Source organism: Nostoc parmelioides FACHB-3921, from assembly GCF_014696625.1.
In the GTDB taxonomy this organism is placed as follows: Bacteria; Cyanobacteriota; Cyanobacteriia; order Cyanobacteriales; family Nostocaceae; genus Trichormus; species Trichormus parmelioides.
Genome location: NZ_JACJQL010000013.1, coordinates 57,672 through 139,561, shown reverse-complemented (window position 1 = coordinate 139,561; position 81,890 = coordinate 57,672). Strand labels below are relative to the sequence as shown.

General features: G+C 41.7%; 69 protein-coding genes and 2 tRNA genes (1 of these 71 only partly in view). 33 read left to right on the top strand and 38 right to left on the bottom strand.

Annotated elements, in window-relative coordinates:
* Positions 1–507 precede the first annotated feature (507 nt).
* The 5 genes from H6G14_RS11825 to H6G14_RS11805 all read left to right on the top strand — a co-directional run bounded on the left by H6G14_RS11825 (position 508) and on the right by H6G14_RS11805 (position 3,317).
* Complete coding sequence (locus H6G14_RS11825) at positions 508–780, top strand: UPF0367 protein family (protein WP_010998680.1); 273 nt, start codon at positions 508–510, stop codon at positions 778–780.
* 14 nt (positions 781–794) lie between these two features.
* Positions 795–1,472, top strand: coding sequence for an ABC transporter ATP-binding protein (locus H6G14_RS11820; RefSeq protein ID WP_011319285.1), 678 nt, complete (start codon positions 795–797; stop codon positions 1,470–1,472).
* Positions 1,473–1,751: 279 nt separating this feature from the next.
* Entirely contained in the window at positions 1,752–2,300 is a 549-nt protein-coding gene (locus H6G14_RS11815) for an NYN domain-containing protein (protein ID WP_190567596.1), read from the top strand.
* Between the two features lie 152 nt (positions 2,301–2,452).
* Positions 2,453–2,524, top strand: a tRNA-Asn gene (locus H6G14_RS11810).
* A 469-nt stretch (positions 2,525–2,993) separates the two neighbouring features.
* Positions 2,994–3,317 (top strand): hypothetical protein, encoded by a 324-nt coding sequence (locus H6G14_RS11805; RefSeq protein ID WP_190567595.1) that lies wholly within the window; start codon positions 2,994–2,996, stop codon positions 3,315–3,317.
* Between the two features lie 64 nt (positions 3,318–3,381).
* Here the strand turns inward: H6G14_RS11805 and gyrB are convergent, their stop codons facing one another.
* Positions 3,382–5,319, bottom strand: coding sequence for a DNA topoisomerase (ATP-hydrolyzing) subunit B (gyrB, locus tag H6G14_RS11800; protein WP_190567594.1), 1,938 nt, complete (start codon positions 5,317–5,319; stop codon positions 3,382–3,384).
* Between the two features lie 376 nt (positions 5,320–5,695).
* On the opposite strand from gyrB, the gene miaA reads away from it, so the two are divergent.
* Entirely contained in the window at positions 5,696–6,589 is an 894-nt protein-coding gene (gene miaA, locus H6G14_RS11795) for a tRNA (adenosine(37)-N6)-dimethylallyltransferase MiaA (protein WP_190567593.1), read from the top strand.
* A gap of 58 nt (positions 6,590–6,647) precedes the next feature.
* Here the strand turns inward: miaA and H6G14_RS11790 are convergent, their stop codons facing one another.
* On the bottom strand, positions 6,648–7,376 hold the full coding sequence (locus H6G14_RS11790) for a Uma2 family endonuclease (protein WP_190567592.1): 729 nt from the start codon (positions 7,374–7,376) through the stop codon (positions 6,648–6,650).
* Positions 7,377–7,552: 176 nt separating this feature from the next.
* Between H6G14_RS11790 and glcD the strand changes: the two genes are divergently transcribed.
* The 5 genes from glcD (at position 7,553) to H6G14_RS11765 (ending at position 13,928) form a co-directional block, all read left to right on the top strand.
* Positions 7,553–9,031 (top strand): glycolate oxidase subunit GlcD, encoded by a 1,479-nt coding sequence (gene glcD / locus H6G14_RS11785; protein ID WP_190567591.1) that lies wholly within the window; start codon positions 7,553–7,555, stop codon positions 9,029–9,031.
* 254 nt (positions 9,032–9,285) lie between these two features.
* Positions 9,286–10,548 carry a glycoside hydrolase family 10-like protein gene (locus H6G14_RS11780; protein ID WP_190567590.1) on the top strand — a complete coding sequence of 421 codons (1,263 nt, stop codon included), beginning with the start codon at positions 9,286–9,288 and terminating at the stop codon, positions 10,546–10,548.
* Between the two features lie 38 nt (positions 10,549–10,586).
* Complete coding sequence (locus tag H6G14_RS11775; RefSeq protein ID WP_190567589.1) at positions 10,587–11,153, top strand: hypothetical protein; 567 nt, start codon at positions 10,587–10,589, stop codon at positions 11,151–11,153.
* A 403-nt stretch (positions 11,154–11,556) separates the two neighbouring features.
* Positions 11,557–13,812, top strand: a complete 2,256-nt coding sequence (locus H6G14_RS11770) for a GAF domain-containing sensor histidine kinase (protein WP_190567588.1) — start codon at positions 11,557–11,559, stop codon at positions 13,810–13,812.
* 44 nt (positions 13,813–13,856) lie between these two features.
* A tRNA-Lys gene (locus H6G14_RS11765) sits at positions 13,857–13,928 on the top strand.
* Positions 13,929–14,420: 492 nt separating this feature from the next.
* On the opposite strand, the gene serS is transcribed toward H6G14_RS11765, so the two are convergent.
* The 3 genes from serS to H6G14_RS11750 all read right to left on the bottom strand — a co-directional run bounded on the left by serS (position 14,421) and on the right by H6G14_RS11750 (position 16,510).
* Complete coding sequence (serS, locus tag H6G14_RS11760) at positions 14,421–15,701, bottom strand: serine--tRNA ligase (RefSeq protein ID WP_190567587.1); 1,281 nt, start codon at positions 15,699–15,701, stop codon at positions 14,421–14,423.
* 100 nt (positions 15,702–15,801) lie between these two features.
* Positions 15,802–16,380: a DUF3611 family protein gene (locus H6G14_RS11755; RefSeq protein WP_011318527.1), complete on the bottom strand. Its 579-nt coding sequence runs from the start codon at positions 16,378–16,380 to the stop codon at positions 15,802–15,804.
* On the bottom strand, positions 16,343–16,510 hold the full coding sequence (locus tag H6G14_RS11750; protein ID WP_190567586.1) for a hypothetical protein: 168 nt from the start codon (positions 16,508–16,510) through the stop codon (positions 16,343–16,345). Before H6G14_RS11750 ends, H6G14_RS11755 begins: the two co-directional genes overlap by 38 nt.
* 670 nt (positions 16,511–17,180) lie before the next feature.
* Here H6G14_RS11750 and H6G14_RS11745 point away from each other — a divergent pair.
* Together H6G14_RS11745 and H6G14_RS11740 are read left to right on the top strand one after the other, a co-directional pair.
* The gene (locus H6G14_RS11745) at positions 17,181–17,528 is read left to right on the top strand and encodes a PadR family transcriptional regulator (RefSeq protein ID WP_010998120.1); all 348 of its coding nucleotides are present in this window, start codon (positions 17,181–17,183) and stop codon (positions 17,526–17,528) included.
* Between the two features lie 52 nt (positions 17,529–17,580).
* Entirely contained in the window at positions 17,581–18,111 is a 531-nt protein-coding gene (locus H6G14_RS11740) for a cofactor assembly of complex C subunit B (protein WP_190567585.1), read from the top strand.
* Between the two features lie 525 nt (positions 18,112–18,636).
* Here H6G14_RS11740 and H6G14_RS11735 read toward each other — a convergent pair.
* Positions 18,637–18,954 carry a DUF3155 domain-containing protein gene (locus H6G14_RS11735; protein WP_179046469.1) on the bottom strand — a complete coding sequence of 106 codons (318 nt, stop codon included), beginning with the start codon at positions 18,952–18,954 and terminating at the stop codon, positions 18,637–18,639.
* Positions 18,955–19,234: 280 nt separating this feature from the next.
* On the opposite strand from H6G14_RS11735, the gene H6G14_RS11730 reads away from it, so the two are divergent.
* Positions 19,235–20,599, top strand: coding sequence for a GAF domain-containing sensor histidine kinase (locus tag H6G14_RS11730; protein WP_190567584.1), 1,365 nt, complete (start codon positions 19,235–19,237; stop codon positions 20,597–20,599).
* A 48-nt stretch (positions 20,600–20,647) separates the two neighbouring features.
* Here the strand turns inward: H6G14_RS11730 and H6G14_RS11725 are convergent, their stop codons facing one another.
* The 3 genes from H6G14_RS11725 to H6G14_RS11715 all read right to left on the bottom strand — a co-directional run bounded on the left by H6G14_RS11725 (position 20,648) and on the right by H6G14_RS11715 (position 25,479).
* The gene (locus tag H6G14_RS11725; RefSeq protein WP_190567583.1) at positions 20,648–21,892 is read right to left on the bottom strand and encodes an S-layer homology domain-containing protein; all 1,245 of its coding nucleotides are present in this window, start codon (positions 21,890–21,892) and stop codon (positions 20,648–20,650) included.
* A 438-nt stretch (positions 21,893–22,330) separates the two neighbouring features.
* Complete coding sequence (locus tag H6G14_RS11720; RefSeq protein WP_190567582.1) at positions 22,331–23,026, bottom strand: conjugal transfer protein TrbI; 696 nt, start codon at positions 23,024–23,026, stop codon at positions 22,331–22,333.
* Between the two features lie 158 nt (positions 23,027–23,184).
* The gene (locus H6G14_RS11715; protein WP_242053409.1) at positions 23,185–25,479 is read right to left on the bottom strand and encodes a PAS domain-containing hybrid sensor histidine kinase/response regulator; all 2,295 of its coding nucleotides are present in this window, start codon (positions 25,477–25,479) and stop codon (positions 23,185–23,187) included.
* A gap of 637 nt (positions 25,480–26,116) precedes the next feature.
* Between H6G14_RS11715 and sbcC the strand changes: the two genes are divergently transcribed.
* The 4 genes from sbcC to rpsN all read left to right on the top strand — a co-directional run bounded on the left by sbcC (position 26,117) and on the right by rpsN (position 31,480).
* Positions 26,117–29,143 carry an exonuclease subunit SbcC gene (gene sbcC, locus H6G14_RS11710; protein ID WP_190567581.1) on the top strand — a complete coding sequence of 1,009 codons (3,027 nt, stop codon included), beginning with the start codon at positions 26,117–26,119 and terminating at the stop codon, positions 29,141–29,143.
* Positions 29,144–29,253: 110 nt separating this feature from the next.
* The gene (rseP, locus tag H6G14_RS11705; RefSeq protein ID WP_190567580.1) at positions 29,254–30,348 is read left to right on the top strand and encodes an RIP metalloprotease RseP; all 1,095 of its coding nucleotides are present in this window, start codon (positions 29,254–29,256) and stop codon (positions 30,346–30,348) included.
* A complete protein-coding gene (gene nth, locus H6G14_RS11700; protein ID WP_338421190.1) occupies positions 30,345–31,016 on the top strand; it encodes an endonuclease III in 672 nt (223 codons plus the stop codon). Before rseP ends, nth begins: the two co-directional genes overlap by 4 nt.
* Positions 31,017–31,177: 161 nt before the next feature.
* Entirely contained in the window at positions 31,178–31,480 is a 303-nt protein-coding gene (rpsN, locus tag H6G14_RS11695; RefSeq protein WP_190567578.1) for a 30S ribosomal protein S14, read from the top strand.
* A 133-nt stretch (positions 31,481–31,613) separates the two neighbouring features.
* On the opposite strand, the gene H6G14_RS11690 is transcribed toward rpsN, so the two are convergent.
* Positions 31,614–31,943 carry a hypothetical protein gene (locus H6G14_RS11690; RefSeq protein ID WP_011318537.1) on the bottom strand — a complete coding sequence of 110 codons (330 nt, stop codon included), beginning with the start codon at positions 31,941–31,943 and terminating at the stop codon, positions 31,614–31,616.
* A gap of 107 nt (positions 31,944–32,050) precedes the next feature.
* Here H6G14_RS11690 and aat point away from each other — a divergent pair, with 107 nt between their 5' ends.
* Positions 32,051–32,626, top strand: coding sequence for a leucyl/phenylalanyl-tRNA--protein transferase (aat, locus tag H6G14_RS11685; protein ID WP_190567577.1), 576 nt, complete (start codon positions 32,051–32,053; stop codon positions 32,624–32,626).
* A 163-nt stretch (positions 32,627–32,789) separates the two neighbouring features.
* A complete protein-coding gene (locus tag H6G14_RS11680) occupies positions 32,790–33,029 on the top strand; it encodes a hypothetical protein (protein WP_044522014.1) in 240 nt (79 codons plus the stop codon).
* A gap of 155 nt (positions 33,030–33,184) precedes the next feature.
* Here H6G14_RS11680 and H6G14_RS11675 read toward each other — a convergent pair whose 3' ends face one another.
* Positions 33,185–34,042: a PD-(D/E)XK nuclease family protein gene (locus tag H6G14_RS11675; protein WP_190567576.1), complete on the bottom strand. Its 858-nt coding sequence runs from the start codon at positions 34,040–34,042 to the stop codon at positions 33,185–33,187.
* Positions 34,043–34,147: 105 nt separating this feature from the next.
* On the opposite strand from H6G14_RS11675, the gene H6G14_RS11670 reads away from it, so the two are divergent.
* The 3 genes from H6G14_RS11670 to H6G14_RS11660 all read left to right on the top strand — a co-directional run bounded on the left by H6G14_RS11670 (position 34,148) and on the right by H6G14_RS11660 (position 36,908).
* Entirely contained in the window at positions 34,148–35,575 is a 1,428-nt protein-coding gene (locus H6G14_RS11670) for a phosphoglucomutase/phosphomannomutase family protein (protein ID WP_190567575.1), read from the top strand.
* A 60-nt stretch (positions 35,576–35,635) separates the two neighbouring features.
* Complete coding sequence (locus H6G14_RS11665; RefSeq protein ID WP_044523218.1) at positions 35,636–35,908, top strand: LapA family protein; 273 nt, start codon at positions 35,636–35,638, stop codon at positions 35,906–35,908.
* Positions 35,909–36,083: 175 nt separating this feature from the next.
* Positions 36,084–36,908: a hypothetical protein gene (locus H6G14_RS11660; protein WP_190567574.1), complete on the top strand. Its 825-nt coding sequence runs from the start codon at positions 36,084–36,086 to the stop codon at positions 36,906–36,908.
* Positions 36,909–36,997: 89 nt separating this feature from the next.
* On the opposite strand, the gene H6G14_RS11655 is transcribed toward H6G14_RS11660, so the two are convergent.
* The 8 genes from H6G14_RS11655 to H6G14_RS11620 all read right to left on the bottom strand — a co-directional run bounded on the left by H6G14_RS11655 (position 36,998) and on the right by H6G14_RS11620 (position 45,108).
* Positions 36,998–37,369, bottom strand: coding sequence for a hypothetical protein (locus H6G14_RS11655; protein WP_190567573.1), 372 nt, complete (start codon positions 37,367–37,369; stop codon positions 36,998–37,000).
* A gap of 51 nt (positions 37,370–37,420) precedes the next feature.
* Positions 37,421–37,567, bottom strand: a complete 147-nt coding sequence (locus tag H6G14_RS11650) for a hypothetical protein (protein WP_190567572.1) — start codon at positions 37,565–37,567, stop codon at positions 37,421–37,423.
* Positions 37,568–37,627: 60 nt separating this feature from the next.
* A complete protein-coding gene (locus H6G14_RS11645) occupies positions 37,628–37,861 on the bottom strand; it encodes a DUF433 domain-containing protein (protein WP_190567571.1) in 234 nt (77 codons plus the stop codon).
* 670 nt (positions 37,862–38,531) lie between these two features.
* Complete coding sequence (locus tag H6G14_RS11640; RefSeq protein WP_190567599.1) at positions 38,532–39,260, bottom strand: Uma2 family endonuclease; 729 nt, start codon at positions 39,258–39,260, stop codon at positions 38,532–38,534.
* Positions 39,261–39,500: 240 nt separating this feature from the next.
* Complete coding sequence (gene ndhD1, locus H6G14_RS11635; protein WP_190567570.1) at positions 39,501–41,078, bottom strand: photosynthetic/respiratory NAD(P)H-quinone oxidoreductase subunit D1; 1,578 nt, start codon at positions 41,076–41,078, stop codon at positions 39,501–39,503.
* A 262-nt stretch (positions 41,079–41,340) separates the two neighbouring features.
* A complete protein-coding gene (locus H6G14_RS11630) occupies positions 41,341–43,431 on the bottom strand; it encodes an NAD(P)H-quinone oxidoreductase subunit 5 (protein ID WP_190567569.1) in 2,091 nt (696 codons plus the stop codon).
* Between the two features lie 196 nt (positions 43,432–43,627).
* Entirely contained in the window at positions 43,628–44,014 is a 387-nt protein-coding gene (locus tag H6G14_RS11625) for a thioredoxin family protein (RefSeq protein WP_190567568.1), read from the bottom strand.
* A gap of 377 nt (positions 44,015–44,391) precedes the next feature.
* Complete coding sequence (locus H6G14_RS11620; RefSeq protein ID WP_190567567.1) at positions 44,392–45,108, bottom strand: NnrU family protein; 717 nt, start codon at positions 45,106–45,108, stop codon at positions 44,392–44,394.
* A 373-nt stretch (positions 45,109–45,481) separates the two neighbouring features.
* On the opposite strand from H6G14_RS11620, the gene H6G14_RS11615 reads away from it, so the two are divergent.
* A complete protein-coding gene (locus H6G14_RS11615; RefSeq protein ID WP_190567566.1) occupies positions 45,482–46,495 on the top strand; it encodes a LysR family transcriptional regulator in 1,014 nt (337 codons plus the stop codon).
* Between the two features lie 708 nt (positions 46,496–47,203).
* Here the strand turns inward: H6G14_RS11615 and H6G14_RS11610 are convergent.
* Positions 47,204–47,923: a Crp/Fnr family transcriptional regulator gene (locus tag H6G14_RS11610; protein WP_011318554.1), complete on the bottom strand. Its 720-nt coding sequence runs from the start codon at positions 47,921–47,923 to the stop codon at positions 47,204–47,206.
* A 311-nt stretch (positions 47,924–48,234) separates the two neighbouring features.
* Between H6G14_RS11610 and H6G14_RS11605 the strand changes: the two genes are divergently transcribed.
* A complete protein-coding gene (locus H6G14_RS11605) occupies positions 48,235–49,110 on the top strand; it encodes a DALR anticodon-binding domain-containing protein (protein WP_190567565.1) in 876 nt (291 codons plus the stop codon).
* Positions 49,111–49,295: 185 nt separating this feature from the next.
* On the opposite strand, the gene H6G14_RS11600 is transcribed toward H6G14_RS11605, so the two are convergent.
* The 8 genes from H6G14_RS11600 to H6G14_RS11565 all read right to left on the bottom strand — a co-directional run bounded on the left by H6G14_RS11600 (position 49,296) and on the right by H6G14_RS11565 (position 55,674).
* Positions 49,296–50,111 carry a Cof-type HAD-IIB family hydrolase gene (locus H6G14_RS11600; protein ID WP_190567564.1) on the bottom strand — a complete coding sequence of 272 codons (816 nt, stop codon included), beginning with the start codon at positions 50,109–50,111 and terminating at the stop codon, positions 49,296–49,298.
* Positions 50,112–50,177: 66 nt separating this feature from the next.
* Entirely contained in the window at positions 50,178–50,942 is a 765-nt protein-coding gene (locus H6G14_RS11595) for an energy-coupling factor ABC transporter ATP-binding protein (protein WP_190567563.1), read from the bottom strand.
* 124 nt (positions 50,943–51,066) lie between these two features.
* Entirely contained in the window at positions 51,067–51,726 is a 660-nt protein-coding gene (locus H6G14_RS11590; RefSeq protein ID WP_190567562.1) for an energy-coupling factor transporter transmembrane component T family protein, read from the bottom strand.
* Positions 51,719–52,639 (bottom strand): energy-coupling factor ABC transporter permease, encoded by a 921-nt coding sequence (locus H6G14_RS11585; protein ID WP_190567561.1) that lies wholly within the window; start codon positions 52,637–52,639, stop codon positions 51,719–51,721. The genes H6G14_RS11590 and H6G14_RS11585 overlap by 8 nt, the downstream gene beginning before the upstream one ends.
* Before the next feature lie 278 nt (positions 52,640–52,917).
* Positions 52,918–53,742, bottom strand: a complete 825-nt coding sequence (locus tag H6G14_RS11580; protein ID WP_190567560.1) for an energy-coupling factor ABC transporter ATP-binding protein — start codon at positions 53,740–53,742, stop codon at positions 52,918–52,920.
* Between the two features lie 99 nt (positions 53,743–53,841).
* Positions 53,842–54,648 carry a cobalt ECF transporter T component CbiQ gene (gene cbiQ / locus H6G14_RS11575; protein ID WP_190567559.1) on the bottom strand — a complete coding sequence of 269 codons (807 nt, stop codon included), beginning with the start codon at positions 54,646–54,648 and terminating at the stop codon, positions 53,842–53,844.
* The gene (locus H6G14_RS11570; protein WP_190567558.1) at positions 54,645–54,947 is read right to left on the bottom strand and encodes an energy-coupling factor ABC transporter substrate-binding protein; all 303 of its coding nucleotides are present in this window, start codon (positions 54,945–54,947) and stop codon (positions 54,645–54,647) included. The genes cbiQ and H6G14_RS11570 overlap by 4 nt, the downstream gene beginning before the upstream one ends.
* Positions 54,934–55,674 (bottom strand): energy-coupling factor ABC transporter permease, encoded by a 741-nt coding sequence (locus tag H6G14_RS11565; RefSeq protein WP_190567598.1) that lies wholly within the window; start codon positions 55,672–55,674, stop codon positions 54,934–54,936. The genes H6G14_RS11570 and H6G14_RS11565 overlap by 14 nt, the downstream gene beginning before the upstream one ends.
* A gap of 692 nt (positions 55,675–56,366) precedes the next feature.
* On the opposite strand from H6G14_RS11565, the gene H6G14_RS11560 reads away from it, so the two are divergent.
* From H6G14_RS11560 to H6G14_RS11545, 4 genes are all read left to right on the top strand, one after another.
* Positions 56,367–57,383 carry a multicopper oxidase domain-containing protein gene (locus H6G14_RS11560; protein ID WP_190567557.1) on the top strand — a complete coding sequence of 339 codons (1,017 nt, stop codon included), beginning with the start codon at positions 56,367–56,369 and terminating at the stop codon, positions 57,381–57,383.
* Between the two features lie 195 nt (positions 57,384–57,578).
* Complete coding sequence (locus tag H6G14_RS11555) at positions 57,579–58,616, top strand: ComEA family DNA-binding protein (protein WP_190567556.1); 1,038 nt, start codon at positions 57,579–57,581, stop codon at positions 58,614–58,616.
* A gap of 152 nt (positions 58,617–58,768) precedes the next feature.
* Entirely contained in the window at positions 58,769–59,203 is a 435-nt protein-coding gene (locus H6G14_RS11550) for a ferritin-like domain-containing protein (protein ID WP_190567555.1), read from the top strand.
* 101 nt (positions 59,204–59,304) lie between these two features.
* Positions 59,305–60,252 (top strand): FTR1 family iron permease, encoded by a 948-nt coding sequence (locus H6G14_RS11545; RefSeq protein WP_190567554.1) that lies wholly within the window; start codon positions 59,305–59,307, stop codon positions 60,250–60,252.
* A gap of 142 nt (positions 60,253–60,394) precedes the next feature.
* Here H6G14_RS11545 and H6G14_RS11540 read toward each other — a convergent pair whose 3' ends face one another.
* The 5 genes from H6G14_RS11540 to H6G14_RS11520 all read right to left on the bottom strand — a co-directional run bounded on the left by H6G14_RS11540 (position 60,395) and on the right by H6G14_RS11520 (position 66,810).
* Entirely contained in the window at positions 60,395–61,318 is a 924-nt protein-coding gene (locus tag H6G14_RS11540) for an ABC transporter substrate-binding protein (protein WP_190567553.1), read from the bottom strand.
* Positions 61,319–61,840: 522 nt separating this feature from the next.
* On the bottom strand, positions 61,841–63,310 hold the full coding sequence (locus tag H6G14_RS11535) for a dihydrolipoyl dehydrogenase family protein (RefSeq protein ID WP_190567552.1): 1,470 nt from the start codon (positions 63,308–63,310) through the stop codon (positions 61,841–61,843).
* Between the two features lie 17 nt (positions 63,311–63,327).
* Complete coding sequence (gene cobD / locus H6G14_RS11530; RefSeq protein ID WP_190567551.1) at positions 63,328–64,431, bottom strand: threonine-phosphate decarboxylase CobD; 1,104 nt, start codon at positions 64,429–64,431, stop codon at positions 63,328–63,330.
* Positions 64,432–64,457: 26 nt separating this feature from the next.
* Positions 64,458–64,742 (bottom strand): HU family DNA-binding protein, encoded by a 285-nt coding sequence (locus tag H6G14_RS11525; RefSeq protein WP_010998076.1) that lies wholly within the window; start codon positions 64,740–64,742, stop codon positions 64,458–64,460.
* Between the two features lie 547 nt (positions 64,743–65,289).
* Positions 65,290–66,810 carry a cobyrinic acid a,c-diamide synthase CobB gene (locus H6G14_RS11520; protein ID WP_190567550.1) on the bottom strand — a complete coding sequence of 507 codons (1,521 nt, stop codon included), beginning with the start codon at positions 66,808–66,810 and terminating at the stop codon, positions 65,290–65,292.
* Positions 66,811–67,170: 360 nt separating this feature from the next.
* Here H6G14_RS11520 and H6G14_RS11515 point away from each other — a divergent pair, with 360 nt between their 5' ends.
* Entirely contained in the window at positions 67,171–69,396 is a 2,226-nt protein-coding gene (locus H6G14_RS11515; RefSeq protein WP_190567549.1) for a glycoside hydrolase family 10-like protein, read from the top strand.
* Between the two features lie 101 nt (positions 69,397–69,497).
* On the opposite strand, the gene H6G14_RS11510 is transcribed toward H6G14_RS11515, so the two are convergent.
* From H6G14_RS11510 to H6G14_RS11500, 3 genes are all read right to left on the bottom strand, one after another.
* Complete coding sequence (locus tag H6G14_RS11510) at positions 69,498–70,193, bottom strand: hypothetical protein (RefSeq protein ID WP_190567548.1); 696 nt, start codon at positions 70,191–70,193, stop codon at positions 69,498–69,500.
* A gap of 470 nt (positions 70,194–70,663) precedes the next feature.
* The gene (locus H6G14_RS11505) at positions 70,664–71,335 is read right to left on the bottom strand and encodes a rhomboid family intramembrane serine protease (RefSeq protein WP_190567547.1); all 672 of its coding nucleotides are present in this window, start codon (positions 71,333–71,335) and stop codon (positions 70,664–70,666) included.
* Between the two features lie 186 nt (positions 71,336–71,521).
* Entirely contained in the window at positions 71,522–74,641 is a 3,120-nt protein-coding gene (locus tag H6G14_RS11500; protein WP_190567546.1) for a plasmid replication protein, CyRepA1 family, read from the bottom strand.
* 500 nt (positions 74,642–75,141) lie between these two features.
* Here H6G14_RS11500 and H6G14_RS11495 point away from each other — a divergent pair, with 500 nt between their 5' ends.
* The 3 genes from H6G14_RS11495 (at position 75,142) to H6G14_RS11485 (ending at position 79,132) form a co-directional block, all read left to right on the top strand.
* Positions 75,142–77,667 carry a penicillin acylase family protein gene (locus H6G14_RS11495; protein WP_190567545.1) on the top strand — a complete coding sequence of 842 codons (2,526 nt, stop codon included), beginning with the start codon at positions 75,142–75,144 and terminating at the stop codon, positions 77,665–77,667.
* A gap of 261 nt (positions 77,668–77,928) precedes the next feature.
* Positions 77,929–78,090, top strand: a complete 162-nt coding sequence (locus tag H6G14_RS11490; protein ID WP_010998064.1) for a DUF2256 domain-containing protein — start codon at positions 77,929–77,931, stop codon at positions 78,088–78,090.
* Positions 78,091–78,175: 85 nt separating this feature from the next.
* Positions 78,176–79,132 (top strand): isoaspartyl peptidase/L-asparaginase, encoded by a 957-nt coding sequence (locus tag H6G14_RS11485; protein ID WP_190567544.1) that lies wholly within the window; start codon positions 78,176–78,178, stop codon positions 79,130–79,132.
* Between the two features lie 147 nt (positions 79,133–79,279).
* Here H6G14_RS11485 and glmU read toward each other — a convergent pair whose 3' ends face one another.
* Entirely contained in the window at positions 79,280–80,635 is a 1,356-nt protein-coding gene (gene glmU / locus H6G14_RS11480; RefSeq protein WP_190567543.1) for a bifunctional UDP-N-acetylglucosamine diphosphorylase/glucosamine-1-phosphate N-acetyltransferase GlmU, read from the bottom strand.
* A 121-nt stretch (positions 80,636–80,756) separates the two neighbouring features.
* Positions 80,757–81,890, bottom strand: the 3' portion of a protein-coding gene (locus tag H6G14_RS11475; RefSeq protein ID WP_190567542.1) for an HD domain-containing phosphohydrolase. Its footprint extends 111 nt past the window's final position; only the last 1,134 of its 1,245 coding nucleotides appear in the window; its start codon lies off the right edge, out of view; the stop codon is at positions 80,757–80,759.

The following is an 81,890-nucleotide window of genomic DNA, read 5'->3' as shown; positions in this document are numbered from 1 at the left end:
ATAATATCCCTGACCAGCCTACGAATACGAAGCGATCGCGCTTTAACCAGTCGTCTAGTACGTCAAACCACCCTCTACTGGGGGCCCGTCCTACTGCGATGGTCATTACAAGAAATCTCCAATGTTTTTATAAGTTCGGGTTTGTCTGTAGATGAAAATTGTATTACATCTCACAAACAGAAAGTTAACCAGATTGTCAATCTAGTTTACAAATTTTTACCGTCTCTAATAATTCTATGTGCAAATCGCTAATTTTTCCAGTAAATTTTGGGAATAATTTAATCTTTGGATACAGAAAGGGTTGGGGATAAGTGATTAGGGAATGGGAGGAAGCATACAAGCATAGGAGAATGTTGAGCATCGGCTATACGCCCCCTTAACTTGTTTCAGAAAACCTTATGGTTTCTCCGCAGGAGTACAGCACTCATGACTCAGCAGTCATCATTCCCCAATCTCCAATCTCATAACGCTAAAATGAGTCCTACAGTTATATGTAATTCCTGCTAAATGTTTACCATTGATTTAAGCATCAAGAACACTGCCTTCCCGATCACAGTGCAACGTAAGACAGCAGAGGACGCTGAGGCTGTTTATCAGCTGATTTTGGCAGCGATCCGCTCTGGTAATCCTGATATTGTGGAACTGAAGTGTGAGGGCAAGACAGAGAAAAAAATTGCTGTCCGCGCTAGTGAAATTTCCGGAGTCCAGATTACTCAGAAAGATGGTGTCACTACAAGTAGTGGTAGAGCGCCTGGATTTTTTGCCCTAGCGGGTGAGTAACTCAAGGTTTAAACATGGCGGACATGGGCATTGTCGTTAAAGATTTAAATTTCAGTTGGCCGAATGGTGAGACAGCAATTCAATCTTGCTCTTTGGAAGTACCTCAAGGAGAATTTTGGATGCTTTTGGGTACTAATGGCAGTGGCAAATCTACTTTACTCCGTTTGCTAGCAGGGCTTTTGGCTCCTAAATCTGGTGAAATTGGGGTTTTACATCCCGTGGGTTTTGTCTTCCAAAATCCTGATCATCAATTGGTAATGCCAACTGTTGGTGCTGATGTGGCTTTTGGTTTGGTGGAAGAAAAACTGCCAACATCTGCGGTCAGAGCTAGAGTAGAGGAGGCACTGGGGGCAGTGAATTTGAGTGCTTTACAGCTACGCCCAATTTACGCCCTGAGTGGGGGACAAAAGCAGCGTGTGGCTATTGCTGGAGCGATCGCTCGTCGCTGTGAAGTTTTATTATTAGATGAACCTACAGCCTTACTTGACCCAGATAGTCAACTGGACTTAGTGGCCAGTGTCCGCCGCCTAGTAAAAAGTAGGGGCATCACAGCTTTATGGGTAACACACCGCTTGGATGAGTTGAATTACTGTGATGGTGCTTTCTTACTGGAGAAAGGTTGTTTAGTAGATCAAGGTGAACCCCAACGCCTCAAACAACGTCTCATGGAAGTACACCAGGAAGCTTCTTGAATTGGAAAATGGGGAATGGGGGAAAGTATTAATGCCCCACACATACCTCATAACCAATCACAACTGACAACTGACCAACCTAAATTAATCAGTAATTTTTGACAACTGCAACGCGCCATTAATGGCGCGTTTGTTATTATTTGGGGCTTTTTCAAACTCAACTTTGCAAACAAATCATAATTTCCAACTATTTGTAACATAGTGTTACAGGCGATGCTTCAATTACTATAAAAGTTATGAATGGATCTTGTTAACTCTAGAAAATTGTGATCGAAAACCATGCCCCGTTCCCCAATCCCAGCCGTTTTATTAGTAGACGGCTACAATATAATTGGCGCTTGGCCTTGTTTGAAAAAAACCCGTGATAAAAATGGTCTAGAGGCTGCTCGCGGGCAACTTGTAGAAGCAATGACAAGTTACAGCTCGTATCAGGGTTATGACACCCAAATAGTTTTTGATGCTCACTATCAAAATACTTGTAGTAACAAAGAAATTATTACAGAGCTAGTTTCAGTTTATTACACAGATTTTGGGCAAACAGCAGATACCTATATTGAAAAAATTTGTGCTTCTTTGCGCCCTGAGGTTTCACAGTCTCGGATTTCTCGTGTAATTGTCGCTACATCAGACCGCGCACAACAGTTGACAGTACAGGGATACGGGGCTGAATGGTTATCAGCATATCAACTGTGTGGGGAGGTAGAAACTACAGTGTGTAGGATGCGGCAAAAGTATCAATCTCGTAAACAATCTAAAAGCAGGTTTCTCGCTAGCGCTATTGATCCTACAGCGCGTCAAAAGTTAGCTGAACTACGAATGGGAATTTAAGTATATATTACCATCTAAAAGCCTCTAGTGTAAGTCTAGAGAAGGTTTTGGCTGGAATAATCTGGACAATAAAGCCACTGAAAATTTTTTTTGCAAAAGTACTTGCTATATCCTATCGACTACGCTACTATTATAAATCGTGAGAGCAACGTTCCTCAGTAGCTCAGCGGTAGAGCGATCGACTGTTAATCGATTGGTCACTGGTTCGAATCCAGTCTGGGGAGTTTAACAATAGAGAAAGACAAAAGGTAAAAAACAGGACAGGGAGTGAGAAATCAAACTTCACAAACCTACCCGATGTACTTTTAAAATTTTGATCACTGCACCAATTTGTGGTCTTCCTGAATTATGGCAAATACTTTGGGAGACTAAAACGGGTATATCAACCTTGAGAATGCCCCAATCAAGTAAGGTTGGCTTGACTTTAATTGAACGTGTGTGGACATCGGAGAATTGTCAAATAGCTAAAATAAGTCGGTAGGGCGATCGCTGGTCATTAACCTAACTTGGTATAATGGTTTTGTGCAACAATCAGCCCAGAAAGCGACAAATCTGAGCAGTCAAACAGACCTTTTGAATGGAAACTACCCTTCAATGTCCACAATTGAAAGACACGAAAGCTTTTTGTTGTCAGGGTTTGATCTTTACTTGATGTCCTGATTGATCTGGCTAAGGCTATAACAGGGGAATAATATGAAAACTATTGTGCAGAAAATATTTTCCGGTTTAGCTACACCCATAAAAGTTTCTTTAACAGTTTTGCTATTAAGCACACCAGCAGTAGCTAACGAAAATTCTCAGATTACTGGTGGTTTAATTCCTAGAGAACCAAACTTCTTTAAACAGGGAAGGGAACTGTTTGATAGAGAAATCTACTTTTTAATCACAACAAATAGGCAGACTCAAGAAGCTGTTCTCAAGGTTCCCAGTCAGTTATCAATTCAAGAACAATTATTACCCTTTGAAAAGTCTCAACCATTACCAAACAATTCTCATAATCCTAAAACCAATCAATGACTTTGGTTTATAAAGAAAATGGGTAATTGATGTGGAATAATCACCCATTTAAACTTTTAACCGATTAGATATCTAAATCTGTGAGGTTAAGTTTAGAACCGTAGGTTTCAATAAATTCGCGTCTGGGGGCAACCCGATCGCCCATTAAAATTGTAAAGATGCGATCTGCTTCTGCTGCATCTTCGATTTCAACTCGCTTGAGGGTGCGGGTTTCTGGGTTCATGGTGGTTGTCCAGAGTTGTTCTGGCATCATTTCACCCAAACCTTTGAAGCGTTGGATGGTGTAGTTCGCATTCGCGGGGAATTTGGCGATCGCTTGTTGTAAATCACGCTCGCTATAGCAATACTCATAATTGCGTCCCCGTTCTACTTTATATAACGGGGGACAAGCAATGTAGATGAAACCTTGTTCGATGAGCGCTCGTTGGTATCTATAAAAGAAGGTCAATATTAATGTGCGGATGTGCGCTCCATCTACGTCAGCATCGGTCATGATGATGATGCGGTGATAGCGTAGTTGGGTGGAGTCGAATTCTTCACCTTTGACACCTAAACCCAGGGCAGTGATTAACGCCTGAATTTCATTATTTTTATAGATTTTGGAATCGTCTGTTTTTTCGATGTTAAGGATTTTACCACGTAGGGGGAGGATAGCTTGGGTGCGGCGATCGCGTCCTTGTTTGGCGCTACCACCGGCTGAGTCACCTTCCACAATGTAAATCTCAGATTCGCTGGGGTCGCGGGAACTACAATCTGCTAATTTACCGGGTAATGGAGAAGATTCTAGTACTGATTTACGTCGGACTAACTCCCGTGCGTGACGTGCTGCTTCTGCGGCTTTGAAAGCTTGGATGGCTTTATCTAAAATTGAGTCAGCGATACCAGGGTGAAATTCTAAGTACTCGGTGAGGACTTCGCCTACCAAAGAATCAACAATACCCCGGACTTCGGTGTTACCTAGTTTGGTTTTGGTTTGTCCTTCAAATTCTGGGTCTGGGACTTTGACGGAAATTACTGCTGTTAAACCTTCGCGGACGTGTTCACCACTGAGGTTTGGTTCATTTTCTTTAATTTTATTGCGCTTGCGGGCGATCGTGTTGAGTGTACGAGTCAGAACCGCCTTCAAACCTTCTAAGTGTGTACCGCCATCTATGGTGCGGATATTATTGGCGAAACCCAGTACATTGTCTGTGTAAGCATCAGTACACCACTGTAAGGAAACTTCTATTTGTACGTTGTTACGCTCTCCCTGCACATAGATGATTTCTTCATGTAGTGGTTGCTTATCACGGTTCATGTAAGCAATGTACTCTTTGATACCACCTTTATACTCGTAGCTTTCTACTTTAGGTGTATCACTTTTTAGTAGTTCCAAACGATTGTCGGTGAAAGTGATTTTCACTCCTGCATTCAGATACGCTAACTCGCGCAGGCGACTTGAGAGGGTGATGTAATCAAATTCAATACTATTAGTAAAGATTTGACTATCTGGTTTGAAACTGACAGATGTTCCTGTTCTTGCTTCCTTATAGGGCTTTGCTATGAGTTCAGTAACAGGGATACCACGTTCATAACGTTGAATATGAACTTTCTTGTCTCGCCAGACTGTAACTTCAACAACTTCTGACAAGGCATTAACTACGGAAATACCAACCCCGTGCAAGCCTCCAGAAACTTTGTAACCACCACCGCCAAACTTACCCCCAGCGTGCAGTACCGTCATCACTGTTTCCAAAGCTGATTTTCCCGTCCGCGAGTGAGTATCCGTAGGAATACCGCGACCATCATCTGTAACAGTCACGGAACCATCAGCATTGATATCCACCTCTATATGAGTGCAGTAACCTGCCAATGCTTCGTCAATAGAGTTGTCTACCACCTCATAAACTAGATGGTGGAGTCCTCGCGGCCCGGTAGAACCGATGTACATCCCCGGTCGTTTACGGACGGCTTCCAGACCTTCCAGAACTTGAATCTGATCGGCACTGTAACTGCTCGTCATGAATATTCTCCTGATGCGTGGGGTTGAAATCGCCCAAAGGCTAAAAAGTCAAATCACTCCAAAATTCTAACACAAAAGCCTTAAAGGCGACTGTAGGGCATTTTTGTGAGAAGTTTATATAGGGGATGTAACCCCATAAGTTTTTTGAATTAATCGCCTTACTATTGCAAATTTCACCGATTTATAACATACTCAACAAGTTTTGAGTAGAAGAGATTAAGACTTTGTAGTGTTTAGTCTCCGAACAAAATTTCACCTATCGTCTGTTAAATCGCTCAAAATCTAAAAAGAGCAAAATGCTTAAGAATTTTAGCACAAAAGCGTTGATGGGAAGCAGGGGAGTAGGGGACAACTATTGACAACTGATAACTGACCAATGACTAAATTAATCGTAATTTGTGGAGCTACGGCGACGGGTAAATCTGGTTTGGCTTTGAACTTAGCTATGCGGTTGGGTTCTGTGATTTTGAGTGCTGATTCTCGTCAAGTGTATCGTGAATTTGATATTGGTACAGCGAAGCCAACGCTGGCAGAACAAAAAGCCGTTCCTCATTATCTAATAGATATCTGCACTCCCAGAGAAACGATGACAGTTGCAGATTATCAAGAACAGGCACAAGCACTAATTAATTCTCCACCAGTTTCGCCGTTATTGTTAGTGGGAGGTACTGGTTTATATATACGTTCTATTGTACAGGGGATGAAGATCCCCAGGGTTGCACCGAATTATGAATTGCGATCGCAACTCGAATCTTTAGGTCAAACTACACTCTACGGCATATTACAACAAGTTGATCCCGTTGCGGCTCAGAAGATTCATCCCCATGATCCTGTGCGAACTTTACGAGCAGTAGAAGTATTTTACGTTACTGGCATTCCCATATCGGCACAGCAAGGAGAAAATCCCCCAGATTACCCCATTTTACAGATTGGGTTAGATTGTGAAATGGAAAGATTGGGTGAGCGCATTCACAAACGCACTGAACAAATGATAGCAGATGGCTTAGTTGGAGAAGTTGAATATCTGTGCCAAAAATATGGTGCTGATTTACCCTTGTTAAATACTTTAGGATATCAAGAAATTAAGCAATATTTAGCTGGAGAAATTTCCTTAGAAGCAGCCAAAGAATTAATCGTACTGCATACAAGACAATTTGCCAAACGCCAACGCACCTGGTTTAGAGCCTATCCCCAAATTGAGTGGTTTAATGCAGATGAGCCTGATTTGTTAGATATTGTTTGGCTGCATATTTGTAGAGACGTTTCATGAAATTCAGAAAACAGCACATTTATGAAACGTCTACAGTCATAAATCCATCGAAATACGTCTATATAGTATCAGGATCAATGCCCATAGCCCTTAACCTTTCAGCCAATAATTGAGCGCGTGTTTCTGCTTGTTCAGCACGTTGTCTTTCTTGTTCAGCGCGTTGTCTTTCCTGTTCAGCACGTTCATCTCCTGTCAACAAAAGATTACCATCTTGATAGCACCAACGTAACCAAGTATCCTGTCTACCTTCAAACTCGCCTTCCCAGAAAGTGACACCTAAACCAACTTGTTCTAACCAATTTTCTGAAGTTTCAAAATAACGTCTTCCCCTAAGTTCATAAACTCGTAATTTTTTCTCTCCTAATTGCTGAGTAGAATCATAAACAATGTAATAACTCACGCGCATTTGTTCATAAATTTGCAGCTTTTTACTAAGTTCCTCACCTTCTGTATTGGAGACAATTTCTATTACAACTTCTGGGGGTTTACCAAATCGCCAAAGCATATAACAACGATTTTGTTTCTCCCACCAATTTTCCGGGACTTGAACATCCAAACTTAGGAAAACATCGGGTACAATTGGCGGCTGTTTGTCTGTGTGATATATACCGACATTGGCTTCAGCCAAAAAAGTTTGGTTTTGTAAAGAACTATAAAGAGAGCCGACTAATAGGCGTTGTTGTTTGGCAGATGCGAAATTGTCCACAGGTGTATCATCTTCTGTAACTAGCAGGTTGGCATCTGGCACATAGAAATCATCATTATTTATGAGAAGTTGCTCAACCATAAATGTATCCACTATCTAAGAGCGTTATTTCTAGGTTAATTGATTGGTGGGTAGTTGAATATGTTGCGGCGATGATTTGAGAGTGACTGTAAGCGATCGCCTCTTCGCCCCCTGAAACTGTTATTCTTGCAACAATAGTAATTAAACTCCTCCACCAGTCTGTTAAATAAAAATCTATGCTTACCCAAGACCAAGATCAGAAACAACGTAACTGGAAACCCATTATCAAAGCATTTGAGGCTGTCCTGGGTACAAATGGCGTAGTCCAACGCCGTGAGGAACTTATCACCTATGAATGTGATGGTTTAACTAGCTACCGTCAACGTCCGGCTGTGGCGGTTTTACCTAGAACGACAGAACAAGTGGCGGCGGTAGTGAAGATATGTAACCAGTATGCTGTACCTTTCATTGCGCGGGGTTCTGGTACTGGCTTATCTGGTGGTGCTTTACCATCGGAAGATTCAGTTTTAATTGTTACTTCTTTAATGCGGCAAATTTTGAGTGTTGATTTAGATAATCAGCGCATTATTGTTCAACCAGGGGTGATTAACAGTTGGGTGACACAAACTGTCAGTGGTGCGGGATTTTATTATGCGCCAGACCCTTCTAGTCAAATTATCTGTTCAATTGGGGGTAATGTTGCGGAAAACTCTGGCGGGGTGCATTGTCTAAAATATGGTGTCACAACAAACCACGTTTTGGGGTTGAAAATCGTCACACCTGAAGGGGAAATAGTTGATTTAGGTGGGCAAATTCCTGAAGCCCCTGGTTATGACTTAACTGGTATATTTGTCGGTTCGGAAGGTACTTTAGGGATTGCTACAGAAATTACTTTGCGGATTCTCAAAAGTGCAGAATCAATCTGTGTTTTATTAGCAGACTTTACTAGTGTGGAAGCGGCGGGGGCAACTGTTTCCGATATCATCAGCGCGGGGATAATTCCGGGTGGGATGGAAATGATGGATAACGTTAGCATCAATGCGGTGGAAGACGTTGTCGCCACTAATTGTTATCCTCGTGATGCCACAGCAATTTTATTAGTGGAAATTGATGGTTTAGAAGTGGAAGTTGCAGTAAATAAACAACGCGTTATAGATATTTGTAAACAGAATGGGGCGCGTAGTGTAACTTCTGCTAGTGACGCAGAAACGAGATTGAAATTATGGAAAGGTCGTAAAGCGGCTTTTGCGGCGGCTGGTCATTTAAGTCCAGATTATTATGTACAAGATGGGGTAATTCCTCGGACTCAATTACCTTATGTATTGCAAGAAATTGAGGTATTAAGTCAAAAATTTGGGTATCCAATTGCCAATGTTTTTCATGCTGGTGATGGTAATCTGCATCCATTGATTCTATTTGATAATTCCATTTCTGGTGCATTAGAGAAAGTCGAAGAATTGGGAGGAGAAATTCTCAAACTTTGTGTTAGAGTCGGCGGTAGTATTTCTGGAGAACATGGGATTGGGGCAGATAAAAAATGTTATATGCCTGATATGTTTAGCAATGTTGATTTAGAAACTATGCAGTGGGTAAGACAAGTATTTAATCCCCAAGGTTTGGCTAATCCTGGAAAGATATTCCCCACACCGCGCACCTGTGGCGAAGCTGCAAATGCTATTAAAAATCAACATTTTGAAGGAGTAGAAAGATTTTAATACTCGTCAATTAACAGCAAAAATATTTGTTTTTAGTAAGGGCTAAAGCCCTTATTTTTTTAAAGAATTTGAAAAAATGGTAGTTAACACGAAATTTTTGCTTAAACTGTGCAATTTATTTCAATAAAGCAAGCCGATAATTAATATAGTTTGAATTATTGATACATAGATGACGTTATTTATCAAGAGTTTGAGGGTATACTAACTTATTCCGTAATTCTTATTCCCTCTTCCCGGCGAAGTTAGACTTTCTCATGACTCGGTTGGCAAAACTGTTTTTTTCGTACTTACTGTTTATACAATTAATCTTGTATTTAACAGGATTATCTATCCCTTCATTTTCTAATTATCAACAAAAAGGCAGTATACCAACTACAACAGAAATTCGTGGAGTTTGGCTGACTAATGTTGCTAGCGGTGTACTTTTTGTACCCTGGGGTATTAATCGTGCTATTGACCAACTATCTGCACTAAACTTTAATACAATTTATCCTGTAGTTTGGAACAGGGGCTATACCTTTTATAAAAGTGGTACAGCTAAATCTGTTACGGGTGCTGATACTCAACCCCTGCTGAATTTTGTCCACGGGGGACAGGATGTTTTAGCAAAAATAATTGCACTTGCTAAACCTAAAAATTTAAGCGTTATTCCCTGGTTTGAATATGGTTTTATGGCACCACCCGATTCAGTGATAGCCAAGCGTCATCCTGAGTGGTTAACAAATGGTCAAGGTGGAGTCATATCTATTAGTGAAATGTTACCAGAAGAAAGCGACAATGACCCTACAAATAAGTTAGTTTGGCTCAATCCTCTACACCCAGAGGTACAGCAGTTTATCCTCTCCCTAATTACAGAAGTTGTTACTAATTATCATATCGATGGCATTCAAATTGATGATCATTTTGGAATGCCAGTACAGTTTGGTTATGACCCATATACTACTGAACTTTATCAAAAAGAACATCAAGGTAAAAGCCCACCTCGTAACCATTTTGATGGGGAGTGGATGAAGTGGCGTGCTAACAAGATCACTCGTTTCATGACACAAGTTTCTCAAGTAGTGAAAGAGATTAAACCCAATGTTAAGGTATCTCTTTCTCCTAATTCGCAAGCTTTCGCATACAGGTATTATTTGCAAGATTGGGCAAATTGGGTAAAGACAGGTTTAGTGGATGAATTGATTTTGCAGGTGTATCGCAATGATAAAAGTAGCTTTGTGTACGAATTAGAACAGCCTGCTGTCAAGCTTGCGCGTACTCAAATTCCCGTAGCGATTGGCATATCCACAGGAACTTTGCGAAGTCCTGTTAAGATTGAGCAAATTAGAGAACAAGTACAAGCTGTACGCGATCGCTCTTTTTTTGGTATCTCTTTCTTTTACTGGGAAAGTCTGTGGGGTTACATTACCCCAGAATCACCCCCATACCGCCGTCAAGTATTTCAACAAATGTTTACTGCTAAAGCCGCTAGGCCATTAGCACCAGTGAGGGAAGGCAAAAGGCAGGGTGAAGGGTAAAACGGCTCTTTCCTTGTCCCTAATCCCCAATTATCCCCATGAAAACACCGTTAAAATTTATCTTGCTGTGGACTATGGCTACTTTTGGTGGGTTTTTGGGTAGTTTGTTTTGGGTGGAAGTGGGGGAACAGTCAGAGATTGGCCTTGTACAAGCTGCTATTGGTGGATTAGCGATCGCTTTACCTCAAAGTTTAATTCTGCGAGACCATATCTCTATATTCAAGTGGGTTTGTTTCACCTTGGTTGCTTGGGTAATAATTACAGCTATCGGTATCGGCGCAATTGGTTGGGTTGTACCCTCTGGGGAATTTCTCCCTCTACGCCTCCTGTATGGGGCAAAAATCGGTGTTGTTGGCGGTCTGGCTTTGGGAATAGCCCAATGCTTGGCAATTCGTCAGCCAATCTTATGGACTTGGCAATGGATATTAGTTAATTCTTTTAGTTGGGCGATCGCTATCCCCATAGGTACTACCATAGGGTTTATCCTCCGCCGCCTAACGCACTTGTTTTTAGGTGAAGTCGCCGGATTAGCTATCACTTGGCTCATAGTCGCCATCCTCACAGGTATTAACGCCTACAAGTTAGATAAGGGTGTTGGGGTATAGGGGTTTAAAACTCCTACACCCTTACACCCACTCTCAACAAAAAATCTGGGTGCATAATTCCTATTTAAGTTAAGCAATCATGACTTTATTAAAAAATATAACGTTAATTAATTTACTATTTGAATTGCATTAAGCTTATGCAACAATCTTAATTAAATCTTAATAATAAGTTTCAGTAAAATTACACTAGCCTGCAAATGCGTTTGCACCTCCACCAAGCAGGATTTTTTTCATCTTATTGCTATCTACTTTTCTAGATTTCTGGTAAGAAATAAAGATAGGGCAAAATATCACAAGCAAAGTCGAACTAAATTTCACTTTAGGCGCTAAAAAGCATTTTCTACCATGAAATTCCGAGAGAACGCGCCTATACGAGCCAGTAAAACCAGACAGGGACTCTCGCATGAATATCAACCCAGTAGATTCAGCCATCAAGTTGAAGCAACAGTCGCATCCGCATATTCTTTTTGGGACAGAGGTAGATGAACAAAACAGTGGTGAACAGTTATTACTGAGTATGTATGATTCTGTGCAGACATCTATATTTGTAGTGGATGTTCTGCAAGACGGAGATTTTCAGTATGTCGCACTCAATCCCACCCATGAAAGATGGGTAGGAATTAGATCAGAAGATTTACGGGGCAAAAAACCAGAAGATATTTTAACAGCAGTTGATGCGGCTAAAGTGCGTCAGCATTATGCTGACTGTGTACGCTTTGGCAAAACGATTTCCTATGAACAATGCTTACAGTTTCAGGGAGTAAGCACTTGGTGGAGTACAACGCTTACGCCACTACGAGATACTAACTCTAAAATTTATCGATTGATTGGCACTAGTAGCAATATCACTGCGGCAAAACAAACAGCACAAGCCAGAGAAATTCAAGCGGAAGGCGCGCAAATGCTAGCCGCAATTGCTCAAAGGATTCAGGAATCTTTAGATTTAGAAACAATCCTTTATCAAACCGCCAAAGATGTACGACAGTGTTTAAAATGCGATCGCATTCTGATTTATCAAATCAAATCAGACAATAATGGGGCGATTGTTGCAGAATCAACTGTATTGTCTGATATTTCCCTGCTGGGGAAACAATTTTGTGATCCTTGCTTCAAAGCTAGAGATAAGGAGCCTCAGGGACGATGTTGTCTAGAAATTATTGAAGATATCTATGCAGCAGGAGTGAAATCTTGCCAGAGAGATTTCCTGGCCTCTATGCAGGTGAGGGCTAATATAGTCGTGCCAATAGCTTTAAAACCAGACTTATGGGGGCTGTTAATTGCCCAATACTGCTATGAACCACATCAATGGCAGCAAACAGAAATTGACTTACTCAAGCAACTAGCCAGCCAATTGAGTATAGCCATTCAAAATACGAAACTACAACAGCAACTAAAACAACTACAAGCCAAGCTAGCAACACACAAACGTGAGCAGCAAGCCCAGGTAAAGCAGGCAGACAAATTTCAGGCACTAGTTTTACATATCACAGAGAAAACTCGTGATTACAGGGACGAAACGCAAGTTTTAGCAACAGTCACTCAAGAGTTAGCCAATTTATTCCAACTAGAATCTTGCTACATCGAACTTTATAACACTGACTGCACCGTAGCTAGTGTAGTTCATGAATATGCAGCTAACCAGCCCACATACCAGGGACTCACTAGACAAATTGCAGACTTTAGCGAAATCTATGAACCACTATTACAAAAACAGCATTTTCAAACCATAGAAATTGTCCCAGGTTGGCATCCTCAATTACTGGTAATTACCCAACTGGCTTGTCCCATTTTTGATGCTCAAGGGATGCTGGGTAATTTGTGGCTGATTCGACCCATACAACAAATGCTCAGTCAATCAGAAATTTGCCTAGTACAAACTTTAGCAAATTTATGTGCGATCGCCATTCGCCAAGCAAGGTTAGACGCAACGAACCAAGCACGACTGAAAAAATTAGAACAGCGAGAAAACCTGACCAACAAATTTCTCAGAAAACTTTCTCAAGAACTGCGGACACCAATAACTAGTATTAGCCTAGCAGCGCAAACCCTCGAAACTGTCCTCTCACCCTCAATTACCTTAGATGAAATCATCCCTCAACTTTTACAGATTCTACATAATGAGTGCGGTAGAGAAAGCAAATTAATTAACGATTTGCTGACACTTACCTATCTGCAAACCAAACCAGAACCGCCTACACTCATTTCCATCGACTTCCAAACCTGGCTTCCCCCCATCGTTGAATCCTTCCGTGACCTCACCAGTTGTCAGCAACAGCGATTAAACCTGACGATTGAGCCAGGCTTACCACGTTTAGAAACAGATATCACTGAACTAGAGCGGATTCTTACCGAACTACTCAGTCATACCTGCAAATATACTCCGGCTGGTGAATCAATTACAGTTTCCGCCCAACTCACAGATGATACTGTGCAACTAAGTATTAGCAATTCTGGCTTAGAAATTCCTACTCATGTGCGATCGCGCATCTTCGAGCCGTTTTATCATATTTCTAACAATGATCCTTGGAAATATAGTGGTACTGGCTTGGAAATGGCATTAGTACAAAAAATGGTCAGGCATTTAGGCGGCTCCATTTCTGTCGAGAGTGGTCATGGTCAAACCACTTTTATCATCAGATTTTCCTGCTCACTCAGCTAAATCTTGGCAGAACTACAGAATTTTGTTATTATGGTAGTTGGTGTGGGTGACTAGCTCAACGGTAGAGCAGTAGACTCTTAATCTATTGGTTGCGGGTTCAAATCCCTCGTCACCCACTTTTAGTTATCCATTTTCTCTCTCATACTATAGATTTAACTTACCCTATAAAAAATAATAGGAATGGATACCTAGAATAGAAATATTCTATACTTGATACTTGTTAATATAATTTAAATTTATAAATTTCCTATATAAGCTGTCTCTAAAAAATCCTAAGAATTTATTAGACAGGAGGTTTGAACCGTTTTGCCTATAAACCTTCTGTTTTCTATTTCAAGTGTGATTTATCATTAAATGACATCAAAGATTACTCTAGAGGATATTTTAGAATGATGTACTAACTTTGATAAGCGAAATCAGAATTTCGTAATATTAATGATAATCCGATGTTATTAAATCATAATTCAAGCGTACTGAACAAGAATTTCAGAATACCGTTGTAGTGCATCAATATCTCCATATAATCTCTCTTAGAAAAGTGATTATATGGAGGTTATTCGTAAGAAATTTTGCCCAATCTGAAAACCTGAGAATGCTTTGTATCCGTATTACAAAACTTCCCTACCCAAGAAAGGTTGCAACACTTCCGGTATCAAAACAGTGCCATCTGGTTGCTGATAATTCTCCAAAATAGCTGCCATTGTGCGCCCTACAGCCAAGCCAGAACCGTTGAGGGTATGGACAAACTGCGTACCTTTCTTACCTGCTTCCTTAAAGCGAATATCGGCTCGCCGCGCTTGGAAATCAAAACAATTAGAACAACTGGAAATTTCCCGATACTTACCAGAAGATGGTAGCCATACTTCTAAATCATAGGTTTTCGTTGACCCAAAACCTAAATCACCAGTACAGAGATTAATCACCCGGTAAGGTAATTTTAAAGCCTGTAAAATTGCTTCGGCATTCCCCACCAATTTTTCTAATTCATCAAAAGAAGTGCTGGGATGAACAAGTTTCACCAACTCTACTTTATTGAATTGATGCAAGCGAATTAAACCCCGCATATCTCGTCCATAACTTCCTGCTTCCCGACGAAAACAGGGAGTATAAGCACAGTGATAAATGGGTAAATTTTCCGCCGCCAAAATTTCTCCGCGATAAAGGTTAGTCACAGGAACTTCTGCTGTGGGAATTAACCACAATTCATCATCAGCACACTTAAAGCTTTCTTCCGCAAACTTCGGTAATTGACCAGTTCCTGTTAAAGAATCAGTATTGACTAACAAGGGTGGACTAACTTCTACATAGCCAGCTGCGGTTTGCGTTTTCAGCATAAAGTTAATTAATGCCCGTTCTAACGCTGCACCAGCGCCTATCAAGTTGACAAAGCGACTTTGGGCAACTTTGACAGCACGCTCAAAATTGAGAATACCCAGTTTTTCGCCGATTTCCCAATGGGGGATAATATTCGGATTCTGGGGTAGATATTCATCACCCCAACGCCTTACCTCTACATTTTCTTCCTCACCTTTACCTATCGGTGTAGAGTCACTGGGTAAATTAGGGAGTGCGAGTATAAGTTGCTCAATTTCCCCCTTGAGTTCTTTTTCTCTTGGTTCTAGTTCACTCAGTTGGGTTTTAATGGAGTTTCCCTCATCCCGCAAAGCTTGAATTTCTGGGTCTTGAGGATTAATACCCGATTTAATCTTCTGTCCAACAATTTTACCAATTTCATTACTCCGGGCTTGGATTTGACTGCGTGTCGCTTCCACCTCCCGTTGTTGCTTATCTAACTGTAATATGGGTTGAATGTCATAGGTACCACTGCGGCTATTCAACCGTTCCTGAATTAGTTGGGGATTTTCCCTTATTTGCTTAATATCCAGCACAAATTTTTCTCAATCTTTCGCCTAGTATCTTCTTGCCAACACATCAGCATATACCGATTTTGTCTTGCCATGACAGGAAAGGCAAGCACAAAAATCTTGTTTAAGATTTGTTGATGCGATTGAGTAGCCACAGTGAGCTAACCAGCCCAGCAAAGTGGGCTGAGACTGTATTGATGTTAGCCTGAACTACCAACATATCTAGACCACTGATGATGCGGGTAGGGTCAAATAATTGGGTAGTGACAGCTTGGGGAGATATTGACCTAGCCACTAATGTACCAACGATCGCCTGCGCTCCCAATAATGTCACCAGAGTCCCGCCTAAATTTATCCACAGTCCTAAGCGTAATACTTGCACTGTCTCCACTTTACGAGGTCGATTGCTGGGGTTGGAGGATAGCAATTGATTCCCAATTCTGGTGTAACGGAAGGCTAAATAAATCCCCCCGCCCAGCACTACCAATCCACAAATAGCTAAAAACACCCCAAAGCCAGTCCCCGGATTATTATTAGGGCTACCTGCTCTTTGGCTAAAAATGCCAAACAATAGGACAATGATGCCAGAAATAACACCGAGTACTAGCTGAATCCAGAAGCTAATCCAGCCTGTCATACGGAACGTCTGAGCAATTGTCCGGAGATTAGAAGAAGATGATGGAGCATCGGGGTTTCGTGACATACGGCTTGCTCACCAACTGGCTAGTACAAAATGCAAATAAAACATCGACAATCTTGGCTGTGTGCTGCTCTAAAATACTATCTTTATTTCTGCCATGCTGTGCCAAAGATTTGTTAGTTTTTAAAGTCACACTTATTTTTTCAGTAAAGTGTTAGTGTAAAAAAATGCTGTCTACGGAGAAAGAAAAAACTATTTAAAAGTTATTTTCCTCATACTTCTTCATCCTGTTATCTTTGATATTTGCTTGTGAGTTTTTACTGTGATTAGCAAACCCAAAAGAGGAAACAATGCTGTGAACTGAGGGGCTGTAAAGCTAGCGGCATAAGCATAAAATCCTCTATTTAGCCCCTAGTAGCTTTTTTATTCGTACTGGTGTGAGAGTTTGATAAACACAGATGTACCTTCAGCAATGTAATTATTACCAAATAAACTATTTATTAACTTTTACAGAGTTACAGACAAAACGGCATTTTACCTGTAAAATTTCTTCGATAGCATCTTACGTTTCAGCAGTTCTAAACCAGCTCGGCATTACTTGACACCTAGATAGTGACAAAGCCACTGTCTAGGCACCTCCTCACAACACTAATTAGAGCTAGATAGAGGCGCAATTCTTTGCGTTACTCAAACTTTTGCTTGTGACCTGTACTGTTCACAGGGTAGTTCATCATTACTTGTTTACACTGGGTAAATTTTCCCCAGGTAGCGCTATATACTTACTCATTTGCAAGTAGCGCCCTATACTGATGAAAAACCTTTAGCTTTCACCTTAAGGGATACTTTTAGCCATCCACGAACTTATGAAAATTGAGGATATATATCAATTCTTTGAAAATCCTCCGCCAACTTACCTCTGCCAGGAAGTAGCAATTTGTTACATTCTGTATGTTTTACTACAAGGTGAATCCTACGGAACTGAATTAATTCAGCAACTAGAAACTGAACACCCCACCTATCGGCTCTCAGATACTGTACTTTATAGTGCCATCAAATTTCTGGAAGACAATAGGGCGATTACTGGGTATTGGAAGAAGTTGGAAGGGAGAGGTCGCCCCAGGCGAATGTATCAAGTTTCTCCAGAATGGCAACATCAAGCGGAAGATTTAGCCCGGCTTTGGCAAAATTACATTTATGTGAGGACAAATTAACCAATAATTAATAATGAATAAATCTCCCCCTGTTAAACATTAATAATTAGTTATGGATACTGCTATTCTGCCATCAACGTTCTTACTCACCTTGTTACTGGCTGTTGGTTTGCTCTTCTTCATTCGGGCATCTACTAAAGACCGTACAGAAATGATGCAATTGGTTTCCGAGCAAGAAGAAACCGTTTTAATGCCGCAATTACAAGAGTATTTTCGCTCTCGGTCTTACCGAGTGGCAGAAGTAGACCATGAAAAAAACCAAGTGACTTTTGAAGGGTTCGTGAAACCCAGCATATTTTTGGCAGTGTTTCTCACGCTGCTAGCATCTGCTGGTTTAGTGTGTTTGTCTTTGGTTTTCGCTTTGTTGTTCCCTAGATTCGGTAATATTTTTCTGGGATTGGTATTATTTGCGCCTTTGAGTGGACTTTTTTATTGGAAAAAAGCAGGCAGGCTAGAAAAAGTTGTGCTGAAATTAGAATCTGTGGCTAATCAGCCCCAATTGTTTAGTAAAATTACTGTTGTTGCCCACCGTGATGAACTACTTGAGCTACAAAAAGCACTACCTTTAAAGCCTAATGAGTAATTAGTAATTGAGTGTGTAGATGCAAACTGTATGTCGATTTTTCCACAAACGGGTATTTAAGAGATGACAATCGGGAGAATCACTAGTACTAAATGGCGGAATTAAACACAAAGCACCACAATCCTCCAAAATTTTGAATTGATATCACTTTATGTTTCGCCCTTTGCTTTTTACCTATCGCCTTTTGTACTAGTGTTCTTTTTCCCTACGACCCCAAATCGCAGGGAAAACCGTGTATCTTGACAGAGTTTTCTGAACAATCCACAGGAGGAAAGTAAAGTTCAACTCTCGCTTCTGGGTGTTTTTTGCTCTATCCTGATACTCTTGTGCATCATGAAACAAGCAATCAACCCAGACAAACCAATTTGGTCTGTTGAGAGTCAATTTTTCAATTACTTGGACTAGCTCTACTGGCAAATTAGTGACAAACTTAAAAAAATTGGAAATTTTGCATAAACTGCACACTTTTGCCAGTTAAATGATTGTCAGAAGCTGTATTCAACACGTAAGATTATCATCGATGAATCAGCGACTGCCTACCGCCACTGGTTCAACCCCGGCGGGAGATTCAAGTACCCGCAGGCTGGGAAACAGGAAATGATTTTCCTCAACGTATTGAGCGCCAAACAGCCCTTTCTCTGCCCAAAAATAACGGTCTGTAGTGTGTTCGTTTCGCTTTACGAGTAGCAACGCCGGTGGCAAGATACCTTCAGCTTGAATAAATTTTCTGGCTGCTGTCACGGGTTTCTCTTCACCGCTTTCGATGCTGTATTGAGGTACGTGTTCTAAAATACGTCGTCCTTCCTGGCGACGACGACTTTTTCTTTTACGTCTCCTTGCCAACCTATTTTCCTCCTCTTTCAAGCTATAGATTGTAGTGATAGCTACAAAATCCGTCGTAATTATATAAGTTCTAGTTCAAAAGATCAATAGTTTTTAAACTTTAGATACAACAAAGATATTACTATTGACGGTAGATAAATCAAAAGCTAATTGGTACATCACTCCTTGAGAAAAACCATTACTCGAAAGATTTAGTTAAGCTTTATTAAATAACTGAGGAAAATAAAGTATCTTCTCTTATCTTCCCTCAAAAACCGTGATCCTGAGCAAGAGCTGAAAAATGTTAATGTCTGCCAGTTCAGATTTTGTGGCTCTATGTCGAGAGCAAATAGCACTACTTACCCAAGGGCTAGGAGCTTCTTTAAGTGTAGTTTATCTAACCCAAGAATTGATAGAGTCGCCGACAGGGGAGGCGAAACTGATTCCTGTGGTTGTTTATCCAGAAACAGCAGTTATACTACCAGGAGAAGAAATTGCTGAGGTGAATGCACGTAAACAATTACAAGTGGGTGATGTGCTGTTGCTACCTCAACAACAGGGAAAATTATTGACTGTAGCGCCAGCCGAAGAAACACCGGAGTCGGGGAGAGCGCCTACAGTAGGTGGAACGTCATCGCCTTTTGGTAATGATTACTTGTTAGATGAACGCCAAATAGTTTTACCTCTGGTGCATGAGGGTGTGATGATGGGATTATTGGTAACGAGTAGAGACGATCGCCCCTGGAACGAACAAGAGCAAAGCCAAGTGCAGAAAGTTGGACAAACACTGGCGATCGCTTGTATTTTGGATCAGCGTCGAGCATGGTTGCAACACCAACTGCATCAACAACAAATTCTGCAAGAACAACAGCAAGATTTACTCGATAATCTATTACATCAGTTTCGTAATCCCTTAACTGCCTTACGCACTTTTGGTAAACTTCTCTTGAAAAGATTGCGCCCTGGTGATCCAAATCGAGATGTGGGCGAGAATATTGTTAGGGAGAGCGATCGCCTCAAAGAATTGCTACAAAAATTTGAGCAAGTGATTGATTGGACAGAGGCGGATTTATCTAGGCTAGTGTTACCAGAAAAAGAGGGATTTGTCGAAGCCACCGTCCAAAAAGAAGCCAAACCAGCGTTATTATTACCGGGGACGGGAGAGCAATTAACTGATTGTGCTGTAGTTGATTTATTAACACCATTACTCATGTCAGCCAAAGCGATCGCCCAAGACAGACATATCAAGTTAAAAGCAGATATTTCTCAAGATTTGCCATTAGTGAGGGTGAATATTAAAGCTTTGCAAGAAGTGTTGAGTAATATCATTGATAATGCTTTAAAATACACACCGCAAGGTGGCAAGATTTATATTCAAGCCGGGCAAGAAAAACTGAACTTCCAAGGCATTGCGATTAGTGATAATGGCCCTGGTATTCCTCAAGAAGATTTAGTCCATTTAGGTGAAAGACATTACCGAGGCGTACAAGCCCAAACAGAAATTCCTGGTACAGGCTTAGGATTGGCGATCGCTAAACAATTAATTGAGCAAATGCAGGGCGAAATTGAAATTTTCAGCCCGGCAATTAACTCTAAATTAACCTCACCCAATACACCAGGAACGACGTTTATTATTTGGTTACCGATGAGTCAAAGTAATTCGTAATTAATAAATTAGTGTTGTTATTAATTAGGAATTACAAGCAGGGGTTGACTATCTCAATGAAACCAGTAGGTTTTGGTTAATGGTCATTTGTAAATCGGTGTCTGGGTCGATAGCGATTAAGTCAACACTATTTCTGCCGAAAAACAAGCTGATTAATCCGCCAATGGCAGCACCCCCTAAAACTTCTTCGGTAGCGATAGCGCGATCGCCTGTGACAGCAGAGACGGCGGCGGCGGCACCTGCACCCAGGACGGTATTCTTAATAATTGTGCCTGTGCTAGCACCCTTTCTGACAGTTTCGGTTTTGTTAATGACTTCTGAAGTTGCATTCAGTTGATACTCTTGACCTGTAGTTAAAACGAGTTTTTGAGCCACGAATTGGGAACCGCCTTGAGCCGGCTTCAGTTCCCCGACTACCTGGCTACCAGCCGGAATTACCACAGTACCCGCTTGAGTAACTACGTTTTCGTCTACGGTAAGGGTCAAAGGTGCAGTTTCATCCTTTGTTACGAGGATTTTCTCCGCCTTGTCGTACTTGACTGAAATCACAGTCCCTTGAGGAATGGTGACAGCAGTAGGCGTTCTGGGGGTATTAGCTTGAGTAGCCACAATATAGGGCGAGGTGATTGCTGAGGCTTGATTAGAACTAACTAATGCTTGGTAGATAAAAGCTGCTACCTGCGCCCTTGTAGCTGTTGCTGTGGGATTTAAAAAGTTGGCGTTGGGATAATTCACCACAATTTTCTGCTCAGTGGCGGCGGCTATGGGACTACGAGCATAGCCAGCAACTTTAACAGCGTCGTTAAAGTATTGCAGAGTACTTTCAACGTTACCACTGGGAATATATTCCAGACCGTTGGCGAGGGAAACCAAAACCTGCTGGCGGGGAATAGCTTGGTTAGGCTCAAAACGATTGCCGGGGTATCCTGAGAGGAAACCAATGGTATAGGCTTGCCGAATGGCGCTAGATGCCCAATAGTTGCTGGGGACATCAACAAAATTAATTGCTTGCCGTTCTGGTGCTTTTTGAAAAGCTTTATTGACCATCGCCGCAAATTGAGCGCGCGTTACTGGTTCTTCTGGACGGAATGAACCATCAGGGAAACCAGCAATAATGCCTCGCTGGGACAATTGTTGAATAAACTGTGCAGCCCAGTAGTTCGAGGAAACATCAGAAAAAGTAGTTTGAGCGAAAGATGGAGATGCTACTAAAAAAGGTGCGACAGTTCCTGCTGTGATGCTCAAAGCCATGAGCGCAGATGTGCCAGATTGCCAACGAGTTAAATTAAACATACAGTTTCTTAACCTACTCAATTATTTGTTTGTCTTGTTAATTATTTAGACCGTATTAATAACTAAAAAGTTCCTTTTTTTCTGTATAAAATGGATGAGGTTGTTAAAATCAAAAATAATCAAAATAGCTATATCACAAGTATTAGATATTTAGGAATAGTGCTATTACTGGTGATTTATGATTAGCCAGCCTATATCTTCATTTATTTGGCGGCTGATGTATAGCTGTTGACGGTTAACTGTTGACAGTTGACGGACTTGAAAGCTTTGTGTTGTCAGTGTTTGATATTAGCTTGATGTCCTGATCTATCTGGCTACGGCTATACCTAAAAGTTGAATTTTGGGAGGAAAAAATTAAGCGATCGCCTACATATAGTCCAAGAAGCGATCGCTAAAAGAGGAATGATGAAATTCACTATTAAATCTTCAGGAAACTAACTAGCGGAAAACATCCACTGTCAAGTTAGAACTCAGGGCTAGTCGCAAATCTTGTTCTGGTCGAACCACAAAGACTTCAGCTTCTTTTTTGCGTAATAATACACTAGCTAAAGCGCCTGCTGCTGCACCACCTACAGGTTCCAAAATTTCAATTCGGCGATTACCTGTAATCAAAGAAATTGCTGTGGCAGCACCTGCACCAATAGCAGCATCAGTTAATATTTTGCCAGAATCATTTCTGCTGATTTTTTCTAGTCTAGTAACAGTTTGAGAATTGGCACTGATTGACTGTCTATTGCCAGAAGGAAATATTAATTCTCTGGCAACAAACCTTACACCTCTGACATTACTTTGGTCGTTTCTGTCTTGGGAAAAATTGCCGTTGAAATATACGGGTTCTAGTTGTCCCACAACTTCAGTTCCCGCAGGAATCAAAACGTTCCTGTTATTGTCGATAATATTGTTAGCTATTTTTAGAGTTAAAGATATAGTTTCTCCACGACTCACAACTACTTGCTCTTTATCGTAGGTAACAGGAAAAGTCACTCCAGCAGGAATAGAAACTCTCCGATTTTGACCAATGAATTGGGCATTAGCAGCCGGTGCAAAGGCAATGATTGGGGCAACAGTTCCTGTTGTGACTGTTAATGCCATGAGTGCGGCGGCTCCAGATTTCCAGTGATTCAAGCGAGTCATAATAGTTTTGGGTTTCTGCAATTATGTATTTCTTGACGAGGTTTTACTGAGATTGTTTCTTACTCTGTTTAAACCGTTCTTTGGGCATATTCCCCAGGGGTGGGGGGTTATTATTTGTGAATTTTGTGGGCTGAATTCATTTCCTCTCCGGCTTCCTTTTAATTCGAGTTGTTGGCAGCCAGGGTGGCAACAATCTTTAATAACTGGATTGGCTCAATTGGTTTGGATATATGAATTTGAAATCCGGCGGTTAGAGCTTGGAGGCGATCGCTTTGTCTGGTGTAAGCAGTAAGGGCGGCGGCTGGTACATTTCCCCCTTGTTCTGATGATAGCGCTCGAATTTGCCGAATTAGAGCGTAGCCATCTTCATTTGGCATCCCAATATCACTTAATAGCACATCAGGCTTCACTAATTGCAACAGTTTTAAAGCTTCACGGGTGGAGGCTGCGGTTGTCACAATTGCTCCGTATTGCTCTAAGGCGGTTTTGAGAAATTCTCTAGTATCTGGTTCATCATCAACTGCTAAGATTTTTAGTCCTCTGATTTGGACTTTAGTATCCCAGGCTGTCTGTCTTTGAATCAAGGGTTCTTCTAGAGTGATTGCGGTGGAAGTGGGTAAGATTGGGAGTTGGACTGTAAATGTGGCTCCTTGTCCTTCTCCTGGGCTAGAAACTGAAACTTTACCATTGTGAAGCTCAACGAGATTACGCACGATCGCCAGACCTAAACCCAGTCCTCCTTGATTTCTGGTTGTGGTAGCATCTGCTTGGCGGAAACGGTCAAACACATAAGGCAAAAACTCAGGACTGATGCCTGTACCTGTGTCAATTACCTGAATCTGCACATTAGTCTCTACTTGTTCTAGGCAAATTTCTACCCGTCCACCTTCAGGAGTAAACTTGACTGCATTGGAAAGTAGGTTCCAAATCACTTGCTGTAAACGTTCTGGGTCGGCAGAAACTAAACCAATATCAAAATTCAGGCGAGATATAATTTGGATTGATTTGGTATTGGCAATTGGGCGGACGGTATCTAGTGCGGCTTGAATTACGGGAATCAGCTTTGTGGGGCGCACAAGTAAGCGAATGTTACCGCGAATAATCCGGGAAATATCGAGTAAGTCTTCAATTAATTGAGTTTGGGCTTGAGCATTGCGCTCAATGGATTCTAAAGCTTGTTCAATTTTTTCTGGTGACAGTTTGCGGGTGCGGAGCAGGCGCGACCAACCTAAAATACCATTGAGGGGCGATCGCAATTCATGGGAAACTATCGCTAAAAATTCATCTTTCATACGACTGGCTCTTTCCAGTTCTATACGAGCTGCCCGTTCTCGTTCTAAAGCTTGCGCCCGCTCTTCAGTTACCATTAATTCGCTTTGGCGTAGTGCTTTTTCTGCTTGTATGCGCTCTGTTACATCTAACACTAGTGATAGCACAGAGGTAACACTACCTTCTTCATTAGTAATGCTGGAGTTGTACCATTCGCAATAAATGACTCTGCCATCTTTGGTATAGTTGCGATTGTATTGGATAATTTGCGCTTCTTGGCCACTGAGGAGGCGATCGCTCACCTCTGCGACTGCTGTAATATCTTCCTCATAAACTATATGCAGATCTTGAATGTATTTTCCTATTACTTCCTCTGCCAGCCAGCCAAAGATTTTTTCAGCAGCCGATGACCAACGGGTAACGCAAAAGTTGCAATCCCACTGCACTACTGCCAAAGGAGTAGTATCTATGTGTAGATTTAACAGTTGTAGGGCATCTTGCAAAGCCAATTCAGATTGTTTACGCTCTGTGATTTCCTGGGTAATGGTCATTCCCGCAAAAATCTCACCATCATCATTCCTCACAGGTAAAACATGGACTTCATAAACGCGATGTCCATAGGGTGCTTCAAAACGGGAGCTGATGCCTGCAAATGCTTGGCGATAGGGTAACTCAACCTTAGAAGAAGTTTCTGGGGGGAGTGCTTCCCAAATTGTTTTACCTTCTATATCAGCTTTAGTAATTCCCACCACCCCTAACCCTAAGCCTGCTGCCAAGATAAAGCGTAAATTTTGGTCAAACAGGAAAACGCCACCATTGGGAATATTTTCTAGAACAGTGTGGATTAAATTTTGATTACTTTGTAGGGTTGCTTGCGTTTGTTTAAAGGCTGTAATATCGTCGGTAACTTCTGGTAGTGTAGATAATTTTTGCTGGTGGCTATGCAGTTTGTCTTCTGGGTGCGGATGTTCAGTGACATCTTGCTTGGTGGCTGTGAGGATAAAAGCAATACCTGTGATAATGATGGCAATTAGTTCTAGCCAAAAGGTGAGCGCGATCGCTAATCTAGATACGGGAAAGCAAGAAGAAATATAAGGCTCACCCTGGTATATAGCTATTGCCTGAGTAAAAATCAGCACTAGCCAAGCCAAAATTAACACAATTTGTCTTTTGTGGAGCAACATAGACTTGCCAGGGTAATAAAGAGAAATCTAACTTTGTTCTATGCTCAACTTCATAATGTATCAGTGTCTTCACAAGCTAGACTAGTCAATTTCAAAAAGCTTATTTTAGCCACTGATTAATGGCTAGTATTATCCCCTTTCACAGAAATTCTGATACATATTGGATGTGTTGCAGGGGTGTAGAGCTATACGCTACTACCGATGTATTTGTATCATCCAAAAAATGAAATGGTGTCAGAGTTGTGAGAATGTTGATGACAAACATTCTTTTATTATTGCCGTACTTTCATTAATTGTGAAAAGAGAAAATAGCCTTTTAGTGATAGGACTTATATCTGAAAACTAAAAATCAAGGGTGTAGGGGTGTAGGGGTTTTCAACATTTACACCCCTATATCTTTACCCCCTTACACCCAGTCTCAAAAGACAAACTGGGTGCGTAAGTCCTAACTGATTTCTCTTTTTCTCGGTGCATAAGGAAAATATTTTGCAAGATCAGAAAAACTTACTCATAATAATGTTAATTTTCGTAAAATTACGGACTTTAAAACTAGAAACCTGATATTTACCTAGTTAAACTAACAAGAGTGCATCTGTACTGCTAGTTAATAAAATGTAGATGTGGCGCTATAGCCTCAATGATTCCAGTACAACTTGTCCTGAAAAATTTTCTGAGTTACCGTGATGCAACTTTAGATTTTCGTGGTTTGCATACGGCTTGTATTTGTGGTGCCAATGGAGCAGGTAAATCATCTCTCCTCGAAGCCATCACGTGGGCGCTATGGGGTGAAAGTCGGGCGGCGGCTGAAGATGATGTGATCAATTCTGGTGAAAAAGAAGTCCGGGTTGATTTTACTTTTCAAAATAATCAGCAAAAATATCGCGTAATTCGCAGTAGAATTCGGGGTGCATCTGGGGTTTTGGAATTTCAAATCGAAACACCCTCTGGCTTCCGGGCTATTACTGGTAAAGGTGTCCGAGCCACCCAGGATTTGATTTTAGAACACATAAAGCTTGATTACGATACTTTTATTAACTCTGCTTATCTACGTCAAGGACGAGCAGATGAGTTTATGCTCAAACGTCCAAGCGAACGTAAGGAAATTTTGGCGGAGTTGTTGAAGCTCAATCAATATGATGAATTGGAAGAACGAGCCAAAGATTCATCGCGTCAATTTAAAGTGAGGGCGGAAGAATTAGAGCGTTCTTTGGAATCGATTAAAACTCAGTTACAACAACGGGAAAACACCAAAGCCCAAAGGGCAGAATTAGAAGCGGAAGTTAACCAACTGCAACAGATACAAGCTTTTGAGACGATTCAGTTGCAGAGTTTGCAGGTGATTCAACACCAGAGGCAAAATAGCGAACAGCAGTTAAATTTTATCAGGCAACAATACCAAAATTTGACACAAGATAGCGATCGCCTCCAACAAGAGCAATCAGCAGTCAAAACACAGTTAGCTGAGTTAGAAGCTATCTTGCATCGGGAAGAGGAGATTCACAATGGTTACAGCCACTACCAACGTCTGCAATCTCAAGAAGAAGCATTTGCCGTCAAATTTGACGAACACACCCGCGCCACAGCCCTACGTCAACAAAAGCAACAACAGTTAACTAAACAAATTCACGAACTGGAAAGACAACTCCAACAAGTCCAAGGACAATTGGAAGCTTTAAAACAACAAGAGCAAGAAATTCAGCACACCTTGAGTAAATCGGGGGAAATAGAAGCCGCCTTAGCCCAACTCGCCGCCGCCCGTCGCCATCTAGCGCACCTGGATGAACTGCAAATGCAGGTTTCCCCCTTGTTACAACAGCGCCAACGTCTACAAAGTCATTTAGACCGGGTTCATGCGGGGTTAGTCGCCAGGCTCGAACAACTACAAGCAACAGAGAATCAACTGCAACGAGCCTCCCAACGCCAACCCCAACTGCAACAAGCAGTGATGGAAGTGGCGATGCAAATTGATCAAATGGAGAAAGACCGGGTTTATTTGCAACGGGTGCAAGAAAAAGGCCATGAAAGACGGAATTTTATAGAACGACTGCAAGCCCAACAACGGGAATATGAGAGATTATTGGGAGAAATGGAGCAGAAATTGCAAATGCTCCGCACCCCCGACGCTATTTGTCCTTTGTGCGAACGTCCTTTAGATGAGCATCATTGGAATCGGGTAGTAGATAAAACCAAAGATGAGTATAAGGAGACTGAGGGGCAATTGTGGGTGTTTCGTGAGCAGATGGCGGTATCCGATAGAGAAATTCAGGTATTGCGGCAAGAATATCGGGAAATATCCCAAAAATTAAATGCTTACGATGCTTTACGAGAACAGAGAGGACAATTAGCCGCCCAACTGCAATCTACCAGCGATGCAGAACAACAGTTACAACAATTGGCTGCCGAAAAGCAACACTTAGAGCGATCGCTGCAAGTCGGTGATTTCGCCCTTGATCAACAAGCCGAATTGCGGCAACTAGAACAACATCTGCAACAATTAAATTACAATGAGCAAGACCATGCCCTGGCTCGTAGCGAAGTAGAACGGTGGCGATGGGCAGAAATTAAGCAAGGGCAAATCAAAGATGCTAGTAAACGCCTAGCGACACTCGCAGCCCGCAAACCAGAATTACAAGCCCAAATTACCCAACTACAAACCAGAATCCAGCAAGAGCAAACTGATTCTGAAGATGCTCAACAAATCGCAGCCCTTGAGGAGCAAATCACAGAACTTGGTTATAGTTCTGAGCAGCATAACAACCTGCGTCTCGCGGTGCGTCAGTCCCAAGCTTGGCAGTTGCGTTACCAGCAGCTTTTGTCAGCCCAGCAACAGTATCCCCAACTCCAGGGCAGATTGCAAGATTTGGAAGCCTCTAAGCTGGCGAGATTACACGAAAGACAACAACTCGCCACCCAAATCGATAGTCTTGTGGAGCAGTTAGCCCAAGCTGCTAACCCCAGGGAGCAAATTCAAGCTTTAGAACAACAGTTAGCAACGAGACGACGACAACTAGACGAAAGCATCACCCAATTAGGACGTTTAGAACAGTTAGCCCATCAGTTAGAAACACTGCAAACTCAATATGAGGAGCAGCAGCAACAATACCAAACTTGTAAGCAACAATATCGGGTATATCAGGAATTAGCTCAGGCGTTTGGTAAAAATGGTATCCAAGCTTTGATGATTGAGAACGTGTTACCCCAACTGGAAGCAGAGACAAATCAACTTTTATCCAGGCTGAGTGCGAATCAACTGCACGTACAATTTATTACCCAAAGAGCAGGCAAAGGCAGTAAATCTACCAAGAAAAATGCCAAACTCATAGATACCTTAGATATTCTCATTGCCGATGCCAGAGGTACAAGAGCTTATGAAACCTACTCCGGTGGGGAAGCCTTCAGAATTAACTTTGCCATTCGTTTAGCTTTGGCGAAACTATTAGCCCAAAGAGCCGGAGCCGCATTGCAACTATTGATTGTAGACGAAGGTTTTGGCACACAAGATGCTGAAGGATGCGATCGCCTCATTGCTGCCATTAATGCGATCGCCAACGATTTCGCCTGCATCCTCACCGTTACCCATATGCCCCACCTCAAGGAAGCGTTTCAAGCCAGAATTGAGGTAGATAAAACTCAACAGGGGTCGAGGATTCGGTTGTTAACTTAACTAACCCTCTTTCTAAGGTTTTCTACTGTAGGACGCTTTGAGTCTCAGCATCGGTTTTCTAAACCACTACAATAACAATATATATCGGAATATTTTGATTAATTTGCTCTATGTCAGTTTTAGCAGCGATCGCAGTCTTGGCGGTATTAATCTTGGTACACGAGTTGGGGCATTTTGTCGCCGCGCGTTCTCAAGGTATTCATGTGAACCGCTTTTCGTTAGGATTTGGGCCTGTTCTGTGGAAGTACCAAGGTGCAGAAACTGAGTATGCTATTCGGGCTTTTCCTTTGGGTGGATTTGTCGGCTTTCCCGATGATGACCCCGATAGCGATATTCCCCCCAATGACCCGAATTTGCTGCGTAACCGTCCCATTTTAGATCGGGCGATCGTTATCAGTGCAGGTGTCATCGCTAATTTAATTTTCGCTTATATGCTCCTAGTAGCCCAGGTGGGCTTTGTTGGTATTGGGCAAGCCAGTCAGCCAGGGGTTTCAATCCAACAGTTAGCGCCAGAAGTGAGTGCTGTTGCTACCAACGCTGGACTGAAACCAGGAGATGTGATTCTCTCGGCTAATAAGCAAGAATTTGGCACTTCCTTACAAGAAATTGAAGCTTTAAGAGACATCATTAAAAATAGCCCTGGTAAGTCTATTCAACTCACAGTTGCTCGTGGAGACGAAAGGCTATCAGTTAATGTTATTCCCGAAGCCAAACCAGCCGGGGGAAGTATTGGTATTGGGCTTGCACCTAACGGCAAAGTAGAACGCCGTCCAGTGAGTCTCATCAAAGCTTTCAGCGTTGGCGCTAGCGAATTTCAACGCATCGTTGTCATGACCTTTAAAGGCTTTGGGCAACTAGTTACTAATTTTGGTGAAACAGCCAGTCAAGTTGCAGGCCCCATCAAAATTGTGGAAATTGGCGCTAATATCGCTCAAAACGATACAGCTAGTTTGTTCTTCTTTGCCGCGTTAATTAGCATCAACTTAGCAGTCATCAATATTCTGCCGCTCCCGGCTTTGGACGGTGGACAATTAGCGTTTTTACTCATTGAAGGTTTACGCGGTAAACCCTTACCTAACCGGATTCAAGAAGGTGTAATGCAGACTGGTCTGGTATTACTCTTAGGGCTGGGAATTTTTCTGATTGTGAAAGAGACCACCCAGTTAACTACCCAATTGGAGTGGGTGCAGAAATTGTTCCAGTGAGTACTACTACCCGTAAATCACTTTCTAAAAAGCAACGGGCGTTAGAAATTCTCTCTCGCCTGAAGCGTCTTTATCCCGATGCCACCTGCTCTTTAAATTACACCACAACAGTACAACTGCTAGTGGCAACTATTCTCTCAGCCCAGTGTACAGATGAGCGAGTGAATTTAGTCACACCAGCTTTATTTAGCCGCTTTCCGGATGCGCCTAGTTTAGCGAATGCTGATTTAACAGAGTTAGAAAACTTGGTACGTTCGACAGGGTTTTATCGCAATAAAGCCAAAAATATTCAAGCCGCCTGTCGCATGATTGTTAGTGAGTATAACTCTGTAGTTCCCAATACAATGGAGCAGTTGTTAAAACTGCCTGGTGTGGCGCGGAAGACCGCAAATGTGGTTTTAGCTCATGCTTATGGCATCAATGCAGGGGTAACAGTAGACACCCATGTGAAGCGCCTCAGCCAACGCCTGGGTTTAACTAAATATCCAGATCCCGTTCACATTGAACAAGATTTAATGAAATTGCTGCCCCAACCCGATTGGGAAAATTGGTCAATTCGGCTCATTTATCACGGTCGCGCTGTCTGTAAAGCCCGTTCTCCTGTATGTGAGGCTTGCGAATTGGCGGATTTATGCCCATCTGCCACGAAAACAGTCAATAGTCATTAGTCAATAGTCAATAGTCATTAGTTACTTCCCCTATACCCTTACACCTCCATACCCCCATACCCTTGATTTTACTTTTCATCAGTAAGTCACACAAAAATAGAGGCGATTAGCCTTTAGTAAATGTAGAATGGAAAATGCTGTCAAAATTGTTGAATTAATTTATGGCAAAAAAGAGTATGATTGAGCGCGAGAAAAAACGCGCTAAGTTGGTAGAAAAGTATTCTGCAAAGCGGGAAGCTCTCCTAGACGAGTTCAGAACTACAGAATCTCCTCTAGAGAAGTTAGAAATTCACCGACAAATCCAACAGTTACCCCGTAACAGTGCGCCTAATCGTCGCCGTAACCGTTGCTGGGTAACTGGTCGTCCTAGAGGTGTTTATCGTGACTTTGGGCTATCTCGGAACGTCCTGCGGGAATGGGCGCACGAAGGTCTTTTACCCGGAGTTGTTAAGTCTAGCTGGTAGTCAACAGTCAACGGTCAACAGTGAGATAGTGCGTTCCTGTCGCCTTGCGTCGGAAAGCAACTATCGAACCCGTAAGGGTCAACGGTCAACAGTTTCATACTATTGACTATGGACTCTTGACTATAGACTGGATTTATTGCCCACAACAATGGTCTATACCTAGACTCTCTAAGAGTAGATCGCTGACGGCGTTAGCGATCGCAAACTCTCCATAAAAGCTTTTAGAAAAATCAAAGGCCTGCATCTCTGTGACAATAGCAATCACTAGAGAACCAAGGTCATTCTCGCCTTCCATTCTTTGGCGAACAAAGATTTGTGCTGCACGTTGAGCAATCTTTTGATTGACGGCTTCGGGAATAAATTCTCTATCGAGCCAGCTTAGTAAAGACTCTTGCAACCATTGACCTTCGAGGTTAGGATTTGCGGCCGGTGGTAGGGTGATAGGTGGTATCGGTTGTGTCATCTGTTTTTCACCGCAGAGGAATATTATGGAGAGTGCAGAGGAGCGCCAAGTATGAGTAACAACATCAGAGCGCGTTCCTCTGATATTTTTTATTTTTAGTTTTATCTATGCAATATGATATCGCCTCTATTATTCAAGGCTACGCTCAAGGCTATTTTCTCATGGCTGATGACAGTGATTGCCTGGGATGGTATGGAAGCCGCGATCGCACTTTGATTCCCTTAGATGAGCGATTTCGCTATCCTAAGTCTTTACAGCGTGTTTTAAACCAAGAAAGGTTTACAGTGGCAATTAACCGCGATTTTGCAGCTGTAGTGGCTGGTTGTGCTAACAGAGAAAGCACTTGGATTTCTCAGGAATTGCAAGAAATTTACTGGTTACTACACCAGACGGGTTACGCCTACAGTTTTGAAACATGGCAAGGGGACGAACTAGCAGGCGGGATTTTAGGTATTGTCATTGGCGGTGCTTTTATAGGTGAATCGATGTTTTACCGCATTCCTGAAGGCTCTAAAGTAGCGATGGTGAAATTAGTAGAAAGATTACGCCAAAGGGAATTTGTCATGTTTGACGCGCAAATGATGAATCCCCACCTAGAAAGATTCGGCGCTTACCGTATTAAAGATAAAGAATATAAAACCCTATTAGAAAAAGCACTACTAAGTCCTAGCACTCTAATTTAGCCGAACTGGAGACTGAGGAAAGCAGGGGGAGCAGGGGAGCAACTGACTAATGACTAATGACTAATGACTAATGACAACTGTACTTTTTTCTACGCTTTTGGGTGGATGAATGACTGTATACGGTTAAGTAGAAATTAATTATAAACTTACGGAGGGTGAATCAATGACTACAGGTAATGGACATTCTCAGGAACCTATTAGCAACTTAGAGTATGACTTTCTCACCGTGTTGCAAAATAAAGCCGAAGCAGTTAGAGCTTATGAAACTTACATAGAAGATGCACAAGCTGCTAACTCTCAACCTTGTGTAGATTTATTCCAAAAACTTCGTCAGTCTGAAATTGAGCAAGCACAAGAAATTCGTCATCATCTGCAAGAAGTAATGCAGCACGGTAAGATGTAAAATTCACTGGTAATAAGTAATAGGTAACAGGTGAATTATCGATTACTTATTACTATTCATAAAACCAATTCGCAATTCGCAATAAATGATGTAGAGACTTTGCATACAACGTCTCTACAGTACAGAATAAAGTGCATTTTAATCAAGAAACAGTATCAGCTATTATTTTTAATAATTGGTAATGATTGAAATTGAGACGCTTGAACTGAAAAATCACAAATTGATTGAAATGGACAAAAACGGCAGTGATAACCAGGATTGGGTGGAAATATTTCACTGAAATCTCTAGTTTCTTCCTGATACTGCTGTACGTCGTCTTGGTGTTTTTTGGCTATATTTATTAACTCAAACTTTAAATCTTCTAATTCATTTCTTTTAAGGCTAATTAACTCTGATTCTTGGCAGAGTTCTAAATTATAAAATGAGGCGACAGCTTCTTTACCTGGATAGAGGTAATGAGCAGCTAATAAATAAACTAAAGCTTGTCTTTTATCAAAAGCTGCTTTACCAGTTTTGAAATCTAAAATATGTAGGGTGTGATGATTATCAGACTCGATAAAGACGCAATCCATCGCTGCATATAAGCGAAAACGGTCATCTTTCTGTTCGATTAAAATTGGCTTGGGGAAACCTTCATCACCACGAGTCAATTGCAGAATTTTTTTACCTAATAATAACGGTGCATTATAGTATTTTTTCAAAATTTGCAGCACCCGTTGTTGAACTTGCATTGTGGAGTTACTTAGTTTCAACAACTGTGCGACTTGCTCGACTCCATCGGAACGGGTTAACAAATGTCGATTATGATGAAACTCATAAACACCTTTTTGGGCTAGTATCCCAATTCGCTGAGGTGGAGTAGCATTCCCTAGCAGTGCTTTGACTTGCGGTTCGTTTTGACGCGCCTTGATAAACCCCCGTCTCATCTGGCAATGCCAACGTTCTTGCCCCACAGCTGGGGCAACTAAAGACCAGAGGTGATAACTAACAAAAAGTCGATCGGGGGTTGACATTGGTCAAGAGCAGTGAGAAAAAATACGGTGAAGGATGCTTGCGACTACGCACGCTTTGCGGGAAGCTTCCTATAGTGGTCAAATAGATGGGGGACAGTAGCAAACATGAGCGCTAGTAGCAATTCCAGCAAGATAAAATTTGGTACTGATGGATGGAGAGGCATTATTGCCGATGATTTCACTTTTCCCAATGTGCGAAAAGTGACAAGAGCGATCGCCAGTTATCTGGAAACAGCCTACACAAAAGATAGACCAGTTCTAATTGCCTACGATACTCGTTTTTTAGCTGATCAGTTTGCCGAGACAGCAGCTCAAGTCTTGGCTGACTTGGGCTGGAATGTCAAAGTTACTGATCGGGATTGCCCCACACCAGTAATTGCTTACAATGCCCGTCACCTGAATTCGGCAGGGGCATTGATGTTTACGGCTAGTCATAATCCAGCACCCTATTGTGGAATTAAATATATCCCTGATTATGCTGGGCCTGCCACTCCAGAAATTACTGATACTATTGTGGCAAACATTGAAAGTGCATCGGATGAATTGCCAAGTGGCAAGCCATCGGGGTCAATTTCTACTTTCGATCCCAAACCAGACTATCTCCAGTTTATTTACACATTACTAGATGTAGAAAAAATTAAAAGCGCCCAACTGAAAGTCAAGTATGATGCGTTATATTCTACATCCCGTGGCTATTTAGATGAAGTATTGCTAGAAAGTGGGGTGCAATTAGAAAGTTTCCACACTTGGCGGGATGTCCTATTTGGTGGTGGAATGCCTGAACCAAAAGGAGAACAGCTAGTGGAATTAGTCGAAGCTGTCCGCCGCGACCATGCAGATTTAGGACTAGCGACAGATGGCGACAGCGATCGCTTTGGTATTGTGGATGAGCTAGGTAACGTCCTCACCCCCAACACTGTGCTGTTAGTCCTGGCGCGTCATTTAATCAAAAACAAAGGTAAAACAGGCGCTATTGTCCGTACTGTAGCCACAACTCACCTACTGGATAATTTCGCCGCTAAATACGGCTTGAAAATTTATGAGACAGCCGTAGGTTTTAAATACATTGGGGAAAAAATGCGGGAAACCGCCGTGCTGATTGGTGGTGAAGAATCAGGCGGTTTAAGCATTATTGGGCATATTCCCGAAAAAGACGGCGTTTTAGCTGATATGCTGATTGCCGAAGCGATCGCCTATGAAGGTAAGCCCCTCAGTCAATTGGTGAAGGAAGCGATCGCTGAAGCTGATGGCCCCTTGTACAACAACCGTCTTGATTTACACTTAACAGAAGCTCATAAAGTCGCCGTCATCGACTCCTTTACAAAAAATCCTCCTTCCGAGGTAGCTGGAATTAAAGTGAAGGAAGTCGGACGTAAGGACGGAATTAAGCTGTATTTAGAAGAAGGTAGCTGGGTGTTGCTGCGTCCCTCTGGTACTGAACCTTTGGTACGTGTTTACCTAGAAACCAACTCTCCTGAAAAACTCAGCAAACTAGAGCAAGAGTTGGAAAGTGCGATCGCTAAGTTAGGATAAGAATCTCAACCGCAGATGAACGCCTGTGTTCATCTGCGTGTATTTGTGGTTCGTGATTTTATGAAAACTTTGGCACCTTTTTTCACATCTTTAGTTGTAGCAGTTTGGGTAGTGGCGATCGCTATTCTTTCTGTCCAAAATTTCGAGCCAGTATCGTTAAAATTCTTAACATTTCAATCAATTAAAATTCCAGTTGGTATAGTGCTGGCGTTTAGTGCTGGTGTGGGATTTGTGGGTGTGGCTATCCTACAGCCCCTCTGGAGTCTTTCCGGTTCGGGTAACTCTCGTTTAGAAGAAGACGCGGAATTTTTCGTCGATGATGAAGATTTTTAACTATGGAAACTGAATATGATTTTAGCCAGGGTAAGCGCGGAGCGATTGATTAACAATGTCATGTGTCAGTCAATTCAGCAATATTATAAAACTTGAGAATAAAGATTGTGGTAAGTGTAGCGAAAGTAAATTGAGCTTAGTAAAAGCTATAAATTATTCAATAAAGTGAAAGCAAGTGAAGTACACATTATATTTAAAACAGAATCAAGTTGATGAACTAGAGTATGAAGTAGTTTCGACTGAACTTAGAGTTCATCTAATTCGGTTACTTTCACAAGGAATTAAAGGTGAGTGGACAATAGTAATACAAAACCATCTTATTAATAAGGCTCGTAGCTTTATTGGTCTTCCAATCTACGTACTTGAATCAGACATCATGGGTGAGTACGAACCGCAAGAGTATGCTTGGCATAACGGAGAGTTTGAATTACTATTAAGGCGATTTAATACAACAGAGATAGTTGAATTTCTGGGCTTTTTAATTGAAGAAGGGTTTTTTACTGTAGAGGAAATTAATGACCTGCTTGTAAAGGACGGATTATCTTTCTATTTTGAAAGGACAATTATTGATAAAATTAAAGTCTGCCTGACTCCATTAGACGATATTTCTGAGCAAGAGGAAAGGGAACATCCTAACATTCGCGTTCTTGTAAGACGTATGGAGGATGCCCTTAAAAGAGAAGATTGTGCAGGTGTTTTACATACAAGTGCATCAATTTTTGAAACACTCGCTAAAGATATTATTGGCATCCCATCAGTCCAGAATCAAACCCTAAAAAGCTTTTTTGAGCGTTATCGTAACGACTCAAAGCTACCAGATGAAATTCTGAACTACATCCTTGATCTCTACAATTCAAGAAATACTACTCCTCTAGCTGGACATGGAAGCACAAAAAATCCAGAAATATCTAAGGATCAAGCAACTATATTGAGTGAGATGACTAAGGCTTTTGTCAAAATTGAATATAAACTCAATATAGAAGTTCCTAGACTGATGTAATTAGATATGAAAATCTACAAACTTTTAAGGATAAGCTCTTCTACATTTAACTTTTATAACGTGGATTGGTAAGATTTCTTGCAAAAGAGCTAGATGTTTTTCAGATCAATACAACCATCTTCTATTTTGAAATATCTATTAACAATAGATTCGTTAAAACCAGTTATTAAGTCTGAAATATCAGTGAGACATTCAGCATTAACTACTTTTATTACGTAGTTGGAAATTCTTGTCTTGTCAGACTGTTGTATATCAGCTTGTTTACTAATGGTCTTTCGGTAAACCATTATTGCATATGCAACAGATGCTTTCACTACTTCTAGATTATCAGGGCTGAATTCAGCAGCATTAGCAACTCCAGCAGGATCATCATATCTAGAAAGTATTTTACGTTGTTCAATCCCAAATGCCAATCTCAAGAATTGCTCATATTCCAAATCATAATCCCAAGTATCGCTCATGGTTTCATACCTCTCATGTCATTATGCTATTCAGGTTTCAATATTCATAACCTAGCCCATTTTCATATCCAAACCAAAAGTCAGTGATAAGCCTCCCAATAGCAAGCATCTTAAAATAGACGGTGCGATCGCATATTCAACAAAGTACAGTGAATCAGCGATCGCAATCATCCAAACTGCATTCAAATTCTGAAACACTGCTAATTTCTACGATTGCTTCTCCTTGTCTAGGAGGTAATTGAGCATCAATCCAAATTTTCATGCTGTCAGTCGGGGAAAATCAGTGCGGCGTGCAGCAAACAACAAACAGGCTTGAATATCTTTTGCTTCGAGGTCGGGAAAATCTTCTAAAATTTCAGAAACGCTAACATTCTCCCCCATCATTTCTAAAATGTCACTTACGCGGATTCTCATACCGCGAATACAAGGACGACCTCCACATTGACCAGGAGTTTGGGTAATGCGAGTTAATAATTCAACTTTTGAGTTCATTTAGTAACCCAATATAAATTGCTTTGTCCTGATCATACAGAATAAGTCATATTGGTAGCGATCGCCTAAGTTCAGAGTAAAGCGATCGCACTCACATTAAAGCTAAAATAACGAAGCGTATTCTTGTAAAAATGATTGACAAAAACATATTGAGGCTTGGGGATAGAACCGAACCCTAATTTTATATCCATAACTAATTTCAATAATTGTGTTGTCAATTAGTGAGCTTGTTATTTATATGGTTCCCCAATTATCAAATCAATTAACGTGAATTCGACAAGTCTTTTTTGACCTCTCCCCCAACCCCTCTCTCTTGAAAAGTTCTGAGCGGAGGAAACCTCCGCTCAGACTTTTCGCTCCGACGCGGAGAGGGGGGTAAAGACCATGCAATATTGACAAACAATAAAGGTTTTGAAGCCTCTCTCCTTGCAGGGGAGAGGTTTGGAGAGGGGTTCTTCCGAATTTATCGAACTCACGTTCAATTAACATCAAATATATTGCATTAGCTAACTTCATCGAAGTAGATTATGGTCAAATTAAAACTCACGCATAGATAAAACCTGATGCGTGAGTATAGGCTTACTTGAAGTATTTGACCATGAAATTATTAAATGCGATGTTCTAATGACGACAAGAGGTCATAAGCGAAAACAATCCATTTACTGTTTTTTTAATTTCCAGCCATTGTTTCTGGCTCAAAACCTAAGGTTTTTAATCTTTCTGTCAAAATATGGACTTGTTCTTCTGCTTCTAAACGTCGTTGTGATTCAAAATTTGCCCGTTGTTCTGCATCCAAAATACGTTCCTCTGGGGTAAGCAACCTTTCCCCTTTTTCGTTATACCAATACAACCACTCCCGCGCTATACCTTGATAAATGCCACGTTCTCTTCCAATTCCTAAACCAATTTCTGGTAACCAAATTGGATCTCCTGACATGAGGGTGTATTCCCCATCTTCTAACCGATACACTTCCAGGGGGGATTTCTTGCGTCGAAAAGGATTGTACACAACGTAGTACAAAATTCCTAATTCTTTTGCATAGAGTTCTTTTTTGCTGCTATATTCTCCTAAATGTTTCGGGGAAGCAACCTCCACCACTAAAACAGGTGGCTTTTTCTCTTCCCACAATACATAACTCAGGCGTAAGTCCCCATCAATAAAACGCTTAACTTCTATGCTGAGAAAACCATCTGGTACAATGGCAGATTTTTTAGGGTCATAGTATATACCCATATTTACACCAAAGTACCAATCCCAACGATCTGACCACACTAAAGCTAGTGTTGACTTTAACAAGCTGGGAATTAAATCTTGTAGTTCATTATCCACAGGCGTATCATCAGAATCGGGTAGCTCTTCAGACGATGGTAAACAGTGTAACGGGTTGTAGTTTAACATAAGTCGCATTACCTATTCCTAATTTTCTATAGAATTGATTGTCAAAAACGAATTGATTTATTTTTCTATTTGTCTTTGTGATAGAGATTTTAGATTTAGCTTCAGCACTCAAGTATATTAATAAATTTGAATTATTTATCAACAGTAATATCTACGACGATACTTTCCTTACTTAGTAAAAAAAGAGCAGGTACACAACCCGCTCTTACAACAATATAGGTAGAAATGATTAAGCACCAGTTAATTACCAATTACTGGCGCACTTAAGGAAACTTTTGGTGCTTCTGGTTTTTCCTGTGCCAAAGTGGGTACAGAATCACGTAATCTTGCCGTCAGTTGTACAGTTGTAGCGTCGTACATCTGAGTTAGTAGCTTGGGATAGAAACCAATACCAATAATTGGCACTAGCAAACAAGCAATAACAAATACTTCGCGGGGTTCAGCATCTATTAGTTGCTGATGAGAAACTAATTCTTCGTTTTCTTGACCGTAGAAAATTTCCCGCAACATGGACAAAAGATAAATCGGAGTTAAAATCACCCCAACTGCCATGAGAAATACCACGATGACCTTAAATGTAGAGCTATAAGCATCGCTGGTAGCAAAGCCGACGAATACCATTAACTCTGCCACGAAACCACTCATTCCGGGCAATGCCAAAGATGCCATCGAACAAGCTGTGAACATAGCGAAAATCTTTTGCATCCGCTTACCGACACCGCCCATTTCATCTAACATCAGGGTGTGTGTCCGGTCATAGGTAGCACCGACAAGGAAGAATAAACTCGCCCCAATTAAGCCGTGGGATACCATTTGTAACATCGCCCCACTCAAACCCAAATCGGTGAAGGAGGCAAACCCGATAATCACAAAACCCATGTGGGAAATTGAGGAGTAGGCAATCTTGCGCTTGAGGTTACGCTGGGCAAAGGATGTTAAGGCAGCGTAGATGATGTTAACTACCCCCAAGACAACCAGCACAGGTGCGAAATAAGCATGGGCATCGGGTAAAATGCCAGCATTCATCCGAATCAGGGCATAACCACCCATTTTCAGAAGAATACCTGCCAGTAACATATGGGCAGGGGCTGTTGCTTCGCCGTGGGCATCTGGCAACCAAGTATGTAGGGGAATGATGGGTAATTTGATGGCGTAGGCAATAAGAAAGCCAGCGTATAGCAACAATTGGAAATTTAAGGCGTAATCTTTGAGAGCGAGCGATCGCATATCAAAGGTGACGTTATCGCCATAAAAGGCCATTGTCAAAGCTGCTAACAAAATAAACAGCGAACCACCAGCCGTGTACAAAATAAATTTGGTGGCTGCGTATTGCCGTTTTTTACCTCCCCAAATTGCCAGTAGTAAGTAAACGGGGATTAACTCCAACTCCCACACTAGGAAAAACAGCAGCATATCCTGAACGGCAAATACGGCGATTTGACCGCCATACATAGCCAGGAGCAAAAAGTAAAATAGCCTGGGCTTTAAGGTCACAGGCCAGGCTGCTAAGGTGGCTAGGGTGGTGATGAATCCAGTCAAAATAATCAGGGGCATAGACAAGCCGTCTGCGCCCACAGACCAGTTCAAATCCAGTTGCGGTACCCAAGGGTAACTCTCCACCAACTGTAAATCGGGATTGGCGAAGTCGTAACTGGTATAAAACGCGTAAACAATCAGGGCAAAATCAATCAACCCTACGATGAGGGCATACCAACGGATGGTTTTGCCGTCTTTATCGGGAATGATGGGAATCAGTAGTGACGCGGCTATCGGTAGTAAAATAATCGTCGTCAGCCACGGAAAATTAGCTGTATTCATCACAATTCTTCTGCTATTAAATTCATGTTTGCCAATAAGCCACTAGCTTATTAACTAGCAGCTTTTTGACGATTTGGCATTGATTGTTAGGTTGATTTAAACAACATAAAGAAAGATGAAGGCGGGTTAAGCTATACCCAGTCCTTCATCCCCATACAATATACTTCTTGCCCAATCATTAACCGTTTAGTTAGCAGAAGTTTAGTTTTTAGCACCAGGATGCTGAGTAAAAACATAGTTCAGCTTTAACTCAGCACAAAAGTTAGGTGACACCGAAAACGATAACTAAGCCCAAAACAGCCCCGAATACGATGAGGGCATAGAATTGAACCCGACCGTTTTCGAGATATTTTAGACCTTCGCCACTAACCAAGGTGAAAAATCCTGTCAAGTTGACAGCGCCATCAACAACCCGGAAGTCCACTTCCATAACTTGTCTAGCAAGGCGACGCAAACCAAGCACAAAGACACGATGGTAAATGTCATCGAAATACCATTTATTAAGTGATAGTTCGTAGAGTGGCTTAATTTTAGCAGCGATCGCCGCCGGGTCGATTTTACGCTGTAAATACATCAGCGAAGCCAAGGTAATCCCAATCAAGGAAACACCGACTGAACCACCAGCCATGATGTAAAACTCATTAGGATCAAATTCAGCCGCTTTTTCCAGTACTTCAGCTAGGCTTTCTGTGGGCGAAAAAATAAACCGTTCAAAGTAATTGTTGTAAGGAGTACCTACCAAACCAATCAACATTGAAGGTATAGCCAAAATCAGCAATGGCAGAGTCATTGTCCAAGGCGACTCATGGGGAGAACTGCTGTGATGACCGTGACCATCATGATGACCACCAGTAGCAGCCAATTCTCCTTTTTTCATTGCCCCAGGGCCAAAAACCGGTGCGGGTTCTGCTGACTCTAGTTCCAGAAGGATTGTTTTAGCTTTGAGGAGCCTGTCCTTGATTTTTTCGTCATTTCCCCGGAATTTGCCTTCAAATGTCGAGAAATACATTCTAAACATATAAAAAGCGGTAATCCCAGCAGTCATCCAGCCAATAAACCACAGCAGTGGGTTAGCAGCATAAGCAGCACCGAGAATTTCATCCTTTGACCAGAAACCAGCAAAGGGAGGAATCCCCGAAATTGCCAAGCAACCAATCAAAAATGTCAATCCGGTGGCAGGCATATACTTCCGCAGTCCACCCATTAAGCGCATATCCTGCGCTAAAGCTGGGTCATGACCAACAACGGCTTCCATGCCATGAATGACGGAACCAGAACCCAAGAACAGCATCGCTTTGAAATAAGCGTGGGTCATCAGGTGGAATAATCCCGCACTGTAAGCCCCTACGCCCATCGCCATCACCATGTAACCCAACTGGGAGATGGTGGAGTAAGCCAAGCCCTTTTTGATGTCGTTTTGGGTAATGGCAATGGTAGCGCCCAAAAATGCTGTAAATGCCCCAGTAAATGCAATCACGTTCATTGCAGCTGGAACGTGTTCAAAAACGGGGTACATCCGCGCCACGAGGAATACACCAGCCGCCACCATCGTTGCCGCGTGGATTAAGGCAGAAATGGGGGTGGGGCCTTCCATCGCGTCTGGTAGCCAGACATGGAGGGGGAATTGGGCAGATTTAGCAACTGGGCCGAGGAAGACTAAAATTGCAAACAGTACAGCCAGGAAATTGCTGATAGAACCTGTTTGGACGAGTTCGGCTAGGCGATCGCCCATAATCTGAAAATCAAAGCTGCCTGTTGCCCAAAATAGTCCCAAAATGCCTAGCAGTAGACCAAAGTCACCTACACGGTTGGTGACAAATGCTTTTTGGGCTGCATCTGCGGCTGATTTGCGATCGTACCAAAAACCAACCAGCAAATAAGAACACATCCCTACTAGTTCCCAGAAAATATAAATCTGGACTAGATTAGGGCTGACTACTAGACCCAACATTGAGGAGCCGAACAGGCTGAGATAGGCATAAAACCTAACGTAGCCTGGGTCATGAGCCATGTAACCATCAGTGTAAACCATGACCAGCACAGCTACCGATGTTACAATCACCAGCATCAGGGATGTGAGATTGTCGATCGTGTAGCCCATAGTCAGGTGAAAATTGCCTGCTGCCGCCCATTCTAGGGTGCGGAGATAAGTTGGGTGTCCTTGGAGTTGACTCCACAGCAAGGCCGACGACAGACCCAGGGCCGCGCCCATGAGGGAAATGATCAACACAGCGTTTAGCTGCCGCAGGCGGTTTGTCGTTTGATTGAACGAAATTAAGCCAAGACCGACCAACATTGCTCCCAACAGAGGCAATACTGGGATTAGCCAGGCATATTGATAGATTACTTCCATCACTGACGTGTACTTTTAGGATTCTTGACTAAATTGTCGGAACTGTTAATAATTGTGACACACACCCTTGAGGATAAAATACCCCACCCAATAACAATTGAGTGGGGTATTAAGCATGGTTTTAGATTTGGGGACTGGAGACTGGGAATTGGGAAAGATTTTACCCAACACCCAAAACTTAATACCCAATCTCCAATCATGCTGTCCGACATTCTAAGTCTGCCGTTTTAGAGCTAGTGTACACTTTAGGACGGTTGGTATAACTGAGTTTGATTTCTTCTAAAGCCAATCGTAAGTCATCTCTGCCGCGAAACCCTTCTAGACGATGGCGAATGATCCCATTTTCAATCAAAAGTAACGTGGGCAACGACTTTAAACGATAAGTGTTAGAAAGTTTGAAATTCTCGTCAGCGTTCACCCCAACTAGTTTAATTTGTTCGCCGCATTGAGATTGAAATTGTAATAACAAAGGGTGGATAATGCGACACAACCCACACCAGGGTGCTTCAAAATTTACTAAAACCGGAACCGGAGATTCTAAAACTTCTTGAGTAAATGTCCGCTCACTAACCGACAACACCATGACGCCTCTAGAGTTATAGGGTTTTACTATCAAACTAGCTATCAGCAGAAGAAGTTAGCAAGCTAGTTAATGTTTTATAGCAGCTATATTTCAGTACCGCTTTTGACTGCGGCAAAAAGCCACCAGATTCTAAAAACCGATTTTAAGCTTTGGTCATGCCGATCGCTTCTACTGGAAAGAGTATTTTGGCTACTTTGCCGGATACTCTCCAAGAGATTTGATTGCTCGGCAATGTGCCACTATAAAAATTGCAAAACGGATCAACAGACCCCCACTAACAGCTGTTTCAATTTATCCTACATTGATTTGGTAGCAATTGATAAGTAGAAATTTTCCCTGAGTTAGTATTTTCTTCTGATAGTGGGGATCATGTGAAACTACCAGTCTAACCTACTAGTTGCTACAAACAACAGGGGGTGCGCCCACCAAAGTAAAGCGACAAAAATAGCAACTCCTAAATATGCAGGGCGGATAAATTCTTCCCACTTGATGGATTGACGACCATCAATAATTGCGGCAAAGGGAATGATTGAGGTGCGCTGTTTCACAACTTCAAAAGCCTCACCGTAACGCTTGTTCAAACGGCGATCGCCATGCCAAACTCCAAATAAATGGTGCAAAATCAGCCCAAAAGAAGTCACAAGGGTAAAGCTTGTACCTAACCATAGAGTATGAGCAATACACCAAATTACCTGTCCTACCATTTGGGGATGACGGGTAATCCGAATAATTCCTGTTTCATACAAGTGTACTTGGGGCTTTTGAATAGCCGCAATTTCTAGTAGATTGAAGGTGGCAGGATACAAAAACAAAAATGAAATAGCTGATAATACCCAAACTACAGCCTGTACTCCTGGTACACTCTGTATCTGCCAAAGTTGCAACCCGTCGTAACGGTGATTAAAGAAGTAAATAATCAATATGACAGCCAACGGTAGACTGACTAATGCAAAAAAAATGCGATAAAGCCTTGGCCCAATGTACTTTTCTGCCCAAGGTCGTAACGCAGCGCCGCCACTGTGGGCGATCGCAAAAGCTAATTGTAACCCCAGCATGACAAAATGACTCGGAGTCAACCAAGGATTCAGCATCATAGATACAGGTGAAGTAATTTAAAGAAAAGTTAATTCCATACAACCAATACCACAAAGTATTCAACAGGAGACTTTCAACAAGATTGTTGTGGTACCGTCTTTTTCTATTCCCGCCTCCAAGTTATAAGATGCAATAAATCATGCTCAGTACCGCTACGCAGAATTTAAAATGCAAAATTCCTTTGGGAAGCTTGGGCGGTGTCGGTTTCCGTCTCGCCCAATTTTCACAAAATTCACAAAGCTTAAAATATAAGCTTTTTCCTGATTTAGAATTGGGTATTTTATTCACGTTGTCGTGTACTAATAGTTGCAAAGCTATAAAACATGATTTATTGCTAACGTTGCTCCTTTCAAAGTTTGTGGGTTGAGCCTTATGTCTGACCTTCCTTTCACTTTAGATCAGTTACGCATTCTCAAAGCGATCGCCGTAGAAGGGAGCTTCAAACGCGCCGCTGATAGTCTTTATGTCTCCCAACCTGCCGTGAGTTTGCAAGTGCAGAATTTAGAACGGCAGTTGGATGTCCCTTTATTTGACCGTGGCGGCCGTCGCGCACAATTAACCGAAGCAGGACATCTACTATTGAGTTACGGTGAAAAAATCCTCAGTTTGTGCCAAGAAACTTGCCGCGCTATTGAGGATTTACAAAATCTCCAAGGAGGTACTTTAATTGTCGGTGCTTCTCAAACTACTGGGACATACCTGCTGCCCAAAATGATTGGGATGTTCCGGCAGAAGTACCCTGATGTGGCAGTACAGCTGCACGTCCATTCGACTCGGCGCACTGCTTGGAGTGTGGCTAACGGACAAGTGGATTTGGCAATTATCGGAGGGGAAATTCCTGGGGAACTCACAGAATCTTTGGAAATTATTCCCTATGCCGAAGATGAACTAGCCCTTATTCTCCCAGTGTTTCACCCCTTCACCAAACAGGAAACAATTCAAAAAGAAGATTTATACAAATTACAATTCATTACTTTAGATTCTCAATCAACCATACGCAAAGTTATCGATCAAGTCCTATCTCGCAGCGAGATTGATACTAGGCGGTTTAAGATTGAAATGGAGTTAAATTCCATTGAGGCGATTAAAAATGCTGTGCAGTCGGGTTTAGGTGCAGCTTTTGTTTCCACTAGTGCGATCGCTAAAGAATTACAGATGGGTGTACTCCACTGCACCCCAATCGACGGCGTAGTCATCAAACGGACACTGTGGCTAATTTTCAATCCTAATCGTTACAGATCCAAAGCAGCAGAAGCTTTCAGTCAGGAGATATTACCACAGTTTGCCACTCCTGACTGGAATCAAGATGTGTTAAAACTGGCACAAAAAAAACTAGTTGTAAATGTACTAGATGCAGCCATCCCCAATACTTCCGATGATGGCTGACATTTGGTTTTTAGTGAGCCAAAGTAATATTCTCCAAAACAGAAATGCTAGCGCTACGGGATTTTTCCTTGTTGGCGCTAGCTGATTCTACTTCTACGAGAATATCTAATGGTGAGGACATTAATATGCTGTGTGGCGCTAATCACTCCCGTAGGAACCCAACATACACTTTTTGGAGTCCAACAAGCCCTCCCCCTAGCTCTGTGGTGCAATTCGGTTGACGGGTAGGCGATCGCAATGTCCTGGTTCAGCTTGTTAAAATAGTTACTTGTTGCTACTCTTATGCTGAATTTGACTTTGAGCCAGTCAGATAGTTAGTACTTAAGTGATGAAAAATCATACATCCCACAGATGGGTTCTTTGATGCTGACATTGCCCTTGGCTTTTGGTGGAAACCAATGGGAAATAAATCACTCAATACAGAGAACTCATCTTTTTCTCTAAATGTCTCTGTCGATGGCTAAAAAATAAACACTGAAGCTTTTAAACAAAAACTTGCCCGATTACACAATCTGTTTGTGGTGGTCAAACAGATTGATGAGACTGAGCAGTAAGCGAGTGTTGCTGGCGACGACTTACTGCTGACTGATCGGGGGGTAGGAACTGATAAGCGGAGCTTGACCGTTCAAATGTACCAAAATCTGCTGTTGCTGGTTGGCAGAGTGGTAGTTCCCAACCGTAGATGCCCTATAAACAGTCAATTAAGCTTTAGCTAGCTCTGTTGATTGACTCTGCTGGTAAACAAATCAAGTTATCCCCTTGAGTGAGGATTAAGCCACGCTGACGTAACTTACCCATTAAACGAGTAACGGTTACACGCGTTGAACCGATGGCACTACCAATTTGAGCATGGGTAAGGGGGAAAGGCAAACAATAACCACGAATGACATCGGGATCAGTTTCACTCATGGCTGGTTCTCCATATTCCTCGATCAATAGGGTGAGGAATCCTAAGAGTCTGTCAATTGTGCGCCGTTGTCCTAAGGCACTGAGCCACAGCAACTTACGCTGGTGTTGGTATCTGAAAGCATCCATCACTTCACGTCGGAAGTGAGGCCAGTTGTCTAGATCGTGCCAATACATCCACAGTACGGCAGTTTGATCAACGTGAGCGTAGGACTGGAGTGTGAATGGAGACTGAGCCACAATTTCAAACGGCTGTCCAGCGCCGACAAATCCCAAGAAAGCTTCTTCTGGGGTTCTGTTGATCCGTCGAGAAGTCAATTGACTGGCAGTGGCACTAACCTGGGCGGTTCCTACCATGCGGATCGCACCTCTCTGCACTAAATAAAGCAAACCAGGTCTTGCTGGAATGCGCTCATCTTTGCTAAAGGTGCGGCAGCGATAGTGTTCTTGAGCCCAGTCAAGAATGCGTTGCCAAGTCAAAAAAGGGCGTGATGCCTCAGAAAAGGAGGATGGAGATTGCATAGGTAACAAAGAGCGTTCGGCTGAAGACAAAGACGTAATAAAAAGGTGCAAGGAGTGTCTTTGTGTTTTTTGAGGTAGGCTTAACGCCTAACAGCGTCAGCCATCCAAAAAGCAGAGGGCTATTTGCGCTCTACTATTTTGTTATACTTCCTACTGTACAATGATGGTAGTAAAGTTTACATATTATTCATCGAATATTTATCAAATTTTATGCTATTCTCATTTTTCTTCGATAAAAATAATATTCTACCCTATGGCAGATGACAACTTAATCAAGTATTTTATGAAACTTAGCTCCTCATAAAAACCAAGTGTATCATCCTCTACTAGTAAGTAAAAATACAGCAATTAGACAGTTACTACATGGTTATTTACTGGTAGTTGTAGGTAGCTTTAACTATCATCAGGAACAGCAAAGCACAATAAAAGAAAAAATTCCTCTATATAAGGGTAGAAATAGTCAACAAACTTTATATATTTGCGGGGTAGCTCTGCGGTTGGCAAAATCTCATAATCGAGATCCAATGGAGATAGCTAGTGTTATTACTTCCCGGTTATCAGTTATATGTAAAGAAAACTTACTGGTACGGATTGTTTCTCCGGGTTGGATTCATCTAGAATTGGCTGACTGTTTTTTAGCCGCTTGGTTGCAAAATCTCGTGCTAGGGGGTTTGGGAGATGATCAGGACACAAAGAAACATGAGAGAGTTGCAACTATTAACCCTTCTCGTTTGTTTGCAATGCAGTATGCTCATGCACGTTGTTGTTCGTTAATATTGCTAGCTCAACGTGAAGGATTAATTCAATTTAGGGAACCACTACCAGATAATTGGCAAGATCGTTCGCTGGGTAGTTTGGTATCAACAATGCAAATACCTTGGTTGAATAGTGAGGCAAAAATTCGCCTCAATCACCCAGCAGAAAGCTGTTTAATTTCTGAGCTAATACAAGTAGTAGATAGTTTGATATTTCCTGATGATGATAAGAGCATGAATTGGGAAAAATTAGGGTCAGATTTAAGCCAAGCTTTTGCCACTTTTTGGAGCCAGTGCCGTATTTGGGGGGAAGTCAAAACTATGTTGCCAGAACTTGCTCAAGCCAGACTGGGGTTAATTTTGGCTACTCAAACGGTATTGCGATTTTTACTAGTAACCCAGTTGGGGTGTGTTGCACCTCTTGAACTCTAGATTTGCGAGAGTTTGGGCGCAATTTTTAGACAATAAAAACTTTTATAACTAGGTATTGACGCATTACCTAATGTCGGATATATTAGCTGGTGTGTGAGGAGCGAACCAGCAAGAACACCGAGACGAAACACGGCCAGTCGTCGGTGTTCTTTCTGATTTATAGGGTTTTTCGTTGAGTTTGGATGTCAAGAAAGTAGAAATTTTTCCATTGCAACAGCAGCCCCATCCTCTTCAACAGTCGGGGCCACCCATTGAGCGATCGCCTGGACTCCTGCGGGGGCGTTGCCCATAGCGATACCAATACCAGCGTATTCCAGCATTTCCAGATCATTGAAGTTATCACCGATGCACATAACTTCGTGGCTTTGTATTCCCAGCAATTCTTCGGCTAGGTAACGTACAGCATTACCTTTGTTGACAAAGGGATGAGTAGCTTCAAAGAAAGTAGCAACGGATGTGGTGAGATAAAGTTCAGCAGGCGTGTATTGTAGGCGCAAACTGCCCAAGAGGTTGCTGATTACCTCTGTGTCATCACACAAGGCTAAAATTTTTGTGGGTGCATTAGTTAAAGTTTGGCGCAAATCACCGACAGCAATGGGAGTAATACCAGAACGTTGTGCGTAAGTTGCAGTCTCCTGGGTGACTTCACGCACATAGAGCTGATCGTCAATGTAGAAGTGGATAGATAAAAGCGATCGCCACTGTGGCTGCTCAAAATAATCTAATAATTGTTCAGCTGTCTTTCTATCTAAAGGTAGATGTTGATGGATTTTTTGGTCAGATGGGTCTTGAATCCAGGCTCCTTGATAAGCGGCTAGGGGTAAAGTAGAGTTAATATCTTGATGAAAGCGGAGTGCCGAACGATACATCCTGCCAGTGGCGATCGCCACAGGGATACCTCTGGCTTGAACTGCGGCGATCGCTTGCTTGACAGAGGTGCTGATGGTGTTCGACTCTCCCGAAATCGTGCCATCTATATCTAATACGAGTAGTTTAATCATTTAGTCATTGGTCATTGGTCAATAGTCAATAGTCAATAGTCAACGGTCAACAGTGCATAATTGTTATCACCAGTCTATTGGCAAACCCAATTGCTCTAGAATTTCGCCATTTTGTAATAGTGGCTGAATGTCGTTGTCTATTTGAATGCGTCCATTGGATAGTACTAGAGCGCGTTGGGTGACTTTTCCTAGCCAATGTAGTTCATGGGAAGCTATTAACATGACTTGCACTGGCAAATTTAATAGAACTCTTGCTAAGTGTCTGCGCCATGCTGGATCAAGACCAGTAGTGGGTTCATCTAAAATTAAAATAGCAGGCTCTAGTGCCAAAATAGCAGCCAGGGCGGCAAGTCTTCTTTGTCCACCCGAAAGTTCATGGGCTGAACGGTTAGCATAAGCTTCTAGACCGAAATCGGCTAATAACTGTCGTGCTTGATCCCGTGCGATGGGAGCTGGTACGCCATAGTTAAGGGGGCCAAAGGTAATATCTTCTAAGATGGTGGGCATGAATAATTGGTCATTGGCATCTTGAAAGCCAAAGCCAATGTATCGCCTTACTTGAGGTAGAGTTTGGGTGTCTAAGGAGATATCATTAATCCAAATTTTGCCTGATTGGGGTTGTTTGATCCCTATTAGGTTTTCTAATAAGGTACTTTTCCCAGAACCGGTTGCACCCATTAACGCCACGCGATCGCCGGCATTTAATGTAAAAGAAATATTTTGCAGAACTGGTTCTTGGTGAGGATAAGCGTAAACCAGGTTCTGTACCTGGACAACAGCTTGATGGGAATTACGGCTGGAAGAGTGGGGCTGAGGAGTCAGAGATTTCAAAATTTATTACTCTCTATATGTTGAGGGTTGGGGACTATACCAATTCGCAATTCGCAATTCAGAAAATCAGATACCATCTGGGTTTCAAGCTTTGCATCTGTTGCCTAATTTTGGAGAATTGGGATTAGGGGGAATAAAGATAGGAGGTGAGGGTAAAAAAAGCAGCGATCGCCCAAGCGAATATCAGGGCGAACCGTTCTTTTGCCTTAAAAGTAAAATCTATGGGTAACTGGCCGTTATAACCGCGAATTACCATTGCAGCGTAAACTCTTTCTGCTCTTTCTAAGCTACGGATATACAAAGTGCCAATCATGGCGGAACTAGCGTAGCGTAACCAGCCACCTGCACCTTTTAGTCCTCGTAATTGGGCGCTACGCTGCATACGTGTTACTTCTGAAAGCAAAATTTCTAAATATTGCCCAGTCAAGAGTAAATTTTCTTTTAATGCGCTGGGTACGGGTAAACTTTTCAAGGCGATGCCAAAACTGTGGGGTGGTAGGGTTAACAGAAAGCTATTCATGGCGATTAAACATACTAGAGAGCGAATCAGCAAAAAACTCGCTCTTTCCCATCCCAAGGGCAATGCTACTACTGATAAGAAGATTAATTCTGTACCTACCAATCCTCCTAATTTGGGCAAGGATACGCGCAATACTGCTACCCAAATTAAGGCGATCGCAGCATACGCGCCCAACCAATACCAAGCGTGATGCTTGAGTAAGGCTGTCCCGACAACAATCACTAGGGACAAATGTAAGCGTAACGGCAAAGCCATTTTAAGCATTCTTTGGTCTCACTACTTTGGCAATTCCAAAAGCAACAGCAAAGCAAACAGCAGCTCCTAGAAGTCCAGCAAGACTTGTCCCAATTGCGCCTAAACCCTCAATACCATAGTCTGCTAACGGTGTTGGTACAGATATTCTGACTTCTTCACCTAGTTTGATAAATCCCAAGTCTTCTGCCACTTTTTCTAGGCCATCAGGCCAAGCTGAGGCGAGCAATGACAATGCACCAGCTACTAAGACTATGCTAACAACAGGTACTAACCAACCGCGAAATTCTTGTTGTTCTCCTGGTAACAAATCTGGTCTGGCTTTGGCTAGATAAGTTAATACACCGCCGGTAATCAGGCCTTCACCAATACCAATCAAAATATGAACACCAGTCATAGCAGGTAAAACAGCTATGGATGCAGTCCCAGAAAGGACTAACTCAATAGCACAGGCGATCGCTGCTACTACGACACTCACAGCCGCCGCTATACCAGCCGCTAATGGTAAACGTGCTTTAGAGCCGCCAAATAATCTTTGCAAAGTTTGGGTTAACATCCAGCCTACCCAAACGCCAATGAATGCCATGTTTAAGATATTTGCTCCCAAGGCAGTGATCCCACCATCGGCAAACAGCACGGCTTGGATAATTAAGACTGTGGCAATACACAACGAGCCAGCCCAGGGGCTACCTAAAACAATCGCAGCTAAAGTACCTCCGAGCAAGTGACCACTGGTTCCCCCCGCTACCGGGAAATTAATCATTTGGGCAGCAAAAATAAAAGCAGTGGTTAAACCAAGGATGGGGGCGCGACGAATACCAAAAGCTGTTTGCGCTCGCCCACTAGCAAACAATAGTCCTGCCAAACTTACCAAACCCGTTGCGCCTGCGACTGGCACAGACACAAATCCATCAGGAATATGCATGATTCGCCCCGTAACTAACGTGTTATTTCACACAATAAAAATAATCTCATTCAGGCATCAAACTAATAAAAAACACTATTTTTCTTTTGTTTTCAATGCCCTATTGGGGGATTTTATAATGATACTTGGGGCATATTGACAATAAAAAAATCATCAAATATTGTACTTATTTAGCAAGTTATTAAATTTTATTTAATTAGTGTTGATTAGATATTAATTAAAAAAAATATGTTAATAATCCTGTTTCCTAATTTTTCCACAAGCTGGGAATTGGACTGTTAACAAAAAAACTGCAATATCTTCTGCCGGAAATTTTCTGAATTATGCTCTTTAGTCGCTAGTTCTTTTGTGATGAAAATTTCATATACTGGTGGCAGACCTAACTCTATGCTGTCGAGAATTTCCCTTTGAGAAAAAATATCTTCTGGTTTTCCTTCTAAAATAAGTCTTCCTGCATCCATCACAAAAATCCAGTCTGACCAGCAATAAACTAAATCTAAGTCATGACTAGCCATGATTATTGTTGTTCCAGATTGATAAATTTTATTGAGCATTGCCATTAAATTACGGCTTTGCGGTCTATCGAGATAGGCGGTTGGCTCATCTAATAAGAGTAATTCTGGTCTTAGAACCATGACATCAGCTAGGGAGACGCGTTTTTTTTGCCCTAAACTCAGGTGATGTATGGGTCTTTCGGCTAATTCCGTTAACTGAAATTCCCTTAAAGCTTGGGTAACTCGCTGTTGAATCTCTGCTATTGGTAATCCTAGATTACATAAGCCATAAGAAATATCTTCCTCAACAGTAGAGGCTACTAATTGTTGCTCTGGATTTTGAAAAACAAGTCCAACTTTTTGGCGTAGTTGCATCAGGTTTTTACGATCATATTGTATGGCTTTATCATGCCAATACACACGACCTTGCTGTGGTTTATACAAACCATTAGCTAAAGAGAATAGGGTAGTTTTACCGCAACCATTTCTGCCAATTAAAGCACATTTTTTGCCTTGGGGAATTTGTAGGGTGATGCCATTTAGTACTGATTTTTGTGTACCTGGATATGTATAATATACTTGTTCAAACGCGAGTAATGACTGCTGCATTATCTACAACTTTAGGGAATTTAAATTTAGGATTACTAAAATTTTGTTTAAATGCTTATTTTTGGGTTATTTTATATTTTCAAGTAAATTATGGTAAATTTATTTAATAAAATTGAAATGAAGATTCCATTCTAAAATTATTAACATCAGGCATCCAAGAATTGCTTCTGTGGCATAACGTTTGGATAAATGATAACGACAAGGATGCCAGACTTGAAATTCTCCAATAAAGCCTCTTGATAATAAGCTCAATGATATTTGTTGATACTTTTCTAGGGTGCGTTGAAACAATTGACTAATCAATAATGATAAGCTTTTCATGCTCAGACTAAATGTAGAGTAACCACTACGAGCTTGTTGAGCAGTCCATAATTCTGAGGCTGTCTTTAATAGAACGAAAATAAACCTATACATTAATAATAATAAATCTGTGAGGAGTAGGGGAAAGCCGTAACGCCGTAAAGTTTGTAGTAAGTCTGTAAAGGGGATAGTTAACATAACAAAATATAAGCAAGCAATAGAGGCGATCGCTCTTGTGAAAATCTGCCATGCTTGTTCAAGTCCATGCTGACTAATATATAAATAATAAAAGTCAATATTTACCCCATATACAGCATCATTCTGCACTAAATTTAACTGAGAAATTCCTACTCCATTAATTGCCAACGCTGGTAAACTAGTCAACCAGAAAAAACTTGCAATATAAATTAACTTCAAATAAATTTTTGCGGGTATACCTGCATAAAATATTGTCCAAATACTCATCCAAACAGCGATTAATATTTGTACTAGGGGATGAGCAAAGGCTGTGATCATGAGTAAGGCGATCGCCAACAACAATTTCTGCTCTGGCACTAATCGCCGCAATTTATTAGTATAAGCGAGGGTATCTATTTGTAAGGTCATTCCTTATTCCTTTGCTGTTGGGAACGTCCCTTGTATAAACCAACTGCATAACCAATAATCCCCGCACCTAAAGCGGCTTGTGAACTGAATAATAAACTTTCCACTTCACCGCTTGGTGGTTCAAATAACGGTTTAAACCAAGGTTCATATCCAGGCTTCACCTCACTAATTGCTTTTTCGGCTTGGCCATCTGCACCTGTAAATTCTGCACCCCGCACAAATATTAAAGGTAAGACGGCTAAAGCTATGACTCCACCTATCAATAACCAATTACTGATGCCTTGTTTAGATTGATTCATGGCTTTGAGGTTCCCTTTGGATTAATTTTAATAATTGGAGTTCTTGCGGTGAGTAGGATTGTAGCCAATTCCATACCAAGACAGTCAATAATCCTTCACTAATGGCTAGAGGGATTTGGGTAATGGCGAAAATACCAGCAAATTTGGCGAATGAGGCGATAAATCCGCCGACTGGTGCGGGAAAAGCTAAGGCTAGTTGGACGGAAGTAATGATGTAAGTTAACAAATCTGCTAAAGTGGCTGCTAAAAAGATGGCGATTCTTTGCTTACCAGTTAACTTGATTGTCAGATGATATATCCAATAGGCGGCAAATGGGCCTGCGATCGCCATTGAAAAAGCGTTTGCACCCAGAGTTGTTAAACCACCATGCGCCAGCAACAATGCTTGAAACAGCAATACTAGACTACCTAAAACAGACATCGCCAAAGGCCCGAACAGCACAGCACCTAAGCCTGTACCTGTCGGGTGAGAACAACTACCCGTCACCGAGGGCAATTTCAAAGCGGATAATACGAAAGTAAAAGCCCCCGCCAATGCTAACAATAATTTTAATTCTGGATTGGCTTTGGTGATGCGGGTGAGCGATCGCACTCCTAAAACCATAAACGGTAAAGCTACTAACCACCAAAAAGCTGCCCACCCTGCTGGTAGGTAGCCTTCCATAATGTGCATCGCATAAGCTGGCGCAGATGAACTAACAATGATATAAAAGCTCAGAATCCCCATGAAGATTAGGGAGGCGCGTTTCGATGTGAGAATCATTCTCGGCACACTTTATACCTGGAAAATATGTTTCATCGCAATAGTCTAAACCAGCTTATACCCTAGCTAACAATTCACAAGTAAAAATTAAAAATTCAAGACAATTACTAACATCATGAATCTTTGTTTGCTTCTTTAATAAGTGCATTAAAGTTTACTATCTATTTTTTAGTGTGCTGATATATCTGTAGTGTCTACTTTAGCTTTATAGTCATATCAAAGCGCTAAAGGTATCAAATTAATACTCAAAATTATTGTGATATTTGTGTTTTTTTATACTTTTAAACTAGTGATCAGACTTAGTTAAGACACTTAATCAAAGTTTTTCTTTATTACTGTAGCCACAGATTTACTTCAACCTTCAAAAGTTTCTAGTAAGCACTTTAACACTTCCATATACGATGGAATTGAAGTGATGATACTATTCACCATTGAAAAAGCCTTATATAACAAGGGTTTTGGAGTGTATATCTGTCAAATTCTTTTTTCAGATTGCTATGGCTACAAAAATCTTTGGGGAATTGTAGTTGGAGTTTTGCTGAATAAATTCTCACAACTTCTTGAGAATTATTGACAGTAAATCTGATGTCCTATAGGATACACAAAGATAGTTGCTAATTATTTGCAACTTTGATTTAGTGCTGTGGTTGAGTTTCATGCCCAATAATTTTACGCTGGGTAAAAAAGAATTTTGGAGTCGTCGTCAATTGCTCAAACTGGGGTTGGGTGGTGTTGGCGTGGCTGGTGCAGCTGCGCTTTGGCAGAGATTGAACTCACAAAATAAGTCTATTGTCAGAGTGCCGCAAGTGGAAATGGATGCAGCTGACAATGTTGCTCAACCCATGCGGATGTTGAGAGAATTTGATTATGGGACGCTCAAGCAAGAAAATGGGCGGACTATTCGAGAATTTCAGTTAACTGCCGGTACTTCAGTTATTCAACTCAATAGTGCTGTATCTTACAACATCTGGGATCTTAATGGTCGCATACCGGGGCCGACACTCAGGGCAAAACAAGGCGATCGCATCCGGGTATTATTTCACAACCAAGCTGGACATTCTCACTCTCTACATTTTCATGGAGTTCATCCAGCCGAGATGGATGGTATTCGTCCGGTGAGTAATAATAGTGCCACCATCTACGAGTTTGATGCTGAACCTTATGGGGTTCATTTATACCACTGCCATATTGAACCTGTTACCCGTCACATCGCTAAAGGTTTGTATGGAATGTTTATCATCGACCCACCCACACCCCGTCCCCCGGCTGATGAGATAGTGCTGGTAATGGCTGGCTATGACGTGGATGATAATAGCCATAATGACTTCTACGCCTTCAACGGCTTACCGCATCACTATATGCAGCATCCGATTCAGATTTACCAAAATCAGTTGATTCGGCTGTATGTCCTCAACATCATTGAATATGATCCGGCTGTGACGTTTCACCTCCACGCCAACTTCTTTGATGTCTATCGTTATGGCATGAGTATGAAGGCTAGCGAGAAAACTGATGTGATCACAATGGGGGTGGCGGAACGGCATATTTTAGAGTTTGCGTTTCGCTATCCAGGTAAGTATATGTTCCATCCTCATCAAGATGCGATCGCTGAAAATGGTTGTATGGGTCAATTTGAAGTTGTTGCTAATAATAATCAAAATCATTCTACTTGATGCAGTTGTTAGCTACACCAGAGAATTGAGATAATTTTTAAAATTTAACTTAAATATTTTCCTAATTAGTTGATAATTAATTGCACTTGTGATAAATCATCATAATACCTATTGCAAAACTATATCAGATTTTATTTTAAGCAATAGCTGAAAAATCTAGTAATTTATGGGTTGTTATCACCTTTAGGAATCAAAATGGTTAAATCTCGCTATATCTGTTTGGCTGTTGCAGCTTGCGTCATTGTTTCCCTGAGTTCTTGTACTGGAGGTACACCAACAGCCGAAAATTCACAGCCAGCGAACAGTAATTCTGCTACCCAAACAACGGAAGCTGTTAACCATAGCAGTCATGGTAGTAAAGCCAAAATTAATATCAATACTGCTATCTTGTCAGAATTAGATAAGTTTGAGGCCAAGTTAGGTGTACCCGCATTATCAAACAAAATTCAAGGCAGTCGTCCCTACGGTAGTCCAGAGGATTTAGTTAGTAAGAAAGTGATTACTCAAGAACAGTTCGACCAAATTAAAGAGATGGTGACTGTGCAAGAAGTGGTGTTAGCGGGTGAAGCCAAAGACGTTGACTACATGACCAAATTGGGTTTGATGAAGGGACATCTTTTGGTAGCGCAAGAATTACTAGATCAAAATCAGCCAAAACAGGCAGAACCTCATATAGGACACCCTGTTGAAGAGATTTATGTTGATGTAGAAGAACAGCTAAATGAGCGCAAAGTTAAAGAATTTAAGACAACTTTGGTGAGTTTGCAAGATTTAGTCAAATCTAAACCAAAGGATGCCAAGGTAAAAACTGATTTTACCGCTTCTGTGCAGTCAGTTGACGGAGCGATCGCCGCTTTACCAGCAGCACAGCGCAGCAAACCCGGATTTGTCCTACAAGTGATTAACGGCTTATTGGATGCAGCTAACTCCGAATATGGGGCGGCGATCGCAGATGGTAAAATTGCGGCAGCGATAGAATATCAAGATTCTCGTGGTTTTATTGTCTACGCCAACGAATTGTATAAAGGGATTTCCTCTCAAGTAGCGCAAGCCAACCCGGAAGCAGACAAAGCCATTAACGCTAGTCTTGCAGAACTAACAAAAGCATGGCCAGCAGCTATTCCACCAGCTACACCAGTAAAAACACCCGAAGAAGTTACCAAATTGGTAAAAACCATTGAGCTAAACTCACAAAAAGTGATCGACCAATCAAGCACTCAGGCACAAAAATAGCCCAAGGACTCCCTTGGAGGCGGAAACTGAGAAGTTTAAAATGGATAAGAAGTGAGATAACTGTTAAAAGTTAAAAGTGAACATTATTAAGACTTTTAACACCTGTACCCTTTTACTCATGACGCTCCATTCGTAATTTTAATCAACCACTCATGCAAGAGCTTGACCAAAACAAGGCCATTGACCTACTTAACGCCATCATGGAATTTGAACTCGCTGGCGTAGTGCGCTATACGCATTATTCCTTGATGGTAACCGGCCCTAATCGCCTTCCCATAGTTGCTTTTTTCAAAGCACAAGCCAGTGAATCTCTACTTCATGCCCAACAAGTGGGAGAAATTCTCACAGGATTAGATGGACATCCCACCCTGAGAATTGCCCCAATGGAAGAAACCTACAAGCATTCAGTCAAGGATATCCTCCAAGAAAGCTTGAACCATGAGAGAAAGGCATTGGAAATGTATAAAGCGTTGTTAGATACTGTAAACAATGCCAGTATTTATCTAGAAGAATTCGCTCGCAGCATGATTGGACAAGAAGAGTTACACAATCTCGAATTGAAAAAAATGCTACGAGATTTTATCTAATAGTCAGTAGTCAATAGTCAATAGTCCATATTCAATGTTTTGACTTTAGACTGTTGACTGTTGACTGTTGACTGTTGACCAATGACCAATGACTAAAAACCATGAACTTTAGTACTGCTCTACCGACTTTTGTCATTACACTCCGAGAAGGAGTAGAAGCCGCCTTAGTTGTTGGTATTGTCTTAGCTTTGCTCAAAAAGGCTAAACAATCCCGTCTCAACCCTTGGGTGTATACTGGTGTCGCCGTTGGTATCGTTATCAGTGCGCTAATTGGTGTGCTATTCACTTGGGTAATTAAAGCAGTTGGAGCCGCTAATCCTCAATACACGGTGGTAGTGGAACCGATGCTAGAAGGCGTTTTTAGTGTGTTGGCGATCGCTATGCTCAGTTGGATGTTAATCTGGATGACAAAGCAAGCCAGATTCATGAAAGCGCAAGTCGAAGGAGCCGTTACAGACGCACTTACACAAAACTCAAATGCTGGCTGGGGTGTTTTTAGCTTAATTCTCGTTGCCGTTGTTCGTGAAGGTTTTGAAACAGTATTATTCATCGCCGCCAATTTTCAACAGGGACTTATACCGACAATAGGCGCTCTGGCAGGTTTGGCAACAGCAGCAGCCATTGGTGTACTTTTATTTAAATTAGGCGTTAAAATTGATATCCGCCAATTCTTCCAAGTAATGGGCGTTTTATTAGTATTAATTGTTGCCGGATTAGTTGTTTCCGCCTTAAAACATTTTGACGATGCTGTAGCCAACTTAGCTCTTAGTAGCCGCGCCTCAGAAAATCTTTGTTTTTATTACCAACATTTTACTAAAATCCATTCTTGTATTTTGGGGCCGCTAGTTTGGAATACTGAGCAAATATTACCTGATGAACAGTTCCCCGGTGTAATTCTCAAGTCCTTATTTGGCTACAGACAACATCTATATATTGTAGAAGCAGTGGGATATGTCTTATTTTTAGTAACTGTTGGTGGTTTATATTTCCGCAGTTTAACCGGCGGTGCGCCCAAATCTAGTAAGAAGATATCAATTGCCCAAAGATAGAACAAGAAACGCTCTTTTATTACTTTGACAAAAGAAAAAATGCAGGTTGGATAGAGGCTTTGCGTAACCCAACACTCTGATATGTTTTAGGTTGCCCTGCGCTTCACCCAACCTATGTATAAGGCATTATTACATTAGACTCTTACCCTAACAAATCTGTTTTAATCTGCTCACAAGCCTTTTTTATCGCATCTATACTACCTGGATTCACCAACCCATAATAGTCAAAAACATAGACTCGATTATTCTTAGTAGCGGGTAACTTTTGCCAAAAACTCTCTTTTTTGAAAGAATTTAAAACTTCCGTTTTTGAACCACCTTGAGGAGGGGTAATTAGAACAACCGCTTCGGGATTAGCTTCTAAAACTTTTTCAGCCGAAAGAGTTACATAACCAGCAATTGGGCTTTTTCCTTGCAATTGCGCTGCTAAATTTTTCACTTGGAATTTTTCTAGTAAATCCCCAGCCCAACTATTCTTATTCGGAGCTAAAATTGGTTGACTACTAACCAGAACTAAAGTAGAAGTATTTGTTCCTGAGCTATCCGCTAGAAAACTTTGATAACGTTCTAACAAAGGTTGGGGATTAACATCAATTAACTGAGCCAGTTTTGCTGTAATCTCTTCCAAAGACTTCCATGTATTGATTTGAGTAAGCAAGGTAGGAATACCTAATTGTTGGAGTCTTTGAATTGGTTGATTAGAAAAACCTTCTGCACCAATGACTAAATCAGGCTTGAGCGCCACAATTTTTTCCAAATTGGGGGGACTTTGACCTTCGCTGATACGAGGTATATCTTGGAAACGGGGGTCATTTTTGAATAATGAGCTACCAGCGATACCTACGAGTTTTGTTTTATCCAGTTGAAAAATAATATCTGTGGTTAGAGAAGAGAGTGTAACAACTCTTTTAGCCGATAATTTTGGTAATTCTTGAGATTGAGTATCAGGTCTTGTAATACTTTGCGTAGCTTGTGCTTGTGGCTGCTGAGTATTTGTAGTATTACACGCGGTTAAAATTATGCTCAATAAAATTGCAAAAGTAGATAATATCCAGCGACGGAGCATATCATATTTCCTTTCTGACTAAAGATATAACTATCAGCCAGTTATATAGCAATGCTAGATCAAAAGTCTATCTGGACATGACAAATCTCAGTATTACTCTGCCTACAAATCAAGTAAGACCGCTATATTACAAATATGAAAAAGCGAGTATAGACACTAGTCGATGTCTTCAAGAATAAATTCTGATGACTGTGCTACTCGCTGTGAGATATACAAGGTTTTTGAGAAAAGCTTTATTTAATATATAGTAAGAACCCGAAAATTAGATGTTAGATAGATAACAAATCATTATTTTCTTGAAATTTTGTTAAGTATAGTTTTTTACTTTTATGAATCGAGTATGACAGTTGAGTGTTTTTAGCCTCATGAGAAAGGAACACCAAAAAATAAATTAATCCAAATTTTACGGTTAGTAGGGTGCGTCAGTATGAATAATTGCTTATAAAGCTAGGTTTTCTCGCAAGTAGCCCACCCTAAATTTTGGATATTTTTTATCTGGAAGTCCATAAGAGGAGCGAACATTCACAAATTCCAGTTACGGCGCAAATAAAAGAAACCCTCCAACCATTCTTGCCAAGCTGTGTTGCTATTGAACCTCTGTTGGCTGAAGTTTAGTGCTGTTTGTTCTAAAATTTCTGAGAAACTAGGATAGAGAGCAGATAAATTAGCTAAGTGTTTTACGGGGATATTTTGGGACATTGCCAAAGCAATGAGATTAATTAACTCTCTGGCTTCTGTACCAAATATAGTGGCTCCTAAAATTTTTCCGTTGCGTAGTACAACTAATTTACAAATACCTGTAATTTCATTTCTCAGTTGGGCTGCCGCTATGGATTTATAGTAATGCCGTAAAACTAAAACTTCTTGCTCGCTAAATTGGCGTTTTGCTTGATTCTCTGTCAACCCAACCTGCGCTAAAGTTGGGTGGGATAATATCGCCCAAGGAATGTTTTGGTAATTAACTTGCAACCTGGGAAAAAACAGGGCATTTTGCAAAGCAATTCGAGCTTCGTGATTAGCTATGTTAGGGAAATCGTAACCACCGATAACATCACCACAAGCATAAATTCGGTGATTGGTGGTTTGTAGTTTGTCATTGACTAGTAAACGATGTTGATGCCATTTCACTCCTACTTCTGGCAAATTCAAAGATTCAATATTTGGTTTCTGTCCAATTGCTACTAGAATCTCATCAGCTTCTATTGCTTTTTCTCCTGCCTGAACCCATTTTTTATCATCGATGCGCTTGACTTGTGTCACTATTTTTTGAGTCAGGATGCGTACACCATCGACTTCTAACTGTGCTTGAAGCAACTGGGCAATTTCTGGGTCAAGCTGAGGCAGAAGATGAGGAGATTTAACTACTAAAGTAATACTACAACCCAGTCTTGCTAAAGTTTGCGATATTTCGATGCTTTGAGGACTGCCGCCAATAATTACCCAATTTTGGGGTAGTTGCGAAGACTGAGAATGTTGTTTGTATAAATATTGCCAAATATTGACTGGTGTCAGGTAGTCGGTAGCTTGTAATCCTTCAATTTTGGGAATTGCTGGTAGGGAACCACTGGCGAGTAGGTAAGTGCGTCCGCGTAGTAGGCGCTGAGTTACGGCAAACGCTAAATGGGGTGAGCTTTGGAATTGTCCACTGTCAACAATGACATCAACTCCTTGGGCTGACAAATGAGCAAGAGACATTTGTTCTTGGATGTTAGCGGCGATGCTTTGAGCCGAAGACAATGCTGTTGTCCATGCTAAGGAAATTTGGCACTTTTCGGAAGTATCAGGGTGTACAGCGTCGATGCCACAGCCAGCCAAATTGTGCAAATTTTGGGTTAGGTTGGCAATTTCCCCTATGGCTTGGTGAACAATCAAACTGTTATTTAGCTTAGACTCCACCAATGCCACTTTAGCCCCCATTTGGGTGGCGGTGAGGGCGGCATAGCGTCCAGCCAGACTGCCGCCAATAATCACGACATCGTAATCAATAGTCATTAGTCATTGGTCAGTAGTCAGTGGTCAACAGAATTTTGGACTATTGCGCTTAGTGCTTTTGTTAAGCGTTGATTGTCGGCATAAGAACGGACGGCGACGCGGAAAAAACGATCGCCTAGTTCTTTAAAGCTAAGACAATCACGAATTAAAATCTGGTGCTGCTGGAGTAATTTTTGCTGTAAGTCTAAACTCGATTGTTGTGTTTCCACCAGTAAGAAGTTAGCAGCGCTAGCTTGGGGTGTTAATCCTGGGATGGCGGTTAGGCCTTGGAATAGTTCCTCTCTTGCAGGTGGTAGCCATTGCCAAGTTTGTGCTTGGAATTCTCGGTCCTCAAGGGCAGCTATCGCCGCCGCCGCCGCCAAGGTATTGACCGGCCAGGGGTCACGCCATAATTGCCATTTTTGCAGACGGTCAGGGTGGGCGATCGCATATCCTAATCTCAGCCCTGGGAGACTGTAGAATTTTGTCAGCGATCGCAATATCACTAGGTTAGGATATTCTGCCACCAATGGAATTAGGCTTTGTTCCTCATCAGGAGGGACAAAATCCATAAATGCTTCATCCACCACCACCAAAGCAAATTGTTCCAGCAGAGGTAAAATCGCCTCTCTTGTGAATAGCTTTCCTGTTGGGTTGTGGGGATTGTTGAGTAACAAAGCATAGTTAGTGCTGAGTCCTAAGTGCTGGGTGTGAAGTTGCGTTAAGTGACAATCTGTACCCAATACTCGTGACTCAACACTAACAAGGGGAAACTCCAGTACTCTAGCGTGGTACGCCCTTAAGGTGCGGTAGTAATCGCCAAAGGCTGGAGTTATTAAAACTGTTGCGGCTAATTGAGCTAATTCCCTACCTGCGAGAGTAAGTAATTCTGCTGAACCATTGCCCGGCAGAATCCACTCTAAAGGTAATTGATGGAAATGACCTAGAGCCAGCCTCAGTTCACGGTAATCAGGGTTTGGATAGTGCCTGAGATTACTAATTTGTGACTGAATAGCAGCGATCGCACTTTGAGGCGGCCCCAACGGGCTGATGCTAGCAGAAAAATCTACAATCGCATCCGCAGGACAGCCAGCCAATGCTGCTGCCCAAGCTAAATTTCCCCCGTGATCTGGTTGCCGCATCAAATTCAGATTCCTAATACTAGAACCTATGCTTTTGGGGGTGCTACTTTTTCTCTGAACAACTTACCAGCAGAGAAAGCAGGAACCCTGGTCGCGGGAATTTCCATCTTTTCGTTAGTTTTGGGGTTACGACCTTCACGAGCTTTACGTTCCCGTGATTCAAAAGAGCCAAATCCTACCAGCGTGACTTTATCGCCAGAAGAGACAGCTTCAATAATCGTTTCCAAAGCAGCTGTTAAGACGGCATCAGCTTGTTTTTTAGTAACACTAGCTTTTTCAGCTACGGCATCAACCAATTCACCTTTGTTCATTTGGAACTCCTTAATGTTTACTTGATATTCAGTACAGTTGCACCTTGTCGCATCTCTACTGAAGGCTCTGTTTGGAGGGATACAAAAGTCATCCTTTGGGAGTATATATACTCAAAATGGCTGTACATCCCATCGGCTCTACTTTTCAATGAATCATTCTAAGGTGTTGTAGCCAGAAGTGGATAGATGAAACCATTAATTTATATGGATTTCGGCATTTTTTTTATTTTTTAGGTCATTGTTGCACTCAAAACCACCCCAAAAGTAGGAAAAAATACTTAGTAAATACCCTTGTGGCTAGGGGAACTGCGACTAAAAAACATCGCCAATCATCTGAATTTTAAATGCCAAATTTTAAATTTAAAATTTCAGAAACCTAGATTTAATCTGAGTTTGCGGGTTTCAAGTTATCATTCCCTTTGAGCAAATTGCGATGAGAAGGTAGGTTAATCAACTACTGAATGTTAAATTGTGTTAACAAAATTAATCTCTGCCGTCTTTAACCAGGGTTATTTAGCGATCGCCAAGCCCTATCATCACCTATTTTTTAGTACATAGGTACTATATTCGTGGTTTCGCCAAAATAGGCACACTGCTGAATAAACCGTCGGGGAATTTCTCCACTCTCTCCCCAATGAAGATGAATGTAAGAGGCGTGGATATTTTTCGGGAAACCCCATCCTTCACAACCCATATTTTCTGGACAATCATAGCGGTAAGTTTCAAATAAGGGCTGAGTGGGCGCTGTAATCAAGCATGAGCGATGAAACTCGTGTCCATAAATGTGGGTGCCTACATTCACTAACAAGCTATCCTGCAAGGCTACAGCACGGCGATATCCCAAAGTTAAACGTCCACCCATTGCCGCAGATGTAGGTAAAACACCCACCATCGGCCAAGATTGCCCCTCAAAATCGACAATTTGCTCACACAGATACATCAATCCCCCACACTCAGCAATCGTGGGCATTCCTGCGAGGATAGCTTGTTTCACCGCATCACGGGCGCTATTTGTGGCTAGCTGTGGGGCAAACACTTCAGGAAAACCGCCACCAAAATACATTCCCTGCACACCCGATGGTAATTCCCCATTTAAAGGACTCCAGAAAACCAGTTCCGCCCCCAACTGCTGCAACAAATCAAGATTGTCTTGGTAATAGAAGTTAAAAGCGCGATCGCGGGCAACAGCGATTTTAGGGGGACTGGGGACTGGAGATTGGAGATTGGAGATTGGAGATTGGAGATTGAACGAAAATCTTGCAGTCAGTTCTCCCCCTGCTTCCCCTGCCCCCCTTGCCTCCCCTGCCCTTCCCGCCCCACTTCCTTGCAATAGGGGTAATAAACTTTGCCAATCGAAACAAGCATCACCTAAATCAGCAAGACGATTGATAACAGCATCTAACTCTGGTAGTTCGGCAGTGGGGATTAAACCGAGATGGCGATCGGGAATGGCAATGTCATCTTGACGACGTAGTACACCGAGTATAGGTAATTGCAGAGGTTTCAGGGCATCTTGGAGGAGAGAGAGATGGCGATCGCTGCCCACACGATTTAACACCACCCCAGCCATTTTAATGCGCGGATCAAAAGAGCAATAACCGTGGGCGATCGCTGCCACAGAACCAGACAAGCGACTACAATCAATCACCAAAACCACGGGCAAATCTAAAAGCCGCGCCACATGAGCAGTACTGGCAAAGTCAGTAGTTATTGCTGAATGGGAAGTACTAAAGTTATTCTCCCTGCCCCCTGCCCCCTGCCCCCTGCCCCCTGCTTCCTGCCTCCCAATTCCATCAAACAACCCCATCACCCCCTCAACCAGAGCATATTCACTCTCTTGGTGATGACGAGCAAAACAATCCTGAACGTAAGCTTCTGAAGTTAAAACTGGGTCTAAATTGCGGCAAGCACGACCAGTAACATAGGTGTGAAACATCGGGTCAATATAGTCTGGCCCGACTTTGAAGGATTGCACTATGGCACTACGCCGACATAAAGATGCTAAGAGGGTGAGCGTGACTGTTGTCTTGCCCACCCCACTACGTTCCCCAGCAATAACTAAAGCCATAACAAAATAGAAGTCTTGAGTCGCTTAAATCTCAGAAGAGTATAGGACTTACGCAGTGTGACTAATTTTCTGGCTTTTTTGTCAATAGTCCATAGTCAAAATCTAAGTTTTTGGACTGTGGACTATTGACTATTTACCACCCTCAGAAGGGTTTTTTGGTTCAGTGCGTAAGTCCTAGAGTAGTATATCGTCCTCACCAAAATTCTGACTTGGCACTACTTAGTCATTATTTGCGTCAACTTCATCGTTAGGACTTGCCTAAATATTCAAGTCCTGACTAAAAACTATGTAGTGCTGCAATCAATAGATTGTTGCCTTGAATCAAAATATTCCCAATAAAGCGTCAATTTTGAGCCAGTAATGCCAATTGAATTCCAACCCCAAAGCATTCGAGTTAACACTTGGTTAACTAAGTTATTATCCATACCTAAAAAATTGCTTTTTGTTCTTCAAGGTTGGCGGTCAATTAAGCGACTTCTTCCAGTCTTGTTTGCACTGTCATTTACTACAGTATTACTACTACAAAACCTCACGCCAGCAACGGCTCAATTTTCCCAATCACCACGCCAAGAAATTCGGGGAGTTTGGCTAACAAATAATGACTTTGACATCCTCAGAAATCGCTCTAAGGTGCAGGACACACTTGCTCAATTGCGGCGGTTGAACTTTAATACAATTTATCCTGTTGTTTGGAACGATGGCTATACCAAGTATCCCAGTGCTGTCACCCAACGTATGGGCATCCCTTATTTCTTTCGAGGCACAGAAGGGCAAGACGTAATTGCAGACATCATTAATCAAGCGCGTAGTCAAGGTTTACTAGCTATACCTTGGTTCGAGTTTGGTTTTATGGCTCCCTTAACTTCTGAATTAGCATCCCAGCATCCAGATTGGCTGACACAAAAGCGGGATGGAACCCAAACCTCAATTTCTGCGGCGGGTGAAGTAGCTTGGATGAATCCCTTCCACCCAGAAGTACAGCAGTTTATTACTGATCTGGTAGTAGAAATCATTACCAAATACAACGCTGATGGGATTCAATTTGATGACCACATGAGTTTACCTGTTGATTTTGGGTACGACCAATACACAATTAATCTGTATAGACAGGAAACTGGGAATCCGCCGCCACAAAATCCTCAAGCCCAAGCATGGATAAAATGGCGAGCAGATAAAATCACAGCTTTCATGGTGCAACTAAATCAAGCGGTGAAAGCCAGAAAACCCAATGCAATTTTTGCTGTTTCGCCCAATTACTATGACTTTGCATACAAATTGCAACTACAAGATTGGCTCAACTGGGTCAGGTTGGGTGTTGTAGATGAGTTAGTCGTCCAGGTTTACCGAAATGATTTGCAAAGTTTTAATAGTAAACTCATCACTCCAGAAATTCTCGAAACACAACAATTAATACCTACTGGTATAGGTATTATGACTGGCTTGAGAAATCGCCAAGTTTCCATGTCACAAATTCAGTCGCAAGTCAGGGCGGCACAAGAACGTGGCTTGGGAGCGGTCTTTTTCTACTACGAAAGCCTTTGGGACTATGCACCAGAACCAGTGGCGCAACGACAGGCTTCTTTTCAACAACTGTTTCCCAATCCGGCTAGGCGTGATACTTCTCAAATCACAGCCCGAAAGCCCAGTTTTAATACTATCTCAGTTCCCTTATATACAAAAGGTTCTGTTGGTCAACGAGAACGGGGTTATTTTCTGGAAGTAGCAGTGGCTGGTGGTCAGCCAAGGCGTGTTCTGCTGGATACAGGCTCTGGGGGGCTGAGAGTGCCGAGAGAGTTTTTAGGCAATGCCCCCATCACTAGAACTGGTCAGATAGTCAGAGAAGTGCTAAACGATGGCACTATCCTCGAAGGAGAATTAGTTTACACAAGTATGAGTATTGGGTTAATTGCCACTGAAGAACCTGTGCCGGTGCAAATTGTCACCAATCGCCAATGTGTAGCCCAAAAACCTAATTGCTCTGCCAGGGGTAACACACCGTTCTCTGGTATTATCGGTGTCAACTATGCAGAACGCTCACTGCCTTACAATCCTTTGAGAAAACTACCAGGGAATTTAAGTAACGGATTTATTATTGCAGGCGATCGCACTAGTGGTAACAGTAGCCTCATCCTGGGTTTAACAGCACAGAATCGGGGAGGGTTCAATCTAACTTCCCTGACTCAACAACCCGCAATGAATAGTATTCCAGGAAATAGATGGGACTCTAGGCTCAATGGAGTTTGTTTAACTATTTCTGGCAGTGCCATGAAAAATACCTGTAATGCCAGAATGCTAGCAGATACTGGCGTAATCAGTAGTTTTATTGACTTTAAATCTGCTTCCCTTATGGGTAAACTCAAACCCGGCAGGTTAAGCCCAAACAACACCCTCAAGTTATCCATTCCCCGCATACTTGACTACAGCCTCGCCCCAGGCAATCGCAACGGGTTTAATGTATGGAATCTCAATGTTTCACCACAGCTAGATCAAGCTATGGTTGTGAATAGTGGGATAGCACTTTTCGACCGATACAATGTACTTTTTGACCCAGTGAATGGACGGGAAGGTTTTCGTCTTCGCAGTTAAGTAGAGATTTGGTGATAGGTAATAGGTAATTGTGTTTTACCATTACCTATTACTTATTACCAAAGCCCAAAAATACTATAAGTCTCCAAACACAGCCTATACTATTCGTATGCCTTAGCAGGTACCCTAAAGGCTGCATACTTCCATTCATCACCCTCTAAATATTCAATTTTAAATTCGCCTTTAGTTAATAAAGTTAGATCCGGTAATTTAACTATTCCATTTTCTCCTAATACAACACAGTCTGCATTATTAGGAGCAGCTTGACTAGAATTTGTACCTATTTGATTGATAATTTTGCGCTGCAATTCTTGATATTGTTGTTCTGTAATTAATTTGGAATCATACAATCTTTTGATTTCTCTGAGTTGGTTTTCCGTATCTGACCCACCTTGGGTTTGAGTATTATTTATCTCACAAGAATCAGGCTTAAATGCTATTTTCCTCACAGGATGATCCCACCATTTAGAAAACTGAGTAAACCAATTGGTGGTTCTTGTAGTGTGTATTACTCTTACTTGATTATCTCCAATTTCTAAACGAACCCAATCTGTAGATCTTTTTTGGATTAAACCACCAAATCCCCAAGTGATGACGCTACCGACTGAAACACCACTATCTGCTAAACGCAGTTTAATAACTCTAGGTGGTAGAGCCTGGGCAATTTCCGTATGCTTCTGATTTAATGAAGTAGGATTATTCACAATCCACACACTATTTTTAGCTGTAGCAGAGGACGGATTTACCACTATAGAATTACCCAACAATACTATTGCTATCAAAATTTTCACTTTCATGACTTATTAATATTTTCTAGTTCACATGATTTTATAATCATAGAAAAAGTACGGTATGCCAGCTAAAACAGCCAACATAGTAGTTTCTGCTCAAGATTATATGATTGAGACCTAAGGAAGCAACCACATAATAGAATAATCGAAAGTCCCGAATTTCAACATGGACAAAACTGATTAATTCATATTAGGACTAGTATTTGATTTCTGAAATATGCTGAGAATGAGCATTGCCCACCACAGCCATGATACGGTGGGCAATAAGGTGATATGCACCTAAATCAAATACTCTTGCGTCAGGGCTGTCCATAGTCAAGAGTCCAGAGTTAAAGGCTAGCTTGGACTGTGGACTTTGGACTTTTGACAACCTGAGTGCGAAATATACAATTTAAATGCGTAACAGCTTACTACAGATAATCAGATATTTTCAATAATCAAATCTGATTCCTATACCTAATCCCTCAGTACTGCTATTAGTCCCGTCTAAACAAACCAAATATAGGTGCAAGAATTACGCCAAATACAAAACCACCAATGTGCGCCCAATAAGCGACACCACCTGTTTGTACACTCATATTAGCTGCTGCTTGTAAGCTAACAAGACCGGATATAACATTTTGGACAAAGAAAATGCCGATAATCACTAGGGCTGGAACACTGATTGTCGTCACAAAGAAACCCAAAAACACTAAAGTTGTCACCCTAGCTTGGGGAAAACGAATCAGGTACGCACCAAGAACCCCGGAAATGGCACCACTAGCACCCAATGAAGGAATTGTGGAATACATTCCAATAAACCACTGGCACAAGGCGGCTAAAGCACCACAAACTAAATAGAAAATTAAATATTTGAAATGTCCCAGGCGTTCTTCAATATTGTTGCCAAAAACCCAAAGAAACACCATATTCGATATCAAGTGCCACCAACCACCGTGTAAAAATTGGGAGGTGAATAACGTCGGCCATTCAGCAGCCAGATTATAGGTTAACTCTTGAGGGACTACTGCATACTGACTGAAAAACTGATTTAACTGTGCATTAGACAAGCTCACTTCGTGAAGAAAAACTAAAACGTTCATCCCAATTAAACCGTAGGTAAAATAGGGAGTGATTCGCGTCGGATTTTCGTCGTAGAGGGGAAACACTGGTATTTTTCCTAATCATTGATAACTGCAATATAGCTTGAATGGTTAGCAGTTGTTTAGTCTAGGTAATTAGGCTTATGCACCCAGCAAGACTGCTGTAGCGAAAAAACCGTGATACTAGACATATTTAAATATTCATGCGTAAACGCAGACTACTTCAATAATCATCAAATCTAATTCCTATATCTAAAATAGGGAAACCATATTAGAGATTACTGAATTTTTATTTTTAGCTTGTGGATTTTGGTTTGAGAGTACATTATATTTTTCGCGTCTCATGTTATTGATTTGAGTTAGTATAACTTCATCTCTTTGTTGCCATACTGAAAATATTTTTTGTCTATCATCGTTAAATGTTTCTGAGTCAATTTGATAAATATCGTTAACTTTTTTCAATTTCAATCCCAACAAATTCAATAGACGGCTAAGAACCTTGATTGCTGTAATTCTTTCTTGGCATCTAATAAAGTCAAGACCCAAGACTCTTTTAATATGTCTACTATGTTGAAAGACCACATCTTTCAACCAAATTAAGTCAGAAGCATTTTCCGTAAATTCTCGTTCTATGTCAAGAAATTGGGGCATCCCTAAAGCTCTCATTGCCTCAACTTCTAAAGTATAGGTTTTTAAATCTGGCAAGAAAACTTTACCACTACCCCAGGATAATTGTTGATGCCATTCCTGTTGGTCTCTGATTTGAAAGTACTCACTTTCGTGGGTCAGGTAGTAATGAATTAACAGTTGAGTGTAATATCCTTGGTCGTCTCTTAACTTGAGCGAAGGAGTGACTAAGATACCATATCTTTGGTGGAGATTATATTTTTGAATTTGATGGCGTTCTTCATCAGTTAGAGAATGCTTGCCTGCAAGATATTCGTATTCTAAATAATCAATATCTTTAGCATTGGCTACATTAGTAGCTGTGGTGATTTGATTTTGCTGCTTAATCTTTTTAATTTGACGCTTAATCTCTTTACCTTTTTGCCTTTTTTCTGCCCAATCTTTCTGCACTTTGACAATTTCTAGAACTAATCTTTGGCGTTCTCTCAAATCACTTGCCTCTGTTGCGAGAAATGCCAAGCGTAAATCTCGAATAATGTTATTGTGAACGGCATTACTCCGCAAGCGAATTTGATGCCCGTCTGTAGTTAATCCTTCTTCCATTGCTTGCCGATAAAGGCGGATGGAAGAATTGACCCTCGCTGACAATTTAGCCCATGTTCGTAAATGAATAGGGTCATAAACTAAGGGTAAATCCACATCTATTTTATGTAATGGACTAAGCAAAGCTAAATTTTCTTTTTGATTCTCTTGGTACCAATCAGATAGTAAACGATAATTGGTACTACCACTACCAATTAAACCGATTCCCCGTTTAGCACACCAGACAATTCTTGGTACATTATCCCTAACTCTAGCTAGTGCTTGTCGTGCTTCTGAATCAGGAATTACTCCTTGGAAAATGCCATATACTCGGTCAAAATGCTGCACATCAATACTAATACCTGTTCCCAAACTAGGAGTCACAAACACATTACTATATTCGGTAATTTTTTCGTTAATAGCTGCAACGAAATCGACGGCTGCATGACCAGGAGTGTTTGTTGTATGACTATTCACTACTAAGGTTTTAGGAAACTCATATCGCAGTTTTTCTAAACGTTCCTTGAGATAACGTTCAATTGTTTCGCAGCTATAACGTCCAGCACGGCTATCGGTAGTGACGTAACATTTGCGTCCTGCAAGTAAATCTAATTCCAACTGCTGAATTAAGGGTATGGGGTTGGGGGAATCATAAAAGGTTACTTCCCATCCGCGTTGTGGCTTCCATTGGTTTACTAATATCCAAGGGGTGATTTTACAGCCGGATAAACCTTGTAAATATTCTAAAGAAACATCTGATAAATCAGCATCTTGGGCAATTACTAAACCACCTGTTGATAAAACTAGAGAAATTAATTGTTGAAATAATTTTAAAATCTTGACGCGTTTATGTTTACACGTATGACTGTTGAGTAAATGCCATAAAGACTGCTCAACTTCATCGAGAATTATGATTGCGCCTTGCCATGCTTCTGGGTGTAGTTTCCAGATAGAGTCAACGCATAAACCTAAAGATTGTGTCTCTGTATTTTTTAGCCAATCACTATTTTTTGTTAAACCTTCTGCATGATTAATTCCCCATTGAATACCAATTTTTTCACACAGAAAACGTCCTAACTGAATCCTGTGGGTAATTAATAATACGGGTCTGTTGATATTTTTGGCTTGCTGGACAACTGCTTGTAATGATGTTGTTTTGCCTGTACCTTTCGCTGATTTGACACCAACTAATCCAGAGTTAGGAAAGGGGATTTCTGCTAAATATGGGCGATTTACTGTAATGGCTGGTGGAATCGTTAATTCACTGTGGGGTTTGATTTGAGCGAGGTAAATTTCTAAATCTACGCTTTGGCGATAAACTTTTTCAAAAATACTTGCGCCTTTAGCAACAATTAACTCATCTACACCCTTTTCCAACCCTGGAAGTTCGATAACTTTTACAGGACATTTTTTCGCCTGGAATAAACAACCAAGTTGGCAAATAGCGTTACTGACAGCTGCTATTTTTCTCTGTTGCGTTTCATAATCAAAGCAGATATAAAAAGTCCGCTTTATCGTCGTAAATGCAGCCAAATCAGGAATTAGCTGGCGACTGGCAACTTTACCAAATTGATCTTTAACAACTCTATAACCACTGGTAATCCCTGGAATTGCGATCGCCGCATATCCCTGAGATAATAACGCTGCGGCTTTCTTGGCTCCCTCGCAAATGATGATTGGTATGTTGCACTCCATCACCCATTGCCAAAAGCCTTCCGCTTCACCTTGGGAATTGATGGTGATATCTCCAGGAATCGGGAAATTGTAACGCCCTGAGACTTGCTGCCATATCTCCAATGTTACCCGCAGACAAAATATCCGCGTTGCTGTGCTGGGGGGATGTTCATATTTAATAGACTTGCCATTTTGACTCGTGCGCGGTTGATTTGGCTTAAAACATCCCCATTCCATACCTTGCCAATTGTTGAGAGGATCTAACCCAGAACACCACCAACCACCAGCCGTAACGTGACTGTAAAGGTGTAACCAGCCACTTTTAACCATTCCCGTGTTGGTGCGGGGTAGGTGTTCGGAAATTAATAGATGCTCATAGGCGCTCACGCCTTGGAGGGATCTAAAGTTAAGCTGGGTCAAGTGTAATTCTATACCACTACCCTTGACTAATTCTTCCAGGTGTTGTGGGTGTAAATCTAGCAGACGCATGGGAAAACCGCGAACGGAATTAAGATGAATTTAAAACTTAGCACGCCTTGACTAGTTTGTTATGGAAGAAAATATGATAAATACTAGATATTTTTATCACACAGTCTTGTGAAATACATCGGCATAAGTGATAGTGGTTGATTTTGTCAGATCCCATTGCTCAAGTAATAAGCCTGTATTGTAATTTTCGATGCTTTTATATTTTAAAATTCAGTATTATTACTAGTCAAGATCGGATAGCATAGACTTATAAGCTTTGTCAATTAAAAGTTTTCTAAAAATTGTATATATAGATGGGTTACTCAAAGAATTTATTTTTTAATACAGAAAAATTAAGCTGCGTACTTATGTCTATAAGTAAAACTCTAGTTGATTTGCTAGATAAAATTATTTATGCCTAAGTATGTAGCAAAAATTTACGTAAGACATTTTACGAGATATAAGGCGGCAAGCGGTATAATGTCCCCGTGATTTGATTGACGATGCTACAGCACCCAAACATGAAAAGCTTCAGAAAACGTAGGTTGTATCAGGGACTAAAAATTACCGTAATTATGCTAGTGGTGCTGAGTATATTATTGTTGGGATTTTTATCTTATACTGTACGGCGGTCTTTTCCTGTAGAAAATGGAGCGATCGCTTTACCTTCAATCAAATCTGAAGTTACCATCAAACGCGACCAATGGGGAATCCCCCACATCTACGCCAGCAATGCCCATGATTTATTCATGGCTCAAGGTTATATTCATGCACAAGACCGCTTTTGGCAAATGGACTTTTGGCGGCACATCGGTTCTGGGCGACTAGCTGAAATGTTTGGTGCTTCCCAGGTAGAAACTGATAAATATTTACGGACGATGGGCTGGGGAAGAGTAGCACAGCAAGAAATCCAGCAAATGGATGCAGGAATGAAGGCTGATTTACAAGCCTACGCTGATGGTGTCAACGCTTATCTGCAAGAGCATCAAGGTAGCGCTCTGAGTTTAGAATATGCCGTATTGCAATTACTCAATCCTGGTTATAAACCCGAACCTTGGCAAATACTGCACTCCCTGACTTGGGGTAAGGTGATGGCTTACGACTTGGGGCGAAATTTTCAAAGCGAAATTGAACGGACAATTCTACTGAAAACTCTCACCCCTGCTCAGGTAGAAGAACTTTTTCCGCCTTATCCCCCAAATTTGCCTGTAATTTTGCCTGATTTACAAGCCCAGGCTTTGCCGGAAAAACAACTAATTACAACCGTCATCAAAGAAGTTGATGAAATTGCGCCTGTCTTACAATCCATTAACAAACCGATGATGGCGTTGGAAAAACTCATCGGTCATACGGGAGTAGGAATTGGCTCGAATAACTGGGTAATATCTGGTGAACGCACAGCTACAGGTAAGCCAATATTGGCAAATGACCCCCATCTAGCAGTACAAATGCCTTCTATTTGGTATGAGGTGGCATTGCATTGTATAAAAAAGAGCGCAGATTGTCCCTATGAAGTAAGCGGCTTTTCCTTTCCTGGTATGCTGGGAGTGATTGTGGGACATAGCGATCGCATTGCTTGGGGTGTGACAAATACTCAAGGCGATGTAATGGATTTATACATCGAAAAAATTAATCCCAACAACCCCAACCAATATGAAGTTAATGGCAAATGGGTAGATATGCAGGTTTTGCCAGAGACAATCAAAGTTGCAGGGAAGAAGTCTATTGTGCAGACAGTCCGCTACACCAGACACGGGCCGATTCTTTCGGATGTTTCACCGAATTTAAAACAGTTTAATCAAGAATCAACGAAAAATTTACCAAAAAACTATGCTGTGGCTTTGCGGTGGACAGCTTTAGAACCATCACAATTAGCATACTCAATCCCCCAAATAAATCGCGCCCAAAATTGGCAAGAGTTCCGCACTGCTGCGAGTAAATTTGATATCGCTGCTCAAAATTTGGTTTACGCTGATATCGAAGGTAATATTGGCTATCAAATGCCAGGAAAATTCCCCATTCGGAATCAGGGAAATGGACGTTATCCTGTTCCTGGTTGGACGGATGAATATGAATGGCAAAGCTATATTGACTTTGAAAAGTTACCCCAAAGCTTCAATCCAGCATCAGGTTATATTGTCACCGCCAATAATTTAATTGCCAACCAATATCCTTATGTCATAACTACAGACTGGGTTTATGGCTACCGGGCAAAGCGGATTGTAGATATGATTACCCAGCAAAAGCAACAGATATCACTAAAAGATGTGGAGAAAATACAAGGTGATAATTTAAATTTAAATGCACACAATCTTGTGCCTATATTACAAAATATACCATTTAATGATTCCCGCTTACAAGCAGCACAAAATTTATTACAAAATTGGAACCTACAGCTAGAAATTCAATCATCTGCATCTGCCTTATTTGAAGTATTCTGGAAACATTTGTTAATAGATACATTCCATGATCAACTACCAAAAGAATACTTTCCCGATGGAGGCGATCGCTGGTATGCTGTCATGGAAAATCTTATCCAACAACCTAATAGTAATTGGTGGGATAATCGCCAAACTAGTAAAGTAGAGAACCGTGACCAAATATTCCGTCAAGCATTCACAAAAGCCGTAGACGAACTAGAACGCCTCCAAAGCAAAAATCCTCAATCTTGGAACTGGGGAAAGCTGCACACCATCACCTTTCGTAACGCCACCTTGGGTAAATCTGGAGTTGCACCAATCGAGGCTTTATTTAACCGTGGTTCCTTTACTACGTCGGGTAACGGAGAAACCGTTAACGCCAACCGTTGGCGAGCAAATCAATCCTTTGAAGTCACAGATATTCCTTCACTACGGATGATTGTAGATTTAGCAAATCTCGATAACTCAATAGCTATTCACGCCCCTGGACAATCAGGTCATGCTTTCCATCAACACTATGACGACATGATTGAACCTTGGCGCAAACTTGAATATCACCCAATGCTGTGGCAACAGCAGACAGTAACAGCTAACACGGTGGCAAAATTACAGTTAATTCCCCAATAAGTTATTAGAAACCCGACTTCTTGAAGAAGTCGGGTTTCTGACCATAATCATCAAATCTATCTATAGAGGAATGCAAAAACCACATCGACTATTACATAAACAGCCTATGTTAATATTTTGTTGAACTAACGTCCCAAAACCAGTCTATAGGAGGACACGCAACACAATTGTTCACCAAGTGAATCCTCCCTTTGTAGCAATCTGTGTATAATTATCTTCCACCACTCTGGGAAATCTAACACTAGTCAGTACGGTATTTATATGGCACGTACTCGTTCTAAATCTGACCTACCCACAAAAATCTGTCCAGTATGTCAACGTCCCTTTACATGGCGGAAAAAATGGGAAGATTGCTGGGACGAGGTGAAATATTGCTCAGAACGCTGTCGCCGTCGTCGTTCTGAGGCTAAAACTGGGGACTAAATCAGTTAACAGTTAACAGTTAACAGTCAACAGTTGACTGACACACCCAATATTCAAATTAAAACGCAAATAGCGCAGGGTATAAATGAAGTCACAGGTGCAACCAAAATTAATTATTCATGGGGGAGCAGGTAGTTCTCTCCACGGCAAAGGTGGATTAGAAGCAGTGCGCCAAACACTCCATGCAATAGTAGAGGAAGTCTACGCTCTATTATTGTCAGGCGCGAATGCTTCTGTTGCAGTGGTGCGCGGTTGTCAACTGTTGGAAGATGAACCCCGCTTCAATGCTGGTACTGGTTCGGTGCTGCAATCTGACGGACAAATCCGTATGAGTGCTTCCATCATGGATGGTGCGTTAGGGCGTTTTAGCGGTGTAATAAATGTTTCACGGGTAAAAAATCCGATTGAGTTAGCACAATTTTTACAAAACTCCCCAGACCGAGTGCTGTCAGATTATGGCGCGGCTGAATTAGCCAGGGAAATGCAAATACCTAGTTACAATGCTTTAACTGATTTGCGTTTACAAGAATGGATACAAGAACGCCAAGATAATTTTAAAAGAACAATGGCTGGGGTAATAGCCGAACCAGAACTATTGGAAACTAGTAATGCTGGACGCGGCACAATTGGTGTAGTAGCTTTAGATACCTATGGTAAATTAGCAGTTGGTACTTCTACAGGTGGTAAAGGCTTTGAGCGCATTGGACGCGTCAGTGATTCTGCTATGCCAGCAGGTAATTATGCTACCAATTATGCTGCCGTTAGCTGTACAGGCATCGGCGAAGATATTATTGATGAGTGCCTAGCCCCCAAGATTGTTATCCGTGTCACAGATGGATTGTCTCTCCAAGAGTCCATGCAACGCTCCTTTGCGGAAGCACACGACAACAAAAGAGATTTTGGAGCGATCGCCTTAGATGCCACCGGAGCGATCGCCTGGGGTAAAACCTGCGATGTCATCCTCGCCGCCTTTCATGATGGCGACAAAATAGGCGATACATTAGAACTTGCCGGTGGTACGCAGGTAGGTAGTATCAGTTAGGGATTGGGGACGAAAAAGTAAAAAGTAAAAAGTAAAAAGTAAAAAGGTAAAAGGTTTTTTCTTTTGCCTTTTGCCTTTTTACCTTTGCCTTGAATTGGGTAATTCTCCCCCTGCCTCCCCTGCTTCCCCTGCTCCTCTGCCCCCTCCTCAAGATTCCGCGCTCTTCTTCCGCCATCCCAGTTTTACCACTTGACGAGTCCGGGCAATTACTAAGGAATCATTCGGTACATCTTCGGTGACTGTGGAACCGGCAGCTACATAAACATCATCACCTAAGGTAACTGGAGCAACTAGTACACTGTTAGAACCTGTTTTCGTGCGATCGCCTATTTTCGTGCGATGCTTTTTCACACCATCGTAATTGGCGGTAATTGTCCCTGCACCAATATTTACCTGAGTACCCGCAGTAGCATCACCTAAATAGGATAAATGAGCGACGTTGGTGCGATCGCCTAATTCTGTATTTTTCAACTCGACAAAATTACCGATGCGGCAATTAGCACCCACTTGGGCATGACCGCGCAAATGGGCATAAGGGCCAATTTTAGCCCTATCTTGGATAGTACTATCTGTTATGACTGAATACTGAACAGTAACATTTGCCCCCAACTGACTATTTTCAATTAAACTTCCTGGCCCAATGCGGCTCCCTGTTTGAATCACCGTACTGCCCCGGAGGTGGGTTTGGGGTTCAATAATCACATCAGGCTGTAATTCTACGGTGTCATCAATTGTGATGCTATTGGGGTCGATGAGAGTGACACCAGCCATCATCCATTGTTCTTTGACTCGCCTTTGCAAAATTTCGTAGGCTGTAGCTAATTGCAGGCGATCGTTAATCCCCAAAATTTCTTGATAATCTTCTACATCTACGGCCATCACCTGACCAACTTGGGTAACAGCATCTGTCAGGTAATATTCTTTTTGGGCGTTGTTTGCCTCCAGATGAGGTAATACTTGCGCTAAATTTTCCCAACGGAAGCAATAAATGCCGGCATTAATCCGGTGATTTTGCCTCTGGGCTGGAGAACAATCTTTGTCCTCAACAATTTGCTGGACAATATTGTTACCGTTACAAAAAACCCGACCATAACCTTTGGGGTTAGGTAGGTGGGATGTCAGGATGGTAGCGGCATTTTGATTTGTTTGGTGAGTTTGTAATAGCTGTTCTAAGGTTTGAGTGCGTAACAGTGGTACATCACCATTCAGTACTAGCAAATCCCCTGTGTAACCCTCAAGGCAGGGGAGTAATTGTTGGATAGCGTGACCTGTTCCTAACTGCACAGTCTGCTCCACAAACTCCAGATGAGGAGACTGGAGACCCGCTTTAACTTGTTCAGCCTGATAACCGACAATGACGAGTCGCCGTGAAGGTGAAAGCGGTTCTACACTGTCAATAACTCTTTCCACTAGCGATCGCCCACCCAAAGAGTGTAGAACTTTGGGTAAGTCCGATTTCATTCTTGTGCCGCGTCCTGCTGCTAGTATTGCTACGACTACCATAATTAGCTATTAGCTTTCAATAAATAGCGCTGTTGCGCTTGGTACTTTGAGATTTAGGCTCAAATCATACCAGCTAATGAGGGAGCATGGGGACTGGAGATAATTCTTGACTCAGCACTCACTACTCGGCATTTCCCCAATCTTTGTGATGTGAGAGAATAAACTCGGCAAATTGCTGCATCAACTTGGGATTACGCCATCCCATTTCAGTTTCATCAAGCATGATACACAATGCTTCTTCTGGAGTATAAGCTTTTTTGTAGGGACGTTCGCTAGTTAACGCATCATAAATATCAATAATTTGAAACACTTGGGCTAAGTAGGGAATTTCATCCCCTTTGAGTCCATCAGGATAACCAGAACCATCCCAACGTTCGTGGTGATGGCGGATGATGGGAACTACACCCTGCATACTGCGTAGAGGTTGACAGATTTTTTCCCCGATTAAAACGTGTTGCTTCATAATTACCCAATCTTCAGGGGTAAGTTTGCCTGTTTTCAGTAGGACTGCATCGGGAATCCCTACTTTGCCGATATCGTGGAGATAGCCACCCCACATCAAATCTCGAATTTGGTGACGCGAAAGATTGAGGTACTCACCAAAAGCTTGTCCTAAGTTAACTAAGCGTTCGCAGTGGTCGCCCGTATTGGGATCACGGCTTTCAATAGCTCTAGCTATGGAAAATAGTACTTGTGCCGCATGGTCTAAATCTTCATTCAACCGCTTCTGTTGTACCAGCGATTTGACCCGCGCTACTAATTCTACTCGGTCAAAAGGTTTACTTAAGAAATCATCTGCGCCTACTTCAATACCTCGGATGCGCGATCGCCTATCATTCAAGGCCGTGATAAAAATTACGGGGATCAATCTAGTATGCTCATCTTGCTTGAGTAATTGACACACTTCAAACCCATCCATTTCGGGCATCATTACATCCAACAAAATCAGATCAGGTTGTTGTTGTCCTACTAGTTTTATCGCCGTAGCACCACTATCTGCCTCAATTACTGCGTAGCCTTCCATACCCAAAAGGGCAGCAGCAGTCATCCGACTAGCACTGTGATCATCGACTACTAAAATTTTTGGCGATTCTGCATCAAAGCCTTTCACTTGAGAAATTTGGGCTTGTAAAGTTCCAGAGATTAAAGAGTCGTAACCAGAATTAATCCCACAGGTCAGCCAAGTAGTAGTTTGTGTGCTTTCACTAACCAGAAAATCTTCCTTGGACAATGCCAAAGAACTATCTTTGGCATT

Coding starts and splice junctions, on each gene's coding strand:
- H6G14_RS11825 (WP_010998680.1), top strand. CDS start 508: ATGTTTACCATTGATTTAAGCATCAAGAACACTGCCTTCCCGATCACA.
- H6G14_RS11820 (WP_011319285.1), top strand. CDS start 795: ATGGCGGACATGGGCATTGTCGTTAAAGATTTAAATTTCAGTTGGCCG.
- H6G14_RS11815 (WP_190567596.1), top strand. CDS start 1,752: ATGCCCCGTTCCCCAATCCCAGCCGTTTTATTAGTAGACGGCTACAAT.
- H6G14_RS11805 (WP_190567595.1), top strand. CDS start 2,994: ATGAAAACTATTGTGCAGAAAATATTTTCCGGTTTAGCTACACCCATA.
- gyrB (WP_190567594.1), bottom strand. CDS start 5,319: ATGACGAGCAGTTACAGTGCCGATCAGATTCAAGTTCTGGAAGGTCTG.
- miaA (WP_190567593.1), top strand. CDS start 5,696: ATGACTAAATTAATCGTAATTTGTGGAGCTACGGCGACGGGTAAATCT.
- H6G14_RS11790 (WP_190567592.1), bottom strand. CDS start 7,376: ATGGTTGAGCAACTTCTCATAAATAATGATGATTTCTATGTGCCAGAT.
- glcD (WP_190567591.1), top strand. CDS start 7,553: ATGCTTACCCAAGACCAAGATCAGAAACAACGTAACTGGAAACCCATT.
- H6G14_RS11780 (WP_190567590.1), top strand. CDS start 9,286: ATGACTCGGTTGGCAAAACTGTTTTTTTCGTACTTACTGTTTATACAA.
- H6G14_RS11775 (WP_190567589.1), top strand. CDS start 10,587: ATGAAAACACCGTTAAAATTTATCTTGCTGTGGACTATGGCTACTTTT.
- H6G14_RS11770 (WP_190567588.1), top strand. CDS start 11,557: ATGAATATCAACCCAGTAGATTCAGCCATCAAGTTGAAGCAACAGTCG.
- H6G14_RS11755 (WP_011318527.1), bottom strand. CDS start 16,380: ATGTCACGAAACCCCGATGCTCCATCATCTTCTTCTAATCTCCGGACA.
- H6G14_RS11745 (WP_010998120.1), top strand. CDS start 17,181: ATGAAAATTGAGGATATATATCAATTCTTTGAAAATCCTCCGCCAACT.
- H6G14_RS11740 (WP_190567585.1), top strand. CDS start 17,581: ATGGATACTGCTATTCTGCCATCAACGTTCTTACTCACCTTGTTACTG.
- H6G14_RS11730 (WP_190567584.1), top strand. CDS start 19,235: ATGTTAATGTCTGCCAGTTCAGATTTTGTGGCTCTATGTCGAGAGCAA.
- H6G14_RS11725 (WP_190567583.1), bottom strand. CDS start 21,892: ATGTTTAATTTAACTCGTTGGCAATCTGGCACATCTGCGCTCATGGCT.
- H6G14_RS11720 (WP_190567582.1), bottom strand. CDS start 23,026: ATGACTCGCTTGAATCACTGGAAATCTGGAGCCGCCGCACTCATGGCA.
- H6G14_RS11715 (WP_242053409.1), bottom strand. CDS start 25,479: ATGTTGCTCCACAAAAGACAAATTGTGTTAATTTTGGCTTGGCTAGTG.
- sbcC (WP_190567581.1), top strand. CDS start 26,117: ATGATTCCAGTACAACTTGTCCTGAAAAATTTTCTGAGTTACCGTGAT.
- rseP (WP_190567580.1), top strand. CDS start 29,254: ATGTCAGTTTTAGCAGCGATCGCAGTCTTGGCGGTATTAATCTTGGTA.
- rpsN (WP_190567578.1), top strand. CDS start 31,178: ATGGCAAAAAAGAGTATGATTGAGCGCGAGAAAAAACGCGCTAAGTTG.
- H6G14_RS11690 (WP_011318537.1), bottom strand. CDS start 31,943: ATGACACAACCGATACCACCTATCACCCTACCACCGGCCGCAAATCCT.
- aat (WP_190567577.1), top strand. CDS start 32,051: ATGCAATATGATATCGCCTCTATTATTCAAGGCTACGCTCAAGGCTAT.
- H6G14_RS11680 (WP_044522014.1), top strand. CDS start 32,790: ATGACTACAGGTAATGGACATTCTCAGGAACCTATTAGCAACTTAGAG.
- H6G14_RS11675 (WP_190567576.1), bottom strand. CDS start 34,042: ATGTCAACCCCCGATCGACTTTTTGTTAGTTATCACCTCTGGTCTTTA.
- H6G14_RS11670 (WP_190567575.1), top strand. CDS start 34,148: ATGAGCGCTAGTAGCAATTCCAGCAAGATAAAATTTGGTACTGATGGA.
- H6G14_RS11665 (WP_044523218.1), top strand. CDS start 35,636: ATGAAAACTTTGGCACCTTTTTTCACATCTTTAGTTGTAGCAGTTTGG.
- H6G14_RS11655 (WP_190567573.1), bottom strand. CDS start 37,369: ATGAGCGATACTTGGGATTATGATTTGGAATATGAGCAATTCTTGAGA.
- H6G14_RS11645 (WP_190567571.1), bottom strand. CDS start 37,861: ATGAACTCAAAAGTTGAATTATTAACTCGCATTACCCAAACTCCTGGT.
- H6G14_RS11640 (WP_190567599.1), bottom strand. CDS start 39,260: ATGTTAAACTACAACCCGTTACACTGTTTACCATCGTCTGAAGAGCTA.
- ndhD1 (WP_190567570.1), bottom strand. CDS start 41,078: ATGAATACAGCTAATTTTCCGTGGCTGACGACGATTATTTTACTACCG.
- H6G14_RS11630 (WP_190567569.1), bottom strand. CDS start 43,431: ATGGAAGTAATCTATCAATATGCCTGGCTAATCCCAGTATTGCCTCTG.
- H6G14_RS11625 (WP_190567568.1), bottom strand. CDS start 44,014: ATGGTGTTGTCGGTTAGTGAGCGGACATTTACTCAAGAAGTTTTAGAA.
- H6G14_RS11620 (WP_190567567.1), bottom strand. CDS start 45,108: ATGATGCTGAATCCTTGGTTGACTCCGAGTCATTTTGTCATGCTGGGG.
- H6G14_RS11615 (WP_190567566.1), top strand. CDS start 45,482: ATGTCTGACCTTCCTTTCACTTTAGATCAGTTACGCATTCTCAAAGCG.
- H6G14_RS11610 (WP_011318554.1), bottom strand. CDS start 47,923: ATGCAATCTCCATCCTCCTTTTCTGAGGCATCACGCCCTTTTTTGACT.
- H6G14_RS11600 (WP_190567564.1), bottom strand. CDS start 50,111: ATGATTAAACTACTCGTATTAGATATAGATGGCACGATTTCGGGAGAG.
- H6G14_RS11590 (WP_190567562.1), bottom strand. CDS start 51,726: ATGCTTAAAATGGCTTTGCCGTTACGCTTACATTTGTCCCTAGTGATT.
- H6G14_RS11585 (WP_190567561.1), bottom strand. CDS start 52,639: ATGCATATTCCTGATGGATTTGTGTCTGTGCCAGTCGCAGGCGCAACG.
- H6G14_RS11580 (WP_190567560.1), bottom strand. CDS start 53,742: ATGCAGCAGTCATTACTCGCGTTTGAACAAGTATATTATACATATCCA.
- cbiQ (WP_190567559.1), bottom strand. CDS start 54,648: ATGACCTTACAAATAGATACCCTCGCTTATACTAATAAATTGCGGCGA.
- H6G14_RS11570 (WP_190567558.1), bottom strand. CDS start 54,947: ATGAATCAATCTAAACAAGGCATCAGTAATTGGTTATTGATAGGTGGA.
- H6G14_RS11565 (WP_190567598.1), bottom strand. CDS start 55,674: ATGGGGATTCTGAGCTTTTATATCATTGTTAGTTCATCTGCGCCAGCT.
- H6G14_RS11560 (WP_190567557.1), top strand. CDS start 56,367: ATGCCCAATAATTTTACGCTGGGTAAAAAAGAATTTTGGAGTCGTCGT.
- H6G14_RS11555 (WP_190567556.1), top strand. CDS start 57,579: ATGGTTAAATCTCGCTATATCTGTTTGGCTGTTGCAGCTTGCGTCATT.
- H6G14_RS11550 (WP_190567555.1), top strand. CDS start 58,769: ATGCAAGAGCTTGACCAAAACAAGGCCATTGACCTACTTAACGCCATC.
- H6G14_RS11545 (WP_190567554.1), top strand. CDS start 59,305: ATGAACTTTAGTACTGCTCTACCGACTTTTGTCATTACACTCCGAGAA.
- H6G14_RS11540 (WP_190567553.1), bottom strand. CDS start 61,318: ATGCTCCGTCGCTGGATATTATCTACTTTTGCAATTTTATTGAGCATA.
- H6G14_RS11535 (WP_190567552.1), bottom strand. CDS start 63,310: ATGACTATTGATTACGATGTCGTGATTATTGGCGGCAGTCTGGCTGGA.
- cobD (WP_190567551.1), bottom strand. CDS start 64,431: ATGCGGCAACCAGATCACGGGGGAAATTTAGCTTGGGCAGCAGCATTG.
- H6G14_RS11525 (WP_010998076.1), bottom strand. CDS start 64,742: ATGAACAAAGGTGAATTGGTTGATGCCGTAGCTGAAAAAGCTAGTGTT.
- H6G14_RS11520 (WP_190567550.1), bottom strand. CDS start 66,810: ATGGCTTTAGTTATTGCTGGGGAACGTAGTGGGGTGGGCAAGACAACA.
- H6G14_RS11515 (WP_190567549.1), top strand. CDS start 67,171: ATGCCAATTGAATTCCAACCCCAAAGCATTCGAGTTAACACTTGGTTA.
- H6G14_RS11510 (WP_190567548.1), bottom strand. CDS start 70,193: ATGAAAGTGAAAATTTTGATAGCAATAGTATTGTTGGGTAATTCTATA.
- H6G14_RS11500 (WP_190567546.1), bottom strand. CDS start 74,641: ATGCGTCTGCTAGATTTACACCCACAACACCTGGAAGAATTAGTCAAG.
- H6G14_RS11495 (WP_190567545.1), top strand. CDS start 75,142: ATGAAAAGCTTCAGAAAACGTAGGTTGTATCAGGGACTAAAAATTACC.
- H6G14_RS11490 (WP_010998064.1), top strand. CDS start 77,929: ATGGCACGTACTCGTTCTAAATCTGACCTACCCACAAAAATCTGTCCA.
- H6G14_RS11485 (WP_190567544.1), top strand. CDS start 78,176: ATGAAGTCACAGGTGCAACCAAAATTAATTATTCATGGGGGAGCAGGT.
- glmU (WP_190567543.1), bottom strand. CDS start 80,635: ATGGTAGTCGTAGCAATACTAGCAGCAGGACGCGGCACAAGAATGAAA.